The organism is Streptomyces sp. NPDC005803 (assembly GCF_040630435.1).
Lineage (GTDB): Bacteria > Actinomycetota > Actinomycetes > Streptomycetales > Streptomycetaceae > Streptomyces.
In genome coordinates this window covers 1-115,343 of record NZ_JBEXXO010000017.1, presented here as the reverse complement: position 1 = coordinate 115,343, position 115,343 = coordinate 1, and the positions used below count along the sequence as shown (strand labels likewise).

At 68.6% G+C, this 115,343-nt stretch carries 93 protein-coding genes and 6 pseudogenes (1 of these 99 running past the window's edge); 57 read left to right on the top strand and 42 right to left on the bottom strand.

Annotated features, from left to right (window positions below):
• A protein-coding gene (locus tag ABZ454_RS23955; RefSeq protein WP_359540709.1) for a LysM domain-containing protein crosses the window boundary here: on the top strand, positions 1-6,939 show its 3' portion. It extends 4,416 nt beyond the left edge of the window; the window shows 6,939 of its 11,355 coding nt (coding positions 4,417-11,355); its start codon lies beyond the left edge, outside the window; it ends in the stop codon at positions 6,937-6,939.
• Positions 6,940-7,007: 68 nt separating this feature from the next.
• Positions 7,008-7,748 carry a G1 family glutamic endopeptidase gene (locus tag ABZ454_RS23950; protein ID WP_359540707.1) on the top strand — a complete coding sequence of 247 codons (741 nt, stop codon included), beginning with the start codon at positions 7,008-7,010 and terminating at the stop codon, positions 7,746-7,748.
• Positions 7,749-8,343: 595 nt separating this feature from the next.
• Here ABZ454_RS23950 and ABZ454_RS23945 read toward each other — a convergent pair.
• The gene (locus tag ABZ454_RS23945) at positions 8,344-8,784 is read right to left on the bottom strand and encodes a hypothetical protein (protein ID WP_356319381.1); all 441 of its coding nucleotides are present in this window, start codon (positions 8,782-8,784) and stop codon (positions 8,344-8,346) included.
• A gap of 1,341 nt (positions 8,785-10,125) precedes the next feature.
• Complete coding sequence (locus ABZ454_RS23940; RefSeq protein WP_359540704.1) at positions 10,126-10,998, bottom strand: helix-turn-helix transcriptional regulator; 873 nt, start codon at positions 10,996-10,998, stop codon at positions 10,126-10,128.
• A 189-nt stretch (positions 10,999-11,187) separates the two neighbouring features.
• On the opposite strand from ABZ454_RS23940, the gene ABZ454_RS23935 reads away from it, so the two are divergent.
• The 3 genes from ABZ454_RS23935 to sigJ all read left to right on the top strand — a co-directional run bounded on the left by ABZ454_RS23935 (position 11,188) and on the right by sigJ (position 14,406).
• Positions 11,188-11,949, top strand: a complete 762-nt coding sequence (locus tag ABZ454_RS23935; RefSeq protein WP_359540703.1) for an SDR family NAD(P)-dependent oxidoreductase — start codon at positions 11,188-11,190, stop codon at positions 11,947-11,949.
• Positions 11,950-12,319: 370 nt separating this feature from the next.
• On the top strand, positions 12,320-13,519 hold the full coding sequence (locus ABZ454_RS23930; RefSeq protein ID WP_359540702.1) for an FAD-dependent oxidoreductase: 1,200 nt from the start codon (positions 12,320-12,322) through the stop codon (positions 13,517-13,519).
• On the top strand, positions 13,516-14,406 hold the full coding sequence (sigJ, locus tag ABZ454_RS23925) for an RNA polymerase sigma factor SigJ (protein WP_359540701.1): 891 nt from the start codon (positions 13,516-13,518) through the stop codon (positions 14,404-14,406). Before ABZ454_RS23930 ends, sigJ begins: the two co-directional genes overlap by 4 nt.
• On the opposite strand, the gene ABZ454_RS23920 is transcribed toward sigJ, so the two are convergent.
• The 4 genes from ABZ454_RS23920 to ABZ454_RS23905 form a co-directional block, all read right to left on the bottom strand.
• On the bottom strand, positions 14,391-14,660 hold the full coding sequence (locus ABZ454_RS23920) for a hypothetical protein (protein ID WP_359540699.1): 270 nt from the start codon (positions 14,658-14,660) through the stop codon (positions 14,391-14,393). The genes sigJ and ABZ454_RS23920 overlap by 16 nt on opposite strands.
• Before the next feature lie 437 nt (positions 14,661-15,097).
• Positions 15,098-15,835 carry a dienelactone hydrolase family protein gene (locus tag ABZ454_RS23915; protein ID WP_359540697.1) on the bottom strand — a complete coding sequence of 246 codons (738 nt, stop codon included), beginning with the start codon at positions 15,833-15,835 and terminating at the stop codon, positions 15,098-15,100.
• Positions 15,836-16,063: 228 nt separating this feature from the next.
• A complete protein-coding gene (locus tag ABZ454_RS23910) occupies positions 16,064-16,357 on the bottom strand; it encodes a DUF1330 domain-containing protein (RefSeq protein WP_359540695.1) in 294 nt (97 codons plus the stop codon).
• 542 nt (positions 16,358-16,899) lie between these two features.
• On the bottom strand, positions 16,900-17,511 hold the full coding sequence (locus ABZ454_RS23905; RefSeq protein WP_359540694.1) for a TetR/AcrR family transcriptional regulator: 612 nt from the start codon (positions 17,509-17,511) through the stop codon (positions 16,900-16,902).
• A gap of 107 nt (positions 17,512-17,618) precedes the next feature.
• Between ABZ454_RS23905 and ABZ454_RS23900 the strand changes: the two genes are divergently transcribed.
• A complete protein-coding gene (locus ABZ454_RS23900) occupies positions 17,619-18,278 on the top strand; it encodes an NAD(P)-binding domain-containing protein (RefSeq protein ID WP_359540693.1) in 660 nt (219 codons plus the stop codon).
• Positions 18,279-18,367: 89 nt separating this feature from the next.
• Positions 18,368-19,114, top strand: a complete 747-nt coding sequence (locus ABZ454_RS23895; protein ID WP_359540692.1) for an SDR family oxidoreductase — start codon at positions 18,368-18,370, stop codon at positions 19,112-19,114.
• Positions 19,115-19,522: 408 nt separating this feature from the next.
• On the opposite strand, the gene ABZ454_RS23890 is transcribed toward ABZ454_RS23895, so the two are convergent.
• Both ABZ454_RS23890 and ABZ454_RS23885 read right to left on the bottom strand, forming a co-directional pair.
• Positions 19,523-20,200 carry a response regulator transcription factor gene (locus ABZ454_RS23890; RefSeq protein ID WP_359540690.1) on the bottom strand — a complete coding sequence of 226 codons (678 nt, stop codon included), beginning with the start codon at positions 20,198-20,200 and terminating at the stop codon, positions 19,523-19,525.
• Positions 20,197-21,450, bottom strand: coding sequence for a HAMP domain-containing sensor histidine kinase (locus tag ABZ454_RS23885; protein ID WP_359540688.1), 1,254 nt, complete (start codon positions 21,448-21,450; stop codon positions 20,197-20,199). The genes ABZ454_RS23890 and ABZ454_RS23885 overlap by 4 nt, the downstream gene beginning before the upstream one ends.
• Before the next feature lie 125 nt (positions 21,451-21,575).
• Between ABZ454_RS23885 and ABZ454_RS23880 the strand changes: the two genes are divergently transcribed.
• Genes ABZ454_RS23880 through ABZ454_RS23870 form a run of 3 tightly spaced genes read left to right on the top strand, consistent with a single transcriptional unit; the run spans position 21,576 to position 24,915 of the window.
• A complete protein-coding gene (locus ABZ454_RS23880; protein WP_359540687.1) occupies positions 21,576-22,523 on the top strand; it encodes an ATP-binding cassette domain-containing protein in 948 nt (315 codons plus the stop codon).
• Positions 22,520-24,082 (top strand): ABC transporter permease subunit, encoded by a 1,563-nt coding sequence (locus ABZ454_RS23875; protein WP_359540686.1) that lies wholly within the window; start codon positions 22,520-22,522, stop codon positions 24,080-24,082. The genes ABZ454_RS23880 and ABZ454_RS23875 overlap by 4 nt, the downstream gene beginning before the upstream one ends.
• Positions 24,079-24,915 carry an ABC transporter permease subunit gene (locus ABZ454_RS23870; protein WP_359540685.1) on the top strand — a complete coding sequence of 279 codons (837 nt, stop codon included), beginning with the start codon at positions 24,079-24,081 and terminating at the stop codon, positions 24,913-24,915. The genes ABZ454_RS23875 and ABZ454_RS23870 overlap by 4 nt, the downstream gene beginning before the upstream one ends.
• A 106-nt stretch (positions 24,916-25,021) precedes the next feature.
• Here the strand turns inward: ABZ454_RS23870 and ABZ454_RS23865 are convergent, their stop codons facing one another.
• From ABZ454_RS23865 to ABZ454_RS23855, 3 genes are all read right to left on the bottom strand, one after another.
• Complete coding sequence (locus tag ABZ454_RS23865) at positions 25,022-25,213, bottom strand: hypothetical protein (protein ID WP_359540684.1); 192 nt, start codon at positions 25,211-25,213, stop codon at positions 25,022-25,024.
• Positions 25,214-25,232: 19 nt separating this feature from the next.
• Complete coding sequence (locus ABZ454_RS23860; protein ID WP_359540682.1) at positions 25,233-25,586, bottom strand: VOC family protein; 354 nt, start codon at positions 25,584-25,586, stop codon at positions 25,233-25,235.
• Between the two features lie 637 nt (positions 25,587-26,223).
• A complete protein-coding gene (locus tag ABZ454_RS23855) occupies positions 26,224-27,015 on the bottom strand; it encodes a hypothetical protein (RefSeq protein ID WP_359540680.1) in 792 nt (263 codons plus the stop codon).
• Between the two features lie 89 nt (positions 27,016-27,104).
• Here ABZ454_RS23855 and ABZ454_RS23850 point away from each other — a divergent pair, with 89 nt between their 5' ends.
• Together ABZ454_RS23850 and ABZ454_RS23845 are read left to right on the top strand one after the other, a co-directional pair.
• Positions 27,105-27,338, top strand: coding sequence for a hypothetical protein (locus tag ABZ454_RS23850; protein ID WP_359540679.1), 234 nt, complete (start codon positions 27,105-27,107; stop codon positions 27,336-27,338).
• Positions 27,339-27,395: 57 nt separating this feature from the next.
• The gene (locus tag ABZ454_RS23845) at positions 27,396-28,250 is read left to right on the top strand and encodes an MOSC domain-containing protein (RefSeq protein ID WP_359540677.1); all 855 of its coding nucleotides are present in this window, start codon (positions 27,396-27,398) and stop codon (positions 28,248-28,250) included.
• A gap of 850 nt (positions 28,251-29,100) precedes the next feature.
• Here the strand turns inward: ABZ454_RS23845 and ABZ454_RS23840 are convergent.
• Positions 29,101-29,706 (bottom strand): TetR/AcrR family transcriptional regulator, encoded by a 606-nt coding sequence (locus ABZ454_RS23840; protein ID WP_359540675.1) that lies wholly within the window; start codon positions 29,704-29,706, stop codon positions 29,101-29,103.
• 59 nt (positions 29,707-29,765) lie between these two features.
• Between ABZ454_RS23840 and ABZ454_RS23835 the strand changes: the two genes are divergently transcribed.
• Entirely contained in the window at positions 29,766-30,815 is a 1,050-nt protein-coding gene (locus ABZ454_RS23835) for a hypothetical protein (RefSeq protein ID WP_359540672.1), read from the top strand.
• Positions 30,816-31,878: 1,063 nt separating this feature from the next.
• Positions 31,879-32,217 (top strand): MerR family transcriptional regulator, encoded by a 339-nt coding sequence (locus ABZ454_RS23830; RefSeq protein ID WP_356319364.1) that lies wholly within the window; start codon positions 31,879-31,881, stop codon positions 32,215-32,217.
• A gap of 345 nt (positions 32,218-32,562) precedes the next feature.
• Here ABZ454_RS23830 and ABZ454_RS23825 read toward each other — a convergent pair whose 3' ends face one another.
• The 3 genes from ABZ454_RS23825 to ABZ454_RS23815 form a co-directional block, all read right to left on the bottom strand.
• Positions 32,563-34,089: a S1 RNA-binding domain-containing protein gene (locus tag ABZ454_RS23825; protein ID WP_359540669.1), complete on the bottom strand. Its 1,527-nt coding sequence runs from the start codon at positions 34,087-34,089 to the stop codon at positions 32,563-32,565.
• A 220-nt stretch (positions 34,090-34,309) separates the two neighbouring features.
• On the bottom strand, positions 34,310-34,912 hold the full coding sequence (locus ABZ454_RS23820) for a DUF6000 family protein (RefSeq protein WP_359540667.1): 603 nt from the start codon (positions 34,910-34,912) through the stop codon (positions 34,310-34,312).
• 143 nt (positions 34,913-35,055) lie between these two features.
• The gene (locus ABZ454_RS23815; protein ID WP_359540665.1) at positions 35,056-35,619 is read right to left on the bottom strand and encodes a dihydrofolate reductase family protein; all 564 of its coding nucleotides are present in this window, start codon (positions 35,617-35,619) and stop codon (positions 35,056-35,058) included.
• Positions 35,620-35,914: 295 nt separating this feature from the next.
• On the opposite strand from ABZ454_RS23815, the gene ABZ454_RS23810 reads away from it, so the two are divergent.
• The 3 genes from ABZ454_RS23810 (at position 35,915) to ABZ454_RS23800 (ending at position 38,168) form a co-directional block, all read left to right on the top strand.
• Complete coding sequence (locus tag ABZ454_RS23810) at positions 35,915-36,394, top strand: diadenosine tetraphosphate hydrolase (protein ID WP_359540663.1); 480 nt, start codon at positions 35,915-35,917, stop codon at positions 36,392-36,394.
• Between the two features lie 230 nt (positions 36,395-36,624).
• Positions 36,625-37,887: an IS256 family transposase gene (locus ABZ454_RS23805; RefSeq protein WP_359540660.1), complete on the top strand. Its 1,263-nt coding sequence runs from the start codon at positions 36,625-36,627 to the stop codon at positions 37,885-37,887.
• Positions 37,887-38,168: a DNA-binding protein gene (locus ABZ454_RS23800; RefSeq protein WP_359540657.1), complete on the top strand. Its 282-nt coding sequence runs from the start codon at positions 37,887-37,889 to the stop codon at positions 38,166-38,168. Before ABZ454_RS23805 ends, ABZ454_RS23800 begins: the two co-directional genes overlap by 1 nt.
• 799 nt (positions 38,169-38,967) lie before the next feature.
• Here ABZ454_RS23800 and ABZ454_RS23795 read toward each other — a convergent pair.
• Positions 38,968-40,026, bottom strand: coding sequence for a hypothetical protein (locus tag ABZ454_RS23795; protein ID WP_359540654.1), 1,059 nt, complete (start codon positions 40,024-40,026; stop codon positions 38,968-38,970).
• A gap of 376 nt (positions 40,027-40,402) precedes the next feature.
• Here ABZ454_RS23795 and ABZ454_RS23790 point away from each other — a divergent pair.
• Positions 40,403-40,747 (top strand): annotated as a pseudogene (locus ABZ454_RS23790) (transposase family protein); the annotation flags it as partial.
• 66 nt (positions 40,748-40,813) lie between these two features.
• Here the strand turns inward: ABZ454_RS23790 and ABZ454_RS23785 are convergent.
• Together ABZ454_RS23785 and ABZ454_RS23780 are read right to left on the bottom strand one after the other, a co-directional pair.
• A complete protein-coding gene (locus tag ABZ454_RS23785; RefSeq protein ID WP_359540652.1) occupies positions 40,814-41,383 on the bottom strand; it encodes an SMI1/KNR4 family protein in 570 nt (189 codons plus the stop codon).
• 2,075 nt (positions 41,384-43,458) lie between these two features.
• A complete protein-coding gene (locus ABZ454_RS23780; RefSeq protein WP_359540649.1) occupies positions 43,459-44,421 on the bottom strand; it encodes an AraC family transcriptional regulator in 963 nt (320 codons plus the stop codon).
• A 34-nt stretch (positions 44,422-44,455) separates the two neighbouring features.
• Between ABZ454_RS23780 and ABZ454_RS23775 the strand changes: the two genes are divergently transcribed.
• Entirely contained in the window at positions 44,456-45,472 is a 1,017-nt protein-coding gene (locus ABZ454_RS23775; protein WP_359540646.1) for an SDR family NAD(P)-dependent oxidoreductase, read from the top strand.
• 214 nt (positions 45,473-45,686) lie between these two features.
• Here the strand turns inward: ABZ454_RS23775 and ABZ454_RS23770 are convergent, their stop codons facing one another.
• Positions 45,687-46,604, bottom strand: a complete 918-nt coding sequence (locus tag ABZ454_RS23770; RefSeq protein ID WP_359540644.1) for a hypothetical protein — start codon at positions 46,602-46,604, stop codon at positions 45,687-45,689.
• Positions 46,605-47,325: 721 nt separating this feature from the next.
• Here ABZ454_RS23770 and ABZ454_RS23765 point away from each other — a divergent pair.
• From ABZ454_RS23765 to ABZ454_RS23750, 4 genes are all read left to right on the top strand, one after another.
• Positions 47,326-47,844 (top strand): hypothetical protein, encoded by a 519-nt coding sequence (locus ABZ454_RS23765; protein ID WP_359540642.1) that lies wholly within the window; start codon positions 47,326-47,328, stop codon positions 47,842-47,844.
• A 609-nt stretch (positions 47,845-48,453) separates the two neighbouring features.
• On the top strand, positions 48,454-48,714 hold the full coding sequence (locus tag ABZ454_RS23760) for a site-specific integrase (protein WP_359540640.1): 261 nt from the start codon (positions 48,454-48,456) through the stop codon (positions 48,712-48,714).
• Positions 48,715-48,747: 33 nt separating this feature from the next.
• Entirely contained in the window at positions 48,748-48,945 is a 198-nt protein-coding gene (locus ABZ454_RS23755) for a hypothetical protein (protein ID WP_359540637.1), read from the top strand.
• A 48-nt stretch (positions 48,946-48,993) separates the two neighbouring features.
• Entirely contained in the window at positions 48,994-49,626 is a 633-nt protein-coding gene (locus ABZ454_RS23750; protein ID WP_359540635.1) for a DUF6000 family protein, read from the top strand.
• 253 nt (positions 49,627-49,879) lie between these two features.
• On the opposite strand, the gene ABZ454_RS23745 is transcribed toward ABZ454_RS23750, so the two are convergent.
• From ABZ454_RS23745 to ABZ454_RS23735, 3 genes are all read right to left on the bottom strand, one after another.
• Complete coding sequence (locus ABZ454_RS23745) at positions 49,880-50,113, bottom strand: hypothetical protein (RefSeq protein ID WP_359540632.1); 234 nt, start codon at positions 50,111-50,113, stop codon at positions 49,880-49,882.
• Positions 50,114-50,656: 543 nt separating this feature from the next.
• Complete coding sequence (locus ABZ454_RS23740; protein WP_359540629.1) at positions 50,657-51,169, bottom strand: ATP-binding protein; 513 nt, start codon at positions 51,167-51,169, stop codon at positions 50,657-50,659.
• 320 nt (positions 51,170-51,489) lie between these two features.
• Positions 51,490-51,945, bottom strand: coding sequence for an Lrp/AsnC family transcriptional regulator (locus tag ABZ454_RS23735; protein ID WP_359540851.1), 456 nt, complete (start codon positions 51,943-51,945; stop codon positions 51,490-51,492).
• 122 nt (positions 51,946-52,067) lie between these two features.
• On the opposite strand from ABZ454_RS23735, the gene ABZ454_RS23730 reads away from it, so the two are divergent.
• Positions 52,068-52,613 carry an alpha/beta fold hydrolase gene (locus ABZ454_RS23730; protein WP_359540626.1) on the top strand — a complete coding sequence of 182 codons (546 nt, stop codon included), beginning with the start codon at positions 52,068-52,070 and terminating at the stop codon, positions 52,611-52,613.
• Between the two features lie 483 nt (positions 52,614-53,096).
• Here ABZ454_RS23730 and ABZ454_RS23725 read toward each other — a convergent pair whose 3' ends face one another.
• Positions 53,097-53,579 carry a MarR family transcriptional regulator gene (locus ABZ454_RS23725; protein ID WP_359540623.1) on the bottom strand — a complete coding sequence of 161 codons (483 nt, stop codon included), beginning with the start codon at positions 53,577-53,579 and terminating at the stop codon, positions 53,097-53,099.
• Positions 53,580-53,668: 89 nt separating this feature from the next.
• On the opposite strand from ABZ454_RS23725, the gene ABZ454_RS23720 reads away from it, so the two are divergent.
• The gene (locus ABZ454_RS23720) at positions 53,669-54,541 is read left to right on the top strand and encodes a haloalkane dehalogenase (RefSeq protein WP_359540620.1); all 873 of its coding nucleotides are present in this window, start codon (positions 53,669-53,671) and stop codon (positions 54,539-54,541) included.
• 127 nt (positions 54,542-54,668) lie between these two features.
• Positions 54,669-55,442: an alpha/beta hydrolase gene (locus tag ABZ454_RS23715; protein ID WP_359540616.1), complete on the top strand. Its 774-nt coding sequence runs from the start codon at positions 54,669-54,671 to the stop codon at positions 55,440-55,442.
• A 246-nt stretch (positions 55,443-55,688) separates the two neighbouring features.
• Here the strand turns inward: ABZ454_RS23715 and ABZ454_RS23710 are convergent, their stop codons facing one another.
• Positions 55,689-58,796 carry a BTAD domain-containing putative transcriptional regulator gene (locus tag ABZ454_RS23710; protein WP_359540613.1) on the bottom strand — a complete coding sequence of 1,036 codons (3,108 nt, stop codon included), beginning with the start codon at positions 58,794-58,796 and terminating at the stop codon, positions 55,689-55,691.
• Between the two features lie 276 nt (positions 58,797-59,072).
• On the opposite strand from ABZ454_RS23710, the gene ABZ454_RS23705 reads away from it, so the two are divergent.
• Positions 59,073-59,456, top strand: coding sequence for a hypothetical protein (locus ABZ454_RS23705; protein ID WP_359540610.1), 384 nt, complete (start codon positions 59,073-59,075; stop codon positions 59,454-59,456).
• A gap of 341 nt (positions 59,457-59,797) precedes the next feature.
• Positions 59,798-60,715 (top strand): hypothetical protein, encoded by a 918-nt coding sequence (locus ABZ454_RS23700; protein WP_359540608.1) that lies wholly within the window; start codon positions 59,798-59,800, stop codon positions 60,713-60,715.
• A 202-nt stretch (positions 60,716-60,917) separates the two neighbouring features.
• Here the strand turns inward: ABZ454_RS23700 and ABZ454_RS23695 are convergent, their stop codons facing one another.
• Entirely contained in the window at positions 60,918-63,041 is a 2,124-nt protein-coding gene (locus ABZ454_RS23695) for an alpha-galactosidase (protein ID WP_359540606.1), read from the bottom strand.
• Between the two features lie 178 nt (positions 63,042-63,219).
• Between ABZ454_RS23695 and ABZ454_RS23690 the strand changes: the two genes are divergently transcribed.
• The 7 genes from ABZ454_RS23690 to ABZ454_RS23660 all read left to right on the top strand — a co-directional run bounded on the left by ABZ454_RS23690 (position 63,220) and on the right by ABZ454_RS23660 (position 73,302).
• The gene (locus ABZ454_RS23690) at positions 63,220-64,401 is read left to right on the top strand and encodes an ROK family transcriptional regulator (protein ID WP_359540603.1); all 1,182 of its coding nucleotides are present in this window, start codon (positions 63,220-63,222) and stop codon (positions 64,399-64,401) included.
• 2 nt (positions 64,402-64,403) lie between these two features.
• Positions 64,404-65,717, top strand: a complete 1,314-nt coding sequence (locus ABZ454_RS23685; RefSeq protein WP_359540600.1) for an ABC transporter substrate-binding protein — start codon at positions 64,404-64,406, stop codon at positions 65,715-65,717.
• 22 nt (positions 65,718-65,739) lie between these two features.
• Positions 65,740-66,684, top strand: a complete 945-nt coding sequence (locus ABZ454_RS23680) for a sugar ABC transporter permease (RefSeq protein ID WP_359540597.1) — start codon at positions 65,740-65,742, stop codon at positions 66,682-66,684.
• On the top strand, positions 66,681-67,607 hold the full coding sequence (locus ABZ454_RS23675) for a carbohydrate ABC transporter permease (RefSeq protein ID WP_359540594.1): 927 nt from the start codon (positions 66,681-66,683) through the stop codon (positions 67,605-67,607). Before ABZ454_RS23680 ends, ABZ454_RS23675 begins: the two co-directional genes overlap by 4 nt.
• Before the next feature lie 80 nt (positions 67,608-67,687).
• Positions 67,688-69,496 (top strand): CBM35 domain-containing protein, encoded by a 1,809-nt coding sequence (locus ABZ454_RS23670; protein WP_359540591.1) that lies wholly within the window; start codon positions 67,688-67,690, stop codon positions 69,494-69,496.
• A 138-nt stretch (positions 69,497-69,634) separates the two neighbouring features.
• Positions 69,635-72,067, top strand: coding sequence for a glycoside hydrolase N-terminal domain-containing protein (locus ABZ454_RS23665; protein WP_359540588.1), 2,433 nt, complete (start codon positions 69,635-69,637; stop codon positions 72,065-72,067).
• 92 nt (positions 72,068-72,159) lie between these two features.
• On the top strand, positions 72,160-73,302 hold the full coding sequence (locus tag ABZ454_RS23660; RefSeq protein WP_359540848.1) for an SGNH/GDSL hydrolase family protein: 1,143 nt from the start codon (positions 72,160-72,162) through the stop codon (positions 73,300-73,302).
• A gap of 75 nt (positions 73,303-73,377) precedes the next feature.
• Here ABZ454_RS23660 and ABZ454_RS23655 read toward each other — a convergent pair whose 3' ends face one another.
• From ABZ454_RS23655 to ABZ454_RS23645, 3 genes are all read right to left on the bottom strand, one after another.
• Complete coding sequence (locus tag ABZ454_RS23655) at positions 73,378-75,423, bottom strand: phosphocholine-specific phospholipase C (protein ID WP_359540586.1); 2,046 nt, start codon at positions 75,421-75,423, stop codon at positions 73,378-73,380.
• A 129-nt stretch (positions 75,424-75,552) separates the two neighbouring features.
• A complete protein-coding gene (locus tag ABZ454_RS23650; protein WP_359540583.1) occupies positions 75,553-76,977 on the bottom strand; it encodes a right-handed parallel beta-helix repeat-containing protein in 1,425 nt (474 codons plus the stop codon).
• Between the two features lie 486 nt (positions 76,978-77,463).
• Positions 77,464-78,519 carry a substrate-binding domain-containing protein gene (locus ABZ454_RS23645; RefSeq protein WP_359540581.1) on the bottom strand — a complete coding sequence of 352 codons (1,056 nt, stop codon included), beginning with the start codon at positions 78,517-78,519 and terminating at the stop codon, positions 77,464-77,466.
• A gap of 136 nt (positions 78,520-78,655) precedes the next feature.
• Here ABZ454_RS23645 and ABZ454_RS23640 point away from each other — a divergent pair, with 136 nt between their 5' ends.
• Complete coding sequence (locus ABZ454_RS23640) at positions 78,656-79,264, top strand: hypothetical protein (RefSeq protein WP_359540579.1); 609 nt, start codon at positions 78,656-78,658, stop codon at positions 79,262-79,264.
• Here the strand turns inward: ABZ454_RS23640 and ABZ454_RS23635 are convergent.
• Positions 79,165-79,965, bottom strand: coding sequence for a phosphotransferase (locus ABZ454_RS23635; RefSeq protein ID WP_359540577.1), 801 nt, complete (start codon positions 79,963-79,965; stop codon positions 79,165-79,167). The two genes, ABZ454_RS23640 and ABZ454_RS23635, sit on opposite strands and share 100 nt — an antisense overlap.
• A gap of 307 nt (positions 79,966-80,272) precedes the next feature.
• Positions 80,273-81,445: an epoxide hydrolase gene (locus ABZ454_RS23630; protein WP_359540575.1), complete on the bottom strand. Its 1,173-nt coding sequence runs from the start codon at positions 81,443-81,445 to the stop codon at positions 80,273-80,275.
• A gap of 81 nt (positions 81,446-81,526) precedes the next feature.
• Here ABZ454_RS23630 and ABZ454_RS23625 point away from each other — a divergent pair, with 81 nt between their 5' ends.
• The 5 genes and pseudogenes from ABZ454_RS23625 to ABZ454_RS23605 all read left to right on the top strand — a co-directional run bounded on the left by ABZ454_RS23625 (position 81,527) and on the right by ABZ454_RS23605 (position 85,164).
• Positions 81,527-82,102 carry a CGNR zinc finger domain-containing protein gene (locus ABZ454_RS23625; protein ID WP_359540572.1) on the top strand — a complete coding sequence of 192 codons (576 nt, stop codon included), beginning with the start codon at positions 81,527-81,529 and terminating at the stop codon, positions 82,100-82,102.
• A 560-nt stretch (positions 82,103-82,662) separates the two neighbouring features.
• Complete coding sequence (locus tag ABZ454_RS23620) at positions 82,663-82,893, top strand: hypothetical protein (protein WP_359540569.1); 231 nt, start codon at positions 82,663-82,665, stop codon at positions 82,891-82,893.
• A 588-nt stretch (positions 82,894-83,481) separates the two neighbouring features.
• Positions 83,482-83,622, top strand: a pseudogene (locus ABZ454_RS23615) (short-chain dehydrogenase); the annotation flags it as partial.
• Between the two features lie 125 nt (positions 83,623-83,747).
• Entirely contained in the window at positions 83,748-84,623 is an 876-nt protein-coding gene (locus tag ABZ454_RS23610; protein ID WP_359540568.1) for an alpha/beta hydrolase, read from the top strand.
• The gene (locus ABZ454_RS23605; protein ID WP_359540567.1) at positions 84,592-85,164 is read left to right on the top strand and encodes a YrhB domain-containing protein; all 573 of its coding nucleotides are present in this window, start codon (positions 84,592-84,594) and stop codon (positions 85,162-85,164) included. Before ABZ454_RS23610 ends, ABZ454_RS23605 begins: the two co-directional genes overlap by 32 nt.
• On the opposite strand, the gene ABZ454_RS23600 is transcribed toward ABZ454_RS23605, so the two are convergent.
• The gene (locus ABZ454_RS23600) at positions 85,146-85,715 is read right to left on the bottom strand and encodes a hypothetical protein (RefSeq protein WP_359540565.1); all 570 of its coding nucleotides are present in this window, start codon (positions 85,713-85,715) and stop codon (positions 85,146-85,148) included. The genes ABZ454_RS23605 and ABZ454_RS23600 overlap by 19 nt on opposite strands.
• 236 nt (positions 85,716-85,951) lie before the next feature.
• Here ABZ454_RS23600 and ABZ454_RS23595 point away from each other — a divergent pair.
• Together ABZ454_RS23595 and ABZ454_RS23590 are read left to right on the top strand one after the other, a co-directional pair.
• Positions 85,952-86,818, top strand: a pseudogene (locus ABZ454_RS23595) (transposase).
• The gene (locus ABZ454_RS23590; RefSeq protein ID WP_359540563.1) at positions 86,815-87,297 is read left to right on the top strand and encodes a hypothetical protein; all 483 of its coding nucleotides are present in this window, start codon (positions 86,815-86,817) and stop codon (positions 87,295-87,297) included. The pseudogene ABZ454_RS23595 and the gene ABZ454_RS23590 overlap by 4 nt, the downstream one beginning before the upstream one ends.
• A 108-nt stretch (positions 87,298-87,405) precedes the next feature.
• Here the strand turns inward: ABZ454_RS23590 and ABZ454_RS23585 are convergent, their stop codons facing one another.
• Positions 87,406-87,837, bottom strand: a complete 432-nt coding sequence (locus ABZ454_RS23585) for an Imm1 family immunity protein (protein WP_359540561.1) — start codon at positions 87,835-87,837, stop codon at positions 87,406-87,408.
• A gap of 739 nt (positions 87,838-88,576) precedes the next feature.
• Positions 88,577-89,530: an RNA-binding protein gene (locus ABZ454_RS23580; protein WP_359540559.1), complete on the bottom strand. Its 954-nt coding sequence runs from the start codon at positions 89,528-89,530 to the stop codon at positions 88,577-88,579.
• Between the two features lie 68 nt (positions 89,531-89,598).
• Between ABZ454_RS23580 and ABZ454_RS23575 the strand changes: the two genes are divergently transcribed.
• Together ABZ454_RS23575 and ABZ454_RS23570 are read left to right on the top strand one after the other, a co-directional pair.
• A complete protein-coding gene (locus ABZ454_RS23575; RefSeq protein WP_359540556.1) occupies positions 89,599-89,940 on the top strand; it encodes an ATP-binding protein in 342 nt (113 codons plus the stop codon).
• 36 nt (positions 89,941-89,976) lie between these two features.
• A complete protein-coding gene (locus ABZ454_RS23570; protein WP_359540553.1) occupies positions 89,977-90,525 on the top strand; it encodes a putative immunity protein in 549 nt (182 codons plus the stop codon).
• Between the two features lie 525 nt (positions 90,526-91,050).
• Here the strand turns inward: ABZ454_RS23570 and ABZ454_RS23565 are convergent.
• Positions 91,051-91,692 (bottom strand): transposase, encoded by a 642-nt coding sequence (locus ABZ454_RS23565; RefSeq protein ID WP_359540551.1) that lies wholly within the window; start codon positions 91,690-91,692, stop codon positions 91,051-91,053.
• 514 nt (positions 91,693-92,206) lie between these two features.
• Between ABZ454_RS23565 and ABZ454_RS23560 the strand changes: the two genes are divergently transcribed.
• Complete coding sequence (locus ABZ454_RS23560; protein ID WP_359540548.1) at positions 92,207-92,344, top strand: hypothetical protein; 138 nt, start codon at positions 92,207-92,209, stop codon at positions 92,342-92,344.
• Between the two features lie 193 nt (positions 92,345-92,537).
• On the opposite strand, the gene ABZ454_RS23555 is transcribed toward ABZ454_RS23560, so the two are convergent.
• Positions 92,538-94,265 (bottom strand): SpoIIE family protein phosphatase, encoded by a 1,728-nt coding sequence (locus tag ABZ454_RS23555; protein WP_359540546.1) that lies wholly within the window; start codon positions 94,263-94,265, stop codon positions 92,538-92,540.
• Between the two features lie 394 nt (positions 94,266-94,659).
• Positions 94,660-95,844, bottom strand: coding sequence for an MFS transporter (locus tag ABZ454_RS23550; RefSeq protein ID WP_359540542.1), 1,185 nt, complete (start codon positions 95,842-95,844; stop codon positions 94,660-94,662).
• 425 nt (positions 95,845-96,269) lie between these two features.
• Here ABZ454_RS23550 and ABZ454_RS23545 point away from each other — a divergent pair, with 425 nt between their 5' ends.
• The 4 genes and pseudogenes from ABZ454_RS23545 to ABZ454_RS23530 all read left to right on the top strand — a co-directional run bounded on the left by ABZ454_RS23545 (position 96,270) and on the right by ABZ454_RS23530 (position 101,706).
• Positions 96,270-96,797, top strand: a complete 528-nt coding sequence (locus tag ABZ454_RS23545) for a hypothetical protein (RefSeq protein WP_359540539.1) — start codon at positions 96,270-96,272, stop codon at positions 96,795-96,797.
• Positions 96,798-97,267: 470 nt separating this feature from the next.
• Positions 97,268-97,372, top strand: a pseudogene (locus ABZ454_RS23540) (IS5/IS1182 family transposase); the annotation flags it as partial.
• Between the two features lie 199 nt (positions 97,373-97,571).
• Positions 97,572-99,368 carry an LCP family protein gene (locus tag ABZ454_RS23535; RefSeq protein WP_359540536.1) on the top strand — a complete coding sequence of 599 codons (1,797 nt, stop codon included), beginning with the start codon at positions 97,572-97,574 and terminating at the stop codon, positions 99,366-99,368.
• Between the two features lie 403 nt (positions 99,369-99,771).
• Entirely contained in the window at positions 99,772-101,706 is a 1,935-nt protein-coding gene (locus ABZ454_RS23530) for an APC family permease (RefSeq protein WP_359540533.1), read from the top strand.
• Positions 101,707-102,261: 555 nt separating this feature from the next.
• On the opposite strand, the gene ABZ454_RS23525 is transcribed toward ABZ454_RS23530, so the two are convergent.
• Complete coding sequence (locus ABZ454_RS23525; RefSeq protein WP_359540532.1) at positions 102,262-103,206, bottom strand: NADP-dependent oxidoreductase; 945 nt, start codon at positions 103,204-103,206, stop codon at positions 102,262-102,264.
• Positions 103,207-103,283: 77 nt separating this feature from the next.
• Between ABZ454_RS23525 and ABZ454_RS23520 the strand changes: the two genes are divergently transcribed.
• A complete protein-coding gene (locus tag ABZ454_RS23520; protein WP_356323911.1) occupies positions 103,284-103,682 on the top strand; it encodes a helix-turn-helix domain-containing protein in 399 nt (132 codons plus the stop codon).
• 276 nt (positions 103,683-103,958) lie between these two features.
• On the opposite strand, the gene ABZ454_RS23515 is transcribed toward ABZ454_RS23520, so the two are convergent.
• Together ABZ454_RS23515 and ABZ454_RS23510 are read right to left on the bottom strand one after the other, a co-directional pair.
• Positions 103,959-104,339 carry a helix-turn-helix domain-containing protein gene (locus tag ABZ454_RS23515; protein ID WP_359540528.1) on the bottom strand — a complete coding sequence of 127 codons (381 nt, stop codon included), beginning with the start codon at positions 104,337-104,339 and terminating at the stop codon, positions 103,959-103,961.
• A 144-nt stretch (positions 104,340-104,483) separates the two neighbouring features.
• A complete protein-coding gene (locus ABZ454_RS23510; protein WP_359540526.1) occupies positions 104,484-105,350 on the bottom strand; it encodes an NAD(P)H-binding protein in 867 nt (288 codons plus the stop codon).
• Between the two features lie 121 nt (positions 105,351-105,471).
• Between ABZ454_RS23510 and ABZ454_RS23505 the strand changes: the two genes are divergently transcribed.
• Positions 105,472-105,927 carry a MarR family winged helix-turn-helix transcriptional regulator gene (locus ABZ454_RS23505; protein WP_359540523.1) on the top strand — a complete coding sequence of 152 codons (456 nt, stop codon included), beginning with the start codon at positions 105,472-105,474 and terminating at the stop codon, positions 105,925-105,927.
• Positions 105,928-106,411: 484 nt separating this feature from the next.
• On the opposite strand, the pseudogene ABZ454_RS23500 reads toward ABZ454_RS23505, so the two are convergent.
• Both ABZ454_RS23500 and ABZ454_RS23495 read right to left on the bottom strand, forming a co-directional pair.
• Positions 106,412-107,015, bottom strand: a pseudogene (locus ABZ454_RS23500) (IS110 family transposase); the annotation flags it as partial.
• A gap of 567 nt (positions 107,016-107,582) precedes the next feature.
• Positions 107,583-108,536 (bottom strand): LysR family transcriptional regulator, encoded by a 954-nt coding sequence (locus tag ABZ454_RS23495; RefSeq protein WP_359540521.1) that lies wholly within the window; start codon positions 108,534-108,536, stop codon positions 107,583-107,585.
• A 187-nt stretch (positions 108,537-108,723) separates the two neighbouring features.
• On the opposite strand from ABZ454_RS23495, the gene ABZ454_RS23490 reads away from it, so the two are divergent.
• Together ABZ454_RS23490 and ABZ454_RS23485 are read left to right on the top strand one after the other, a co-directional pair.
• The gene (locus ABZ454_RS23490) at positions 108,724-110,157 is read left to right on the top strand and encodes an MFS transporter (protein ID WP_359540846.1); all 1,434 of its coding nucleotides are present in this window, start codon (positions 108,724-108,726) and stop codon (positions 110,155-110,157) included.
• 26 nt (positions 110,158-110,183) lie between these two features.
• Positions 110,184-110,504: a hypothetical protein gene (locus tag ABZ454_RS23485; protein WP_359540856.1), complete on the top strand. Its 321-nt coding sequence runs from the start codon at positions 110,184-110,186 to the stop codon at positions 110,502-110,504.
• Here ABZ454_RS23485 and ABZ454_RS23480 read toward each other — a convergent pair.
• Positions 110,443-110,878 (bottom strand): annotated as a pseudogene (locus tag ABZ454_RS23480) (transposase); the annotation flags it as partial. The gene ABZ454_RS23485 and the pseudogene ABZ454_RS23480 sit on opposite strands and share 62 nt — an antisense overlap.
• Before the next feature lie 249 nt (positions 110,879-111,127).
• Between ABZ454_RS23480 and ABZ454_RS23475 the strand changes: the two are divergent.
• The 3 genes from ABZ454_RS23475 to ABZ454_RS23465 all read left to right on the top strand — a co-directional run bounded on the left by ABZ454_RS23475 (position 111,128) and on the right by ABZ454_RS23465 (position 114,994).
• The gene (locus ABZ454_RS23475) at positions 111,128-112,417 is read left to right on the top strand and encodes an FAD-dependent monooxygenase (protein WP_359540519.1); all 1,290 of its coding nucleotides are present in this window, start codon (positions 111,128-111,130) and stop codon (positions 112,415-112,417) included.
• 1,115 nt (positions 112,418-113,532) lie between these two features.
• Positions 113,533-114,561 carry an NADP-dependent oxidoreductase gene (locus ABZ454_RS23470; RefSeq protein WP_359540517.1) on the top strand — a complete coding sequence of 343 codons (1,029 nt, stop codon included), beginning with the start codon at positions 113,533-113,535 and terminating at the stop codon, positions 114,559-114,561.
• Between the two features lie 61 nt (positions 114,562-114,622).
• Complete coding sequence (locus ABZ454_RS23465; protein ID WP_356323877.1) at positions 114,623-114,994, top strand: MerR family transcriptional regulator; 372 nt, start codon at positions 114,623-114,625, stop codon at positions 114,992-114,994.
• The last annotated feature ends 349 nt before the right edge of the window (positions 114,995-115,343 follow it).

Here is a 115,343-nt window from a genome sequence, read left to right as displayed (position 1 = left end):
ACGACCACCACGCCGTACGAGGTCGTCACCCGGGACACAGTGGACCACCTCGCCTCCTCCCTCGGCGTCTCGGCGGCCGAGCTGCTGGCGCTGAACCCCGGCCTGCCGGACCTGCTCACCGCCGCGCGGGCGGGCGACACCCTCACGGTCTCGCTCGGCGTCACGCCCCAGTCGATCGCCGTCGCCAACCCCGGCCGGCCCGTCGCCGACGACACCACGGTCACTCTCGGCACGCTGGCGGTGCAGCTCGGCGCCGGCCAGTCGCTCGGCGGACTGGCCGACGACTACCGGACCGACCGGTCCACCCTGCTGGACCACTTGCGCGACACCACCCCGCTGCTGCGCGCCGGCGCGACCGTGCCGCTGCCCGGGTTCACGCACCGGGGGCTGTCCGTCGACGACACGGCGGCGGTCTTCTACGTCCGGCTGGCGCTGACGCCGCCGATCGAGGTGCCGTTCGCCGACTGGTACCAGCAGGCGATCGACCGGCTCAACGACAACCCGGGGTACCCGCTGCCCGCCACCCTCCTGGTGCCCGACGGCTACGAGAGCGCCACCCTCGTCACCTGGACCACCCTGCCGGGCGACACCGTCCTCGACATCGCCGCGTACACAGCGCTGATCCAGAACGTCGTCCCCGGCACGCCCTTCGCCGACTGGCTCGAAGCGGTGCGTGAGGCGAACGAGCAGGCGGACCCGGAGGGCGTCCGCCTTCCGGCCGACGCCGCGGCCGTGATCCTGCCGAACGACACGCTCCGCTCGCTCCAGGACCGGCTCCTGCTTCCCGGGCAACGGTTCGACGCCTACGCCGCCGCGGCGGACGCGCTCGTCCCGCTGGTCACCGTCGAGGTGCCGGACGCGCTGGGCACGACGGCCCGCGGCCTCACCCTGCTGACGCTCGCCCAGAAGTACGGGCTCGGAATCGAGGACCTCGCCGGGAGGATCGCCGACGACGCGGGAGTGCTGGCCACCGGGCCCGGACTCGTCGTGCCCGACGTGCCCGCGACGGCGCTGGCCGAACTCGTCGCCGCGCTGCACGAGGGCCCGGCGATCGCGAGCGTGAGCGGCCAGGTCGCGCGCTTCATGCTGGGCGGACTGCGCCTGCCCGCGCCGGTCCCGGTCGACGGCGTGTACCACGCGACCGGCCCCATGACCGGCGTCTACGAGCTGATCGGCCAGCAGGTCACCGGACCACCGCCGCCCCCGGCCGGGGGCGATGACCCGGTCGTGACCATCACCGTCGGCAAGGCACTGCCCGCCGACTGGCTGACCTTCGCCGAGGCGGAGGTGCGCGACGGTGCGATCCGGCTCGGCGCCGCCGAGGCCGGCGACGCGGTCGTCACGATCACCGCCGCCGACCTGCGGGACAACTATCCCGCCACCGGGCTGACGCCGGTCGTCGAGAGCCCGCTCGCGGCCCTGTCGCCGGCGCACGACGTCGGCGCGCGCCACCCCGTCACCCAGGTCATCCCGTGGCAGACGACCACGGACGTCCGGCTGCCCGCCGATCCCTCGGGCCCGCCCTCGCTGTGGCCGCTGCCGGACGAGCTGACCGCGCGGGCCGGATCGGACCGCAGCACCTCGGAGTTCCTGCTGGAGCAGACGACACCGCAGACCGGCGCGGCCGCCCGCTACACCGAGCTCGGCTGTTACGCGTGGGCGACGCTGGTCTCCTTCGCCGTACGCCGCATCCCGGGCCTCCCGAGAACGGTCGAGGTACTGGGCGCGGACTCCACCGACCGGCAGCGGATCGCCCAGATCCTGGAGTACCTGCGGACCGTCCCCGGAAGACCCGCGACCGCCCCCTGCCCGCCGGCGCCGCCCGGCGAGAGCCCGCTGCTCACCCTGCTCTGGAAGCTGCCGCCCTCACCCGGCCTCACCCCGGGCCTGACCTCGACGGCGCTCGACGCCGACCGAACGTTCCTCGTCCGGAGCAACCTGTCCACCGGGACGCGCAGCGGCCCCGGGCCCCAGGACGCCACAGCGGGGCAGCACTTCGCGGCCATCACCGACGGCGAACGCTTCCTCACGCTGCTGTGGGAGTGCAGCGTGGTGGGCGGGGACGGCTACTGGATGCAGTACAGCGGAGAGGTGTCCGACCAGATCTTCGACCAGGACGGACTCGCCCGGCTGTCGCTGCTGGTCCAGCTCCCGTCCCAGTGCGGTACGGAACCCGACCGGCACCTGTACGCGTTCACCGACGTCGCCGTGATCGGCGACGGCGTCGACCCGTCCTCGACCGCGCTCGCCGCACGCGCCGTCGACCCGCCCGAGCTCCGGCCCGTCGCCTCGGTCGATCCCGGTCAGGTCGGTTTCACCGCACGGTTCGCCAACCCGCTGGCCGACGACACCCCCCAGGGCCGCCTCCGCCGCCTGTACGGGCTGCTCGGCTTCCGGCTGGACGCGACGACGGACTTCCGCGGCAGCGTCGAGGGCCGGGCGGTGTCACCCAAGCCCGCCGACGAGGCGGACGAACTCGGCCTCCTGACGCAGGACGAGGCCGCCGAGGGGGTCTGGGCCCTCACCCGGATCGTCGACGTCAACCGCTTCGCCCGGGAACGCACCGAAGCCGTCCCCACCGCCCCGCCCCCCGGCGCCGACCCCTACGCCGGCATCACCGCGGGCGCGCGGACCCAGGTCTCGGTCTGGTTCCAGGACGTGTTCGGCAACCGGTCGGGCACCCCGGAGCAGACCGCCGTGCCCGTCCGGTACACCGACCCGGTCATCGGCGTCGGCGCCTGGCCGTCGACCACCCTGCGCTACGCCGTGGAGCCGGCCGGAGACCTGGCGGACCTGACCGTCACCGTCGACTTCCAGACCCTCGCCTACCAGCCGGGCGCGGCCGAGGCCGGCGCGGCGGCCGCCGCGGCGGCCGAGCGGGACCGCCACCGCCTGGTGCCGGTGTACTACCAGGTCGGCCGTCCCGACGTCGGAGCCGCGCTGCTCACCTCGCTGCAACAGGAACCCGGCGCGGACCCCACCCCGCTGGCCGTCGACGTGAACGTGCTGCGCCATTACGTCCTCGGCGCGCACGCGCTGCTCGGTTCGCTCGCGGAGATCGGCTCCGCACCGGCCACCGGCACCGCCACCCTCGACGCCGTCTGCACCACGTACGGGGTCGGGTACGACGAACTGGGCGGCGCGAACGCCGACACGGCGATCGGCGCCATGCTGGACACCGACGAACTCGCCGTCCCGCTGAGCGCCGCGTTCCGCAACGGCGACACGGTCGCCGGGCTCTGCCGGGCGACCGACCCCTCGCTCGATCCGGTGGAGGTGCTCCTCGACGAGGACAACACCGTGCTGCCCCTGAACCCGGCGGTCGAGCTCACCACCCCGGCACGCGAGACGACGGTGCCTTCCGACTCCCCGCCGGCCCGTGAGCTGGCAGCGGCGCTGCGCTGCTCCCTCCGGTCGCTCGTGAGGGCCAACCAGGCCCGTGCGGGGCTGCTCACCCCCGGGTTCGTCTTCGACTGCAACGGCGTCGAGGTCCGGGTCGCGGACCCGTCGGCCGGCGACGAGACCCTGGCGGGCGTCGTGTCGGCGTTCCGGGAAGCGGGGGTCCCGTTCGACGTGACGCAGGTGGTGTCATTGAACGCGGACCGGCCGGGCATGTTCCGTCCGGGCGCCTTGCTCGACGTCACCGGCTACCTCGTCGAGAGCGGTGACACCCTGGGGCACAACCGGGCCGCCTGGACGCCCGAGGAGCTGGCGCCGCTGAACACCAACACCGCCGACCTCTTCGCCCCGGGCACCCCGCTCTTCCTCACCACGATCGCGACACCGGTGCCGACGGGTGATCCGCTCGGGCACTTCGCCGCCGTCCACGGCACCACCCCCGGTGCGCTGCTGCGGCACAACGGTTCGACCGTCCTCTCGACCGACTCACCCCCGGTCGTTCCCGGTATGTGGGCGTGGCCTGCGGATCCCGACGCCCTCCGGGTCCCGTACACCGTGCGCGCGGGCGACTCGCTCGCCGGCATCGCCGAGCACTTCCCCGGCGCCGATCTGGTCGTGGCCAACGCCGGGATGCCGGGGACCATCGCGGCCGGTGTCACCGTCACGGTCGACGACGCGTCGGTGACGACGACCGCACCCGTCTCGTTCGCCGAGCTCCGCGCACTGCTCGGCCCGCCGGTCGACCTCGCCGCACTCGCCGCCGTCATCGACGACCGGACCGACGTGCTCGCGACCGGTGCGCTGCTGCTCTGCCCGCCCGGCGTACTCCCGGTGCAGCCGGCGGAGCCCGGTGTGACACCGCGGGAGGCCGCCCGGCCGTTCGGGGTCACCCCGGTCGCACTGCTCGCCGCGAACGCCGGCACGCCGGATCTGCTGCTGTCCGGGCAGGTGCTGCGCGCACAGCAGTCCGGCCCGGACGCCACCGTGCCCACCGAGACGACCGTCACGTCCGACACCCTCACCGCCGTGGTCGAACGGTTCCGCCGGCACGGCGTGGTGACCGGCATCGACGCCGTCGTGGCGGCCAACGCCGACACCGGGTTCCTGCGGCCCGGAGCGCGCGTGGTCGTCCCGCCGACCGCCGCACCGCTCACCGGCGGACTGGGGGAACCGACGGCGGACGGCGGCGTGCGGTGGTCGTTCCCCGAGCCCGTCTTCCCGGTCACCGTGGCGCTGGAACTCTTCCGCGACCCCGCGCTCGTCGACCCGGCACTCGCGGCGACAGCGACCCGCGGCCGGACCGCCGTCCCCGCCGGCCGGAGCACCGACGCGGCCCAGGACGGCGCGCTCACCCTCGCGCCGTTCGCCGAGCAGGTCCAGCAAGCGGTACCGGTCCTGCGCCTCGCGACGGCGCCGGGCCGGACGTCCGACACCGACGTCTGGGCGGTCGTCTTCGACACCGACGGCATCGAGAGCGTCAGCATCGAGCCCCCCTGCGAGATCGCCGGCACCCGGCAGCCGCGCACCTTCGCGCTGCGGCCGCTGAGCACGGTGCTGACGGCACGGCGGCAGGTGGCCACGCCCGGCTTCGACGCCCTGACCGGTCTGCTGACGGGCGACCAGACCCGCGACTACCAGGGCATCGACCTGGAGGTGTGGGCCCGGTCCTTCCTCACCGACGTCGAGCTGCTTCTGTCGGCCGGCTACCTCCAAGGTGCGTACGCGCTGGGCCGGAACGAGCTCGACGCCGTCATCGACGTCAAGAAGACGCTGGCCGGGGCCGTCGCGGAGGGCCTGGACCACGTCCTGGCCGGGCAGGCGCCCGACGGCGCCGACCCCGCGCGGGCGGCGGCCGTCGAGCGGCTGCGGCAGGAGTTGCTCGTCTCGCTGACCCGCGGCTACGCGACCTCGGCCGTCCTGCAGTACGACACCGCCGTGTCGTCCCCATGGCCGGGCCCGTACGCACGGCTGTCCGGCACTCCGGTCGTCGACTACGGCGACGTGCCCGCGCACCTGCGAACCGCGACCCTGTCGAACGGCAAGGTGTCGCTCACCGACGGTGACGCACAGGTCAGCTTCCTGCTCACCGTGCCCGACGTGGCCGCGCACGCCGCGCTCGACCTCACGCTCGGCTTCGGCGGCGTCGAGCTCGAGTTCGGCATCAGGCCGGAGACCGAGGACTACGAACGGTCCGACTGGCTCACCTTCCTCACTCCGCTCGCCTCCGGTTCGCCGACCGCCGTCGACTTCGGCCTCGGTGCTCCGCGCGTGCCGATCCCGCTGCGCGCCTACCCGCCGATGCCGATCCTGCTCGACCACCACGCCGTGGTCCCCGTCACCGCCTCGCGGCTCGACGAGGCACTGCACTGGCGGTACCGGTGCGCGGTACAGCACCAGTCGGCCGGGCAGGACACCGTCGAACTGCAGGTCACGTACAACCAGCAGGCCCCCGGGCCCGCCGCCGCACCGGCCGACGACCTGTTCACGGCCCTGGCGCGGTACACCGCGGTGTCCGCCCCCCTCCTCGGGCTGCTCGCCGGACTGCCCGACGGGGAGCGCGCCGATGCCGATCGGCGCACCGCCCTGGCCAACGCCCTGGGCACGTACCGGACGCTCGCCGTCGCCGTCGCGGACGCCTGGGCCCTGTGGTGGGGCAGCGATCCCGCCCCTTCGCCGTCCCCCGACCCCGCGCCCGCCGGCGGGCCTGCTCCGGACGTCTACCACTACGAGTTCGGCCTCGACTCCGAGGGCGGCTGGTACACGACCTTGCGACTGACCGGTACGGCGGTGTCGGGGGCCGGTACGGTGGGCCGGCCGGAACGGGTGGACGTCGTCACGGCCGCCGGTGATCGCCACCAGCTCGTCCCCGACGACCCCGGTGCGTACGGGTCCGGCGCCGAGCACAGCTGGTGCTACGTCTTCCCGCTCCGGACGGTCGAGGCGTTCACGTTGCTGACGTTCGAGCTGACCTTCCCGCCCGTGCACGTCGCCACCCACCAGAACGCGTCGGCCACGGCGCGAGTGACCCGCAACGCGCGGCTGCTCGGGGAGGACTGGCCGGACACCGCGTCCGCCTTCGTGTACCGGACACCGGAGGTCGGCTACCCCGAGCCGGTCGTGCCGTTCATCGACATCACCGGCGCCGTGGCCGTCGGCCCCTGGGACCTGCCCGACCGCAACCCGCTCACGGCGGTCTTCGATGCCGTCTTCGACGGCGACCCGGCCGGCCGGACAATCGCGATCGGTGCGCGGTACGCGTACACCCTGGTCGCCGGAGACCCGCCGGTGTCGGCGCTGCTGCCGGTCGTCCAGTCGACCGTGGGAGCGTACGACGACGAGACGGTTCCGGCGCTCACCCGGGGACTCGACGAGTGGACCGAGCACGAGCAACCCGAGACGGAGGGCGGTGCCTGGGCCTTCCGGGTGAGTCTCCACTCGTCCGTCGACGCGTCGCTGCGCCGCCCCGTGCTGCAGCTCAGGCACCTGTCGTCCGCTCTCGTCACCACCGGTTGCCGACCCGCCACCGAGCGGTTTGCATGAAGAGGATTCTCGCTGCCGCCGAGTCGGTGACCGTGCCGACGCCGCCCGACACCCAGCAAGGGGCATCTATGTCCGAACGACGCCGCTTCGCACCCGTCACCTCGGATACCGTGGCACCGGCCCTCGTCAGTGCGACACCCGCGCTCGCCGTCCACTCCCAGCCCGAGCCCCTTTATCCGAGCCGGAACTGGGCCGGTTACGTCGTCGAGGGCGCCGGCCCTTACGACCGGGTGCGTGCCACCTGGATCCAGCCGACCGTGGAGGGCATCGGGCCCGGGTACCCGGCTGTGGCCGTCTGGGTCGGCCTGGGCGGCATCGCGGCCAGCCCGACACTCCAGCAGACGGGCACCCTGGCATTCACCATGGACAGTAAGATAAATCACCAGCCCTGGTACGAGATGCTGCCGGCGGAAGCGGTCTTCTACAACGACCCGGTGAGGCCCGGTGACAAACTCTGGGCCCAGGTGAGGTTCCTCGGCCAGGACACGTACGAGTTGCTCCTGCAGAACCTCACAGCGGGATGGATCGAGCTCACTTACGCGCAGCAACCAGTCGGCCCGAAGCCCGCTCGGATGAGCGCCGAGGTGATCGTCGAGGCGCCGAACGGGCCGGGAGGAGTTCGGCCGTTGGCCGCCTTCGGCACGCTTTCGCTCACCGATTGCCTGGTCGACGGGCGGAGCATCGGGAGTTACGCCGCGGGGAAGCACCTAGAAGTGGACGACATGGAGCGGGACGGCCTCCGCCTGGCCACCACGTCGCCCCTGAACTGGGACGGGACCGCCTTCGACGTGACCTGGGTGAACGCCTGAGCACGGACCGGGGAGCGGGCCCCGGCTCTTGAGCACGATGCCGGGCGGGCAAACCCCGGGTCGTGGGCGTGGCTCCCGTCGGTTCACGGCTCACTTGGGAAGTGTGCTGGGCCGAGAGGGTCCGACGAGGTCCGGACGTGTCGATCTCCCCGATCCGCCGTGGGCCCGGGAGCTACGAGCCGCCTGTAAGTTCGGCCCCGTGCGAGTGGACCGTCCGGGCCGTCGGGCCCGGGCGATGCGCTGGGGGCCGGTGACCGCCCTGGTACCGCAGGGGTCTTGTCCTGCTGATGGGGCAGCTTCTGATGGGATGTGGCCGCGTGGTTCGCAATGGCCTGGGGCGGGCTCGGTGTTGTCGGTGCCGTTGCGAGGGTGACCGATAGGACGTACCCGATGCTCGGGCGGGAGCGGCTGAGGCGGCTGATCAGGCGTCGCGGTTCGGGGCAAGTGAGGGGATGAAGCGGGAGGATCCGTTGCTGTCTTGCTTTGTGGGATCCGCAGCGTCGGAAACCGAGGAGAACGAAGACGAAAAACGTCCTGCCCACCCACATCCCCTACACACGCTGCGATTCGACGCGTGCCCGCCGGGGATCCCTGCTCAGCGGCGGCGGGTGGCCAGGATGACGAGGAACTGGCCGCCGCCCGCCTCGATGTCGGCGGTCACCGGCAGCCCCGGGACCAGTCGGGAGAACCGGTCCACCAGCCAATCCGCCGCCTCTTGGGCGTCCTGCCTGTTCGGACAACGGCCCACCATCTCGCGGCCCCCCTTGCGCTCCAGCCTTTCGGCAACGGTGATCAGCGGCGCGGGTTCGGCCACGTACAGGCGGTCAGGCCAGGCGATGACCACCTTGACCGCGCCCTTGCGGGAGTTGCACCCTCGGTGCGCCAGCCGCTCGGCGACCTTGGCCTTCCGGTCCGCGGTCCGGCTGTCAACGCTCGGCCCCCGCAAGTCGTTCACCGACATGTCGGGGTCGACCGGTTCGTCGCACACCCAGCACTGCCAGCCGTCGCGCTCGGCCACATCATCAAGGAGACTCACCCGAGCAAACTAGCCTGTCCAGTCGCCACCCCGCGCACCAGGGCCTCGGCAACGAGGTGAGATGTGGTCCACGGTGCTCCTGGACACCAGAAGAATGATGAGGACCTCCCTCCGGTCACCGCCCGGCTTCGCGGGGCTCCGCCATCGCCCGTCAGGCCCAGCCGCCCACCCCGGAAGGTGCTCCGAGCGCCTTCCTCCTCATCCACCCCGAATGAACATGAAGTGGCCGGTCTGGTGTTGCCGCCCCACTCACGTCCTCTTCAACAGTCCACTCCACATGATGTTCGCGGCCCACTCCCGTCGGATCACCGCACCAGAACGCCGCGGCCGCACCCACCTCCGAGCGCACCCGAGCCCGGATCGGGAGCCGCCGCTGTCCCGTCCCGGGGTGGGAATGCCCGCGGGAGCCGCGCGGTTGTAAAGGCCGTGACCGTGGGGGGACAGTGTCCCCGGGCCTCACTCATGGCCTGCAGGGAAGATCGTTCGGCTGAAGTCCTGCAGAGCTCCTCGCCGCGTAGGCGACCGCCCTCCACGGCCACATATCGTCTGTCCGCGGCCCCGGCCGGCGCCCTTGCCGGCCGGGGCCGCGGACGCCTTTCGTCGAGGCCTGCCGAGGGCCGTTGACGTTGTCTTGCTCTTTCCGGGGCCGAGACGCGACTGAGGCCGCGCGGCACCGAGGAGAACACCAACTGTCTCGGCGGACCTCCGCACGTTCGGAAAGGCCGACCTGGACGCCATCGCCCGGGAAATCAACCACCGCCCGCGCAACACCCGTAGCTGCCGTAATCCGGCAGAGGTCCACGCCGACCTCCTGAACAGCGGTGATGCGCTGACCGCTCACGTGCGCCATCGTTTGCCGACAGGCACCGTACGGTCGCGATCGGATCAGGTCATCCGCGCTGCTGTCGACCTTTTCCGCAGGGGAATGAGAGACGTCAGGCACCCTGGCGACCACCCTCGTCTGTTCCGAGCAGGATCGGCGTCGCGCGGACGGTTCCGTGCTGGACTTCCCAGCCCCGCTGCTGGATCGTCGTCTGGCCCCAGCCCTCTTGTCACAGGCGACCAGTCGCAACCCAGCGGCGCGGCACCCCCGGGCACCCTCGACTCCGTCAGCCCGCAGCTGGTTCACGGCGGCGTTCATGTACCGGGTGTTGCACCGCACAAGGGCGTTCAGGGCCGGCCAAGCGCGCCGCTCCGGCCGTATCCGAACTGGCCAAGCTGACGGCACGACGGGGCAGACAGCCGTCGATTGACTGAAAGTAGTGGTCAGAAACCCTGGTGTCTCGGGGGCGGAACTCGTGGCGCGGCCGTTCCGGCGATGACGCGGGACGCCAGTACTCGTCAGGCTGTCTTCGGGCGGGGGGTATCTGCCGGCTTGGTGGGCGGTGTGTCGGTGGGTTCGGTGTGTGAGACGGCGGCGAGAAGGTGCAGCTTCTCGTCGCTGTCGCTGTCCTTGTCGGGGTAGTAGACGACGAGGATGACGTCGTCGATGGGGAGTTTGTCGCGGTGGAGCCGTAGTTCACCGACGACGGGGTGGCGGACGGTGGTGGTGCCTCCGTCGAGGTTGCGGACGTCGTGCCGGGCCCACAGGGTGCGGAACCGCTGGCTGGACAGTGCGAGTTCTCCGACGAGTTCGACGAACCGTGGGTTGCCGGTGTCGTCCCCGATGGTGGTGCGAAGGGTAGCGATGAAGTCGGCGGTGGCTTTCGCCCAGTCCTGCTGGAAGGCTCGCTCCTCCGGGTCGAGGAGGAGGGAAAGGAGCCGGTTGTGGCCGGGGCGCAGGCGGGGGGAGAGGGCGACGGCCATGGGGTTGGAGGCCAGTACGTCGAAGGCGCGTCCTTCGACGAACGCGGGGATCTGAAGGTGGGCGAGGAGCTGGTGCACCCGCGCCGGTACGTGCTCGGGACGCTTGCGGCGCGGCGCCCTGGGGCGGGCTGCCGTCAGGCCGAGCAGATAGGTCCGCTCGACGTCGTCGAGGTTCAGGACGCGCGCGAGTGATTCGAGGACCTGGGGTGAGGGGTTCCTGTCACGGCCCCGTTCCAGGCGCAGGTAGTAGTCCGGGCTGATTCCGGCGAGCAGGGCGACTTCCTCGCGGCGCAGGCCGGGGACGCGGCGGTTGCCGCCGGGCGGGAGTCCTGCCTGTGCCGGGGAGATCAGCTCACGCCGGGCGCGCAGGTAGCTGCCGAGCTGGTTGTCCGATTTCTCATCCTTCACGCCAACCACCGTAATGCGGTGCGAGCGTCTCAGGGGGGCCCTGGTAGGACCAGGGAAGACGGGGGCACTGCCCCACTCCGCGGAGCCGGTCAAGACTGGCGGAACCACTCTGTGAGAAGGACAGAGATCATCACTGGGCGGCGCCACGGGTCCGAACGTCGTGGGCGCCCCAAACCGAAGGAAGACCTCATGGATGTCTCCAACCGGACCGTCTTCATCGTCGGCGGAACGTCCGGCATCGGCCGGGAACTGGCCCGGCGGCTCGCTGCGGCGGGCAGCACCGTGGCGGTCGGGGGGCGCAGCGCGGAGGCACTCTCGGAACTCTCCGACGAAGGCTTCGGCACCTTCGACGTCGATGTCACCGACGGTGCCTCCGTCGCACGTGCCCGCGACGCCGTACTCGTCCGCTACCCCCAGCTGGACACCGTGGTGACCATGTCGGGCGTCATGCTCCTGGAAGATGTGCGCGACCCGGCGCACTTCGAAGCGGCGCAGACGACGATCGACACCAACCTGGTCGGCACCATCAGGGTCGTCGACGCCTTCACCCCGCACCTGGTCCGACGCGGCGAAGGCACCTTCGTCACCGTCACCTCCGGCATCGCCTTCACACCGTTCCCGCCCATGCCCACCTACGCCGCCTCGAAAGCCGCGGTCCACGCCTACTCCGAGGCGCTGCGCGCGCAGCTGGACGGCACCGGCGTCAGCGTCGTCGAACTCGTCCCCCCGGCCGTCGCCACGGCAGGGCAGGAGAAAGTGAACCCGCAGGCGCTGCCGCTCGACGGCTTCGCCGCCGAGGTCATGCAGTTGCTCTCGCAGGAGCCCACCCCTGACGAGATCCTGGTCGAGCGGGTTCTCCCGCTGCGGTGGGCCGAGCGCGACGGCACGTACGACGAGCTCGTCGCAAAGCGCTCCCAGGCCCTGGCCATGCTCCCCGGCCGCCAGGGCTGACATCTCCTTCACCTCGTGGCCGTCCCCTCGGCCGGGGCAGGGCCGGTGCTCATCGGAGGCTGTCGATCGGGGCGCACCACCTCCGCCCCGATCGACAGCAGCGCGCCCTCACCGTGGGCGCCGACCCCTGGACTTGGGCATCGATCGGTAGCACAGGACGGGGCGCGGGCTGATGGAGGTGGCGTACGTCCGACGGTCGGCATACCCGCGCACCTGTAGCACGGAGGGGCCGCGCTGCGACAGGACTGTGGCGCTTGAGGCCTTTGATTCCGCCCTCGCCCCCACGCCTCTGCTGTAGCCATCTCTATGTAGTGACGCACGTCACGTCGCCGCGTGTCACATCTCCACCGGCACGCGGTGTCTTGAGGGCATGAGCGAACACAGCAACCGCAGCAACCGCAGCAAGGTCGTGGTCATCGGCGGTGGGTACGCCGGGACGATCGCGGCCAACCGCCTGCGGACACGTCCCGACGTCGACGTCACTTTGGTCAACCCGCGCCCGGAGTTCGTCGAACGCATCAGACTGCACCAGTTCGTGGCCCGTAGCGGTGAGGCCACGATCGACTACGGCACACTGCTCGGCGACGGCATCGAGCTGGTCGTCGACAGCGCCACACGCATAGACACCGCCGCCCGCAAGGTACTGCTGGCGCCGGGACGCGAGCTGGCCTACGACTATGTGATCTACGCAGTCGGCAGCACCGGAGCGACACCCGCATCGGTGCCCGGCACGGCCGAGTACGCGTACGACGTCGCTGAGCTGGAGTCCGCGCAGCGGTTGCGTACCAGGCTGGAAGAGTTGCCCCTCGATGCTCCGGTCAGCGTGGTCGGCGGTGGACTGACAGGCATCGAGACGGCTGCCGAGCTGGCCGAACAAGGACGGAAGGTCACGCTGGTGTGCGGGCGCGCCCTGGCGCCGACATTCAGTGCGTCTGGTCGCCGCTACATCGCCACATGGCTGTCCCGGCACGGTGTTGCCGTACTCGAGGCCGCCTCGGTGAGCGAGGTCCGGCAGGACGCGGTCGTCCTTGCCGACGGTGGGGTGCGTCCGAGCGCACTGACGATCTGGACGGCAGGTTTCGGCGTGCCGGAGCTGGCGGCGTCCAGCGGGCTGCGCACCGACAGCATCGGCCGGTTGCTCACCGACGAGACATTGACCAGCGTCGACGACGACCGCATCATCGCGGCCGGCGACGCCGCCGCCCCCTCGGGGGAGCCCTTGCGGATGAGCGGCTACGCCGCCGGGCCGCTCGGAGCGCAGGCGGCAGACACCGTGCTGAGCCGTATCGCGGGAACCGAACCAGCCGTGATCGATCTGGCCTTCACCGGGGCATGCGTCAGCCTCGGCCGGCGTGCTGGCATCCGACAGCTCGCCCGCAAGGACGACACCGCGGTGAACCTCTACATCGGCGGCCGCGCGGGAGCGGCGATCAAGGAGATGACCTGCAGGTTCGTGGTGGCGAAGCGGATACGCCGCGAGGCGGTCAAGCCCGGTTCCATGGGCTGGCCGAAGGGCGGTCCGCGTCCCGCGGGGGCGGTCTCCGCCGCGCGGGAGGTCCCCTCCCCGTGACCACCGACGAGCATGCCGAGCGGTTCACCCTGTTGCGGCCCCTGCTGTTCACGATCGTCTACGAGATCCTCGGCTCGGCGACCGACTCCGACGACGTGCTGCAGAACAGCTATCTCCGGTGGGCCGAAGTGGACCTCGCGACGGTACGGGACACCAAGTCCTACCTGGCGCAACTGGTGACCCGGCAGGCGCTCAACGCCGTGCGGACGAACGCACGTCGCCGCGAGGACTACGTCGGCCCATGGCTGCCCGAGCCGTTGCTCCTCGACGCGAACGACGCCTCGGCCGACGTCCTGCTCGCTGAGTCGGTGTCGATGGCGATGCTCGTGCTGTTCGAAACGCTCACACCCGATGAGCGTGCGGTGTTCGTGCTGCGCGAGGTGTTCGGTTTCGAGTTCCGCGACATCGCCACAGCGGTGGGCAAGCCCGTGGCGACGGCCCGCCAGGTGGCGCACCGTGCCCGTGAGCACGTACGGGCGCGGCGCAGGCGCTTCGAGCCAGCCGACGCCGTCACGACCGCGCAGATCACCGAGCAGTTCCTGACCGCGGCAACCACCGGCGACCTGGACGGGCTGCTTTCGCTGCTAGCCCCGGACGTCGCCTGGACCGCCGACAGCGGCGGCAAGGCCACCGCGGCACGCCGGCCCGTGGTAGGCGCGGAGAAGGTGGCCGCGGTCCTCATGAGCCTGTTCCGCCTGGAGCGGCTGGCGAACCTACGGATCGAGAAGGTCAATTGCAACAGCACGCCCACCCTCGTCCTCCGCGGCGAGCGCCTCGAAGGCGTCTTCCTGATCGAGATCGCCGACGGGAGGATCACCAACTTCTACGCCATCCGCAACCCGGACAAACTTCTCGCGGTGGGGGTCCCGCGTCAGATCGGCAGGTAGGTGCAGGTGACAAGCCTCAGTACGAAGTCTCCCGCTGCGACAACGCCGACCTGGAGACCGAGGCGGCCCGACCCGGGCACCGAGCACTCGACCTCTACGGCCTTGGTGCGGTCCGGCGGTGCCGGCCGCCGCTCGATGCCGATCGTCGGCAGTGTCTCGGGCAGTGCCGGGTCGTCGATCGCGGCGATGGGGGAGACGGGTGGCTTCGCGCCCCGGCGGGCGCGCCCGGTCGGCGCGGGCTCACGGTTGAGCATCCATCCCCGCGTCGTCAGCGAGATCCGGTAGATCCCGCAGAGGACTTCGCGATGCCCACACCTGTCAAAAACCGGACGACCGCCGTGGTGTACGTAGCCGGCGGGGCAGACAGCGGCACTACCCGGACGCCCGGCAACCGCAACGCCCCACACCCTTGTGTTCAGTCACCGGTTCGATCGTCATGCCCGCCCCCGCCCTTCCGGCACTGCCGCAGTAACTGCGTCCGCCTCGCCCCGACGGCCGCAATGTCCCGCCGCAGGTCGCAATGGTCACGCTAGGTGCTCTGCCGCAGAAAACCGGCGTCCACTGCGGCAGTTGTGCATACGTCTCCGCAATCGAGCATCTGCCCGCATGGGGTTCTGCTGTGCGGATTTGCGGGGAGGGGGCTGTCAGTGTCCGACCCCGACCAGACCTGGGGTCAGCATGTTTGCCTGGGTCATACACCCAGGTCCTCCGTCACGGGCAGGCACTCGGAGAGCAGGTCGACGACATCGCGCCAGGCTCGCTGCGCGTGCTGTGGGTGGTAGCCGACGCCGGGGACGGCGGGGTGGTCGACCGGCGGGTGGTGGAAGGCGTGCAAGGCGCCGCCGTAGACCGTGAGGCGCCAGTCGACGCCCGCGGCCTGCATCTCAGCGGCGAACGCGTCGCGTTGCGCGGGCGGCATGATCGGGTCTTCCGACCCGACCCCGGCCCACACCGGGCAGCGAATGCGCGCCGCCTCGCCTGGTCGGCCCGTGGTCAATGCGTTGACTGTCCCGATCGCGCGCAGGTCGACGCCGTCGCGCCCGAGTTCCAGCCCGACGGCGCCCCCGGTGCCGTAGCCGACGGCGGCGATCCGGTCAGGGTCGGTCCGCGGTTCGGCGCGCAACACGTCGAGCGCCGCATGGCCGATGCCCCTCATCCGGTCGGGATCGGCGAGCAGCGGCATGCAACGGGCCAGCATTTCCTCGGGGTCACCCAAGTAGCGCCCGCCGTGAAGGTCGAAGGCCAGCGCTACGTATCCCAGCTCGGCGAGAGCATCGGCCCGGCGGCGCTCCACGTCGCTGAGCCCCATGCCCTCCGGCCCGACCAGCACCGCGGGCCGGCGGTCGGCACCGGCCGGGAGCGCGAGGTGCCCGATCATCGTCAAACCGTCGGCCGGGTACTCGACCGTACGCGTCGTCATCGTTGTCATGCGTCCGGACTGTAGTGATCGTCGAGCCCGGTCCGGCCGGTGTTCCGCCGCTGGCAGAACAGCGCGGGTATCCCACATACGGCGAGGGCTCACAAGAACCGTCACAGACACCGTGGCCACGGCAGCACTATCGGATCACCTGCCCAGGCCACGGTGTTGGAGGCTGACAGTCGCAGCAGGATTCTGAGGTAGGCCGGCCGGCTCCGTTGTCACCAGCTGGAGCACCGGTCAGTCGACGCCTTCGATGATGCGGAAGTCGCGCTCGACGCCGTCGGCAAGGGCGACCAGCGCCTCCTGGTATGCCGTACTCTCGTGTGCCGCGACCGCCTGTTCAAAGGTGTCGAACTCGATCAGGACCGTGCGCTCGGCAATCCCGGCGTCGTGGGCGACGACGCGACCGCCGCGAGCAAGCACCCGCCCGCCCCCGGCCTGGACGGCCGGACCGGCCAGCTTGTTGTAGGCGGCTAGCTTCTCGGGGTCGGAAATGGTGCGGTAGGCACTGACCCAGTAGCCCTTGGCCATGGAAACCTCCTGTGTTCGGACAAGCGTACTGGTGTCCCGGTCATGAGTTGTGCGCTCTGCTGGAGTTATGGCAAGTATGCCGACACTCCCGCTGTTGCTCACGGAGGACGAGCCGCGTGTGTGGGAGAGGTGGGCGAACCGGCGCCGGACGGCGCAGGGCTTGGCCAACGGGCGCGCATCGTGCTGTTGTGCGCGGAGCGCAGGAGCAATATCTCGGTGGCCGCGAGGTGGAGAGGGCTTCTTCGAGCTGCCGGTCGACGCGGAGCTGTTCCAGGGTGGCGGCCTGGCCGCGAAGCGGTGCGGTCAGGGAGACCGCGCTGACCGGGCCGGTGCCCAAGGCGGTGAACTTGTTGATCAGCAGTTGAGGGTTGACGTCCTCGGACTCCAGAACAAGGTCACAGGACACCCGGAGGAGGAACACCCCCCTGGCCACGGGGCCAGTGACTCAGCGCGGCTCAGGGGAACTCACGGGATGTCGCACATGAACAGGACCGGGACCGGCACACCCAGGCCCGGTGCTGCGCAGCGACGGGCTGGCACCGTCAGGAGCAGAGCGCCGCGACGGACCGCAGTGCGATGTCGATCGAGGCGTGAAGATCGTCGCGTTCGGCACCGGCTGAGGCGTGGACCGCGAAGCCCTCGCTGAGGACCATCACGAACCGCGCCAGCGCCCGGGCGTCCGTCTCTGCCCGAAGGTCACCGTCCTCAACCGCTCGCGCCAGCCGCTGCGCCAGCGCGCTCTCCGTAGTGGCCCGGCCGGCAGCGAGGACCTCGGGGACACGGGCGTTCTGTGGCGAGCAGGCCAGGCCGCCCTGAACGGAGAGGCAGCCGCGGGGGTGGTCGCCGGCCGTCAGGGCGTCGGCGCTGCTGCGCAGGAAGCTTTCGACGACTGCGTACGCGGTCGGTTGCTCGAAGGTGTCGGCGACGTAGGCCACCTTGGTCTCGCGGTAGCGGTCGAAGGCGCGCTGGAACAGCTGTTCCTTGCTGCCGAAAGTGGCGTACAGGCTGGGGCGGTTGATGCCCATGGCGCCGGTGAGGTCGCTCATCGACGTCCCCTCGTAGCCCTGCCTCCAGAAGACCTCGACAGCGCGGTCGAGGACCGCCTCCTCGTCGAAGCCGCGGGGTCGGCCCGTGCTCGGCCTGTCTGTTGTCATCCCACCATCCTACCGATCGGTACAGTTTGCGGAAACGCCTCGCCAACCGATCGGTACAAAAGATGTTACGGTGATCCAACCGAACGGTACAAAAGGAGGGGGAGGCCGTGACCACGATCGGAATCATCGGGGCGGGGGAGGTCGGCAGCCAGGTCGCTCGGGCGGCCCTGGCGAACGGGTACGAGGTGGTTCTGGCGAACTCCCGGGGACCGGAGACCCTGGCTCCCCTCGTCGCGCAACTCGGTCCGGGCGCCTACGCCGCCCGTGCGGCGTACGCGGCGGCCGCCGGCGACTTCGCCGTCGTGGCGATGCCTCTCACCGCGGCAGACCGACTGCCGGTCGAGGAACTGGCCGACAAGGTCGTTCTGGACACGAACAACTACATGGCCTGGCGCGACGGCCGTATCCCGGTGATCGACTCGGGCGGGAAGACCGAGCACGAGCTCCGCCAGGAACAGCTGCCGAGGTCCAGGGTCGCCAAGGCCTTCACCCACATCCAGGCGCCGGTCCTGCTCACCGCCGGGCGGCCGGCCGGTGATCCCGGCCGGCTGGCGCTGTCGGTCTCCAGCGACTTCCCGGACGCCGTCGCGCTGGTGACCCGGCTCTACGACCAGTTCGGCTTCGACACCGTGGACAACAGTCCGCTGAGCGAGTCCTGGCGCACCGCACCGGGCCAACCCGCCTGGAACCACCACGACCGCCAGACGCGCGCCGAACTGGCCCGCAACCTGCGCGATGCCCGGTTCGTCGCCCACGCGCGCCCGTGATCACGGGCGGCCTGACCCAGCGACACGACACGAACAACACAGCACACGAACAACACCACACGAACAACACCACACGAAGAGGACGACCCATGCCTGTACGACCGCTTGACGGCAAGACCGCACTGGTGACAGGAGGGTCCCGGGGCGTCGGCGCCGGTATCGTCGCACGCCTGGCAGCCGACGGCGCGGCAGTGGCGTTCACCTACGCCCGGTCCGCCGAGCGAGCGGAGGCTGTGGCTGCCGCGGCCGTCGCGTCGGGAGGCACCGTGTTCCCGATCCGCGCCGACAGCATGCATGAAACGGACGTCGAAACCGCTGTCGCGCGGACCGTCGAGCGGTTCGGCGGCCTGGACATTCTCGTGAACAACGCCGCAGTGGCCTCCTTCGGGCCGATCACCGACCTGAAGATGGACGAGATCGACGCGATGCTCACGGTCAACGTGCGGTCCGCCATCGTGGCGATCCGCCAGTCGCTGGCACGCATGGGCGCAGGCGGGCGGATCATCAACATAGGCAGCATCAACGCCGACCGCACGCCGTTCCCCGACCAGTCGATCTACGCACTGACCAAGGGCGCACTGGCGAGCCTCACCCGGGGCCTCGCGCGTGAACTGGCACCGCGCGGGATCACCATCAACAACATCCAGCCCGGACCGATCGACACCGACGCCAACCCCGCCGACGGACCCGCCGCCCAGTCCATGCTCGGGGTCATGGCGGCCGACCGCTACGGCACCGCAGCCGAGGTCGGCGCCTTCGTCTCGTATCTTGCCGGGCCTGACGCCGGCTACATCACCGGCTCCAGCCTGAACATCGACGGCGGCTTCACCGCCTGAGGGCCGGGTCGGTCTTCGCCGGTCTCTGCCACCGACGCCCACGGCACCGGAGCATCCGCCGGCCGGGGCGCACATCAGGACGGAGCCCCGGGCGGTGGTCCAGCGGAACAGAGGGGCTGTGGGCGGGGCAAGTCGCGGCGCCGAAGTCCTCCTCAGAGTTCCGGCCATCGTCATCCCAGTGCCCCTTCGGGCGCATCTCGGAAGCGGCCGCGGACAGTCGGTACCGCCGAATTCGGACGAGCCGTTGGACGTCGGCCCGGTGTTCCGTCGACATACGACGGAGGCCGTGGCCGGACGCTCCACGCCGACAAGGGCTACGGCTCCGCTCCGAGGCCGACTGCGCAGATCACTGGCGTCGGTGCACCGGGCACGGCCCCTGTTGGCGGGCCCACGGCCCCTGTCGGTTGCTCACGCGGGTGGGACGTCTGGGTCGATGATCCGATACCCCACGCCGGGTGTGGTGGCGATGGCCGGGGGGCCGCCGAGTTTGCGGCGCAGGCGGCTGATGGTCACGGTGACGGTGTTGGTGAACGGGTCGGCGTGTTCGTCCCAGACCTGTTCGAGGAGGTTCTCCGTGCTGAGGAAGGCGGGGTGCGCGTTCAGGAGAGCTTCGAGGACCGCGAATTCCTTTACGGAAAGGTCGAGTCGGTGGCCGTCCCGGCTGGCGGTGCGGCGCATCGGGTCGAGTTCGATGCCTGCCGTGCTCAGGGTGCGGGACCGGGCGGCGGGGCGGCGGCGGGTCAGTGCGCGAATGCGCAGGACGAGTTCGGGAAAGTGGAACGGCTTGGCGAGGTAGTCGTCGGCGCCCAGGGTGAGTCCGCTGACGCGGTCGCCGGGTGAGTCGGCGGCGGTCAGCATCAGGACCATCACGCGGCCGTCCCGCTCGGTGATCATCCGGCAGAGGGTGTCGCCGTGGATACCTGGCAGGTCGCGGTCGAGCACGACGACGTCGTACGCGTGGACGTCCAGCTTGGCCGCGGCGTCGAGTCCGTCGTGGGCCAGGTCTACGGCCATGCCCTGGTCGCGCAGTCCCTCGGCGATGACTTCGGCGAGGGTGCGGGCGTCCTCGACCACCAGGACTCTCAAGTCGCCACACTCGTCTCTGTGTCGGGGGTCTTTGCCGTCGCGCTGCCGTCCGTACGGGGGAGGGTGATGGTCACGCGCAGGCCGCCGTCGGGGCGGGCGAGCAGGTCCAGGGTGCCGTGGTGGGCCTGGGCGATCGCTGCGACGATGGAGAGGCCGAGGCCGCTGCCCTGGCCGGTGCCGGTCCGGTCGGCGCCAAGGCGGCGGAAGGGCCGCGCGAGCTCCGCCACCCGCCGCTGGTCGAGGAGCGGCCCGCTGGACTCGACGACGAGGGACACTGCGCCCGCCTCACCTCCTTCGGCCCGTACCGCGACACTGATCCAGCCCCCGGGGTCGTTGTGCGCGATCGCGTTGTCGACCATGTTGTCGGCCATGCGGCGCAGCAGCGTCGGGCTGCCCCACACCCACGCGGAGTCGTCGATCCGGTTTTCACGCACGGTCAGGGCCCTGGCCGCGATGTCCTTCGCCCGTCCGCTCAGGGCGGTCTGCGTGAGGTGGCCGAGGGCCAGGCGCGCCGAGTCGGTGAACTCGCCGTGCTGGGTGCGGGCCAGGACGAGGAAACTCTCCAGCAGAGCGTCCACCCGGTCGAGTTCGGCGCGCATCCGGGCGGCCAGCGTGGCCGTGGTTTCGGGTACCGGGCCCGGCTTGGCGAGGGCCACGTCCAGGGAAGCCCGCATCGTGGTGAGCGGGGTGCGCAGTTCGTGAGACGCGTTGGCGACGAAGAGGCGCTGGGCCTCGAAGGAAGCCTCAAGGCGGCCGAGGAGGTCGTCGATGGTGTCGGCGAGGTCCTTCACCTCATCGCCGGGGCCGCCGATGGCCAGGCGTTCATGCAGGCTGTCGGCGGTGATCCGGCGTGTGGTCGCCGTCATCACGCGCAGGGGGCGCAGCACCCGGCCCGCGACGAACCAGCCGAGGGCGACCGAGATCACCGCCATGACGCCGAGGGCGATGGCGGAGCCGATAAGGATCTGCCGGGACTGGTTGTCGTGCACTTGGGCCAGCTGCTGCTCCAGCCCGTCGATGCGGCTTCGGGCCTGTGCCGCAGTGGCGGGCTGATCGGTGCCGTCGACGTGGGCGGTCCGGCTGGAGCGCGATCCGCCGGATGCCGCCACGGCCGCGATGGCGAGCAGGGCCGTTCCCGACAGCAGGAACAGAGCCACATACAAGGCGGTGAAGCGGGTGCGGGCAGTGCCACGGCGCAGGCCGAGCCGGGCGGTCAGGCGCGCGAGCCGTCGGAGCGGACCCCATGTCATCCGTATGCTCTCCTCTCGCCACCGCACCAGGACACGTACCGGGTCAGGCTATGCCGAGGCGCCTAACAGCGAGATGACAGCGTTCGTTCGGCCCCTGTAACGCGCTCCGTCACAGGGTGGGGCTCATGAGCGATGAGAGTACGACGGCGACGATCGAGGTCATCGGTCTGCGCAAACGTTTCGGGCCACAGCTGGCTCTGGACGGGATGACGTTCACCGTGCGCCCCGGACGGGTGACCGGCTTCGTCGGCCCCAACGGCGCGGGCAAGTCCACCACCATGCGCGTGATCCTGGGCCTTGACGCGGCTGAGGAGGGAAAGGCACTGGTCGACGGGGTACCGTACCGCACCCTGCGTTACCCACTGCGGCACCTGGGGGCATTGCTCGACGCCTCTGCGCTGCAGCCGAGCCGCACCGCTCGTCACCACCTGCTGTGGCTGGCCCACTCGCAGGGCGTGCCGGCGCGGCGGGTGGACGAGGTCATCGATCAGGTCGGCCTGGGCACGGCCGCCCGGCGCAAGGCCGGTGGCTTCTCGCTGGGCATGCGCCAGCGCCTGGGGATCGCGGCGGCGTTGCTGGGTGACCCGCCGGTCGTCATGCTGGACGAGCCGTTCAACGGCCTCGATCCCGACGGCATCGTGTGGATGCGCGGCTTCCTGTCGTCGCTGGCCCGGCAGGGCCGCGCCGTCCTGGTCTCCAGCCACCTGATGAGCGAACTCGAAGACACCGCGGACCATCTTGTGGTGATCGGCCGCGGCCGGGTCGTCGCGGACACCAGCGTGTCCGAGCTGCTCGCCGAGGCGTCCGGTGGCCGGGTCACTCTGCGGACCTCCGCGCCGCCGCGCGCCGCCCAGGTCCTTCACGGCGCGGGCGCCACCGTCGTCGCCACCGGCCCCGACACCTTCGGCGTCACGGGCCTGCCCGACGAGGAGATCGTGGCGCTGCTCGCCCGGCACGGGGTGCCGTTCTCCCAGGTGTCCGCGCACCGGGCGACGCTCGAAGAGGCCTACATGGAGCTCACCCGGGACGCGGTGGACTACCGGGGCATCCCGGCGGGGGAGGCCACGCGATGACCGCCACCCTTACACCTCGCCCCCCGGTCACCAGGCGCGCTGAGCGCAGTGGGTTCCCGAGGACGCTGCACGCCGAGTGGACGAAGTTCCGTACGGTACGCGGCTGGGTCCTCGCCATGGCGGGGGCGCTCCTGGTGACGATCGTGGTCGGCCTGCTCGGCACCGCCGCCCCCGCCCCCGGCGGTCGCGGCGTCGACTCGGCCTCGTACCCGAAGGGCCCCGGCGGCGAGGCCGTCAACGACAGCTTCTACTTCGTCCACAAGACACTCACCGGCGATGGCACCCTCACCGTGCCGCTGCGGTCGCTGACCGGTGTGGCCGGCACCGGGACCGGCAGGACGGCCCAGGGCGCCCAGAGCTGGGCGAAGGCCGGGATCATCGTGAAGGAAAGCCTCGCCCAGGGATCCCCGTACGCGGCGGTCATGGCTACCGGCGGCCACGGCGTGCGCATGCAGTACGACTACACGCACGACACGGCGGGCCCTTCCGGCAAGGTCTCCCAAGAGTCCCCGCGCTGGCTCCGCCTGGTCCGCTCCGGTGACAGGCTCACCGGTTCCACCTCCACCGACGGCTCCCGCTGGACCCAGGTCGGCCATGCGACGCTGCCCGGGCTTGCGCGCACCGTGCGGGCCGGGCTCTTCGCGACGTCACCGGAGGCGAAGCAGGACACCTCGGCGGGCACGGGTTTCAGCCCCGCCGTGGCCACCGGAACCTTCGGCCGTCCCGGCCTCACCGGCGGCTGGTCCCAGGGGGCGTGGAGCGGCACACAGGTGGGCGGCGACGCGGGCACCTCCGGCAGCTACACGAACACCACCAAAGGCGGCTTCACCCAGACCGACGGCGGCGGGTTCAGCGTGACCGGGGCCGGTGACATCGCACCGGTCGTCGGCGGGCCCGTCATGGGCGTCGGCTTCTCCGTCGAGAACTTCCTCGTCGGCACCTTCGCCGGGCTCGTCGTGGTGATCGCTGTGGGCACGGTGTTCATCACCGGCGAGTACCGGAGCGGTCTGCTGCGCGCGACCATGGCGGCAACACCCCTGCGGGGCAGGGTGCTTGCCGCCAAGGCGCTGGTGACCGGGGGCGTAGCCTCCACCATCGGCCTGGCGACCGCCGTGGTCACCATCCCCCTCGGGGAAGGCAGCGCACGTGGCAGAGGCTTCCACGTCTTCCCCGTCACATCGGCGACCGAAGTGCGCGTCATGGCCGGCACCGGCCTGCTCTGGGCAGCCACCGCCGTGCTCGCGCTCGGCATGGGCGCCCTGCTGCGGCGCAGCGCCACGGCGGTCGCTCTGGTCATCGCGTCGATCGTGGTGCCCTTCCTGCTTGCCACCTCCGGCGTACTGCCCCCCGGCGTCTCGGACTGGCTGCTGCGGGTGACCCCGGCTGCGGGCTTCGCCATCCAGCAGACCTTGCCGCAGTACGCGCAGGTGCTCAGCGTGTACGAGCCGTCGACCGGCTACTACCCACTGGCGCCCTGGGCCGGCCTCGCCGTGCTGGGCGGATACGCCGCCCTCGCCTTCGGGTGGGCCGTGGTACGGCTGCGCGGGAGGGACGTATGAGTCTCCTGAGCAGTGCACGACTCAGGAACACTGCTGACGGCGCGTGGCCAGAGGGCTTCGGCCGTGCCCTGCGCGCGGAGTGGACGAAGCTGCGCAGCGCAGGGGGAACGGGCAGGTTGCTCCTGCTCGCCATCGGGCTGACTGTGGCGGTCGGCTGCGGCACCGCCAAGGCCGTGAAGTGCCCCGACTCAGGGTGCGGCCAGGACGCCGTCAAGCTCGCCCTGAGCGGCGTCACCGTCGGGCAGGCGGTCATCGCCGTCTTCGCGGTGCTGGCCGTCAGCGGCGAGTACGGCACCGGGATGATCCGCACCACGCTCACGGCGGTGCCGAACCGGCTCACCGTTCTCACCGCCAAGGCCACGGTCCTCATCACGGTCGTCCTGGCCTCCGGGACGGTTGCCGTCCTGGCCTCCCTCCTCGCCGGCCGTTACATCCTGCCCGGCAACGGATTCACCGAGGCGCACGGCTATCCCCCGCTGACCCTGGCCGACGGCTCGACCCTGCGCGCGGCCGGGGGCTCGGTCCTCTACCTCGTCCTGATCGCCCTGATCGGCCTCGGCGTGGCGACGGCGGTACGGGAGGCGGCGACCGCCATCGGGATCGTGCTCGGGCTGCTCTACCTCTTCCCGGTCGTCACCCAGGTGGTCGACGACCCCGAGTGGCAGCGCCACCTCCAGCAGATCTCGCCGATGACCGCCGGGCTCGCGGTGCAAGCCACCGTCCAGCTGCGCAACCTGCCCATCGGCCCATGGCCAGGCCTGAGCGTGCTCGCCGCCTGGAGCGCGACCGCGCTGCTGGTCGGCAGCCTGCTGTTGCACGGCCGCGACGCGTAGCCACATCGAGCCGACCTGCCGAGCAGGGGAAGGGGCGGAGCCGGAGGCGTCGTCAGGCGGTGGTGGGCGGCTGTCATCCGGTGCCGGTCAGATGGGCGGTGAGGGCTCACAGCTGCGTGGCCGTCCTGGGTTCGAGGCCGATGGGGGCAGGCTTGCGGATTCTGGGGTAGACCCTGACGCTGCCGAGCCGGTTCGGGCCGACGTAGGAGTTACCCGGGATGTCCTGCGTCGCGGCGAAGAGCGACGGGAGGGCACCGTGCTCGGAATCGTTGAGCAGGAACCTCAGAGAGCTGAACATCAGCCTGCCCGGTCCCCGCTCAGCTCTTGCGCTTACTCAGGACGCAGAACTCGTTGCCCTCCGGGTCGAGGAGGGTCACCCAGTGCTGCCCGTCCTGCGCGGTGTCGACGCGCCGGGCGCCGAGGGAGAGCAGCCGGGCGACCTCGGCCTCCTGGTTGTCGGGGCGGAAGTCGGGGTGGAGCCTGTTCTTCGACGTCTTGCCCTCGGGGACAGGCACGAAGAGCAGGCCCGGCATCCGGTCCGGCTCAGGCCGGATCTCGATGATCTCGTCGGATTCGTCGACCACAACCCAGCCTAGAGCCTCGGCCCACCAGCGCCCGAGAGCGACGGGGTCGGCGGAGTCGACGATGATCTGTTCCCATTCCAGTGCCATGGGCCTGAGCATAGGCAGACGGGCGATCCACCCCGCAAAGCCCCCCTCTTCCCTCTCAGTTCCCCCAGCGCGTTTGCCTCGCATGGCTAGGTTCACTGGAGCAAAGAGGGCCCTGGCGAGTAGCTTCGCTGTCAAACACTTCGATTGGATGACAGCGCGACTGACTTCACTGTCAAAGGACGCGTGCGGCCTCGTCGTCCAGGTGCCGTACTCGACTACGTTCCCGCAGTCGTAGGCACATCGACGGAATTCAACTCCCCCTGCCAGCAACCGGCTTCACCGACTCGACTGCATCCGTAGCCTGACCGGCATGACCACTCCCAGCAGACCCCGGGTGCGAAACAGGCTTCAGACCCGGCCACAGAGCACGAGCTCACTCATCGCTTCCGCTCGCCGCGCCCCACCTGGTGCCGACGGTGAAGAACGCCGGATCACGGCAGCGAAGTAGAGCACAGCCAGAAGGGCTCCAGAGACGAAGCCCAACGCCGGCACAGCCGTTGGCGGCCCCCGTGATCGGTTGGACAAGGCTTTACCGACCCCGCGGTGCTCGAAGCGGCCCTGGATGCGGGGGGCCGGCATGAGGCCCCGCATGTGCCCGGGCTGCAGGCCGGGTAGTGCAACGGGCCCGAGGCCGGGCTCAGTTCGAGCGCCGCAAGGCGGGCAGGTCGGCGCAGAGGGCGGCTGGGAAGGCGGGCTCGATGCGGTGGACGTCGGTGCAGCCCGCGTGCGTTCCGCGTGCGAGGGGCACCCAGCCCGGCTTCTCGGCCCGGAAGAACCACCGGTCGCCGAGGCCCGCCCCACAGCCTGGGGCCTCGCCCTCGGCGCAGGCCGGGCCCATGCGCGAGGACACGTCGAACACGAGCCACTTCCCGTCGCAGTGCTCCTCGCCGCGGGAGGTGTGGTTCGGCACGTCGAGTGCCGCCACCGCCTGGTCGTACGAGGCGGGGGTGCAGCCGGTGGGTGCCGGGTGGCAACCACGGTCGCCGCACAGGCGCAGGTCGGGCAGGTCAGCGTCGTCCGCGGTGAACGTCGTGTCGTTGTCCACGGCCAGTTCGCGGTGGCCGAGCGCGGACGGCAGCCGTACCTCCGCCGTGCCGGTCGCGGTCTTCGAGCAGTCGGCGTGCGGGTCGCCGGTCAGGGCGGAGAAGGTGACCTGCACCCACACGGTGCGCTCCGACGTCGAGGTCACGACCGCCTTCAGCCCGCGCGCGCAGGTCTTCCCTTTGCCGGGCACCTCTGCGTCGACGCTGAGCGCGCGCCCGCCGTCGGAGAGCCGGGCGGCGGTCACGCGGAACGGCGCGAACGTCTGCCAGTGCGGTGCTTCCGTCGTCGGCGCGCCCGCCCCGACCCGCTGTGTCCCGCAGGCGCCGAGCAGCAGTACAGCGACGGCGCTCAGCAGGACGACGGCCAGTGATCTCCTGCACCGCATGTGTTCCGGACCCCCCGAGAAGACAGAAAACAGTCGACCCGGGCGACTATAGAACGCCGCGTACACGTCAGGCTCGGCGCGACCGTACAGTGCTCGACCTCGTCGAAGCCGCCCGCACGGACGCCGAGACCGCCGTCTGCTACGACCTGGTCCGATCGGCGATGGAAACCGCCCTCGGCGCCATCCTGACCGGCCTCCGCTACGCGCCTGTCGGTCAACTGTCCCTCGCCTACTGGGTGAACCGGCCCCTGCGCCGCCGCCTCACAATCCTGGCCATCGTTCGGCTCGGACAACCACTCGAACCTGATGTGGCGGCTGGTTGATCGCTTGTTGTCATTGTTCTGGCGTGAGGGCGACGGAGAACGTCATACTTGATCAACATGGGGACTGTGACGGCGCTGTACCGGTATCCGGTGAAGTCCATGCTCGGCGAGGCTCTGGGGTCCGCGATGGTCACTCACTCGGGACTGTCCGGGGACCGGACCCACGCTGTGCTCGACGAGACAGGCGCGATCGGGAGTGCCAAACACCCGCGTAAGTGGGGGCGTCTGTTGGGCTGCAGAAGCCGGACTGCCGACGATGACACCATCGAGGTCCAGCTGCCCGACGCGGCGATCCTCAGAGTCGGAGATCCCGATCTGGACGCCCGGCTGTCCAAGCTGCTGGGTCGTCAGGTGTACTTGCCGACCGACGCGCCGGCCCATAGCACGCTGGAACGTGCGGTGCCGGAATACGAGGGCGGCGTCCCCGATGCCGTCCGGGCAACGGCATTCGTGGACGGAACAGGGGAGAGGATCACCGTAGGCAAGGTCGCGTCGGGAACCTTCTTCGACTACGGCAGGATCCACCTCATCACCACGTCCTCACTGACAAGGCTCCAAGGCCTCTGTCCCTCCAGCGATTTCGATCCGCGCCGCTTCCGCCCGAACGTGGTGGTCGACACGGGTGACGGTCCGGACTTCGTGGAGGACGCCTGGCAGGACCGGCGGCTGCGGATCGGCGAGGCGCTGTTTCGCGTGCTGGTGCCCACGCCCCGCTGTGTGGTTCCCGCGCTCGGCCACGGCGAGCTGACCGCAGACCCGGGCATCATGCGCGCGATCGCCCGTGAACACCGGGTGCCGGTATACGATTTGGGCCGGCTGGCGTGCCTTGGTGTATACCTGGACGTCCTGGAACCCGGCACGGTCCGGCTGGGCGATTCGATCACGATGCAGGACGGATTCTGCTCAGGCTGATCGCCTGCGTGGGGTGGTACGAGGCAACCTCGCGGCGGGCCAGCGTTGTGACCAATAGGTCCGCCCGGTGGGTGCTTGGGGCGGGTTGGATGTGCGATGGCGTCCGATCCCGTCCGGTGTCCGATCCAGTCCGGTGGCCGAGCCGGTCCGTGTGCGCGGACTGACCGACCAGGAGGGGCAGAGGCTGCAGCAGACCGCACGCCGGGGCAGCGCCAGTACGGTGCGCTACCCACGCGCGGTTGCCGGCGAAAGGACGTTCCCCTCCTCGGCGTGCACGAAACGCGTCACGGCTTTGGCAGCCGCGACGGTCGACGTGTGGGGAGGTGGTCAGATCGGCGAGTGTCTGGGACGTTCCCCCAGCAGATTCACCACCAAGATCCACCTCGTCGTCAGGGACGCTGCAGGCCTCTCGCGTTCGTCCTGACACCCGGACACTACGGTGACGGGCCCCAGCTCGCGCGCATCCTGCAGCAGGTTCTGGTGCCCCGAGCCGGAGTCGGCCGGCCCCGTACCCGGCCGGCCCCGGACCCGGTCATGCCCTGACGACGGCCAGGCTTACACGTCCTGGATGAACCGCCGCCACCTGCGACGAGGCGGAATCCGAACCATCATCCCCGAGCGTCCCGACCATTAGAGATATCGGACGACGGGGGGCCCTGAGGCGGGCGGCCCAGCGGCTTCGACAGTGAGCGCAACGAGAAGCGCAGCACGGTCGAACGCGACGACAAGCGCATCAAACGCTTCCGGGCCGTCGCCTCCCGCTACGAGAAACGCGCCTGCATCTACCTTGGCACCGTCACGATCGCAGCCCTCGCTGTCTGGCTCCGAACATGACTCCGAGAAGCACTGTCTAGTGGTCTGGGCTTTGCTGGAGCATGACGAGGGGGAGGAACAGCAGGTCCACGATCTCCTCCAAGTCGGCGTCGGACGGGGTGCGACGGGCCATCAGGAGTTCATGGAGAACGAGGACCACCGGGAGCGCCACGAGCCGGTCGGGGAGCGAGGCTGTCGGGTCGATCTCACGACGGTGGGCTGCCCGGTCCAGGACCGTTCGCATCCAGTCGCCCCCCGGACCGCGATTACGGGAGGCCAGGTACGCGGAGAGTTCCGTGTCCGACCCCTGCTCAGCGGCAAGCACCTGTCGTACCGGGGCCAGCTCGGCCATCTGGCGGACGACGAAGCGCAGCAGGGCTATCACATCACCGCGAAGAGTCCCGGTGTCGGGCGGTTCGTTCGGTACCGGTGGCGCTTTGCGGCTCAAGGCGGCCAGGACGAGATCCCGTTTCGTGGGCCACCGACGGTAGAGCACTGCCCGGCTCGTGCCGGCTCGGGCGGCGACCGCTTCATACGTCAGCCGTTCGAAGCCGCAGGCAAGCAACTCGTCCCAGGCTGCGTCAAGGAGGGCCGTTTCCAGCTCCGCCCCTCGTCGCCGCGTGCGTACCGGTTCTTTAGACACGTCATGTATCTTAGTCGCGGACCGAAGATACGCAGTGACTCTTATTTGGAGGCGTCGATATGCGTGGCAGAGGCATCCACTACGACACCGGCATGTTCGTCCTCGGCAAGCACTCCCGGCCGACTTTCGACCCCGGTGTCGTCGAGAGGGAGATACGGATCATCGCCGAGGACCTTCACTGCACTGCGATCCGCGTCATCGGTGACGATCCCGACCGGATCGACGTAGCCGCGCGGTACGCAGCGGCTGCGGGACTGCAGGTCTGGTACTCGCCCTTTCCCTGCGATATGACGAACGATCAGATGCTGCCGCTCCTCGTCGACTGTGCGGAGCGGGCCGAACGGCTGCGCCGGGAGGGCGCGGACGTCGTTCTTGTCACCGGCTGTGAGCTGAGCCTGTTCGCCCAGGGGTACCTTCCCGGCGATACGTTCGCGGATCGCGTCCCGGTCCTCGCCGGCCCCGACCGCGAAGCCGCACTCCAAGGTATCCCTGACCGGGTCAACGCCTTCCTCGGCGCACTCGTCGCCGCCGTACGGCCCGTTTTTGGCGGCCCGGTCACGTACGCCTCCAACCCGTTGGACGGCGTGGACTGGGAGCCGTTCGACATCATCGGGCTCGACGCCTTCCGCGGCCTGCGCAACGCCGCGAGCTACCGTGACGACCTGCGCAAGGAATTCGCCCACGGCAAGCCGGTGGCGGTCCTGGAAGTGGGCTGCTGCACCTTCCAGGGAGCAGGTGATTACGGTGGCGCGGGATGGTACGTAGCGATGGAAGCGGACGGCGTCACGCTCAGGTCCGACCTGGTACGCGACGAGAGCGAGCAGGTCCGGTACATCGAGGACCTCATGCCCGTCTTCGACGAGGAGGGCGTCGACTCCGTCTTCTGGTTCAGCTTCATCGACTGCCGCGCCCCGCACCGCACGGACGGCGCTCCGGATCTGGACATGGCCTCCTACGGCATCGTCAAGCTCATCGAGAAGGATCACGGCATCCCCTCGTCCTCTCGTGCCTATCCCGACATGCCCTGGGAACCGAAGAAGGCCTTCTACGCGCTCGCCGACCGCTACGAAGGCCTCCGGCAGCAGGGGGCCGCCGATCCGGTCCGGTGAATATCGCCCGACGTTTCATGTCTGGACGGGTCAAGGGAGAAGCTAGAGCCGGGTGGCCCCCTCGCGGCGCCACCGCGTGGACGGTTTGCCCTCCGGGCTATGCGTTTGGGCAGCACCTCCCGGCAGGCCCGCTGCGAGGGCTTCGTCGGCTTCGGAGGACCGCTTCACCTTCACCCCCTCCGCCCCTCTGCTGCGCCGACTCCCATGCCCACGCGGGCCGGCTCACCCCGGCTTATCGCTCCGCTCTGGCCGGCGGGGCGGCCGCGGGCCGGCGGGAGACGGGCACCCCGGCTTCCGTGTCTCTGTTCGAGATCTGTTACCTGACCGCCGGGCGGGGAGAAAAGCTGTGTTGGCCGGAGTAGACATTGAGTGGTGATGTGGTTATGGTTTCTCTCGTAGCTTAGAGAGGTCGAAGGCCCCGGCAGGGATGAACTGCCGGGAAGCATTATCCGCAAGTGCCGTTGCAGGACGGTGCGGTGACGGAGTTTCGAAGCCAGGGTTGTTGCAGGACGGCGACGGGACTGGTGACCGGACCGGGTGGCCCGCAGTGATCAGGGGCCGCCGCAGGAAGTACCGCAGTGGCAGTACCCGTAGTGAATGCGGTTCGCGGTACCCAGCAGTGAAGTGAGTAGTACCTCGGTGAAGGCGTCGGCTGCGGGCGCGCGCGCCGGGAGGTCCGGCAGTGGGGTTCTAAGCCAGAGCAGATGCAGGACGGGCGACGGGGCTGGCTGCCGGAGGTGGTGCTGCGAGAGGCCACCAGCAGTACACGCAGTACGCGGTTCCCGAGTAAGTGATTGATCAAGAGGGAAAGGACGGAGGAACCAGGCGCCATCAGGATCGCCCGGACGCCACGCGAGTCCGGGTACCGCAGGACATCGATAGTGAGGTGGTCTCCGGTCACGCATCCGCGATCCACGCAACCGCCGCGCATCCCCCCGGGGGCGGTGCGGACACAGCAGCCGGCGCAGGACCAGGGCCGGCAGATGGTGTAGCAGTTCCTTCGGGGCCCGGGTGCCGGCAGTACGGCACCCGGGCCCCTCAACGCGTTCCCGAGAGAGGTGCAATGACAGCAGATGACTCGTACGGTCGTCTCGACGATGACGACTACCCCGCCTACACCATGGGCCGCGCCGCCGACATACTCGGCACCACGCACAACTTCCTCCGGGCGATCGGCGAGCACCGCCTGATCACCCCGCTCCGCTCCCCGGGCGGCCACCGTCGCTACTCCCGCTACCAGCTGCGCATCGCCGCCCGCGCCCGCGAACTCGTCGACCAAGGCACCCCGATCGAGGCCGCCTGCCGCATCATCATCCTCGAGGACCAGCTCGAGGAAGCGCAGCGCATCAACGCCGAACACCGTGACGCTGCGAAATCAGTGAATGAAACGGCTGCGGCTTGAACGGGGGCGCAGTCGATCAGATCCCGCAGGACGGCGCAGCCCGGGGCGTGTTCGGCATCAACAACCGTGCGTCATGTCCATGGCTTAGAGCCCCTGCAGACCGAAGCACCATCCGGGCCCGCCCAGTTCCTCGGCCGATCGCCGAGACCAGGTGCACCATTTCCTGTGACCCCGGCCCCTCGGGTAGATCCTCATCAGCCGGGGGCAGCCCGGTAGCGCCTACCTGGGGTGCAGGCGGTGGGGCGGATGACTGGCCGAGGCATTCGGCACTTGGGGCATGTACGGCTGACCGTGGTGACTCCCTCGCTGCCGTGAAGAGAACGGTTGGGCGTGATCGTTGAGGGCTCACGCGGCACCATCGTCCACATTCCGGTGGGCGCGTTTGAGTGAAAGGCTGATGCGGCGACGCTGTCGGTCTACGTCGAGGATGGCGACACGGACCTGGTCGCCGACCGCGACCACCTCCTGAGGAGTCTCGACGTCGTGATCGACCAGCTCGGTGAGGTGAACCAGGCCCGAGATGCCTTCCTCCACCTGAACGAACGCTCCGAACGGCACGAGCGCTGTCACCGTCCCCGGAACCGTGTCGCCGCCCCTGTGGGTATCGGCAAAGTGCCGCCAGGGATCGGGCTGCAGCACTTTCATGGACAGGCTCACCTGTTCCCGTGCGAAGTCGATACTGATGATCTCGGCGCGGATTTCGCGACCGATCGGGGCGACGTCGTCCACTGAGTCGAAGCGGGTCCAGGACATCTCGGGGACACGGAGGAAGCCGAGGAAACGGCCCAGGTCATCGTCGAGGTGCACGTACACCCCGATGTCATCGAGCCCCGTCGCGACCACGCCGACGACAGCCTCACCTACTCGCAGGGAGCCCAGGAACGTCCGAAGCTCATCGGCCCGGCTGCGATTGGTGCGCCAGCGCGCCCGCAGGACACCGTCCGCGTCGGGCAGTACAGCAGCGAGAAGAGGACAGCGATCATCTCGTTCCAGCGGGACCAATGCGGCGCGGTGGCCCGGGCCCGCCGTGATCCGGGGATTCGGCACGTCTGCACGTCCCATGCCCGGCTCGGCGACGCACGCCCTGTGGAACCCCCCACCCGGATACTGCTCAACGAGCAGTTGCAGGCGTTCTCCGCGCACGACCGCGGCACGGATCACATCGATGTCGTCGGTGAGGTCCGGCCATACCGCCAGCCGCGCTCGTGGGCTCAGACGCTGACGCACAGCCCCGACCTCGTCGGCGGTCGTCAGGCGGTGCCAACGGTAGGCGTTGCCGCTCGGACGCTCCTCCAACAGGACCCCGCCGAGGCCCGCGACCAGTGCGCCGACCTCAGACCAGAACTCCTCGTCGGCGGCCCGCGAGGTGTCGGTCTCGTCGAGAGCCGGGTCGTAGGGCGAGCTTGCGACCCGGTCGGCGAACAGCCCCAGAGCGCGGGTGCGGGACACGTCGTTCTCGTGCTCCCGGGCATCGCCGACGTAAATATCGTCCCGGTCACCGACATGGACGAAGAATCCGTTGTCTGCCAGCAGCCGGCACCAGGCACCCTCCCGTAGCACCATCGCCCGCAGCAACCCGAGACCGGTGGCGAGCGGGACGCGCGCGCCGTCGTGGAACCCGACGCTGTCATAGGGGAACAGCCCGCTCAGCCCGTGCCCCCCGCTTCCCGCACGGACGGAGAAGGAGAAGAACCCCTCGGCCATGGGGTTGTCGATCGTCACCTGCTCGACGGCGGCATCGAGCGCGAACCCGGCCACTGCTGCCACGCATGCAGCAGCGACGCGTTCTCTCGAGTCGTACGCGATCAAGGTGCTGCCTTCGTCGGCCGCCGCGTCGAGGTCAGCAGGGTCGTACGGAGTGATGCGGTACACAAAGGGCGCCATGTCAGCGGCCCGGATGGCTCGTAGTCGCCCTGAGGGCCGGTCGTGGGTGGACAACGGAAATGATCACCCGCGCACTGTATCGTCACGTGGCACGGCGTGAGCAGGCTCGATCTGGCCGGCGTTGCCAGAGTCGCCACTGGTCCGCGACCTGAATGGGCGGTCTCCGGATGCTTCTCAGACGCCCCGAAACCCTCACCGAGCCCGAAGGTCAGGTGTCGGCGCATTCGTCGACGACAGCGCAGGCGAGGCGGATGCCGCCCAGATAGGCCGAGATGTCGTCATCGCCGTGCATGTGGGGCGCGTCCTGGAACCACCGCCGCCACAGGCCGCCCTCCTGGAGGAGGCGGCTGGCCCGGTCGCCGCGCAGGGCGGAGTCGGTGTACGCCAAGGCGCCCATGGCCGTCGGCTGGTCGTAGGCGAGGTCGGGCCGACGCAGGTAGCGATCCAGGTAAGTGGCGAGCAGGTCGGCGTCCCGTGCCGTGCCGAAACTCGCCAGCGCCACGCAGTAGGCCCCACCCGCGCAGCAGACCTCGCTCTCCAGCAGCAGCGCTCCCAGACGCTCGCGGAAGTGGTCACGGCGCGAGACGGCGGCGAGCCATGCCGCGGTGCGCCGCTCGCGCCAGCTGCCTTCGAAGAGGGCGGTGAGCTCGGCGTCGGAAACAGCCTTCGCATCAGCGGCCAGAGCACGAACGAACAGCTCGTACTCCTCGCGCGGCATACGAAGTACCGCTCCACCGAGCTTCAGGTAGCGCCGCGCGGGGGCGCAATAGCGGCGGAACAGGTCCTGTATCTCGGGGTCGCGGCGGATCACCGCCCCATCCTCTCGCGACAAGTACGCAGCTGAGGGTGTGGGGGCCCATAGCGAAGGACCTCGGCGCTGCGTCTGGCAAGGCGGAGCAGGGCCGCTTACGTTCGCGTCGACCCGGCAGGCGGTCGAGTCGCGTGACGGCCCGCTCAGCGCCTCGTCTCGTACCTGGTCAGGCTCACGCCGCCGGGAAGTGTCCGCGTCTCCACCAGGTGCAGGTTCACCCAACTGTCCAGCGCGGTGAAGAACGGCGTGCCGCCGCCCACCAGGACCGGTGCGGTGGCCAGCACGTATTCGTCGATCAGCCCGGCCCGCATGGCCGCCCCAGCGAGCGTCGCGCCGCCGATGTCCATCGGGCCGCCGTCCTCGGCCTTGAGCCGGGTGATCTCGGCGACCGCGTCGCCGGTGACCAGGCGGGTGTTCCAGTCGACCTTGTCGATCGTCGAGGAGAACACCACCTTCGACATGTCCCGCCAGCGGCGCGAGAACTCGATCTCCGCCGGAGTGGCGTGGGGCTTCTGGTCGCCGGTCGGCCAGTAGGAGCTCATCGTCTCCCACAGCTTGTGGCCGTACAGCGACAGGTCGGTCGCCTGCAACTGGTCGGACCAGAACTGGAACAGCTCGTCGCTCGGCACACTCCAGCCGATGTCGTCGCCGGGCGCGGCGATGTAGCCGTCCAGAGTCAGATTCATGCCGTAGATCAGTTTCCGCATGGCACCAGTCTTCCGTGAGTCGGTCTCACGCGTACAGACCGGCGCGGCGCGGGAAACTCATCGGTGCGCGATCTGAGTTCGCATGTAGTCCCTGCTGGTCGACGCCTGTCCGCGCTGCCGCCGAGCGCCGCGGCACACCCACGCGACCTCCCGCATTATCCTGCTCCGGGACACTGCTGATGGAGTTTCGGAATGACCGGAGCCGCTCCTCGCCTCACTTGATTGGTTCTTGGATTGCGTGAGGAGGGCGGGGAGCGAAGAGCGCTCCTTGATCACCTGCGGGTAGATTCTGGCCATGACTGGTGATTGGCGAATGGATCGCATCGGGACTGCTCTGCGAGGCGAGAACCCGACGGTGCTGCGGCGTCTTGCGTCGGGGTTCGCAGTGATCGGCGACGTTCAGTTTCTGCCGGGCTACTCGGTTCTCCTCGCGGATGAGCCGGATGTTCGACGGCTGTCCGACCTGCCGAAGGCCAAGCGGTTGTCGTTCTTGTCCGACATGGACCAGCTGGGCGAAGCGGTGGAGCGGGCATGTCGACGACTGGACCCGGCTTTTCGGCGGGTCAATCTGGAGATTCTGGGGAACACAGACCCGTTCTTGCATGCGCACGTCTGGCCACGCTTCGAGTGGGAGCCGGACGATCTCGTAGGTGCGCCGGTGTGGCTCTATCCGCATGACCGGTGGAGCGCTGAACAGTTCCGGCTCGGTCCGCAGCACGATGGGTTGCGGGATGCGATCGGCAGCGAACTTGATCAGTTGCGCTCGATGGCCTGAGCCTGAAGGTGTGGGCCCGTCGGCCGTCGGGTCGGCGGGCCGGTGATCAGTGACGTTCAGACGAGGCTCGTCTCAGTGGGGTGTGACCTCGGTGACGCGGTCGGGGATTGTGGGGCGGGCGGCTTCTGGAGTCGCAAGCAGAGCGACGATCGTGACCGGCTGATTGCAGTACGGGCAGTTCCGGACCGACGTTGGTGCCAGCGGATCGACGGCACCGGGAACTGTCGTGGGTGGTGTTGCCGGAGCTCAGCGTAGTCAGCAATGACGGAATTACCGAGACTGAGTCCCTGATCGACGATATCGTCCGCGAGGGTGAGGGGCGGATGCTCGCCGCGGCGCTGGAGGTCGAAGTCAACCAGTACGTAGCCGAGGTGGCCAGGGAGTGGGACGAGGCCGGCCACCGTGTGGTGGTCCGCAGCGGCCGTCATCGGGAATGGACGGTGGCCACCGCCGCCGGGCCGGTGTCGCTGAAGGCGCCCTGCGTGAACGATAAGCGTGTCGACGTGGAGACCGGTGAATGCAAGCGGTTCTCGTCGAAGATCCTTGCGCCGTGGTGCCGCAAGTCCCCGAAGGTCAGCGAGGTCCTGCCCCTGCTCTACCTTCACGGACTGTCCTCCGGGGATTTCGTGCCCACGATGGAGCAGTTCCTGGGCTCGTGGGCCGGCCTCTCGTCGGCGACGGTGACCCGGCTGACGAAGCAGTGGAGCGAGGACCACACCGCCTTCCAGGTCCGCGACCTGTCGGATTGCGACTACGTCTATGTGTGGGCCGACGGCGCCCATCCCAAGGTCAGCCTTGGTCAGGCCAACTCCTGCGTCCTGATCTTGATGGGCGTGCGCTCCGACGGCCGCAAGGAACTCATCGCCCTGGCCGAGGGGCTGCGTGAGTCGACCGAGTCGTGGGAGGATCTGCTGCGTGACTGCCGCCGGCGCGGCTTGCGCGATCCCGAACTCGTGGTCGGCGACGGTGCGATGGGCGTATGGCTGGCCCTCGCAGAGGTGTTTCCGCGGGTCAAGCGTCAGAGGTGCTGGGTTCACAAGGCCCGCAATGTCATGAATGCGCTGACGAAGTCGGCTCAGGCCAGCGCGAAGAAGGCCCTGCAGGAGATCTACAACGCCGAGGACGGCGACGACGCCGAGAATGCGATCAAGGATTTCGAGCGCCCCTACGGAGCGAGGCCGAAAGCGATCAAGAAGGTCACCGACGAGGCCGACGAGCTCTTCGCGTTCTACGACTTCCCTGCCGAACACCGGGTGCATCTGCGTACGACAAATCCCATCGAGTCCACTTTCAGCACCGTGAAGTCAAGGACCGAAGTCACCCGCGGGGCCGGCAGCCCGACCGCGGCTCGGGCGACGGTGGTCCACCTTGTCGAGTCTGCCCAGGCCCGCTTGCGCGTGATCTCCACTCCCCACCTCGTCGCCCACGTCCGCAACGGCGCCCGCTTCAAGAACGGTCACCTCGTCGAACCCTCCGAGGCGGTGGCCGCCTGATGACACCGCGAGACGAACGCCGCTACCCCGAGCTCCTGCGGGTTCCCCGGGTGGCAGACGATGCCTGGCTGTCCCAACCCGAGGCCGCCCGCCAACTGGGCACCGCACTCTTTCGCGTCGGCGCACTTCTCGCCTGCGGCCACCTGGCGCCCGCAGATAACTCGGCAGGGAGGGCGGGCGTCACGATCACCAGCGTGCAGGCAGAGAAGGCCTGGCGCGACAACGCCACGTACCGCGCAAAAGCCCTTCGCCTCCTCAAGGACACGGTCGGCTTCTTCTGACTACTCGGTCCACAGGTCTTGACGATTACTCCGGAGGCGAGGGTTCGTGGTGAACGTGCCCTTGCAGGGCGGGCAGGTGTGAGCAACCGGGCTGGCCAGGGCCGGCTGGTGGGCGGCGCTTCTGCTACGAGGAGAACGGTAGATCTGCCTCGGATAGCGGAATGAACTGACCTTTGCGTCTGGTGAGTGTGTCGTCGGCGATCGAGAAGCTCTTGTCGTCTTGAGAGCTGAAGGCGGTCCAGTGCCCAGAGGTCGTGTCTGGGCATGGCGTACCTCCCGACATGGCGCTGTCCAGGGCCGCCCCGGTCAAACTGCGGTCAGCGCTGAGGCCAAGGCGAGCGTCGTCCGGATTGCTCTATTCGCCGGTGACAGCTCTCTTCCGCACTCCGACGTCGATTTATCTACGGGGAGATTTCGTAGAACTGAGCGCGTTCAGAGTGGCCACCGATCGGATGACAGCGACGAGGGCGCAAAACGCGAGGCACCTGTGCCATCGAGGGAGGCGTCCGAACGCTCATCTCGTCAGCGCAGGTGCCTCGTGGGTCCCTTATCCTGCCGCACCCGATCTGCCTCACGCACTGGTCGAGTGAGTCACCCTGTTCAGCCCCGACCGCATGACGGCGATCGCCAAGGCAGTCCTCGCCACGGAAAGACAACGCTGAAAACGCTCACTGGACGCTCTCTTCACCGCACTTCGCGCACTTCGACTTGCCGGAATGCAGGCGAACTCATGCTGTCCTCCGTGCACATAGCTTCGCTTCGCAAACGCTCGAACACGGTACCGCCGCTCGCCCGTGGATCAGTTGACGAAGTCGCTCTTGTAGAAGACGCTGGCCTCGAAGTGGTCGGTGTCGGCGGTTTGCCTGGAGGAGTAGCCGAAGGCGAGTCGCGGGGCACCCGAGGCCATCCAGATCGCCATGCCCTGCGCCTCGCGGCCGTTGAGGGAGGCACCGGCGCCCGTCGCGAACTTGTCGTAGTACGTTCCGCCGGTGGTGTTCAGGTCGAGGGTCACGAGGTACGAGGTCCGGTTCGGGCCTCCGTACAGGAGGTACGCGAACCGGCCGCACAGCGCGATGCCCTGGAAGAGGTCGGCGTCGGTCAGGCCGAGTTCGTCGTTGTTCGGGATCGCGCGTTCGGCGATCCGGTCGTCCTGGCCCAGCCGTCCCGCGACGGCGTCCGCCATCGAGAACACCGCGATGCGCCAGACGCGGTCGGCCGGCTCCTGCGTCGCGTATCGGATCAAGAGTCGGTTGGCGTACGGGTCGATCGCGGGTCGCGGGAGCTTGGCGAAACTGTTGAACGTCGGGGTCCGGTTCCAGATGGGGGTGACCGGGTCCGTGTACTTCAGAACCATGCCGTCCGCGTACCGGAAGCGGGCGAGCGTCTCGCCCGCCCCGTTGTCGTCGGAGTCGCCGCCCTCGATCCACAGGTAGGGCAGCGCGCCGGCGCCGGCCGGCTCGACGCCCATGGAGGAGCCGTGGCCGAACCCCTGGATCGTCGAGGCGCCCAGGACGTTGCCGGCCAGGTCCGTCCGGGAGATCCACAGGTCACCGTTGTGACCCGCGCTGGTACCCACCCGGTGCTGGGCGAAGTACATCTGCGCGTTGACGTGGTCGTAGGCGAAGGACTGCATCGCCCAGTACGGCTGGTGGAGGGTGGCCTTGAGGACCGGGTTCCCGCCGTTGCCCGCCAGGACGAAATGCGGGGAGACGAGGGGGTCCCCGGCGGCTGCGGGGGACGCCGCGACAAGCGGGGCCCCGGCGCCCGCCGCGAGCGCCGCGAAGCCGCCGCCGGCCCGAAGAAGCTGCCGCCTGGTCCATCCCCGGCCGCTGACGTCGTCCACGCGTGTCTCGCTCATGGCACTCAACTCCCCACCCTACGGACCCGGCCACTCCGGGTTCGAACAACTGAGTGTATCGGGAATGGAATTGGCCGGGGCCGGCGTGCCCGGCGGATCGCGGGGTTGCTCGCCGACCACACCGGCGAGCCGGTCACCACCGCCGAATAGGCGAGCTCGTCGCCCAGGAGCAGCGCTGGTGGTCTGCGACTCGTACAACGATCTCGGGACTGGTAGGCGCGCACTCACGGATGTCGGTGACGGTCTGCCCTGACGGCGGCATTCACGGCACCAGGGGGGACACGTCCATGCGTAGGGCGCGGACTTCCTCGCCCTTGCGTAGGGCCATGCTGTGGGAGGTGGCGAGCGGAAAGCGGAAGGCCGTCACACCGGCAACCTGTTGTGGATCTCGCCCGCGCTGCCCGGCCGCACCCACGACCTGACCGCGGCCCGCACCCACAGCATCATCCGGATCTGCGAATGCCAGGGTGTTCCGATCCTCGCCGACCGCGCCTACATCGGCGCCGGCCCCTGGGTGACCACACCCATCAGACGGCCTCCGCGCCAGGACCTCACCACGACTCAGCGAACAGTCAACCGCGCCCTGTCAGCGGCACGAGCACCGGTCGAACGAAGCATCGCACGACTCAGGTCCTGGCGGATCTTCCGCCGAGCCCGCTGCAGCCCCAACCGCATGACCGCCACCGCCGCAGCCAGCCTCACCCTGGAACGTCAACGCTGACGTAGCTCCTTAGCGCTCCAGGGCGAGGACGCATTGGCGATGGCAGTCATGCGGTTGGGAACCGTCTCACGACCAGACGAGTCGACCTTCGGTGACCCCACAGACCGGGTAGCTGCCATCGGCGATCTTCGTCAGCATCTCCGCTACGGAGTCGAAATAGTGGGCTAGCGATTCGTACTCGCCCGTGACCGTGATCTCACCCACGAACCACCTGCCGACACGCCCGTCCCGCACATCGATGAACTTTCCCATCCAGCCGTCCTGGTCCGACAGGAACGGGATCCACTCATTACGCCAGAACGGATTGTCCGGCTGGTCCGGAGGGTCGAATCCACCGGGCATGGAGCGGTTCGCGTAGAGCTTCTCCATCGCCCGGATGCCCAGAAAGAAGCTGCCCTCGTCCGGGAACCCGTCGAAGCCGCAACATGCCACTTCGTCGTCGACATCTTCCTCAGGCAGATCCAGATTGTTCTGCAACAGCCACGTCCGCAGATCCCCAGGAAGGGCGATACCCATCCGTTCCTCGGCGGCCGCGAGCATCTGCTCCGTAGCGGGCCCTGGCAGATCCGCGTGATCGGCCGGGGCGTGCTGCCGAAGAAGGGTCATCACGCGGGACCAGTTCTCAGCCACACTCATTGCCCTCTGCCCTCTCTACACAAATGCCTCCGTCCGACCGCGCCACGGCGGAGGCTGCGAAGTGCCGACCGGAGAACCTTGCAGGGAGGGTACTTCGAGCATGCTTCCTGTCCCCTCCCCACGATCATCTTGCGACCCGAAGCACAGGGCCGACTCCTCGGCGAGGCGACCGCCCGCAACTTTGCACAGACAACCGCTGTGCTTCGGGCCCAACCGAGGAGCCTCCAGGACAGCAGCGAGGGCCGTGGCGTCCAGCATGAGAAGCTGCAACGGCCGCATGTCGAGGCCGCCGAGTACGCAGACCGAGCCGCCGCGCTCCTGCACTTCCTTGCCGAACTCTTCTCGGGCCCTACGGGCCAGTTTGCCGGAGGCCCCGCTCACCCCCACCACATGACGTCAGTCGCCAGTGCCGCCCTCACCCTGGAGTGGCAAAGCTGAAAACGTTCAGTGCGCCGGAGCCGTGCCAGCGCTGCGACAACCCACAGGCGTTGGGGAATTCCCATCCCGCGTGACCCTTTCCGCGTCGGCGGACTGACAGAAGCGGATCACCGTGCGCAGCGCAGCGCTGGCCAGAGTCGTTGATTGCAGGTCGACCCGGCCGATGCAGGTCGACGTGCCCACTCCCAAGCCTTGGCCGACCCGCCGACCCGCCGACCCGCCGACCCGCCGACCCGCCGACCCGCCGACCCGCCGACCCGCCGGGACCCGCCGACCCGCCGACCCGCCGGGACCCGCCGGCTCGTTGAGCCGCCAGCCCGGCCCGCGCGGACCGTTCATCCGATGGCGGTAGCCCTGGCCGAGGGCACCTCTCAGTACTTGCATGCTCACCGCGGAAGCCGCTCGATACGGTGGCGGAAGGGCCACACAAAGTCGAGAAGGGAACGTTCGAGCGAACTGCAGTCTCCTTCGGGTGACCGCTCTTCTGCGGAATCAGGACTTTGGCCGTGCGGCTTCGTGTCCCGAGAGCAGCGGGTGTAGGAGCTCGCCCCATGGGGTGAAAAGGCGTGGGTAAGAGCGTGCCAGACAGCTATGAGCGGGCGTCTGAGTAACTGGGGCGCTGGTAATGACAGGCGTACATGGTGGGGGTGTATAGCCGCCGGCAGCGGTAGCAGTAGTCGTGCGGCCCGGTCTTCGCAGTTCCGGGCGGGAGGGCTTCCAGCTCTGCCCCCGTACGACTACCGCGAATCTATGCCGCGGCGCCGCCGGCCTCCTGCGGATCCCCCATCGGGCGCGTCAGCCCGTCATCCCCGACCGGCCTGCGCCAGGGTTCCGTGGCGTCCAACTCCCAATGGTGCTGGCACTCCTCGCATCGTGGCCCGTCCGTGACGGCGTCCTCCCCGTTCGGGCAGTCCGTACCGTCCCCGCGACCCACACACGCCTGTTCCCTGGTGTCCCCCATCCGTCGACCGTGCCTCGCACCCACGAGGGCCGGGAGAGGGCCTGGCGGGGCGCACAGGCGCTCGAGAAGAGCGCAATGCCCCAATACCTACCAGACGCCCCACATGGGGACGCTCAACCAGGACAACTCGGGAATGTGAACTGTCGAGAGCGTCGTGAAGCCCTACCTGTCCGGCATCAAATGAACCGTCACCAGCCGATACGGCCACACCCCACCGAGGAACTCGCCCGGTCAGCGCTTCCATGAGGAGCTCGACGAGCCGGGGGAGGAGGCTGCTCCCGGGTAGTCGGCCGCTGCGTACGGCCCGTTCCTTGGTGCTGTGCTGTGCTGTGCTGCGCCGAGGAGGCGGCGCGCTGCCCGCCACGAGCAGGACGCCGCACGGGGTGATGTCAGTGCGCAGACTGCCGTCCTGCGCACCGGCCTCGAGCAGGGCGGTGACGGCGCCGTGCAGGAGGAGTGATAGTCAAGAGTTGTGGCGCAGCTGACTTGCTCAATGACCCTTGCCCATCCTGAAGTTGCAGGCGAGGGATGTGGCGTCGTGGGGGGAGATCCGTGCTCGCGACCTTGCAGGCGGCTGTCTGGGTTCTTGATGTTCTAACGGGGCAGGCGGGGTAGTTCGCCCTCGCCCTCGCCGGAGCCGTGTGGCCTTCTGCGATCCGTTGCGTCGCGGGCCCCTTCACTCCTGCGTGCGCAGGTGCTGCCGGTATCGAAGGGGCGACAGTCCGACCTGACGTTTGAACGCGGTGCTGAACGCGCTCTCGGACGTGTATCCCAGCTTCGAGGCAAGGGCTCCGACCCGGACGTCGCCGTCGCGCAGTGCCTGTTGCGCGAGCAGCATCCGCCAGCGAGCGAGGTAGGCCAAGGGCGGGACGCCCGCCACGGTACGGAAGCGTTCGGCAAAGGAGGTGCGTGACATCGCCGCGGCGTGGGCCAGCTCGTCCAAGCCCCAGGGCTTTCCGGGATCGGCGTGCATGAGCCCGATCGCCGGGCGCAACCGCTCGTCGGTCAGCACGCGCAGCCAGCCCGGGGGCAGTTCGGCCTCGTGGGCATAGGCGCGCACCATCTCCAGCACCAAGAGCTGTACATGCTGGCGGATCGCGAACTCCGCGCCGATCCGGCGGGTGCTCACCTCGTCGAACAATCGATGGATGGTGCCACGCAGGTTGTTCGCGCTGGCGGCTGATCCCCGGACGTGCCCGACCGGTGGGAGCGCCTGCTGCAGCAGCGCCTGACCGGTCGGGTTGAGCTCGACTCGGCCACCGACCACGACATCGTCGGTGTCGAAGTCGACACCGAGGAGATCGGTCGAGGGGTCGTTCTCCTCTGGCAGGATCTCGCGGCGCGGGGCGGCGCCGGTGCCACCTTCGAGTTCCAGCCACGACCGGTTGTTCAGCAGGGCGACGTCGCCAGGCTCGAGCTCGACCGACGAGTCGATGCCGTCCGTGGTCAGCCGTGCACACCCACTCACCATTGCGAAGAACTTCAACGGGGTTTCGAGCGCCCCGCGCGAGACCCACGGACCGCGTGCCGCGAACCCGCCGGAGAGCACACCGCGGACCTCGATGAGGTCGAACACCTCGGAGAGCTGATCTTTGTCCACCTCCGTACTGTCGCGAAAGAAACGCGGATCGACAAGCATTCAGAATCCACACGGCGCGGCGCAGGCTGGAGGTATGACACCAAGCACCACGCACAATCAGCGCCCCATCGGATCCGGCTTTGCTCCCGCGTCGACGGTCGACGACGTCATGAAGGGCATCGACCTCACCGGCAAGAACGTGGTCGTCACCGGCGGACACTCCGGGCTCGGACTGGTGGCCACACGCGCGCTGGCCAGGGCCGGCGCCACGGTCACCCTCGGCTCCCGCGACACGGACCGTGCTGAGAAGGCGGTCGCCGGAATCGCGGGCATCGAGGTCCGGCGGCTGGACTTGCTCGAACCGGCTTCGATCGACGCCTTCGTCGCCGGCTACCTCGATTCCGGCCGGCCGCTCCACATCCTGATCAACAACGCGGGCTTCCCGGGCTCGGGCGGGATCGTGCGCGACGCGCGCGGCTATGAGGCGCAGTTCGCGGCCAACCACCTCGGCCACTTCCAGCTGACGCTGGGCCTGTACCCCGCCCTGCGCGCAGCCGACGGCGCCCGGGTCGTCAACACCACGTCAGGCGCCCAGCGAATGTCCGACATTCTGTGGGACGACCCGCATTTCACCACCGGCCGGTACGACCCCAGCCTCGCCTATCCCCAGTCGAAGACCGCCAATGTGCTGTTCACGGTCGAGTTGGACCACCGCTGGGCAGCCGACGGAATCCGTGCCTACGCCCCGCACCCGGGCATCGTGCCCGCTACTGCCTTCAACAGGTCGGTGGGCGAGGAGGCGCAGCGGGCCATGGGCCTCATCGACGAATCCGGTGAGCCGATCATCGACCCGGACCGTGGAAAGAAGACGCCGGACCAGGGCGCCGCGACCATCGTGTTCGCGGCCACAAGCCCCTTGCTCACCGACATCGGTGGCGTGTACCTCAACAACAGCGACATCTCACCGTTGGACGAGGACCCCAAGCCCATCGATCTCACCGATCCCGACAACGAGGTCCCGGTTGATGTCGTACCACACTCCATTGACCCCCGCTCCGCCCAGCGTCTGTGGGAGCTGAGCGAGCGACTGATCAAGAGGCCATCCGCCTGACTCGCCGGAACAAGGCGTACTGGCGTCGGCGCTTCAGGGAGGTCGAGGGAGAGGCCGGTTCCCGCGAGGAATCCGTGGAGGACGTCGCGACCCACGCGGGCTTCGGCGCGGCCGTCTCCCTGCGCCAGCGCCTCTCGACGGCGACCGGCGCCTCCCCGACAGCCTACCGACAGGCCTTGACGGGCGCCCTGCGATGGTCTGACGGCCGCGGGTCTCAGGCATCGATGCGCACCCAGGTACGGCCGGCGCGGAGCCACAGGATGCCGTCGCGGCCTTGGCCGCACTTCATGACCACCCGCCCGGGCACCCGCACCCGCTCCTGGCCGAAGGCGACGCACACGTCGCCGACCAGCTCCGCGCGGGTCACGCTGGTCCTGCGCTTGTAGTGGTCGCGGCTGGTCAGGACCACCCGCGTGCCGCGCACGGCGAAGCCGTCCGGGACCTTCACCGGGCTGCGGTAGCTCGCGACTTCGCCGGTGGAGGGTGTGATTCGGGTGAGGAAGGTGCCTCTGGGGCTGTACCAGACCAGCCACACCGACTCGCCTTCCGTGGCGGCCGTGCAACCCTCCAGCGGCCAGTCGGGAAGTCTCCCCTTCGGCGTCCACGTCGCGACACCCCGGGTGTTCCAGCCCGCCAGGCCGGCTGCGGACTCCGGGTGGCCGCCGTAGATGCCCTCGTCACCGTAGGCGGTCCAGATGCCCCCGCTGCAGTCGGTGACCAGCGCCGGAATGTCGTCACCGAGGCAGAAGGCACCCTCCGGCCGGCCCTCGGCGGAGTACACGACGGCGTTCTCCCGCCAAGCTCCCTTCGCGTCCCGGTAGGCACGGCCCGACGCGAGCAGGAACCGGGACCCCGGGAGCAGGGCCAGATGGCTGGGCCACATCTCGATCCCTTCGACCGGGATCCGCCGCTGCTCCTGCCCGGAGGTGATGACCAGCTCTCCGTCGAACGGCGTCTCGGGACGCCATCCGATCCACCCGCGGGGGTACTTGTCGCGGCTCAGGTACCGGCGCTGAACCAGCATCACGGCGAGTTCGCCGTCCGGTCCCACGGTCCACCACAGCGCACGCCACCCCGCCTGGACGTCTTCGGGTGACAGCCGCCAAGCGATGGGCAACTCGTTGATCGTCATGGGGATTCACCTTTGGGACTCCGGGGGCCTACGCCGCCCGAAGATCGCCACGTTACAGGCCGCGGCAATCCCCACTCCTCGCCGGGAAGCGAAGACCGGCTCTTCGCGCCGCCCTATGCGATGACTGACTTCAGCTCGTCAGGGTGATGGCGGGGCCGTCGTCTCAGGCCCTTGGAGGGCTCTGCGGCTTCGCCCTGGTTGATGGTGCGCGGGGTGTTGCGCCCCGGGCAGGCGGGCGCTTTGCGTTATCGCAGGCAGTTCCCGTTTTGCGTGTCGTGAGTGCTCGGATTTCCTTGCTACTCGTGACCTGAGTCCTGTTGTGGTGCTGGGTGAGGTGGGTGGTGGTGGGCGTGGTCTCAGGGAAGGCGGGCGGCGCGCGCCGGCCTTGCTCGACCGGTCCGTCGCGGGGCTCCGGGTGAGTGACCAGACAGCGCTCCTCTACTGCGGGGCTTCGGGTGCCATTCGGCGATCACCCGGGCTCGCGCCGGACTGTCGGGCACCAGGCGGCCACTGCATCCCGAGGAGTGCACCCCCAAGGCTGTGTGGTGTGAATAGCACGGCTCCCCGCGCAATCGACGCCAATCAGTGGCACTGCTATCTTGCTCAGCCGTACGTCGTCGTCATCCCATCGACTGCGAAACGGGGAGGCCTGGTGAGTCAGGAAACGAAGTTACGGCCTCGGCACTTACAAGGGCAGCTACATGTTGCCTCAATCGCATGTGTGACCGCCCTGCTGGTCGCGACGATTGCTAGCTGCTCCGGTAGCGGCAAGCCGTCTGTTGCCGGTTCCAGTGCGATCGCTGACAGCCGAGCTACGAGTACGACACAGACCGTTCAACCCCGCAGGTATGTTGCCATGGTCGTGGACGGCGAGTTCCACGCCATGCTGGCATTCCAGGTCCACCCTCAAGGTGGTCAGGTGATCGGGAAGTACACGCTGGTGCACTTCGACGGGCAGGGCAAGGAGGTTCGAGAGAACACCGACTTCAACGGGCGCGGCTCGGAAAGCACTTTTGAGTTCAACGGGCTGACCGACTACGGGGCAGTCACGGGCACCCTGTCCAAAGATCGAAGCCAGCTGACGCTCGACCGGGACTTCGGTGTGCAGAAGACACAGTGGACAGTCGTTGCCTCTGTCGACGTGTTCGAGTCAGGCGTTAAGGACTATGCCAAGCGATTCGAATCCTGTTCCAAGAAGCAGGACTATGACTCCTGTGAGGACGTAGCAGACAACGGTTAGCGGAGGGTAACGGAGACTGGCTCGTTGCCAACCTGACGGGTAGTTGGACCGGCAGCCGCGGCGGCGGGCATGAGGCGGACGGGGGAGACCCTTATGCCCATTGCTACCCCGGCCCGCCCTGGGATGGCCACGATTGAACGACCGCATGATCCTCAACGGGATCGTGTAGAAGTTCCGGGCTGGCGGGATGTGCCCGAGCGGTACGGCCCATGGGTCACGAATTTTATCTGGACAGTTTCTTTCTGCGGGTGACTGTGTGCACCGGTCCGCGTGCGTAGGGTTCTGGCTGTGCGGGTGATGAAAGTGCCGAAGCGGCAGCCGACCCGCCCCAGGCGCGGTTGGTCGACGCATCCGGCGAGCCATTGAGTGAAGTCGATGACTTCTTACGGTTGTTGGCGGTTCGGGCGTACTCGCCGAACACCGTTCGGGCCTACGCTCACGACCTGCAAGAGCTCTACCCGGAGTGCAGCAGAAGTCCCGCCGCGACCGTGTCGTCGCCCTTCACGAAGGGTGGGCACTGGCGGCCCTGAACGCCTACATGATGCGTGAGCGGCCGTCCGATACGGACAGCCCCTGGGTCTTCCGTTGGCGGCCGGGGCAAGAGCCGGGGTGAACCACTGGGCTACGACGCGCTGGTGCGGATGTCTCGCCCGGGCCGCACAGCGGGCCGGTGGGCGCGATGCGTGGCTGACGCCGCACAGCTTGCGGCACACCCACGCCACCAGGATGTTCGAGGCCGGCATGCGGGAGCTGACCCTGATGACGCGGCTTGGGCACGCGACGCCGGACTCGATGAAGGTCTTCACCCGAGTCAGCGATCCTGAGGTCGTCAAGGACTACCTCAGGGTGATCGGAGAGCAGGACACGTAGGGACCCTGCGCGTGCGACCTCTACCTGACCTGCGTGGAGTTCGTCACCACCCCGCAATACGCGCCACGGCTGCGTGAGCGGCTCTGCACCGAACAGCAGTTGGTTGCCGATGCCGAAGCCCGCGGGTGGGGACGTGAAGTCGAACGTCACCAACGCACCGCAGAGCTCATCACCAGTCTCCTCGACGACCTCGGCGAACCCCACGACACTGGCACCGACGATGAAGGGTGAACACGGAAAGCCCTGGTCACAAGGCAGAAACCGCGTCAGGATGCCTGCATGCGCCTTCCTTGCCCCTCGGACCCCGAACTGATCGACGCCATCAACCGCTACGTCAAGCCGACAACGCAGGGACACGCGCGCTACCTGCACCTCCTCCACGCCAACTTCAGACGGGAGGACGAAAGCGAGCGCACCGCCTTTCTCCGGGCACTGAGCGCCGCCGCCCGAAAGATCACGGACGAGGAACTTGAAATCCTCCTGGAAAGCGAGTGGCGCTCCCGCCTCACAGCCGCCTGGCTCATCGGCTTCGACCGCCGTGAGCACTTCCGCGACATCCTGGGCGACGCGCTCCTGGCCAGCCAACTCTGCTTCTCCGGGCAGGGCTACTGCTTCGCCCTGGCACGCTTCGGCACCCATGAAGACGCCCAGCACCTGACGGCCTACCTGGACTACTACCTCCAACGGCCCGACTGCCAGTACGACCAGCACTGGGCGATCAGCGCACTCCTCCACATCGATAGCCGCACGGGGAGGGAAGACGCCGCCTCCTTCCTTGCCCCAGGTGGCCTCTGGCACCAGTGGAACGAAGCGCAGTTCAGCCCGTCGGCTCCCAGTCGGTTTATGGACGACCTCTGCGCGCTCGCAGAGCAGTACACGCCCGCTCATGACATGCCCGAGGCCAGTGAGTAGCGGCCACTCCATCGGGCGAACTCTCCCGGTGAAGGACTCCAAGTTGTCCAGATAAACGCTCCACACCCGTTTCCGCGATGGGCGGCAAACGGCACGTTCGATCGGATGCTTCGCGCAGCGCAGGCGAGGGCGGACGCGGCCGGAGACCTCGACTGGATCGCGACCGCGTGTCCGGCCCGATCACGTCCTGTAGCCGCCCGCCCCGGCTGCCGCGCCGGAGCCGGTTGGCTCCGAAGGCAGGGTGGTGCGTCCGTCAGAGCGGGGCCAGACCACCCTGTTCCGTCTCGTAAAAAGCAAGTCCGCGACGGATGTCCTCGCGGCTGTACGGCATCGGCTCGAAGGCGCCGATGATCAGCTGGTAGTTCTCGGGTCCGCCGGGGACCCTGACGGTGAAAGAGACCTTGCACAGCTTGAGCTGGGACCTGCCCCTAGCGCGGCCGCCCTCAACCTTCCCGGTCCCCAAGACCGTGCCGTTGCCGTCAGTCACACGGACTTCCTGCCCCAGCTGTATCTTCGCGCTCCGTGGGGGCGTGCACGGTCCGCCGGGCTCGACGCCGGCACCGTTGTTGGGCAGCATGACATCGATCCCGCCCTGAACCAGGAGAAGAGGGGAGGGCGTTGCGGCAGGCGATGCGCTCTTTGCGCCTTCGACCGACTCCGTGCAGCCCACCAAGCCGACCAGGCCCACGACCATGCCGACAGCCCACAACGGCCTCATCTGTCCCCACCCCTTGCATACGCGGACGGTCCATCCGTCGCGTTTTTCTTGCACCTTACATACGGTGCTCCCCCTCTCCGGACGTGGGGGCTCCAGCGGCAACGCGGGCGTACCAGCGTTGCGCTGATCGTTGTGGAGGGCGCTGATGACGCCCCATCACTCCCCATTCACGCTTCCCAGAAGTTGAGCCAGAACCCGTTCTCATGAACAAAGCCACTGAGGCCCCTCGCGAAGCACCACCACACGCGCTACCAGCTCATAACCCGTGTCCGGGCCGCTCCTGGACAGCGTGACGAGCGGCTTCTGCCGCGCTCACATCAGGCGGCCTGCCGGGTTCCCGCCGGGGTCGTCGGCCAGCACGACAGCGGTCTTGATGCGCTTGCCCACCGGCTCTCGGAGCATTTCGAAGCTGCGGCACACGCCGATCACGATCTCCAGGCCGTGCTGCCCGACCCGGCCCGGATCAGCGGCCCGGGCCACCGGCAGCGTCGGCTCGGTGTCCCACACGCTGATCTCCACGGCACCGTCGCGGATCTCCAGGTCCAGCAGGCACGGGCCGGGCGCGTATTTGTACGCGTTGGTCACCAGTTCGCTCACCACCAGCTGCACCATGCCCATCGCACGGTCCGACACAGCGATTCCGTGCACGGCCTGCACCTCGGTCAAGAAGTCCCGGGCCGCACGCCGGGCCTCGGCCACCGGCTCGTCGCTGGCGAAGGCCAGAGCCGACAGTATCGGGCGGCCCCCCAGCGTGAGGTCTTCGTTTTCCGGCACCACTGGGAGCACGCCGCCACCCTCGTCCTGAGCAACATGGTCAAGGTCCATCGACTACCCCCAAAACCACACCGCACACCACCGCCGGACGCGAGCATTCAGAGCCAACCCTTGCTGTGGTCAGCACCACCCGATGCGACCTTCGGACCTGCGCATTCAGGCCGGAGGCTTAGATACGGGCACCCCCACGCCGCAGTCCGTGTCCTCGTGGCGTAGCGCCCCGAGCCGGACGTCCCGTAGGACATTGCCGAAGTCGCTGAGCTACCTGCCTGGCCCAAGCCGTTCGCCTCCTGATCGAAGGTACAGGCGCTCCGCTACGAGGGGGGACGGTGCAGAGTCTGGCAGCGCAGCGGTGGGACTGGATGTGGCGGTCACGACGTCGTTGACGATGCCATGGGCAACGACTTGGGCGGGTAGCTGCGCAGAACGAGTGAGGTGGTGACCGGTCCGTAACGGGCGAGGGAGTCCACGACCTGTTCAAGGCGTTCGGCATGAGAGCAGTGCACGTCGAGCAGCAGGCAGTCCTCGCCAGTCACGCGGAGGGTCGAGATGACCTCGGGGGTCCGGGCGGCAAGGGCGAGTGCTTGGGACAGTTGTGCGTGGGTAGTGCGTAGCCGGACGATGGCGTGGATGTTCAATCCGACCGCGGCTGGGGCGACGACGGCACGGTAGCTGGTGATGATCCCGTTCTTCTCCAGGCGTTGGATGCGGGCGCTGGCTGCCGGCTGGGACAGCCCGACGCGGCGTCCGACCTCGGCTCCGGTGAGCCGGCCGTCGGTCTGGAGCAGTTCCAGGATGGCACGGTCGATCTCGTCGAGTGATTCCATCGTTGTCACCCCCACTTTCTTTGAGATCACTTGCTGAGCCCGATCGTTGCCGCTGATTCATCGAGACTCGCCCAGGGTGTCCCCGTGATGTGCGAGGGGCACGATTGGAAGGGCGGTAGGCGATGGTCGCGTACGTCATCATCCCTGGGATCGACGGTTCGGATGAGTGGCACTGGCAGAGCTTGTGGGAGAAGCGATGGGGGTCCTCAGCGGTCCGCATCGCACCGGCGTCGTGGAGGAGGCCGGACCTGCCGGACTGGGTCGCCGCAATCCAGGCTGCCCACGAGACCGCTTCCCGGCGTGACAACCAGGTGGCGTTGGTGGCTCACAGCCTTGGCTGCTGGGCAGCTGCGCACTGGCTGGAGAAGGCGCGACCCGAGGCGGTGGCGGCGTTCCTGGTCGCGCCTCCCAACCCCCAGGGACCGGCGTTCCCACGTGAGGCAGCATCGACGTTCCTGGGCCTGTCCGCTCGCCCTTTGCCGTGCCCGAGCCTGATGGTGGCCAGCAACGACGACCCGTACTGCGAGCCGACGACGTCAGCCTCCTTCGCGCACGAGTGGCAGGCGCAGGGCCACCTCATCGGAAGTTACGGCCACATCAATTCCGCCAGCGGCCTCGGTGACTGGCCGACGGGCCTGGAACTCCTTCGGATGCTCGTCGACTGCTGAGATGACCGATCCGACACGGAGGCCCTCCGCGTCGACGCCGGCGCTCACTCTGCTCAGAAAGCCCGTGCGCGTCGCATCGCCATGCCCCGCTGTCTCCCGAAGGGCGGCGCCGTTCGATCGACCGCTGCCAGAACCACCCGATCGCACGCGGGTCGGCTGCGTACTGGCGGTCGCCTGCACCACCCGCGTGCGGATCAACCAGAACCGTACGGTGGTCCAGGCCGACACAGCCGCAGCCGCATTGCCGTCGGGCGCGTGGCAGCGACAGCGCGCCGGGGCCAGGGGCCCGCGCTACGACGACTGGTCTGGGTCCAGATCGGCCCCGACCGCAACCGGTGCCGGCAGCGGCAGGGATATGCGGTGAGGCTGTTGGCCACGTTGCTCGACGGACCGGGGAACGGTTTTCCTCTGGCCCAGCCGTTTGATCGTGTAGCGATGCGCACGTAAGTGCCTTGTCGATCCCCACGAGGGAGCGTGGCGTGTTCACATCTTCTGGTTGTGATGATCCACGAGGGTGGCAAGAAGCCGGGCCAACTGCTCGCGTTGCGGCGGGGTCAGTGGCGCGAGCACTTCGTCTTCCACCTCGGTGAGCAGTTTGTCCAATTTGGGAAGCTGCCGGAGACCCCGTTCGGTGAGGACGATGATGTTCTGCCGGCGATCGGCGGGGTTGGGGGAGCGTTCCACCCAGTCGCGACCGGCCAGCTCGTTGATCACCGTGACCATGTCGCTGCGGTAGATCCCTGTGCGGGAGCTCAGCTCCGCCTGGCTGGCGGATCCGAACTCGTCCAGGGTGGCGAGTACGGCGTAGTGCCACTTGCGAGTGCCTGCGCGCGCCAGTTCCTCGTTCACCAGGCGATCCGACTGGATCGCGGCCAGTGACAGAAGACGGGTCCCCAGATTGTGGAGCCGTGCTGCTGCGGCCCGACGGTTGGTCGAGCGCGCCACGTCGGGCGTGCTGTTGCTCATTCCGTGATCATACCCCTTGCGTTAGTCCCACTAACGAACTACCTTCGACGCCAGCGAACGTTAGTCAGACGAACGATTTGGAGGGCGTCATGCCAGTGGCGAAGGTGCTGGATTCGACGATGTTCTATGAGGATGCCGGGTGCGGCATTCCCCTCGTTTTCCTGCACGGCAACCCGGGCTCATCCCACCTGTGGCGCAAGGTGCTGCCTGCGGTGGACCTGCCCGCCCGGCTGCTGGCCCCTGACCTGATCGGCATGGGCCGCTCCGGCAAGCCCGACGGGGCGTACCGGTTCGCTGACCATGCTCGCTACCTGGACGACTGGTTCGACCGGCTGGGTCTGGACGAGGTGGTGCTCGTCGGCCACGACTGGGGCGGCGCACTCGCCTTCGACTGGGCAGCCCGCCACCCCGGCCGGGTCCGCGGTATGGCCTTCTTCGAAACCATTGTGCGGCCGATGTCCTGGAGCGAGCTGGCCGACGGACCTCGCTCGCGTGCCGAGGCCATGCGCGGGCCGCAGGGTGAGGCGCTGGTGCTGGACCAGAACGTCTTCCTGGAATCGGCCTTCACCGGCGGGGTGCTGAATCCGGTGAGCGAGGAAGACATGCGGGTCTATCGGGCGCCGTACCCCACCCGGGAAAGCCGTCGCCCGGTACTGGAATGGGCGCGCTCGCTGCCGCTGGACGGGCAGCCGGCCGATGTCGCCGAACGGGTCGAGCGGTACGGCGCGTGGCTGGCCGGCAGTGACGAGGTTCCCAAGCTGCTGCTCACCTTCGACTCGTCGCCCACCTTGCTGATCGGCAAAGAGATCACCGAGTGGTGCGAGGCGAACATCGCCGCGTTGCAGACTCGACACTGTGGCCCGGCCGGTCACCACGCGCCCGAGGACCAGCCCCAGGCCATCGCCGACGCGATCGGCGCATGGGCCAGGAGGCACACTCTGACCGGCGACCGGTCATGCTGACTGGAGGGCGAGCATCGGCCCAATACGGTCGATGAGTCGGCCCGCCCCGACTCCGGGTACGGGACAGCCCTGAGACGTGAGGGCTACTCTCGTCACTTCGCCGATCCGAAGTCGAGGGGAGCAGCCTGTGCGCAACGCCACCGTGACGCCTGAGGGCGACCAGATCCGCTGGGTTGAGCTGCCGGGGCAGGGGCCGGCCCGCGTTTACGTGCACGGGCTGGGCGCCACGTCGCCGGCCTACTTCACGGAAGTTGCCGTTCATCCTCTGCTCGCCGGAAGTCGTACGCTGCTGATCGACCTGCTTGGACACGGCATCAGCGACCGGCCGACGCACTTTGCATACACCCTGGAAGCGCACGCCGATGCCCTCGCCGCAGCCCTGATCAGCGCTGGTGTCACAGGCGCTGAGCTGATCGCGCACAGCATGGGTGGCTCGGTAGCCATCGTCCTGGCCGCCCGGCACCCCCAGCTGGTCGCCCGTCTGGTCCTGGTCGACGCCAACCTCGACCCCATCCTGCCCAAAGCCGGCTCCGCAGGCAGCAGCGGCATCGCCGCGTACTCCGAGGAGGACTTCCTTGCGGGCGGCTGGGAAGAGGTCCGGGACCGGGCCGGTTCCCACTGGTGGTCCACGATGCGCCTGGCAGGCCGAGAAGCCCTGTATCGCAGCGCTGTCCACCTCACTCGCGGAACCGATCCCACCATGCGCGAGCAGCTACTGGACCTGAAGATCCCCCGCACCTACCTGCTGCCCGAGGCCGACGGTCCTCTCCCGGGCACCGATGCGCTCGTCGAGGCCGGCGTGAGCGTGGTCTCGGTCCCGGACTGCGGGCACAACATCATGCTGGACAACCCAGAAGGCTTCACCCGCGCCACCGCGGCAGCGCTCTCCGTGATGGCGTAGCGAGCCGCCGGCACAGCCTCCCCACGGGTCTCCGCCACCTGTGGGTGGGCCCCCACGACGGCAGTGATCCGGTCGTCTTCGGGTCGCTGCCCTGGCTCTCTTCTTCTTCTTGGACTTGCCCAGCCACGCGCAGCGGGCTCGCCGCCCCGCCCTTGCGAAGAACGACCGGCCCGTCCACACATGCCCGCGCCACCCGGGCGAGAGGCGGGCGGCCGCAGCGCTCGCCGCCCGGGCCAAGGCGGTTGCTCAAGCCTTACGCGCTCCTTCGGCCTCGTCGCGGGCACGAGCCGCGGCTGTGTGGTCGCCGGCCAGAGCGTGTGCTTCGGCCAGGGTGTCGAGGCCGACGGCCAGCCACCTGCTGGAGCCGATCTGCCTCCAGATCCTGACGGAGGCCTCGGCGCGTCTGCGGGCCGGTGACGGACGGCCCACCGCGAGTTGCGCCTCGGCCAGCGCGTACAGCGTCGCCGCTTCACCCCAGAGGTTGCCGAACTCCCGGTAGGTCCACAGACTCCGGGCCAGCAGGCGGCGTCCTTCCCGGTGCTCGCCCTGCCGGATCAGGACGTCCCCGAGCCAGCACGTCGCGTGGGTGGCGCTGAGGCGGTCGTCGAGGTCCTCACTGATCGCGACGGCTCGCCGGTAGGCGTCGGCGGCGGCCGGGTAGGCGCCGAGCGCTCTGTGGCTCTGGCCCAGGCATCGCAACGCCTGGGCTTCCCCAGGCCGGTAGCCCGCCACCCGGCTGACCCGCAGGCACTTAGTGAACCGCTCGATGGCGGCCACGACACGTCCCTGCTCGAGGTCGATGACGCCGAGGCCGTTGGTCGCGTAGACGAGACAGTTGACGTTACCCGCGGCTTCGGCCAGCTCGTTGGCCTCGGCGAAACGGAGCATGGCGGTGGAGTACTGGCCGAGGAGCCGGTGCACATAGGCCAGCCCGGCCATGGCACTGGCCCGGTACGTGGGCCCCTCACCCTCGGCGAGCACCAGGGCCTGCTCGAAGTGGTCCACTGCTTCCGGATAACGGTCGAGGATGGTGGTGAGTTCACCGAGGCAGCGGTGCACCTTCGCGGCGCTGTGCCGGTCGCCGTGGCCGAGGGCCGCCTTGAGTGCCCGGTTCTGAAGCCTCTCCCAGTCGTCGAAGTGGCTGCCGACCTGGAAGAGGGTCGTGAGGGCGGTCGCCAGACCGGCGGCGGGTGCGACACCCTCCGGGCCCTCCAGCGCCTGTTCTGCCACGGTGATGAGAAATTGGCGTTCGTCGTTGAACCACGCGAGGGGATCGGCGAGCAGCTGATGCACGTCGGTCGCAGCCAGCCGCCAGGAGGCCAGATGCAGCTGTGAGATGCCCTGGAAGTCGACACTGAGGGTGTCCGAGGCGAGGTCGGCGAGGTGCAGGCTCGCCCCGAGTAATCGGGCGAGGGCTGCCGTGCGATCACGCTCCGGGACGTCCTGCTGCATGCGCTCCCTGGCGAACAGGCGTACCAGGTCGTGCACTTGATAGCGGATGCCGGTTGAATTCACCGAACCGGCCTGCACCAGGTGCACTTCGACCAGATCGTCCAGGACGGTCTCCGCCTCGGGCAGGGCGGTGTCCAGCAGCGCGGCCAGCGCCCAGGCGGCGAAGCTCGGCCCGGGCAGCAGGGCGACCATCCGCAGAGCATGCTGCGTTGCCGCGGACATCTGCTGGTAGGTCAGTTCGAGGCTGGCCCGTACGGCGATGTGGCCGACGGCCAACTCGTCGAGCTTGCGCTGCTCGTCGGCGAGTGCGTGTGCCACTTTGGCCAAAGGCCAGTGCGGTCGGGCGGCCAGCCGCGCACCGGCGACCCACACCGCCAGGGGAAGGCCACCGCAGGTTTGCACGATGGAACGTGCCGCCCGCGAGTCGGCGCCGGTCCGGTCCCGGCCCAGCATCTCGCGCAGCAGGTCGAGTCCCGTCGCGGGGTCCAGTACGTCCAGGGAGAGACGGCGCCCGCACAGTTCCGCCAGGGTCGTGCGGCTGGTGATGATCGTGGCACAGCGCACGCCGCTGGGCAGGAGGTCACTGACCTGCTGGGCACTGGCGGCATTGTCCAGGACCACAAGCGTCTGCCGCCCCGCCAGCAGCGTGCGGTAGAGATGGACGCGGTCGGTCAGCTCCGCAGGCACCGTACCGCCGGGGACGCCGAGCGCGCGGAGGAAGGTGCCGAGGACCGTGAACGGCTCGGCCGGCTCGTCGCCGAAGCCTCCCAGGTCTGCGTGGAGCTGGCCGTCCGGGAAGCGGGACGCGAGCAGGTGCCCCGTCCGTATCGCGAAGGCGGTCTTGCCCACTCCGGCGGGGCCGGTGACCAGCAGTGTCACCGGGCCGGGCTCTTCTTCGCCGAGCAGCCGGCGCGCCTCCTCCAACTCGTCCTCGCGCCCGACGAAGAGTGACAGGCCCGCCGGGAGGAGCCGGGGGACGAGCTGGCGTGCCATCGGCGGGCCCACGTTTGCCACCGTGCCGCTCTTACGAGGCGGTTTCGCGGCGGCGGCCGGTTGCTCGGTGTCAGCCGGTTTCGCGGCATCGGCCGGTTCCACGATGTCCGTCGAGCTCGTCGCGGCGGCCGGGTTCGTGGCGGCGGGTGGTGCCGCGGAACGGGGCGCGGCGAGCTGCGGGGCGCCGGTGAGGATCCGTTCGTACAGCCGCCGCAGCACCGCGCCCGGGTCGACGCCCAGCTCGTCGGCCAGGCGTCGCCGAGCGCGCTCGTACGCCACCAGCGCTTCGGCCTGTCGTTCGCACCGGTAGAGGCCCAGGATCAGTTGCCCGATCACCCGTTCGTCGAGCGGATGCGCCTCGGCCCGGGCGGCCAGTTCACCGACCATTGAGTAGTGCTGTCCCAGGCGCAGCCGCACGTCGACCAGTTCCAGCTCGGCGGCCAGCCGCTCGCCCTCCATGAGGTGGCGCTGCGCGTTGAACCACGGGGCGTCCACCCCGGCGAACGGGCTGCCGCGCCATAGTGCCAAGCCTTCCCGCCACAGAGCCTCCGCCCGCACGTCGCCGCCCGCCTTCCGGGCCCGGTCGGACAGCTCGCGGAAGCGGTGCGCGTCTACCGCCGAGGGCTCGACTGCCAGCCGGTAGCCGCCGCCCCGCTCCCGTGTGATGGCGATGCCGTCGGCGGCCAGTGCGTTCCGCAACCGGGAGAGGTATCCGTACAGCTTCCGGCGGTTGTTCGCCTGCTCGGTACCTCCCCATACCTGGTCCACCAGGGCGTCGGCCAACACCGCCCGACCGGCGTTGACGAGCAGCGCGGCCAGCACCCGGCGCTGCACCGCGTGCCCCACGTCGACCGATGCCCCGTCCCGCCGCACCTCGATGGTCCCCAGGATCCCGAAGCGCGTGACCATCACACCCCCTGCGACACCCGGCAGTCTCCCTGCCCCACACTCTGGGCTCCACCGACCTGTGGGTCCAGACGGATTCAAGCTTTTCCGAAGGTTCGTCGACGCCGGCCCCGGCACCGTGAGGGGCACGTCCTCGTCCGCTCAGCGGCCAGAGGCGAGCAGGGCAACAACCCGTTCGATCTTGCGGAGAAGCATGGGTAGGCGTCGTGGCACCAGCCTGACCGCAAGTTCCCGACACTCAGCCAGATCCGCCCCGACCGACCTTCAAGGGAGTCAGGCATGTCGAAAATTACGCAACGTGTGGTGCAGACCATCGGAGCCGCAGCGCTGGTGCTCGGCGGAACAGTCGCCATCACGCAGCCCGCCTCCGCCGCAGCGCACACGTGCAGCGGGTCGGAGGAATTCGTCTCCTCCACCTCCGGCTCGCGGGTCTGCTTCTACGGTGACACGTGGTCGATCAAGATCTGCGACACGGCCTCCGGCAACCACCCGGCGGCCAGGGTCTACAGCTACGGGGAGACCACCGTCTACCACGAGAACCCCGGCTACAACCACTGCAGCGCAGAGATCTATCTGCCTTTCGAGGTGGCCTTGAGCTTCCAGGCCCGCACGTACAGCGGAAGCACACTCGTCAGCTCGGGCAACACCGTTTACGTCATCTGACCGCGGGATGCGCCGCGACCGCCGCGCACCCCGCGGTGGCGGTGGTGGCGACGGTCCAAGCGGCCCGTGCAGATGGTGCGGGACCTGGGCGCCGGGACGGTCGACGTCGCCCAGGTCCCGGCCGCCCGGATGACCGGGATGGCCCAGGTACGGGCTGTTTCGAAAGCGCCGCCCTCGACCGCCCGGCATGACCCAGTCACCACGCACAGCGCCGGTACCCGCATCGCTTGCTCCCCTGTCAGCCGGTCGCGCGTAGGTGCGCGACGGTGCCAGGTGACCGCGATTCCCGGTGCGGCGCTCGTGCTCCGCACTCTGTCCGATACCCGAAAGGAGCAGTACACATGAGAATCCGTTCGTCCTTCGCGACGCTCATACTGAGCGCCACCCTCATGCTCGCCACGAACTCTACGGCGACCGCTGTCCACCGTTCCGATGCCACCGCAACCAGCCAGGCTGCGATCGAGGCCGGCCCGCCTCCGCGCAAGGACAGCACGAAGCGCCCCGTCTTCTTCGTCAAGGGATACACGCCCGGCGACGCGTGCGGCAGTAAGTGGGACTCCGCAGCCAGCCTGTTCAACAAATCGCGCTGGGACGGCGAGTTGCACCGTGTCGGCTTCTACGAGGAAGACGATCCGGACTGCGACGTCCGCATCGACCCGGAAGGAAAGGGAACCGTCGACACGTCCCTGAAAGATCTGGGGCGCGGGCTGGCGTGGAAGATCCACGACATGAACTCGGCCAAGGGGCGGACCGTCGACCTCGTCGGGCATTCCATGGGAGGGCTCATCATCCGTGCCGCGCTGGCTGGATACGCCAAGGGCGACCCCACCTGGCCGGACACGTTGTACGTGGAGGATGTCGTCACCCTGGGCACTCCGCACAAGGCTGCTTGGATGGGCGCCGCCTGCCTCTCCAACCTGCAGTGCCGGGAGATGTACTACCCGCGCGGAGCCTTCCGGAGTTGGCTCGGAGCGAAGCTCTACCAGGCGCGGGGTGGAACGGACTGGACCCTTGTCAGTTCGAACGCCGACTTCTCCGTCAGCGCGGGGAACGGCGCTCCCACCGACGTCGGGGCGCAGCACCTTGTGCGGTACTCGGAGCGAGCGGACCTTGGCCACAGCCAGCTGCGGACGATCCGCCGGGCCGGCGCGTTCCCCCTCCGATACACCAACAACGGTGGGGCCTGGGGGAGCCAGCGGGATGGTGCTGCGCCCCTTCGAGTGACGAGGAACGCGCTGTACTGGCACAGCCGGTGGTGAACCGGCCCAGTTCGCCGCGATGGCGACCGTCGACTTCTCGTCGCCATGGCAGACGGCGCGCCACTGCCCTGAGGGTGCCGGCACCGTAGGACGCGCTTGGACGTCGCTTCTCATGGCTTGATCGGTCGTTGAGCTGTGCATGGCAAATCTGGTGGAGCGGCTGGTGCCGGGCATCCTCCGGACGGCGGCCCGCCCGGCCTCCTCAGGGCACGCGGATCAGATGCACGGCCGTGCTGGCCCAGTCCCCGGGAGGCAGTTCGGGCAGGATGCCGTAGCCGGTCAGTACGTTCGCGGAGTGCACCGTTCCGGTGCGGGTGTCACGGTAGCGGGCGCGCGGATCCAGGCCGGCCAGCCGCAGCGGCGTACGTGGACTTCCGTGGCGCGGGCCCCGCTGCCAGACCAGGAGCAGTGCCTCGCTGCGGTCCGGGCTGGTGTACTGCACAGCGGCTGGACCGTCATCCACCGGTCCGCGCGGACGGTGCATCACGCCGTGCTGGACGAGCGGACGGACGCGCTTGTACTCCGCGACGAGCTCTGCGCCCTCCGCGAGCTCCGCGTCGGACCAGCGCGTCAGGTCGCCGCCGATGCCCAGCACCCCCGCCATCGCCACATGGAAGCGGAAGCGCAGCGGTACCGAGCGGCCGGTGAGCTGGTTCGGCACGTCGGTCACCCAGGCGGCCATGGTCCGCGCCGGATAGATCTGGCTGTAACCGTGCTGGATGGCCACCCGATCGGAAGCGTCGGTGTTGTCCGAGGTCCAGGCCTGGTCGGTGCGAGACAGGATGCCCAGGTCCACCCGGCCGCCACCGCCGCTGCATGTCTCGATCCGCAGCGCGGGATGGTCGGCGCGCAGCCGGTCGATCACCTCGTACAGATTGCGCACGTACGCCGTGCCCACCTGATCGGCGTCGCCGTGCCGTTCCGGCCAGCCCGCTTCGCTGAACGCCCGGTTCATGTCCCACTTGAGGAAGTCGATTCCGTGCTCGCCCACCAGGCGGGTGAGCCAGCCGTACGCCCACTCCGCCACGTCGCGGCGCGCGAAATTCAGCACCAGCTGGCTGCGCAGCTCGGTGCGCGTACGGTGCGGGAAGTGCAGCACCCAGTCGGGATGCTCCCGGTAGAGATCGCTGTCCGGGTTGACCATCTCGGGTTCCACCCAGAGGCCAAAGCGCATCCCCAGCCGGTGCACCTCCGCGACCAGCGGCGACAGCCCCTCGGGGAACCGGTCCCGCGAAGCTGTCCAGTCGCCGAGCCCGGCCCTTTCGCTACGGCGGCCCCCGAACCAGCCGTCGTCCATCACATAGAGCTCCACGCCGAGCTTGGCCGCCCGCGCGGCCAACGCCTTCTGCCCGGCCGCGTCCACGTCGAAGCCGGTAGCCTCCCACGAGTTGTAGAGCACCGGCTGTGTCTCGTCCGGGTGCGGAAGCACGTGGGCGAGCGTATAGGCGTGCCAGGCCCGGCTCGCGGCGCCGAATCCGCCCTCGCTGTGCAGACCCGCGTGGACCGGGGTGAGGAACTGCTCTCCAGGACCGAGCGTCAGTGACGCTCCGTCATGGCCGGCGCCGCCGGTGAAGCAGGCTCGGCCATCGGGCGTGCGCTGCACCGTGACGCGCCAGCCGCCGCTCCATGCCAGGGCCGCGCTCCACACCTGGCCGTGTTCCTCGGTGGCGTCTCCCGCGTCCAGCATCACCCACGGGTTGGCGTGATGGCTGGTGATCCCCCGGCGACTGGTGAGTACGGTCTCGCCGAACGGCAGTTGCTCCCTGCGTAGTTGGCTCTCGGCGGACCATTGTCCCGTCACATGGCTCAGCCGATAGTCCTCCCTGGACGGCAGCGTCCATGCGGCGGAGTCGGCGCGCAGCAGGACGAGCGGGTCGTTCCCGGTGTTGCGCAGCCGGGTCCACCGCTCGATCACATCGCTGTCGGCGTACACGCGGTAGTGAAGTGTGACGGTCAGCGGATAGTGACGGTCCGAGAACTCCAGGGCCAGTTCCTGGGATCCGGGCTCCGGCTCGTGGACGCGGTGCCCGGCCGGCTGCCACTCGAAGGCGCGGGTGCCGTCGGCGAAGCGCACCTGCAACGAAGGCGTGCCGTAGCGGGCACCGCCGTCCACGGGCAGTTCCTCGCCGACGGGGGAGCGGCCCTCGAAGCTGCTGGCCGGCGGCGCCTGCGGAGCGGCGAGTTCCTGTGCCTCCTCGAGGGTCAGCCGCGGTCCCCACGCGAGGTGACAGGGCGCCCCTGTCGTGTCGGTCCGCAGGGCGTACGACGTGCGCGGAGTGGAGAGCAGCCAGACCCCGGCGTCGGGGGCATAGGAGATCACAGGCATGGATCCTCACGTTCGTTCGTGTCTCACGAGCAGATGGCAGCCAACCCTCCCTTCGATCATGTGTCAACACCTGGGGCACTTCTGGTAATTGAAAGCTTTGGTCGGTCTCCGGTGCTGATTCCAAAGGGGGTTGCTTCTTTCATTGACAGCGGAAAAGAACACCCCTACGTTTCGGGCCATGCGATCGACCCCTCGTACCGAGGCGGTTCCGGCACCGACGCCGGCCGCCTCCCTGGTCTTCACGACCGTGCTGACCCACGGACCGCTGACGCGGACCGAGATAGCCCGCCGCACCACGCTCTCCTCCGCCGCGGTCACCAAGGCGGTCCGTCCGCTCATGGACGCCGGATATCTGGTCGAAGGAGTGGACGAGGAAGCACGGTCCTCCGTCGGACGTCCAGCCAACCCCGTACGGGTGGACGGGGGGCGGGCCCTGTTCATCGGCGTCAAGGTGACCGGGGACGAGATCATCGCGGTCCTGACCGACCTGTGCTGCCGCATCCGCGTCGCCCGGCATGTCCGGCTCACCACCCGCGAGCCGGGCGCCGTGCTGGCCACCATTGCCGGACTCGTCCTGGAACTCCTCACGGAGGCGGACGGCTACGGGGTGGAGGTGCGCAGGATCGGTCTCGCCGTCTCCGGGGACGTGGACCGCGCGGCGGGAGTCGTGCGCTACTCGCCCTTCCTGGACTGGCGCGACGTGCCGCTCGCCGACTTGGCCGAGACCGTGACGGGGCTGCCGGTCACCGTCGACAACGACGTACGCGCGCTGACCGTCGCCGAGCAGTGGTTCGGTGCCGGTGTCGGACTGTCCGACTTCGCCCTGGTGACGGTGGGCGCGGGCATCGGCTGCGGACTTGTCGTGCACGGTCGAGTGGTCTCGGGCGCCCATGGTGTGGCCGGTGAGATCGGGCATCTGTCCATCGACCCGCTCGGGCCCCCGTGCCACTGCGGCAACAACGGTTGTGTGGAAGCGATCGCGGGCGACTCCGCCATCGTCCGCCGTGTCCGTGAGGTGACCGGTCTGCCCGTCGCCGACCCCCAGGAGGCCTTGGAGCTCGCCCACCGGGGCGACCCCGGCGCCAGGGAGGCGTACGCACGGGCCGGGGAGGCCATCGGCCGGGCCATCGGAGCCGTGGTCAACGTCATCGGACCCCAACGGGTGATCATTTCGGGCGAGGGCTTGGCGGCGTACGACCTGTTCGCCGAGCAGATCCGTGACGCGTTCACCTCGTCCGCCTTCGGTACCGCCGCGCAGTGCGACGTGATGACACGTCCACTGCCCTTCGAGGAGTGGGCGCGCGGGGCTGCGGCAACCGCAATCCAGTCCTTCATCGGATCAGACACGCACAAGGAGTAGCGATGACGCTGCAGAGCCGCACCCCATGGCCCTTGAACGCCCCCAGCCGCCGCAACGTGGTGCGCGGAGCGCTCGGAGTCGGCGCAGCCGCACTGGCCGTACCCGCCCTGACCGCCTGCGGAGGCGGTCCCTCGGCCGACCCGAAGACCGTGACCTTCGGGTCCAACGGGGCCGACGCGACCCCCAAGAAGGCCTACGCCGCCCTGACCGGCGGATTCGCCAAGGACAGCGGCCTCAAGGTCAGGACGAACACCGTCGACCACGACACGTTCCAGAAGACCATCTCCAACTACCTCCAGGGCACGCCGGACGATGTCTTCACCTGGTTCGCCGGCTACCGCATGCAGTTCTTCGCCAAGAAGGGCCTGGCCCACCCCGTCGACGACGTGTGGGAAAAGATCGGCTCCGGCTTCAGCGACGCAGCGAAGCAGCTGTCCAAGGGCCAGGACGGCAAGTACTACTTCGTCCCGCTGTACAACTACCCCTGGGCCGTCTTCTACCGGAAAAGCGTGTTCCAGGAGCGCGGGTACCAGGCCCCCCGCACCTGGAGTCAGTTCACCGCCCTCGCCAAGCAGATGAAGAAGGACGGCCTCTCGCCCATCGCCTCCGGCTACGGCGGTGGCGACAGCTGGTCCATCCTCGGGGCCTTCGACTACCTCAACCTGCGAGCCAACGGCTACGACTTCCACATGTCGCTGATGCGCGGCGAGGTGTCCTGGACCGACCGCCGCACCACGAAGGCCCTTGACCTGTGGCGCGAACTGAGCCCGTACTACCAGCAGGGCGCCGGCGGCCGCTCCTGGCAGGACGCCGCTCAGTCCCTGCTCGACAAGAAGTCGGGCATGGCCGTCATCGGTCTCTTCCTCGGCCAGCAGATCACGGACGAGGAACTCCGCGACGACATCGACTTCTTCGCCTTCCCCGAGATAGACCCGTCCTTCGGCCAGGACACTGTCGAGGCCCCCACCGACGGCTTCATGCTCAGCCGCAAGCCCAAGAATGAGAAGGGCGCAACCAAGCTGCTGGAGTTTCTGGGCAGCGCCGAGGCGGAGAACCTCTACATGGGGGCCGACCCGAGCAACGTGGCGGTCAACTCCGGTGCCGACACGAGCGCGTACAACACGCTCCAGAAGAAGTCCGCCGACCTCATCGCCTCCGCCAAGCACATCACCCAGTTCGGCGACCGCGACAGCGACCCCGGCTTCATCTCCACCGTCGTACTGCCCGGTCTGACCCAGTGGCTGGGACACCCTGACGACGGTTCGGCCCTGCTCAAGAAGATCGAGTCCCAGCGCTCGCGCTTCTTCACCGCCTGATCAGGGCCGGGAAGGTTCCACCATGTCCTCCGTACGCCATGCGCCGTCCTCTCCGTCACGCGCCCGCCCCCGGCCCCGCAGGCTCGGCGGCGGCGACCGTCTCTTCCTCGCGGTCATCGTCGGCATCCCCCTGCTCGCTCTGCTCGTCTTCGTCTGGCTGCCGGCACTGGCGTCCATCGGACTCTCCTTCACCAGCTGGGACGGCATCGCGCTGTCCGACATCCGCTGGATCGGGCTGGACAACTACCAGGAGATCTTCACCAATTACCCGCCGTTCTGGCCGGCGGTGCAGCACAACGTCGTCTGGCTGCTGTTCACGGCTCTGCTGCCCACTCCGTTCGGCATCTTCTTCGCGTACCAGCTCGACCGGAAGATCCGCTTCACCCGGGTCTACCAGACCGCGATCTTCCTGCCCATGGTGCTCTCCCTGGCCGTGGTCGGCTTCATCTGGGAGATCATCTACAACCCCGACAACGGGCTGCTCAACGGTGTACTGAACGGGGCAGCACCCGGCCACCACATCGACTGGCTCGGCGATCCGGACCTCAACCTGTGGGCGGTACTGGTCGCTTCGGCCTGGCGCCACACCGGCTACATCATGATCCTCTACCTGGCCGGCCTGAAGGGATTCGACCCCGCGCTGAAGGAGGCCGCGTCCCTGGACGGAGCCAACGAGCGCCAGACCTTCCTGCGCGTGGTCTTCCCCGCCCTCAAGCCCGTCAACATCATCATCCTGGTCGTCACCGTCATGGAGTCGCTCCGCGCCTTCGACATCGTGTACGTGCTCGGGGGCGGTGTCGGCAGCAAGCCCGGAATGGAGCTCCTCTCGCTCCTGATCACCGACAACATCATCGGCGAGTCCAGCCATATCGGTTACGGCTCCGCCCTCGCGGTGGTCCTGCTCGTCGTCTCGCTCATCGCCATCGGCACCTTCCTCGTACAGACCTTCCGCACGGAGGACCAGTGACCGCGACCGCCACACCGCCGGCCGCCGGCTCACGCACCCGCCGCTCGCCGTCCCCGGCGGACGGGCCCTCCCGCCCCAAGAGCCAGGCCGGACGGCACGTCCTCCTCGGCGGCATCGCGCTGCTGTGGCTCGTCCCACTGCTCTGGGCGGTCTACACCTCGCTGCGGTCCTACTCGGACACCAGTGCGCACGGATACCTCTCCTGGCCCCACAGCATCAGTCTGGAGAACTTCTCGGACGCCTGGAACCAGTCCGGGATGCCGCACTTCTTCTGGAACTCGGTCCTCATCACGGTGCCCGCCGTTCTCGGCACCCTGCTGTTCTCCGCGGCGGTCGCGTTCTTCGTCTCACGCTTCGACTTCCGCTGGAACATCGTCCTGCTGATGCTGTTCACCGCGGGGAACCTCCTCCCCGCCCAGGTGCTCATCACCCCGCTCTACCGGCTCTACCTCCTGGTCCCGCTGCCGGGCTGGATGAGCGATTCATTTCTGCTCTACGACTCGGTGTGGGGGATCGTCTTCATCCACATCGCTTACCAGTGCGGCTTCTGCACCTTCGTCCTCAGCAACTACATGCGGACGATACCCAAGGAGATCAGCGAAGCGGCCTTGGTGGACGGCGCACCCGTGTGGCGGCAGTTCTTCCAGATCGCGCTGCCGCTGTGCAGGCCCGCGTTCGCGGCCCTCGCCACTCTGGAATCGATCTGGATCTACAACGACTTCTTCTGGTCGCTCGCCCTCATCGAGACCGGGGACAAGCGCCCGATCACCTCCGCGCTCGCCAATCTCCAGGGCGCGTACTTCACCAACCCGAATCTGATCGCGGCCGGTGCGCTGATGACCGCGATCCCCACGCTGCTGGTGTACTTCGCGCTCCAGCGCCAGTTCATCAGCGGGCTGACCATCGGTTCCGGCAAGGGCTGAGCCGACCGCTTCACCGCTGTCTCCCGCCGTACCGACCCGATCCGTGTACGTTCCGCGCCGACCACAGGAGGTCTTGACCCATGCGGTCACCCTCGTACCCCGTCAGAGCTGTGCTGGTCCTGGCCCTCGCCGCCGGTCTGACCACCGCCGTCCCCGCCGCCATGGCGGCCGCCCCCACCGCCGACCAGGCGCGGCCCGTCACGCCCCCCGCCGCCGGGGTCGCGCAGAAGCCCTTCATGGGCTGGACGAGCTGGTCCATGCAGTCGTCCAAGTACCCGGGCCTCAACCCGGACGGCGACTACAGCTACCTGACCGAGAAGAACGTCCTCATGCAGGCCGGCGCCCTCGCGTCGAAGCTCAAGAAGTACGGGTACGAATACGTCAACATCGACGCCGGCTGGTGGCGCGACACAGCGTGGAAGCCGGAGTTCGACGCGTACGCCCGGCAGGCCCCCGACCCCGGTCGGTTCCCCCGCGGGATGAAGCCCGTAGCCGACGACATACACGCCAAGGGCCTCAAGGCCGGCATCTACCTGCCGGTCGGTCTGGAGAAGGAGGCGTACGGCGAGGGCCAGGTCCCGGTCTTCGGCGCGGCGCAGTGCACCACCGCCGACATCGTCTACCCCGACCTGCGCACCACCAACGGCTGGGACAGCAGCTACAAGCTCGACTTCTCCCGCCCCTGCGCGCAGAAGTACGTCGACTCACAGGCCCAGATGTTCGCCGACTGGGGCTACGACTTCCTCAAGCTGGACGGGGTCGGCCCCGGCTCCTTCAAGAACGGCGACAACTACGACAACGTCGCCGACGTCGCCGCGTGGCAGAAGGCCATCGCCACCGCGGGCCGCCCGCTCCACCTCGAGGTCTCCTGGTCGCTCGACATCAACCACGCCGCCGACTGGAAGAAGTACACCAACGGCTGGCGGATCGACACCGACGTCGAGTGCTACTGCAACACACTCGTGTCGTGGGAGAACTCGGTCAACGACCGGTTCGACGACGCCCCCAAGTGGACCCGGTTCGCCGGCCCCGGCGGCTGGAACGACCTCGACGCCGTCGACGTAGGCAACGGGGAGATGGACGGCCTGACCAAGGCCGAGCGGCAGAGTTACATGACCCTGTGGGCCATCGCCAAGTCGCCCCTGTACACCGGCGACGACCTCACCCGCCTCGACGACTACGGCGTCTCGCTGCTCACCAACAAGGACGTGATCGCCATCAACCAGGGCAGCGCCCCGCCGGCCCGGCCGATCACCGCGACCGGCAGCCAGCAGGTATGGGCGGCGAAGAACGCCGACGGCAGCTACACCGTCGCCCTCTTCAACCTCGGTGACACCTCCGCCGCCGTGACCGCCGACTGGCAGTCGCTGGGCTTCACCGGACACGGCAAGGTCCGGGACGTCTGGAACCAGGACGACCTGGGTACGTTCAAGGACAAGGTGACCCAGGCGCTGCCGGCCCACGGCTCCCGCCTGCTGACCGTGACGCCGCGTGGCCCCCTCTTCGAGAAGACGGCGTACGAGGCCGAGGCCCCGGCCAACACACTCACCGGCAACGCCTCGATCGGTGACTGCGGCATGTGCTCGGGCACCCACAAGGTGGGCAATCTCTACCAGGGCGCAAAGCTCCAGTTCAACGAGGTGACCGTCACCCGGGCCGGCACATACATGATCGACGTGTCCTACATCAGCGGTGACCAGCGTCCGGCGAGGGTTTCCACCAACGGGAACGGCGCCACCGCCCTGAGGTTCCCCGCCACCGCCGACTGGGGAACCGTCGAGACCGTCACCGTGCAGGTGACGCTCAAGGCCGGTGCCAACACCATCACCTTCGACAGCGGCGACGACTACGCCCCGGACATCGACAAGATCGCCGTCCCGCGGCTCTGAGTCCTCGCGCACCGCCCGAGTCCGTCTCACCTGACCGGTGCGGGGCGCTGATGCCCCGGCTCCCGCACCGGTGCCCCCCCTGCCCCGGCGGACCGGCACCCGCACGTTTGGCACCGTCCTTCCGAAATGGAGTGCACCGTGGACGACCAGCACATCGAACCCTCCGCGCCGGCCCCGTCACCCGTCGGCCCCAGCCGACGTCAGGCGCTCTCGCTTGCGGCCGCCGTGGGAGCGTTCACCGCGCTCGGCGGGCTGCCCGCCTTCGCGGCGTCCGCCCCCGTGGTCCGGCAGACGGCCTCCCCTCTGCTGTCCGAAGACTCGACCACCAGGTTCTGGTACCAGTCACCCGCCTCCGACAAGAACATGATCGAGCAGGGTCTCCCGGTGGGCAACGGCCGCCTCGGCGCGCTCGTCGGCAACGACCCCTCCCGCGAGGTGCTCCTCGTCACCGACGCCACCCTGTGGACCGGCGGCGTCAACGGCACGCTCGACGCGGACGGCCAGTTCCCCTACGGCCGACAGGACTTCGGTTCGTTCACGCTGCTCGCACGCCTGACCGTCGACATCCCCGACCACGACCTGTCGGGCATCTCCGCCTACCGGCGAGACCTCGACATCAGTCAGGGCGTGGTGTCCTCCTCGTACGTACGCTCCGGAGTCACCTACGAGCGACGGATCTTCGCCAGCCACCCCGACGATGCCATCGTCCTTCACTTCTCCCAGAAGGGCGGCGGACGCTACACCGGATCCGTCGCCCTCGCCGGCACCCACGACGAGAAGACAACGGCCGACAGGACCCGCGCCTACGCCTCGTTCGGTGCCTCCTTCCCCGACAACGGACTGCGCTACGGCGCGGCGGTGACGGCGTACAGCAGCACCGGCACCGTGGTGGTCGACGGTACGCGTATCACCTTCGCGGGCTGCAAGGAGCTCACGGTCGTCGTCAGCGGCGGAACGAACTACGCCCCTGATGTGAGGACCGGTTACCGAGCCCCCCGCCTGGACCCTGAGGCTCTGGCCAGGACCAAAGTCCTTGCCGCCGCCCGCTGCTCGGCCGCCTCCCTGCTGCACAGCCACGTCGCGGACCACCGCGAACTGTTCGAGCGCATGGACGTCTCGCTTGGCCGGTCCTCTGCGCGGCAGCGCGGGCTCGACACCTGGGAGAGGGTCCGGGCGCGTCACACCGGCGGCGAGCCCGATCCCGAACTGGAGGCGTCCTACCTCCAGTTCGCCCGCTATCTGATGATCGCGGGTTCGCGGGACAATCTGCCGGTCGCCCTTCAAGGGCTGTGGCTCGACGGCAACGACCCGGACTGGATGGGCGACTACCACACCGACATCAACATCCAGATGAACTACTGGATGGCCGACCGGGCGGGCCTCTCCGGGCTGTTCGACGCTTTCGCCGACTACTGCCTCGCCCAGTTGCCGTCCTGGACCGATCTCACCCACGAGCTCTACCAGGACCCGCGCAACCGGTACCGCAACTCCACCGGCAGGGTTGCGGGCTGGGCCGTCGCCTTCTCGACCAACATCCACGGCGGCAGCGGCTGGTGGTGGCACCCCGGGGGCAGCGCCTGGCTGGCCAACTCCCTCTACGAGCACTACGAGTACACCCTGGACAAGGCGTACCTCGCCAAGATCTATCCGCTGCTCAAGGGCGCTGTGGAGTTCTGGGAGGCGCGGCTGATCACCACGACCGTCACCGACCCGGCGACCGGCGGGTCCCGTGAGGTGCTCATCGACGACAAGGACTGGTCCCCGGAGCACGGTCCGCAGGACGCCAAGGGCATCACCTACGCGCAGGAACTGGTCTGGGCGCTCTTCGGAAATTACCGCACCGCGACCGAGGCTCTGGGCAGGGACGCGGCGTACAGCAGGACCGTCGGCGCGCTCCGGGAGAAGCTCTACCTGCCCGAGGTAAGCCCCACCTCCGGCTGGCTGCAGGAATGGATGTCCCCCGACAACCTCGGCGAGTCCACCCACCGCCATCTCTCCCCGCTCATAGGTCTGTTCCCCGGCGACCGCATCCGTCCAGACGCCTCCACTCCCCAAGAGATCGTGGCCGGCGCGACGGCCCTCCTCACCGCGCGGGGCATGGAGAACTTCGGCTGGGCCAACGCCTGGCGCAGCTTGTGCTGGGCCCGGCTCAAGGACGCCGACAAGGCATACCAGCTGGTCGTCAACAACCTCACCCCGTCCATCGGCGGTACCAACGGCACGGCGCCGAACCTCTTCGACATCTACGAGGTCGAGAAGGGGCGCGGCATCTTCCAGATCGAGTCCAACTTCGGCACCGCCGCGGCGATGATCGAAATGCTCGTGTACTCACGCCCCGGCCACGTCGAACTGCTGCCGGCCCTGCCCGCGGCCTGGGCGGCCTCCGGTTCGGTCACCGGAGTGGGAGTGCGGGGCGGCTTCGTCGTCGACCTGAGGTGGCGGTCGGGAAAGATCGTGGAGGCCCGGCTGCGCAGTGTGGGCGGTCGTACGACGACGGTCGCGTTCGGCGGGAAGACCCGACAGGTCAGCCTTGCTCCAGGTGCCTCGGTGTCTCTCCAGGACATGGTGTGAGAGCGGCCGGGGCCGGGCGGCCCTCCCTCCGTCGTCACCACTCCGCCGGTTTCGTCGCCGCGCTGCTGATCACCTTCGTACCGGCGTCCGCGCTGGCTGCGGCGCCGCCCACGTCTCCCGCGAAGCCGGCGCACCAGGTCGTCACCTGGGGGGCGAGTGCGGACCGGCAGGGCGAGGCGCCGCGCGACCGCAGCTACCGGATGGTGGTGCGCACCAGCGCCGGCGGCACCGGCACGCGGGTGCACCTGTCCAACGCGTTCGGCGACCAGCCGGTGACCTTCGACAGCGTCTACGCCGGGAAGCGGCGAGAGGGGGCGCAGCTCGTACCGGGCAGCAACCGCCCACTGACCTTCGGCGGTGGCGGATCGGTTACGGTCGCGCCCGGCGACAGCGTATTCAGCGACCCGCTGTCCGGACGCCTGACGGCCCAGAGCGACCTCGTGGTCAGCTTCCACGTGCTGAGCGCGGGGGGACCCTCGACCGGCCACGGCATGGCCATGCAGACCTCGTACGCGACGGCGGGCAACCACAGCGCGGAGGAGGGCGCCGAGAGCTGGACCGACCGTACCGGATCCTGGTATTACCTCGACGCCGTCAGTGTGGAGAAGGACCGGAGGACCAGTGCCGTGGTCGCGCTCGGCGACTCCATCACCGACGGCTGGCAGTCCAGCTCCGACACCAACCGCCGGTGGCCGGACTATCTCTCCCGTCGGCTCCAGAGCGCGACCGGCAGCGGCATCAAGGGGGTCGCCAACGAGGGGATCTCGGGCAACAAGGTCCTGGAGGACGGCGCGGGAGTGAGCGCGCTGAACCGGCTCGATCGCGACGTCCTCTCCCAGCCCGGGGTCAGTACGGTGTTCCTGTTCGAAGGCATCAACGACATCAAGTCCCACTCCGGTGTCAGCGTGGAGGAGATGGTGGCCGGATACCGGGAGATCATCGCCCGCTCGCACGCGGTGGGTACATGCGTCGTCGGCGCGACGGTGCTGCCCTTCAAGGGCTGGTCGGAGTTCGACCCCGAGAGCGAGGCCGTGCGCCAGGGGGTCAACGCGTTCATCAGGACCAGCGGTGAACTCGACGGCGTGGCCGACTTCGACAAGATGCTCCGCAGCCCGTACGACCAGGAACGTCTGCTGCCGTTCTTCGACGGCGGTGACCACCTGCACCCCAACGACAAGGGCATGCAGGCTCTGGCGGACGCGGTCGATCTCAGGTCGCTGGAGTGCGACCGCTGACGACCGGAGGGACCAGCGCCACTCGGTGGTCCGTGGGGCATGGACGGATGTCCGGTGCGGTCTGTCATGTGGGTGTCAGCCGCTGATGCTGGGCCGGCCGTTCTCCAGGTGGCCGACGAAGCGCTGTGACCAGGTGGCGTCCGACGAGGCCGTGACGGTGTGGTCGTACCAGCCGGAACCGTAGGTGAAGGCGGAGAAGTCGTCCGTGACGGTCTTGCCGGCCGGCACGGTGTACGTCCAGGGCCCACCGGTACGGTAGGCGTTCGCCCTGATCGTGAACGTCACAGCAGCCGCGGTGTTGTTGGTCAGAGTGAAACGGAGTTTGACGGCCCCGGAGACGGTGACGACGGAGGCGGCTACGAGAAGGTCCTTGCCGACCGTGGTGGCATTGCCCTTGAAGCGGCGCATGAACCGGTTGGGGCCGATGACGGTGAGGTCGTACAGGCCGTCGCCGTAGCCGGGGCCGCAGTTGTAGAAGTCGGTGGCGCTGTCGCCCGCGGCGACCGTGAACTGCCAGGGGCCGCCCGAGCGCTGCGTGCCGTTGGTGTAGGTGGCGAAGTGACAGGCGGCCGCGCCGACGTTGGCCATTTTGATGTTGGCATTGACGGCGCTGCCGGAGGTGGTGAAGGCGATCAGGTCGGCTGCGGGCTGGTAGGGCAAGGCCCGTGCTTTGCGGGTACCCGCCTCCTGGGCGGGCAGCTTGTTGTCGACCGGTGCGGGGTTGGGCAGGCTGGTGCACTGGCTCATGTCGACGGTGGTCGTGGTAGCCGGCAGGGCGGGCAGGCCGTAGACCGGGCTGGTGAAGTCGAACATGCTGGCGAGGTCGCCGCAGACCGCGCGCCTCCAGGCGCTGATGTTGGGGCAGGTGGCCGGTCTGCCGATCGCGGCCGTCCACTTCTCCAGGAAGCGCAGTACCGATGTGTGGTCGCTGGTCTGGGAGTTGACGTACCCGCCGCGGCTCCAGGGGGATATCGCGATCATCGGTACGCGGAAGCCGAGGCCGATACTGGTCCCGCCGATGAACTCCTCAGCTGTGCCGGCAGGCGGGGTAGGCGGCGGCACATGGTCGAAGAAGCCGTCGTTCTCGTCGTAGTTGAGGAAGAGGATGGTGGAGTTGAAGACGTCCGGGTCGGCGTTGAGCGCGTTGATGACCAGGTGGACGAAGTGGGCGCCGTTGGCCGGCGTGGCCATGGGGTGTTCGGAGTAGTTCTGGTCAGGGACGATCCACGACACCTGTGGCAGAGTGCCCGCCCGTACGTCGGAGGCGAGAGCGTCGCAGATGTCGGCGGCGACGTCGCCGGGCTCGGTGGTGCCCCGTGGGACGGTGGACATGCCCCTGGTTCTCAACGGGCTGCTGCTCGGCGCTGAGGCGAACTGCGTGAAGTAGGCGAGCCCGTTGTCGCCGTAGTTGTCCGTCGACTGGTAGACCTTCCAGCTGACGCCCGCCCTCTCCAGCGCCTCGGCGTAGGTCTGCCAGGTCAGCCCGGAGGCGCTGCCACCGTCCTTGGCCGCCTCGCTGATCTTGCCGCTCCACAGGAAGGTGCGGTTCGGGCCGGTCGCGCTCATCCCGGAAGCGTGGTAGGCGTCGCAGACGGTCCAGGTGTCGGCCAGGGCGTAGTGGAAGGGGATGTCGGCGCGGGTCAGGTAACCCAGGGAGCGCAGGCCCTTGGCCGAGACCCAGGAGTCCATTTTGCCCTGGTTCCACGCGGTGTGCTGGCTGACCCAGTCGTGGGCCAGGTCCCCGCCGCACTGGGCGAGGCGTTCGGGGTCGGCGCCGCCGGAGGCCTGCGTTGCGCTGAGCTGCCAGGGGTAGTGGCGGCCGGTCCCGTTCGGCTGGTCGAAGACGCTGTGAGCGCCCGCTGTCTCGACGGTGCTGCGGTCGGAGAAGCCCCGCACCCCCTGGAGCATCCCGAAGTAGTGGTCGAAGCTGCGGTTCTCCTGCATGAGGATCACGATGTGCTGCGCATCGCTCAGCGTTCCGGTCGCGGCCGCCGTCCCGGACGTGGCCGTTCGGGCCTCGGCGGCGGTTGCTCGGTCCGCCCGGGCGCCGCTCACCCCGACCGCTGCGGCCGCCGTCGCTGCGGTGAGGGTGATGAAATCGCGGCGGTTGGGCTTCGGCATGACACTCCTCGAAGGTCAGTGTTGACTGCTGCGTGCTGGGCGAGCACGTAGGCGAACGCGGGAAATGCTGTGCAGCAGGGCGGAGCGGTGGTTCGGACGATGACGGGTTCCATCGTCCGCCCGGGGGAACTACAGACCTGGCCCCTGATAGGCGCCCCGGTTGGGCTTGGTGGTTGCCGAGACCTGGTTGGCCCAGTAGTCACGGCCACCGTTGTCGGTGATGACGGCGCCGTTGCCGAGGGCGGGCGAGGTGGACTTGAGCTTGTAACCGTCCACCTCAGTGATCGAGTTGCCGCCGGTGCCGGGCGCGACGAACTGCGGGTCACCGGCGATGCCGTTGGCCGTGGGCCTGGGTACACCCTGGAAAACGTTCCAGTACCACTGGATCCCGGATGTGACGGGCAGTTGGGAGTCGGACGTGCCGACAAAGATGTTGTTCTCCACGACACTCTGGCCGGGAAGCGTGACGTCGAACTTCTTGTCCGTGCAGTAGAGGACGTTGTTGTACATGTGCAGCGCCGACCGGCCCGCACTGTTGCTGCTCATGCGGCAGTCGTTCTCGGAGATGTTGTAACGGATGACCTGCTTGGCGCCGCCCGTGGTGCCGCAGCCGTCGCAGTCGAGGAAGAAGCCGCCGATGTTGTCGCGACTGTAGTTGTACTGAACCGTGCAGTAGCCGGTGTTTCCCCAGTCGCAGTCGAACGCCTGGCTGTCGGCGACGGACATCTTGGTGGTGTCGTACACGGCGTTCTTCTGGATGGTCGGATTGTGGTCGCCGAGCACCCAGATACCGGCGAAGTTGCCGCCGGAGAACGGGTATACGCCGTTGCCCACGCCCGAGGCGCTGTTGTACTGGATCATGGGGGAGTCCGCGTAGCTGACGATGATGCCGTCGCCGCCGACGTCCTTGACGGTGTTGTGTTCGATGAGGACGCCGTTGCCCTTCGTGGCCATGGAGCCCGTACGGATCTTCAGGCCGCCACCACCCGTGTTGCTGACGGTGCTGTGGTGCACGTATACGTCATTGAGCGTGGAGTTCGCCCCGCTGGCGCCCGTGACGACGCTTCCTGACTGGACGTAGTCCTCGGTGACGGCACCGGTCTTGTTGGTCTGGCCGGCAACGCGGTCGATGACAAGGTTGCCGATGTCGAATCCGGTGTGGGCTTTGCCGTCGGTGGCCGAGATCCGCAGACCCGTGCGGCGTGCGAGAGAGCCGGCCGGGTTGGTGATCTTGAGGTAGCTGATTCTCCAGTTGTCCTGGTTGGTCAGCGAGACGGCATCCGCGGTGCCGTTGCCGTTCAGGACGGGCAGATCGCCCGAACCGTAGCGCGTCAGCGTGATGGGCTGGCTCGCCGTGCCGCTGCCCTGCGGGGCGAGCGCGCCCGTACAGGTGGTACCGGACGCGAAGGCGAGCGTGTCACCCGCACCGTAGGTCTTGCCATTGGCCTGGGCGACGCTGTTGAACGGGCTGGACTGGGTACCCGTGCCTGCGGCGGGTCGTGAGCAGTCGACGTAGGTGGTCGAGTCGGCTGCCAGGGCCGATTGTCCGGGCATGACAGCGGTGCCGGCGAGGGCAACGGACGCGGCGAAGAACACTCGGCCGACTGCACGCCTTTGGCGGGCCCTGATCCTCATGCGCGAACCTCCTGAAGTGGGTGGCCCGAAAGTAGAGGTCACATGTGATCAGGTCAATAGATTCGCTTCATTCAACCGAGTATTGATCAAATGGTCACTCTGCTGAGCGGGTGAGGGAGGGAGTCGTTCACCCGCGATCGGTTGCATCGCCTCTCGGGCTTCGCGGGTAGGCGTCGTTGTCGACCAGGCGGCCTTCTGTGGTCCGACCTGTACGGACGGCGGGTCGGACACCGCGCGTGCCCGATGCTCGAAGCCGGCCGACTCCCTGGAGACCGGGCCGTCGGTCGGGGTCCCCGGGGAGCGTCGGCTGCCGGGGGACCTGGCAGTGGCTCGGCCGGGCTCAGGGTCCGCCGGCCGGTAGCGCATGAGCGACGCCGTGCGGCCCGTCGCAGGCCTGCTTGCGCGTCAGCGGGCCGGGCCGCCACAGGAATCGCGGACGGTGAGCGTGGGCAGGAGCTGTACGTGGCGCACCGGCGGCGCGGCGACGCCGCCCGCCATCCTGCGCAGCAGCAGTTCGACCGCTTCGGCTCCGACCGCCTTCTTCGGCGGGGCGACCGCGGTCAGCGAGGGGGCGCCCAGGGCGGCGAAGATATCGTCGTAACTGATCACGGACAGGTCTTCGGGCACCCTGAGGCCTCTGGCCCGCAGGATCGGAAGCAACTGGATGGCGTCCTGGTCGTTATGGATCAGCACCGCGTCCACGCCGCGTTCTGTCAGGCGGATGGTTTGATCGGCGACCGCTTCGGCGTCCATCTGGGGGCCGACACCGTCGATCACGGATTCTGCGGTCAGCCCGAGAAGTTCACACCCTCCGACGTAACCGCTGCGGACCTGGTGTGCCGTCCAGGTGTCGCGCCGGGCGACCAGCGCGACGTGGCTCCGTCCGAGCGAGGAGAGGTGGCGCAGCGCGGCGAGAACGCCGTGGTGGTGGTCCGAAGAGACCGAATCGAGCGCGGCGGCCGGACTCTCCAAGGTGGAGCGTCGTTCCACCAGCACTGCGGGCACGGCGAGTTCGCAGACCCATGCCTGGGTGTCCGGCTGGTCCGACGGCAGCCAGTTGGGAGCGAGGAGAAGACCTTCTACACCGGACCTGAGCAGTTTCTCGATCTGGTCCCGGTCGGCACTCGCCTCGTACGAGGAGATGCCGAGAACCAGATGGGCGCCCGCGTGGCCCGCGGCCTCTCTGGCTCCAGCGATGACTTCCCCGAAGTACTGGCCGACCGCAGGCACGAGCAGACCGAGGGACGGACCGTCCGCCGGCCGGGCATCGCGGCTCGTGGCGACCGACACCGATCCGTGGGACCTGTCGACCGCGCCGGCGTCGGCGAGAGCGGCCACGTCCCGCCGCACCGTGACGGCCGGCAGGCCGAGGTGCTGCGCGAGGGACACCACGCGTACCGATCCGAGCCTCTGCACCTCGGCGAGGATCCGGGCGCGGCGTCTGTCGGCCGAGATCGACATGGCACTCCTCTGCCCGTGACCACCGAAGCGCTGATGACGGCCTCGGTCGCTCAGGAATCTATCATTTGGTCGTGAGTTGACCTGTCAGTCATGTGGAGCGTTCCCGGCGACCACTGCGCCGAGACCCGTGAGGTGGATGTCCGGGCAGCGTGCAGCTGTGATCAGGCGGCGCGGCACCCCGAGCCGATGGGGCCGACGCCGACTGCCGTCCGGATCGCGGGGGAGGCACCGAGTAGTCAGGCCCAGCCGATCGATCACCCACACCCGGAGCATGAAGGGGTTTGCCTGGCCATCCGCGCAGAGCGCCTGTCGGCGTGGGCGACTGGCGCCGGGCGGCAGGGACGGCACTGTACGGATCTGGGACCCGATCACCCGCGACACGGTGCGCGAACCACTGACAGGGCATGACCAATGGGTGCTCAGCATGACCTCCTTCAGAGACGGTGAGGGCCCTGAACTACTCGCCACTGCCAGCCGGGACAACGGGGTGCGCCTCTGGAACCCTGACACCGGAGCCACCCTGCATGAACTGCCCAACCATGATGACTGGATCCGGACAGTCTCGTCCGTGGCGGGAGCGGGACGCCACCAAGCCAACGCGGCTCGAAAGAACCCCGGCGACCTTGTCCCCGAAGGTCCGGCCGGTCAGTTCAGCAGGGCGGCCGTGAACATCTCGTTGTGCTCCGCCAGCCAGGTTCGCATGCGATCCCAGCGTTCCCATCCACCGCGCTCGGCCAGCGCCTGAAGATAGACGGGGTCACCGTCCGCCACGCGGCGGGCGACGAAGGACCGGCAGACGTCCGTGGCTTGCTCGATGACTCCGAGCAGCTCGGCACGGTCCTGCGGCGAGAGGCCGTAGCTGTCGGCAAGGATCCGCAGCCGCGTGGGCGCGTCCAGCCCGGAGGGGTAGACGGCGGCTGCGGATGAGGGATCGACCAGGGGCACCCAGTAGCGGGCGGTCATGGCGACGTCCCAGAGGGGACGGCCCGGGGCTGCCAGGTCGAAATCGATCAGGGCAGCGGCACGGCCGTCGCGGAAGACGACGTTTTCCGGGCACACGTCGTTGTGGCACAGCATCGTTCCCCCCTCCGGGTCCGCCAGCTCCCCAGGCCACCCGGCACGGGTGTCGACCGCGACGGCCGCGCTGGTCTCGTGCAGGCGCCGCAGCAGACTCCCCACCGATTCCAGGGCGGTCTTCGTCATCGCCCAGTCGGGGAACGGTGGCAGAGCCACGTCGCCGGGGATGAAGGTCAGCTGTTCCCGGCCATCCTCGGTGAATCCGACAGGGGTCGGCGCTGCGTCGAAGCCGCACTCCTTCAGCGCATGGAGGTAGGCATGCAGGGCGCGCGCGTTGCGCGGTGCCGGGCGCTCCACCAGCGCACCACGGCGAAAGACCGCCCCTGCGTTCACCATGCCGCCGACCAGCGCCTCGCCCTCAGCCGTCATGACGATCACGCTACCGCCACAACCGACGCCATGTGGGCGCCCCGCAACTCCAGCGCGATCAAGCGCCCGCGGGCGGCACAGGACCAGGGTCACCCAGCCATGTCCGTCAGGGACCCAGCCAAGGAGGCGCCGAGGTTCCGACTGGCTTCGCTGTCAACCATCCGAAAGACCTCGACATGCTCCACCGCCCTCTTCGCCGGACCCTTGCTGCCCCCGTTCTGCCGTCTCGACAGACTCGGTCCGCAAGCCGTCGGGCAACGCCTTGGGCCGGATCAGGAGGCGATCGAGTGCCGGCACCCAGCCGCGTTCACCGATCAGCGGCCAGCACTGCGGCGAGGCCCTCTCGTAGGTCTTTGACGAAATACTCAGGGACCTCCAGCGACGGGAAATGCCCCCCGGTTTCGGGTGACCTCCAGCGGACGATCTGGCGGTACCGCTCCTGCGCCCAGGCGCGCGGGCTCTTCTCGATGTCGCGAGGGTACATAGTGATCGCTGACGGGACGTCGACCCGGAGTTCGGGGTCGAGTGAGTTGTGGCTTTCGTAGTAAATGCGGGCCGACGATGCGCCGGTACGCGTCAGCCAATACAGGGTGACGTCGTCAAGAATGCGGTCCCTGGAAATCGTCTCGAACGGGCTGTCTTCGGTGTCTGACCACTCGGCGAACTTGTCGAGGATCCAGGCAAGAAGCCCGACCGGTGAGTCGACGAGTGAGTAGCCGATGGTCTGCGGCCGGGTCGCCTGCTGCTTCGCGTACGCCGCGCGGTGGTGCCAGAAATCGCGGGTTTCGTCGGTCCACTGGCGCTCGACCGCCGTCAGTCCGTCCGTCGCCAATCCGGGCGGCCCCTCCGCGAACGTGGTGTGGATGCCGAGAACGTGTGCCGGGAACCTGCCGCCGAGGACCGTGGTGATGTTGCCTCCCCAGTCGCCGCCGTGGGCTACGAACGTGCCGTAGCCGAGCCTTCCCATCAGTTCGACCCATGCGGCCGCGATCTTTTCGGTTCCCCACCCGGTGGTGGCTGGCTTGTCGCTGTATCCGAAGCCCGGCAGCGACGGGACCACGACGTGGAACGCCGGCGCGTCCGCGTCCTTCGGGTCCGCCAACTCCTCCACTACGTCGGTGAACTCGGCAATGCTGCCCGGCCAGCCGTGCGTCAAGACCAGAGGAGTGGCATCCGCGCGCGCGGATCGACGGTGCAGGAAGTGGATTCCCAGACCATCAATGGTCGTGCGGAACTGGCCGATCCGGTCAAGGCGCTCTTCGAAAGACCGCCAGTCATACCCGGTGCGCCAGTAGTTCACGACATCGACGAGGTCGGCGAGAGGAACGCCCTGCTCCCACCGGCGAGAGCCGGGCGCGGCGCCATGAACCGTCTCAGCCTCCGGCAGTCGCGCCGCGGCCAGTCGCACGCGCAGATCGTCGAGGTCGGCGTCAGTCGCGCGGGCTTCAAACGCTTGCACGTCGTTGGTCGGACGGAGCATGAGACCTCCTGGTTTCGTGGAACCGTCTAAGACGGTTCTAACAGTTCTCCGATCCAGGCCGCAACCAGCTAAGGTGGTTCCATGCGTGCTGGTTTCCCTGACTTTCGCCTCGGTTCGGTGCTCGCGACCAGCTTCACGGGGACTCTGTCGGAGCGTCATGGCGACGCCGTGGAGCGCATTCCCGCGCCGCAGCGACTCGTCGACTGGCTGGCCGTGTACGGCCTCGCCGTGGACTCCTGCACCACCGCCCAGCTCGACCTCGCCCGGGAGCTGAGGGAGTCGATCCACGCCGCCGCGACAGCGGCTGCGATGCAAGACGCTCTCCCCGCACCTGCCGTCGACGTCATCAATAGCCGCAGTGCTCAGGGGCGGGCCGCGGCCGTCCTGACGCCCGAGGGCAAGCGGCAATGGCGGCTCAGCTCGGCTTCCTGCGTGGAAGACGCCCTCGGCGTGATCGCCGCCGACGCGATCAGCATCATCTCGGGCGAACGAGACGGAAAACTGGCCCTGTGCGCCTCACCGACCTGTCAAGCCGCCTTCTTCGACACCAGCCAAAGTCGCACCCGCAAATGGTGCGACATGAACACGTGCGGCAATCGTCAGAAGAAAGCGCGCTTCAATGCCACCCAGCACAAAAGCCGCAGATCGGCGGAGTGAACGTTACCTCGGTGCACCCACATGGGTCCCATGCCTACGGCACATCTGTCGCGTTGGGTGAACCCAAGGTGCGTAAGCGGACCCCTATCCCGGGGTAGCTGACGCCTTCGCTGCCCTGCGAGCCCAGGGTCGGGCTGTGGCGGTGTTCACAGGGAAAGTTCCCGAGCGGCCCAGGTGCTGCTGAGATCCGCGGGTTTGCGTGCCGACGTGCTCATCGGCGGCGACCATGTGCCGCGCCCCAAGCCGGCTCCGGATGGAATCCTGTTGGACGCAGAGGAGCTCGGCATCGATCGGCGAGTCGCCGCCACCGGATGAGCGCGCATCCCAGGACGAGGAAGGCTTCGTGGATGTCGTCCCGGATCTTCTCACGTGCTTCTGACCTAAACGGCTCAGTCCATGATTCGCCAACTGAAGTCACGGGATCCATGACCCCGGATTGCGCGCCGAACTCGCCGGCATTGGCGACTGTCAGGCATCACCGGTTCACCGCACCGCTTCCTGGCTTCCGACTTCTCCGGCGACGAGCCCGGGAACTGGGACCAGGCCTGGCCGGATGCCGAGTGCCGCCGGGACGGCCGCTTCACCGACCTGCGGTCGGTCCGATTCGGCAGGACCTGCAGTGCGACACCGACCGCTACCTCGGCTACCTCGCCTCGCTGTCCGCCTCTCGCATCCTGCCCGACGACCATCGCGAGCAGGCACTCGCCGAGGCCGGGCGCCTGCTCGACGCCCACGGCGGGGGAATCGACGTGCTCCAGGTCACCGACGTCTTCCTCGCCCGCACCCTCTGAACTGCGAAGGGCTCTGGAGCGGTCGGCCGCGGGGAGTCGATGACCGGGGACTGGAAGATCAGGCGGCTTGCGCCAGGTAGTACGGGGTGACGTCGCAGCGGGCGGCAGGCCGGGCCTTGCGGCGGGTGAGGCACAGCCGGCTCCTCACGAGCCGAACCTGTCAGGGATGCAGTCCGAGGGGACCCGGGACCTGCAACCTGTCTGACGCCGTCATCCGCCCCGTCCCGGCCGCGTCGCCTGCCCTCCGTGATCGATGTCCCCCCGAGCCGACCGCCGAGGCGGATGGTCTGCCTAGTCCCATCGATCAGCCTGCGCGCGCCGCGGCGAGGAATTTCCCGGAGAGCGGGGAGCCCAGAGCCCTTGGTGGCCCGGGGCAGGACCAGCACACCGAACAGGGTGCAGAGCCGGACGATGCCGTCTCTCCTCCGCCTGCGCCTCCGCCTCCGCCTGCGCCTGCGAGGCGCGGCCCATGACCCTCACCCATGTGGATGTCGGCTGGCATCTCTCACAGACCCGTGTTTAGATTGGATACATAATCTAAACCCTTGCGGGTGGCCGACAGCGCCCGCCGCGACCAGGAGCAAGAGCATGGAACTGGAGAACGCGGTCGTGGTCGTCACGGGCGCCAATCAAGGTCTCCGGCGACACTTGGCCGCCCAGCTCGCTGAGCGCGGTACGAAGCTGTACGGCGCGGCCCGACGCCCCGCAACGGTCGACGTGCCCGGCGTCGAGGCCGACAAAGTAGTCGTCGCAATGACGTAAGGGCGGGAAAGAGTCCCCGGCGCCAGTCACCTCCGACAACAAAAGACCCTTCACTCCCCGCTTCCCCCGTCACACCACCTCAGGACCCTGCCATGAGCACACCGTCCACTTCCCCCGCCCCGACGTCGTACGCGAACGCGCCGAACCGCTCCGTGTCCGTGCGTGGAGTGACCTTCGCCTACCGGCAGCTCGGCCCGGACGAAGGCGTACCACTGATTCTCCTCAACCACCTGTCCGCAGTCCTGGACAACTGGGATCCCCGCGTCGTCGACGGACTCGCCGCCCGACGCCCGGTGATCACCTTCGACAACCGCGGCGTCGGCGCGTCCGGCGGCTCCACACCCGACACCATCGAGGCGATGGCCCGCGACACCGTGCTGTTCATCCGGGCCCTCGGATACGACAGGGTCGACCTGCTCGGCCTGTCGATGGGCGGCTTCATCGCCCAGGTCATCGCGGCAGAAGAACCCCATCTTGTACGCAAACTCATCCTCGCGGGCACGGGACCCGCCGGAGGCCCCGGCATCGACAAGGTCACCAGCCTCACCATCAGGGACACCATCAAGGCCGTCCTGACCCACAAAGACCCGAAGCAGTACCTCTTCTTCACCGGCACCGCGAATGGCCGCCGGGCGGCCCACGCCTTCCTGGACCGGCTCAAGGAACGCACGGACGACCGCGACCAAGCCATCTCGCTCTCATCGTTCCGCGCCCAACTGAAGGCCATCCACCGCTGGGGCCGCCAGGCGCCGGCCGACCTGTCGCGCATCCGCCAACCGGTCCTGGTGGCCAACGGCGAGAGCGACCGCATGGTCCCGAGCATCAACACAGTCGACCTGGCGGCCCGGCTGCCCCAAGGCGAACTCGAACCCCTCTACCCCGACGCCGGACACGGCGGGATCTTCCAGCACCACGACAGATTCGTCCCACGGGCGCTTGAGTTCCTGGAACCATATCCAGCCGTCTGACAGATCCAAGGCCCCTGCCCCGCACCCAGCGAGACCGGCACCAGGAATCCCGTCCGGTGTCCGCGAGCATGACCTGGTGTGGATTGTCTCCTGGCAGCCCGAGGAGTTCGTACGCACTCGAAACTCGAGGTACATGCTGGTCGGTAATGGGCCGTCCCTGGTCGACCGCGGCGACCAGGGACTACACCAGAGCGGCGTCGTCTCCGCGAAAACGGGGGAGTGGGAGATCGACTACCGGGTCCGGATCCGTGGGCTGCCGGTGCGGACCGCAGTAGACGACCTGCACGACGCGCTCTGCGGAGTCACCGCCACGCACGGACGCATGCACGTTGTGCGGACACTGCGCCATCGGTTGCCGATGCTCTCGCCGGCGGAGGCCATCGAGTACGTGAGCGTGAGCGCGCTGCTGGACGGTGATGCGCCCGCGCGGCTCGTGGCCGTCGCCACCAAGGAACTCGTGGAGCCTTTCAACCCGGCATTCGCGGTGGAGACCATCCTGAGCGGGGCTGCGATCCGAGCCGGTCAGAGACCCGAGGGATGACTGGAAAGCCAGTCGCCATGTCGATCGCGCATCCGGTCCCGTTCCTCGGACGTCGCAAGGAAGACGTCGGCGCCACCGTCGTAGGGGTGGTGGACGCGCTCCATCCGGGTGTCGGTGATGAGGACGCCCGCCACCTTGTCATCGGCGATGTCTCGCAGCAACTCGTCCAGGCAGCCACGCCGCCAGGGCTGGCGGGCGGCGAAGAGGTGGCAGTACGTGCGGAACTCACGGTCAGGATCGTCCTCCACCAGCAGGCTCTGCCAATACCCTGTGACGGGTTGCGATGACGGAACGTCTGATTCGGTCGTCCAGAGCGGGGTGATCACATGCACGTCCGCACCAGCGAACAACTCATCAAGGACGGTGTTGTAACGCTCCAGAACGACGGCGTACTCGCTCCCGTCCTCCGCGTACCGCTTCGACTCCGGCAGGCTGTGAAAACGTACCCAGACATCTCGATACGGGTCACGAAGCTTGTACCCAACCGGTGGGCAATTGGGCCAATGCTGATGCCACAGCTCTGTCAGATCCGCCTGCCCGTCTCCAAACACCCGCCGCACTCGTCCTCTCACAAACGTACCCGCCTACGACCATGATGCCGGGGCTCGTCTATGAGAGAAACCGACTTCTCAGCTGCCGCTTGTGCGGGACGTGATGGAGTCGGAGCAACGCTCACGACTTGTGGATCGGGGCTTGGGCGGCATGCGAAGGGCGTACCTTCCCGAGTGATCGATTGAAGGTCACCGAGTAGGCCGGCGTTCGCAGCGCCAGTCGGGAAGGCTTGCCCATGCACACGGTAGGCAATGCTGACGGTTCCGCGCCAAACGGCTCCCTGATCGACGAGATCGTCCGCGAGGCCGCGAGGCGGATGTTGGCCGCCGCCCGAGAGACAGAGGTCAACGCTTACGTAGCCGAGTTGGCCGGTGAGCGGGACGAGAGCGGTCACCGTCTGATCGTGCGCAACGGCCATCACCAACCACGGAAGGTCACCACCTCCGCCGGAGTCGTCGAGGTCGGCCCCGCGCGTGAACGACAGGCGCGCCGACGAGGCCACGGGCGAACACAAGCGGTTCTCCTCGGCGATCCTGCCGCACTGGGCATGAAAGTCCCCGAAGATCAGCGAGATGCTACTGCTGCTCTGCCTGCACGGCCTGTCCTCCGGCGACTTCGTGCCCGCACTCGAACGGTTCCTCGGCTGCTCGGCCGGCCGCTCGCCCGCCACGGTGACACGGCTAACCGTCCAATGGCAGGCCACCCACAAAGCGTTCATGGAGGTGACCTGTCCGCCACCGACTTCGTGTACGTGTGGACGGACGGCGTCCACCTGCGCATTCGCCTGGAGGAGGCGAAGGCCGCGGGTCAGGTGCTGATGGGCGTGCGGGCCGATGGCGCGAAGGAACTGATCGCGATGACCGTGATACCGCGAGTCGACCTTCACCCCGGTCCGGTTGAGAACGAAGGTCACCGGGGAGGCCGGCAGCCGGGGAGTCGCCCTCGCCATGGTCTTCAACTCGTCATGGTCTTCAAGCTGATCGAGTCCGCTCAGGCCCACCGGCGCGCGGTCAACGGACCCCATCTCGTGGCTCTGGTGGGGGCCGGCGCCTGCTTTGAACGCGGCCACCTGGTCGAGCGCCCCGAGGAGGCCGCCGCGTGAACGGCCTCAACGCCGCCGATGACCGTTGCACTGAGGACGAGCACCAACGATTCGCCCGCTACCTGCACGAGCTGGCTGTCGTCCGTGACGAAGAGGAAGCCAATCTGGTTGCCAGAATCCTGCGCGACCCGGACCCGACGATGGCGCAGTCGGCCATCGTCCGCCACCTCGACCGCCGTGCGGCCCTCCTGCTGACCGACGATGGGTTCACCGCCTGGGCCTGCGCCATGTCCGAGATCAGCGCGCAGCGGGAGTTCCTCACCCGCCGCCTGCGCGAATGGACCCTGCTGCGGTCGATCACCGCGGGCGAGCCGTGGAGCTCGGAGGAAGTCACCACCGGATCCGACTGGTTCCAGCGCAAGGCCGTCGAAGCCCTGTCCTCACCCGCCGCCCTCACACTGCTCGCCGAGGCGGGAAGAACCCGACGCGTCCGCGCTGACGCCAGTCGCCGACTGGGTCAGCGACACCGCAGCGACTGACCTGATCCACAGGTTTTGACTGTTCCTCCTTGGCGAGCTTTGATCAACTCAAGAGAGAAGGATCTTTCGATTCACGGCGCTCTCCCCACCTCGACAGTGGTGCCCGCATCACCAATCTGGTTCCTGCCACTCGACACACTTGGGCCGCAGCCCACCCGAAGTAAAAAATTCCTTCGTTGCCTGCCGTACGAGTCCAATAGGAATCTCTGATCCGTCTGGGAACTCCGTCCCATTGTCCACAACAAAGTAAAACACAACGTCCCCCTGCCCTTCCGGGCGACCGCAGGATACGAAATTGCCTCCCTCATCCATGAAGCTCAGGACGCCAGCACTGCGTTTCTTGTCAACGCCCACAAGGAACTCATGGTCCGGGAAACCGGAGGCGAGAAGCGGGCGCCCAAGCGAATGCAGCTCTGCCATATTCTCCGCATCAGACCCACACAAGAGAGTGTCTATCAGAGAGTCGACGTCATCGACTGTGAGCTTTACACGCTCAGCAGCGTGCTCTTGCCGGTAATAGGCTTCAACCTGTTCGTGCATGATTATTCCCCTCCATACGTTCTCAAATTTAATTACCCGGGGGGCATGTGTGCAGGTGGTACGCCTTACCGTCTACCGCCCATGGTCATCGTCGACCTGCTCGCTGTCCATCCCAAGACAGCCGAACGCTGGGCCACGCTCGCGGGCGCGAACCGGTCCGAATACTTGTCATCGCTGGCGTGACCGGGCCGACCTACGGGGCAGTTGACCTGCGTGGTGAGGACGTCGTCAGTCGGCCCCGCGAGGCGGCGTCATCTGCCACTCCGAGCCGACGGGTAAGTAAGCAGCTCCGCACCCGTTTGCGAGCGGCCGGGCGGCGGGCGTAAAAGTCCATGGTCCCAGTAGTCGCAGTCAAGTGCGCCCGGAGCACGACTTCAGCACCCGCCCGTCGTCGGCCTCGTCGGTGGGGGGTGATGCAGGTGCCGTTGATGCTGCCGCGCTCGCCGATCCACCGCCTGTACTTCAGTTCAGCCGTCGGCAGGTCGGACAACCAGCCGCGCATAGAGCACGCAGGAACACCGCGTGATCCAGCGGGCCCCTCTATCAAGGATCCGGCGGATGCTCGGCTCATGATGGGGGGAGAAGGCCTACCTCGTCGATTGACTCGGAGGAGGCCTTTGGAATCCAAGAGGGGCCGGGGGCGTAGGCCGGGCGTGGATGCGTAAGGCCCACGGCCCGCCCTTCACCAGGCAGGCCGGGTGGTGCACCACAGTCCAGGCCGAGCCGGCACCGGTGTGACCTACCACCGGGCGCGCAGAACGCCGTCGCTGTCGGGGAGGGCGGCACACAGCGATAGAGCTCGTTCGTCGAAGGGAGGCAGGCAGCGGGCTGCACGCGCGCCGGCCGTGAGGGCAACGAGTTCCGGGTATCCGGTGTCGTCGACGGTTGCGTAGCGGAGCGTCCCGTCGGGCTCTTCCCCGACCAACCCCTCTGGCTCTTCCTCGGGCAGGGCGGCGAGGACCGCCCGGACATCGGATTCGAGGCTGGGCCAGATGGTCACCAGGGAGCGCGGTCCGAGCTCAGCGCGCACCGCCTTGAGGTTCCCGGGTGTGAGGCGGTGCCAGCGCGAGGCATGGCGGACACAGGTCTCCTCCATAAGCAGTTCCTTGTGGATGGCCAGTGCCGCGCGGACGCGTTCCCAGTAGCCTTCGTCAGCGACCTCTACCGCTTCGTCGTCTTCGTCATCGAAGCCCACCGCCCAAGGGGACGCTGTGATCGCAACCGGGAACAGGCCGAATTCCCGGGTCCGGGCCACGGCCTTCTCGCAGGGCCGGTCGCTTCCCACGTAGACATACTGGTCGTACCCGACGTGCACCGTGAACGCGTTCCCGGCTTCCAGGCGGCACCAGGCACCGTTGTCGCGGAGCATCGCCCGCACCAGCTCCAGGGCGACCGGAACAGAAACCTCGGCACCGTCGTGATAACCAGTGAGATCGGGCGGGAAGAGCCCGCTGAGCCCATGCCCCTCAACCGGCGCCTCCAGACCGAAGTTGACGAAACCGGGCACCTCGGGCTCGCGAATCTCCAACCGCTCCACGCCCGAAGCCTCCGCGAACGCAGCGACGGCCGCGAGATATGCCGCCTCCACCGGACCGTGATCACTGACCTCCTCCTCGGCACCGTTGTAGGCCCCGGACTCGGCGAAATCGGCGGGGTCGTACTTGGTGATCCGGTACGTGAAGGACGGCGACACAGCGCTCCCCGGCTAGTGGTAAGGAGGCGTCAGCATAAGCATCACCGCGGGCGAGGGGAGAACGATTAATGGCGGCGGGCGCTGCCGCCCCTGAGCACCCCCTCGACGCGGCTGCCGAAGCCTGCCCGCGCCCGCCGGCCGGAGCCTGGGGCTCGGCCCCTGGCCGCTGCCAGAGCCTTCTCGTGAGTCGCGCTCTCGCGATCGCGTCGAACGCACCGTTCTCCGAGTGGAAGCACACCTACAGCGACCCTAGGCTCTGCACCGCGGTCGTCGACCGTGTCACCTTCAACGCGCGCATCATGGAGACCGGCACGGAGTCCTGCGGTTCACCCAGACCCAGCGCAGGCGGCGCCGCAGATGACCCTTGCCTCGACCCCTCGGCAAGGCTGTGTCCCATGGTCTCCGTCTGAGACCGCAGATGCTCGTGCGATGCGAGAATCGGGTCCGTGACGATCGTTTCTGGGGACTTCGAACTGACCATGGACGAACTGCGAGTCGTCGCCCACTACGTTCTGGAGAGCGCTGAGGAAGTTCTTCCCGTGTTCGAGGAGGCCAGCCCTGACGATCCTCGGCCTCGTGCAGCCATTAACGCTGCGCGGGAGTTCGTGAACGGCGCCAAAAGGAGCAAACTTCAGCGCATCACCTCCTTGGACGCCCACCGGGCGGCGAAGGAAGCGACCACGGACGCTGCACGGCTCGCTGCGCGCGCTGCGGGAGATGCCGCCTCTGCGGCCTACCTCCATCCGATCGCGAAAGCCGCGCAAGTGGGTCACATCCTGAGAGCCGCCGCAAGCGCCGCGCGCGTTGGAGAACTGAACGCGGACGATGATTTCGCCGTCGGGCTCCGGCTGATCGAGAAGGCCCGACAACGCGCCACACCCGTCCTGATCGATGTTCTGAACAGATACCCTCTGGCACCGACTGGCAAGACCCGTGCAGCACAGCTCATGACCATCCTGGACGCGTCCCTGCGCATGCCCCGCCAAGCGGGTTAGATACGGCACTGCAGCTCACCCTCGCCGACAACCGCGGCCGGCCTGCCTGACGGGGGCCACCCGCAGCCGTTGCGGGCCCGGCCGCCGGGCCCCATCGCCGGCCGGACCAAGCGTGCGGATGCCGCAGGTTGGGGTGGATGACAGAGCGGACACGGGATCCGTGATCATTCAGGTGTCTACGCCGAGTGATCACGAAGGTTCCCGTGTCCGCTGTCTCATCTTCCCCGAACCCCGCCGTGTTGGCCAAGCTGGGTCCCCTCAACCCGGACGATGTGGCTGACCTGCGCTTCTTCCTGGAGGCCGTTCCTGACCCACGCTCGAAGCGGGGTCGCTGGTACTCGTTGGCCTCGGCACCGCGTCCGGAGCGTTGGGCGTCCTCCGCGCTGCGCGGAGGACGCCGGAGGCCGGAGGTGCCGTGCCACCCCCACCTGCTCCCTGCCGCAGGTGGAGGTGCAGGTGTCGAAGCGGGGCCTTCTCGAGGGGAGCTGTATGCCGGAGGTGGCGAGGCGATCGGCGCTCGTGGTTTCACACGACGACTGCGGCGGGCGTTCGGCGACGGCGGTAGTAGGCGACCGCAAGAGCGATGGTGGTGGGTCCCCATGCGGCGATGGGAGTAACGCACACCGTCGCCAGTGTCTGCCAGAACGCGTTGGTGTATTCGACGGTGTCGATGATGCCGTACGGGGCGAGCCTACGGCCGTCGCCGATCGGGACAGCGGTGAACAACAGGGGGAGAACCAAGCCGCCGAGGACGGCGGGGACAACGGCCGCCATCGGCCGGACGCGCTTGCCGCCGATGATCGGGATCCAGGCGGGTACTGCCTCTCCCCAGCCTTTTGCGGGCTCCGGCCGCATGCTGGTGAGCGCGCACGATGGTCGAGTCGACCGAGACTGCCCAGTTGAGATCGCTGTCGGCGTTGCCTGCGCGACCAGTGCGGTGAACACCCGCTCCCAGGTGCCGTCGATGGCCCACATCCGCAGCCGGTTGTAGACGCCTCGCCACTTGTCGAACTTCTCGGGGAGGTGGACCCATTGCGATCCCGTCTGGAACTTCCAGGCGATCGCGTCGATCACCTCCCGGTGATCCCGCCACCGACCACCTCGCCGCGGTGTCAGATTTGGTAGTAACGGCTCGATTCGCGCCCACTGCGCGTCAGTCAACAGCACACACGAACAACGACCGGCGGGACTGGTTGGAACGGTGCCGCTGTCAGGCGGTCGGCCCAGTGCGGAGCTGCCGCACGTCCCGCACGAGCGTGCACGAAGCGCTGAGGAAGATCACAACTCCAGCCACGAGCCAGGGAACTGAGGCTCCAGAGTGGTACTCATGAACGAAAGCAACGAGCAGCATCACGCTGGCAAGGACGCCGAAGGCCGAGATCAGAGCGCTGATGCGGTTATACACACGGACATCATCAACGACAACCTCGGCCAGCGGAAGTGATCCAAACGAACTGACCTAAGTGAACATCGCACGGGACTGGCCGAAGATGACCGAGCAACCGTCCGCCGGCATCCTGAACGGCTTGCCGAAGTAGGTCGCCTCCGACAGCCTGGCCACAGCCGAACGTGATCACACCACGATCCTGTCGGGCGACGTCCCCGCCCAAGTCGCCGAGCTGAAGCGGCAGCGCGGCCGTGAGCTGCAGATCCACGGGGGAGCGCCCGGCTGGCCCAGCCCTTGCCGGCCGCCGGCCTGATCGACGAACTGCGCCTCGCGATCGCCCTGGTGGTGGGTGGAGGACGCCGCCTGTTTCCAGGCGGCGGTGCACCGGCGGGTGCGCGCCCGCGAGTTCTTTGGAGCTGGAGCCGGCGGTGACCGGCGATCCGCACCCTCCTCGCAGGCCCCGCCGCGCTCATCACCGCCATCGCCCCCGACGGCCTGCGGCTGCGCAACCTCCTCAACGTCGCCCCATCACCCCCCATCCCGCTGATCCAGCCAGAGCCGCCGGGCCGCGTGGCCTGCCGTCGATCAGTCCTACGCACCGCTGAGGGGGAAGAGAAAGTAGAGCTCACGTCATACGGGGGGTGCGCAGCGCGATCATGGCGACGTCGTCATCGTTGTCGCTGGGCCGGACATGGTCCAGCAACAGGTCGCAGAAGGAGTCGAGAGGCCGGTGGGCGAGGGAGGCCGCGTGCCGGCGCAACCGGTCAAGCCCGTGGTCGATGGAGTGGTGCGGGGACTCGACCAGTCCGTCGGTGTAGAGCAGAAGCGTGGCCTGCGCCGGCAGGACGGTGACGGCGTCGGGGCGGGGTCTGGTGACTCCGGTGCCGAGGAGTATGCCGTGACCCTGGTCGAGGAAGCGGGTCTGACCGTCGTGGGTGATGAGCAGGGGCGGTGGGTGGCCGGCGTTCGTCCAGCGAAGGCGCCACAGTGCGTCTTCGCCGAGTGTGAGCCTGGCGAGGATCATGGTGGCCATGGGTACTTCGGCTATGTGCATCACTGCCTCGTCGAGCCGTGTGACGACGGCGCTGGGCGCGGCCTCGGGGTGGGACCAGGCGAAGGCGCGTAGCATGTTGCGGACCTGCGCCATGCCCGCTGCGGCGTCGAGATCGTGTCCGACGACGTCGCCGATGGCCAGTGCGTGGGCGTGGGAGGCCAGGGCGAAGGCGTCGTACCAGTCACCGCCCACGGATGAGGCGTCCGGAGCGGGTCGGTAACGCGCGGTCATCTCCAGCCCGGGCAGGACGGGCAGCTGGGGCAGCAGGTGGCGCTGCATGGTCTCGGCGACCTTGCGCTGGCGCTGGTACAGGCGCGCGTTGTCCAGCGCCAGTCCCGCCCGGCGCGTGAGGTCCTCCAGCAGCGGCAGGTCGGCGGGGGTGAAGGCGTCGTGACGCTCGGCGCGGCCCAGGGTCAGGGCGCCGAGCACGTCGCGCAGGCCGCGAATGGGTGCGATGACTGCGGAGTGCATTCCAGTCGCGGTGAACAGAGCCTGCTGCTCGACCGCGATGCCGGAGTCGGGCGGCCCTTGGTAGGTGGCGGGACCGGCAAGGGAGGAGGCGGCGCCACGCAGGGCCCGTGACAGGGGCATCGGCGACTCTGCCGGCACGGGAGGCATCGGGCCTTGCAGGTCGTCCCGCTCGACGAGGATGCCGTCCTTGTGTTCCACCACGAGAACACGTCGTACTTCGTCACGCTCGGTGATCAGGTCGAACACGGCCCAGTCCGCGAGCCGGGGCACGGTCAGAGCCGCCAGTCGGTGCAGCGCCTCGTCTACGTCCAGGGTGGAGGTGAGCTGCGTGGTCGTTTCCGCCAGCAGGGCCAGGCGGTCCAGCTCCGTCAGCGGCGCAGAGTGCACGCCATCGCTGTGGCGGAAGTCCGGCCGCTTCGGCTCGTACAGCAGCGCCAGCGCACCTGCCCCGCTCGGGCCGGGCGTGCAGGGTGTGACCAGCCAGGACAGCCGGACGAGAGTACCGTCCCCGCGGGCGAACCACTCGGCTTCACCATGACCGGTGTCGCCCGTGAGGAGTGCCTTCCTCATCCGGCAGCGCGTGCGCGGCACCGAGTGCCCGTATTCGTCCCTGTGCAGCAGGTCGTGAAGGTCGTGGCCAACGAGTTCTGAAGCTTCCCTGCCCAGCAGCCTTTGGGTTGCGGTGTTGACCGCGACGATCAGGCCGTCGTCGTCGACCGCGATGGCGGACACCCGCAGGCTTTCCAGCGTTCCCTCGAGCAGGGCACCAGAACGCGCCTGGTGCCCGGACGGGAAACCACTTTCCCGGGGAACGGCGACGTCGTCCATGTCCCTCCTCATTTCACGTCCTGAATCGAATGGGTTCGAGCCCCAATCAGGTCGAGTACCCCGACCGCATTTCGGCATGCGTCGAAGGCTCATCCTCCCTGCTGCGACGACACGAGCGCATCCTGGCGGTGCAGGAGGAAACTGTCCTTGATGTCCAGAATTCCGGTCATTGATTCATGAGGGAGATGAGCTTTGGTCTTGTGGCGACACTGATCACGGCCAGTATCCCGAAGCCAGGCCGCCGCAGCGGACAAGAGCCATTGCGGCGGACGTCCCATGGCCATGGACGACGGCACTCTCACCTTCACCGTCGCGCTGAAGGGCGAGGGCTTTCCCGGATGCGACATCGCGAGGAAGCTCACCATCAAGACCGGGACCCGATTCGACGCAGCGATCAGGGTTTCCCGCCCGAGTATCTGCCGAACGCCCGCATGGCGAGGGCGCCCGCCAGCGGCCCGGGTGCCAGGAGGAGGAAGGCGTGACGCCAGCCGACGGCCTCGGCGAGCAGAGGGGTGAGCTGGATGGTGATGACCGTCAGGGCGAATCCGATTGCGGTCTGGGCGGTGAGGGCCGTTCCGATGTAGCGGTGGTCGGCGACCTCGCTCAGTGATGTCGAGAACACCCCCGAGTCCGCGATCACGGCCGCACCCCACAGCGTGCAGAAGGCGAACAGAAGCAGCGAGGAGGAGTGGAAGAAGAAGGGGGAGACCAGGCAGCACAGGCCACTGAGAAGAAGAGCTGCCATGGCGGCGGGTGGGCGGCCGAAGCGGTCGGCGCCCCAGCCGCCGAGCAGGCACCCGCCAGCTCCCCCGAGCCCCATGGTGAGGAACACGGTGATCTCCACCGAACCCGGCAGGCTCTTCGCGGCTGGCGTCGCCAGCAGGAAGGACGGGATCCACGTCCACAGGGCGTAGAGCTCCCACATGTGCCCGAAGTAGCCGAGATTGGCCAGCCGTGGCCCGCGCTCGGTGAACATGGTCAACGCATACCTGGGATTGCGTGCAGGAGCGGACTTCGCCGCGTAGGGGCCGGGCCGGACAAAGAGCAGAGCGATGACGGAACCCGCGAATCCGGCTGCCGCGGCGGACAGCAGCACGTCACGCCAGCGCAGGGACCCCACCCCTGCGATCAGGTGAGGAAGGGCGGAGCCAAGGGTCAGGGCGGCGATCAGGACGCCCATGGTCCTGCCCCGTCCGGCGCTGCCGGACCAGGAGACCATCAGCTTCATACCGGTGGGGTAGACCCCTGCCAGGAACATGCCCGTCATGAAACGCAGTGGGATGGCGACGGTCAGCTGGTCGGCGACGAGGGCCAGCACCACCGTGCAGATGGCGGCTGCCGCTGCACTGGCGGCGAGCAGACGCTGCGACGGGATGCGGTCAGCCAGGTTCAGAGTGGCCGAGGCCACGGCCCCGACGACGAAACCGATCTGTACCGAGGCCGTCAGCCACACAGCACCGCCGGCGGTGAGCCCCCAGTCGGCCCGGAGGCTGGGAACCACCGCCGACATGGAGAACCACACAGCGAGGCCGAGCACTTGCACCGCGGCGATTGCACCGCGTTGCACGACGATGTTCACGAATACCCCTCTTATGTCGAGCCCTTGCTCCGTCGACGTGCGCGCGGTGGCCGAAGGCCGACCCTAATGCCAACAGCCCCGTGCGTACCGGAGGGGCACTGCTCCAGGGCCGGGGTGCCGGAGGCGTCGCAGGCTCGGACCGGGGCTCCCGAGCCGCGTCCAGCGTTCTTCGAGCAGCAGCAGCAGCAGCTCGCTTGGCGATCTCTTCGCACGGCCAAAATCGGTCTACTACATTGAGGGCCATAACTGAACGCGTTCAGATAGCTTGGGGCAGATCATGGAAGCTGGCCAGGACCAGGCCCCCGCAGCGCCAGTCCCCCGACCGCAGCAAGGGCTGGCCATGGCTTCGGCGGTCGTCGCAATCCCTTCACGGCCTGGGGGCTCCAGTCAGGCATCGGGGGACTGAATGTCTTGACCTGCCTCGGGTGGCAGTTCCGCTGCTGTTCCTGCGTACCCCGAAAGGCTTCGTCTCCGCCTGCGTAACGGCAGGGATCCTGCTTCTCGGATGGGGGGTGCTGGGCGCCATGGCTGGGGTGTTCCTATTTTGGCCATCGGCCCTGCTCCTCCTGCTGGCCGCTTTCGCAGACCCACGCCGGCGCCCGGTCGCCGCCAAGGCAATTCGTAGGACTGGGGCCGCGGGGGCGGCAGCTACTCTCGTGGGCTGCCTTGCCTTCGCCTGGCACTTCTACGCTGCCCCCGCGAAGGCCGAGCCCCACACTTACCGGGCCGAGACAGATCCCGGACGGTTCCGCACCGGCCTCGGGGACGCCGCGATCCGCCTCAAGCGGTTCGGCGCTACCGATGTGACGGGATCGCAGTCCGACGACGGCTCCTACCTAAACGTCCGCTTCCCTGATCAGCTCTCCGAACCGGAGCGCAGGAACCTGAAGAACGAGATCGCCCAACTGCCCGGCACCAAGGTTGATCTCTGCCCGGTGTCCGAATGCGGCTGAGGCATCCCGCCGCCGACCGCCGCGCTGCCGTCCACGGCGTTCGAGGGCGGCGTAGTCACGCTGAGGCAGGGGCCGCGGTCACGTTCGTGCTCAGTTCCTTCTAGGCGCACTACCGGTGATTCAGGTGGTCTTCTGGCGTCTGCTGGTTGCCTTGGTGGGTGGGACGAGTGTGATGGCTCTGGTGTGGGTGGTGGGGTGGGTTGAGGTGGTGGGTGTGCTTGAGGTGCCAATTACTCATCTTGCGTTTGATGACGCGGGGGTTGGGAGCGTTGCCTGTGGGGCGGGAGGAGTCGTTCCAGCAGCTCGTGGACGGTGCGGGTCAGGGCTCGGCTGAGTCGTGAGGGGGAAGTGCCGCTTGGTCGGTGACGTGGCGGCGGGCGATGCGAAGGGTGCGGGTGAAGGGCAGCTGGTCGGGGTCGAGGCCGGCTTGCTGAGCGTTCTACACCCGATTCCGCAGGTGAGCGACGGACGGCACGTTCGACCTGATGCTGCGGGCCGCTCAGGCGAAAGCGGATGCGGCGGGTGACGTCGACTGGCTGGTGTCCGTCGACTCCAGGGTCGTCCGGGCTCACCAGCGCTGAGGCGTGCACGGTGCGGCGTGAGGGGCGAGGCGGGCTTCAGAGCGGGCGGTGATGCTCCGTGCGTGTCGTCGTGGCCACTGTGTGACAGGAACGTGAGCGAAGTGCAACCAATTGAACGTTTGAGCAGTCCTAACGAACGGCCGACTTGGCCATCCAGGCGGGGGCTGGGTATGACGGCGCAGAGGAGAAGACTTTGAGCGAGCCCACCAACGGCCATCAGGGCCACGGCACCGGGCGGCGCCGTTCTGGTGCGCACAGCGGCCGGCCCAGCGCGCCGGCGGCCGTCACGGACCACGCCGAATCCACGGACGGGGCGGACACGGGTCGCGGGAGCGAGACGGAAGCGGCGCCGAGGGGACGCGCTGCGGCCCATAGGGCGGCCCGCGGCGGCGGGAGGCGACGCGGGCGGCGGGCGCTGAAGACCGCCGGCCTGGCCATGGGGTTCGTGCTGCTGGTGACGGGCGGCGTGGCGGCCTACGCCTACTGGAAGCTCAACAGCAACATCGCCTCCGACGACTTGTCCGCGAACGGCAAGGACGGTGCCGGCCACGAGAAACCGGACGCCTTCGGGCGCACTCCGATCAACATCCTGGTCATCGGGTCCGACGGTCGCACCAGCGCCAAGGACTGCAAGCTGGGCGGCGCGTGCAAGCAGGCGAGCGGGCAGCGCGCCGACGTGGAGATGGTGCTGCACATATCCGCGGACCGCTCCAACGCGACGGTGATGAGCGTGCCGCGCGATCTGCGCGCGGACTGGAGCGGTTGCCACGACACCGACCACCCCAGTATGGGCCCGCAGCACAACATGATGATCAATACGGCGCTCGCCGGCGGCCCTGGATGCAGCGTGGTCGCCGTTCACGAACTCACCGGGATACCCATCGACCACTTCATGATGGCCGACTTCTCCAACGTGGTGGACATGTCCAATGCGGTCGGCGGTGTCAGCGTGTGCGTCGACGCCAACATCTACGACCCCTACAGCCACCTCAAACTCAAACGGGGCCCGCACAGCCTGCAGGGCACCGCAGCACTGGAGTTCCTGCGCACCCGGCACGGCTTCGGCGACTCCAGCGACAGCCGCGGCCGCACCGAGGGCCAGCACGTGTTCCTCACAGCCCTGCTCAACAAACTCAAGGACGACGGAACGCTCAGCAGCCCCACCAAGATGTGGAAGGTCGCGAACGCGGCTACCAAGCTGACCGTGGACAAGGCACTCGACTCCCCATCCAAGTTGATCGGGCTCGGCACAGACCTGAACAAGGTCCCCACAAGCCGCTTCAGGTTCGTCACCCTCCAGACCGCCGACACGAAAACCAACGGAGTCTGGGAGACGCACCTCGTGCAGCCCAAGGCGTCGGCGCTGCTCCGGACCCTCGCCAACGACCAGTCGTTGACCACCACGAGCAGCGAGACAACCACCGCATCCCCCTCTGCCCCGGCTTCCGCGACGCCCCCGGTGCCGCTGACTTCGATCGCCGTGCAGGTGCGCAACGGCGCTGCCGTCAACGGCCAGCCGGTTCAGAAGCGCGCGGCGGCGGTGGCCGCCGCACTCATCGACCGGGGATTCAGCGAGCAGACGTCAGCAGTCACGGGCACACCGACGGCCACGACGTCCGTGACATACCCCGCAGGGCAGTCGGCACAGGCACGGGCCGTCGCGAATGCGCTGGGCATACCCACCAAGTACCTCAAGCAGAGCGCCTCGGCCACGAGCATCGTCCTAGTCGTCGGCTCCGACTGGACGACCGGCGCGACCTTCCCCGGCGCGAAGCCCGGCGCCACTGACGCCGAGCGTGAATCCGCGCTCAGCGGCGCGAGCTCGCAACTGGGTAACGTCAAGGGCACCTGTGTGAAAGTCAGCAGGTTCGACAGCGCGATCGGCGTCGACGCAAACGGCCACGTCACCACAGCCGAGAATCCGCCCCACTCCACGTCACCGACCCACGCCTACGCCATCTCCCCGAACGTGGAGGACTCAGCGCCCTGACGAGGTCGTGCCCGGTTAGCGGTGGGACGTCGAAGAGATCGGTGGGGCCTCGGTGCTCACGTTCGAGCCGGGAACAAGTCTGCGGGCAGGGTGGCGATGGCTTGGACGGTGTCGTCCATGCGCTCGCGGCGGCCGAGGTGACGAGCCGGTGGCCGCCAGTTCTCCTGCGCCCAAGGCCAACGTGCGGGAGGTCTACGGCCTGCCATGAGGCGTCCAGCCGCGAATCGCGGACAGGTGCGGGGACGGGCAGTGCCTCGACCAGGCGTAACCCGTGCTGCGGGCACTCTGCAGACTCTGACCCAAGGGGCAGTGTCAGGGGAGATGGGGGGCCTGGCGAGTACGTGTGAGTGTCTGCCGGTGGTGCCTGCACAGTCCCGGAGCAGCCGCCCGTTCTGATGGTCACATGACCCTTGATCGGCCGATGTACCGCGTCAAGCGGCGGCTCCTCGGCGAGCCGCTCACCACCGAAAGCGTCAGTGCGGAGAAACTGGGCAACCGGACGGCGCTCGGTGTGCTGGCGTCCGACTGCATCAGTTCGTCGGCCTATGGCTCCGAGGAGATGCTCCGGGTCCTCGTGCCGGTCGTCGGAGCAGCCGCGTTCACGATGGTCATGCCGTTGACCGGTGCGATCCTGCTGGTGCTGCTGCTTCTGACGCTCTGCTACAGCGATGTCGTCACGATCTACACCCGGGCCGGTGGCTCCTACGTCGTGGCCCGGGAGAACTTCGGGCCAAACGTCGCGCAGGTCGCCGCCGTCGCCCTGCTGGTCGACTACATCGTCACCGTTGCCGTCCAGGTATCGGCCGGCACGAACGCGCTGATCTCACTCGCCCATCTGGTCGGCAATGGATGGACAGGGCTCGATCACCTCCAGCTGCCGGTCTCCGTGGCGGTAATCGTGCTGCTGGCCTACGGGAATCTGCGCGGACTCCGCGAGGCGGGCCGGATGTTCGCGCTGCCTGCGTATCTCTTCATCGCCGCAATGGGCCTGGTCTTCCTCGTCGCGGCGGTGCGCGCACTTACGGGCGGGCTGCCGCATGCTGACCTGAACGCCCCTGGTGTCGTGCCTCTGGGAACTCCCGGCGACGGCTGGCTCTACGGTGCGTCGCTCTTCATCGTGCTGCGTTCCTTCGCCAACGGCGGCTCGTCCCTCACCGGGCTCGAAGCGATCTCGAACGGCATCTCCGCCTTCCGCGAACCGCAGGGCCGCAACGCCCGGCACACCCTCATCACCATGAGCTGCGTGCTCGCCGTCCTGGTCCTGGGCGTCTCCACCCTCGCGCATTTCACCCACGCCGTCCCCTACACCGACGGGACCCCGACCGTCATCGCACAGGAGGCAAGGCTCGCCTTCGGAAACGCAACGGTGGGAACCATCGGGCTGGTCTTCGTCCAGCTCGCGACCGCGCTGGTCCTCTACACCGGTGCCAACACCCCCTTCACCGGGTTTCCGTTCCTGGCCAGCTTCGTCGCACAGGACCGGTTCCTGCCACGGATGCTCACCCGGCGCGGGCACCGGCTGGCCTTCTCCAACGGCATTGTCACCCTCTCCGCCCTCTCGCTCGCCCTGCTGCTCATCACAGGCGCCAACGTGGACAAGCTCGTGGCCCTGTACGCGATCGGCGTGTTCACCGCCTTCACCATGGCCGGGGCCGGCCTCACCGCCCACCACCTGCGCAGGCGTGAGCCACTGCGCCGGGTGAAGATCACGGTCAACGCACTCGCGGCGATCGTCTCCGCCGCCGTCGTGCTGATCTTCGCCGTCACGAAATTCACCGAAGGCGCCTGGCTGGTCGTCGTGATCTTCCCGCTCGGAGTGTGGGCACTGATCCGGATCAACCGCGAGTACCGCCGCGAGGCCGCTGCCCTGGAACGGCTGCCCCCAGGCGCGGACCGGCCGCGTACGCGCCGCCACCAGGTCTTCGTCCTTGTCGAGACGCTGGACCTGGCCACGCTGAAAGCCTTGCGGTACGCCCACGAGCTGCGCCCTGACAACGTCCGGGCAGTCCACTTCGCCATCGACGAAACACACGCACGCCGACTGTCCGCCCTCTGGGCGTCGACGTCCGCGACCTCGGTCGAGCTGGAAGTGGTGGCCTGCCCCGATCGCCGACTCCGTCATGCGATGCGGGAACTGGTCGTCCGGACCACACAGGACGGGGACACATCCCTGACGGTGCTCGTGCCCCGGCGGATGTACGCCAACGCCCTCGGCAAACTCCTCCACCGGGGCACCGGAGAGAAGATGTCCAGGGCGCTGGAGCAACTGCCGCACGTTGCGGTCACCATCCTGCCGTTCAACGCATCGCACGCCATGCGAGCTCTGAAGTCGGATTGAAGATCTCCATGACCTCGGACATTCGTTCTTACGCTGCGCCGGGGCGGTGAAGTCGCGGCCGATCAGGTCCGGAGCGGGCACCGCCCGTTTCGCGGGCCTGCCGAGCGATCGGCGCCTGCGGCGCGTGACGCAGACGATGCCCGTTACGCAAGGTGCGGGCTGTTGACGGCCGCACAGTGCTTCCCTTGTCCGTTGTCACTCGAACCGAGGCCGCCCTGTGACGCCGCACACCGGCTCAGGTGCCGCACGTGGCCCGACAAGCAGACAGCCGCGACAAGCGCGCGAGAGTGCTGGCCACCGTGGCTGTCATGGAATCCCGCCACGAGCCAGTGACATTCACCGTCGTCGCGCGCGGGCCTGGATGTGTCCCCGTCCGGCCCCCGGCCCGGCAGCGCGCGGCCAGTGATCCGGGGGCGACCGGGGGGACTGTGGAAGCTGGGGCCGGGGGGCGGAGGTGGGGCGATATTTCGAACCGACCGTTCGATCGACACATCGGGGCGATCACATCAGATGCGCCGGACCGCAACGGGCACGGTCCGGCGCGGCCGGGTCGAATCAAGGAACCAGCACCAGCCGGCCGCGTATCCCGCCCGCCGCAAGCCGATCGTGCGCCTCGGCGGCGCGCTCAAGTGGGAGGATCTCGGCAACCCGCAGAGTCAGATCCATGGCGGCGAGCTCGGCCAGAGCGGCCCCGTCAGCACTGATCCACTGCTGGTGGACCCGGATGCCGCGCAACGGGAGCGGGGCCGAACCGCCGACCACCGTGGCGTAGGCGCCTCTGCTGCGGACAGCGGCAAGCGCGCGGATTCCAAGTCCTGCCGTGTCGAGTGCGCCGTCGATGCCGCCCGGTACCAGGCGGCGGACATCGGCCGCGAGGTCGGATGCGTCACGGCCGACGATCCATTCGGCGCCGAGGCTTCGAGCGAATTCCTCCTCGGCGGCACCGGCCTGGGCGACGACGCGCAGGCCGCGCCGTCCCGCCAGTTCGACGGCGAAGCCGCCGACCGCCCCGGTGGCTCCGGTCACCAGCACCGTGTCGCCTGCGGCGAGGTCGAGCAGGTCGAGGGACTGGAGGGCGGTAAGTCCGTTCAACGGCAGCGTCGCCGCGGCTGCAGCAGAGGCGACGGGCGGTGCGGGCGCGACTGCGGTGCCGTCCAGGACGAGGTATTCGGCGTAGGCGCCCAGCGACACGTCGAGCAGATCGCGCAGCCCGATTACACGCTGCCCCGGCGCGAACGCCGTCACACCCGCCCCGAGCCGGTCGACGACGCCCGCGACGTCCCATCCGATGCCTGTGTGCTCGCGGGCGGCCATCAGTCCGGCTTCGACGAGCGTGCCGGAACGGGTGACCAGGTCCACGGGATTGACGGTCGCGGCCTCGACGCGGATCCGCACCTGCCCGGGGCCGGGCTCCGGTAGCGGAACCGTCACCAACTCAAGCACCTCGGGTCCGCCATAACCGCGGGCGACCACCGCCCGCATCTTCTCTTCAGCGATCATGTTGCACACCGTAGGAAGCGCTACTCTCCACCGGGAAGTACGCACTTCGTGGTGCGTACGGCACCGAAAGGAGAGCCATGCCCACCCGCACAGCCGCCCAGCGCCGGGCCGAGGCGAGCATCACCTACGACGCCTACCTCGCCGAATGCCCTGCCCGACAACTCCTGGACCGCATCTCCGACAAGTGGGTCAGCCTCGCCGTCAACGCGCTTGCCGAGGGGCCACAGCGGTACACCGAACTGCAACGCCGGCTGGCGAGCGTGAGCCAGAAAATGCTCACGCAGACTCTGCGTCATCTGGAACGCGACGGGCTGGTGTCGCGGACCGTGATCCCCGCTGTCCCGGTCCGCGTCGAATACGCACTGACCCCGCTCGGCCGCTCGCTGCTGCCGCTCATGCGCGCGATCAAGGGCTGGGCGGAGGAGCACATGGACGAGGTCCGCGCCGCCCGCGCCGCCTACGACGCCCCGGGCTGACGGTGCGGTGATGCAGGCCCGCATCACCGCGGACCCGTGCTGGCGCAGCAGGCGGATCAGGCGGAGCAGCCGCACGCCGCGCACCCAGATCAAAGCACTGCGCACTGGGCACATCCACCCGTACCTGGCTGGGCACGTCGAACCATGACAGCGTTCGGAAACGCCGCGGTAAGCCGGTCGATGGCCTTCGTCCCCGGTGGGAGGAGCCGTTGTCAACGATCCAGACGCGTCCGGCGCTGGCGTAGGGCTCGGTGGCCATGACCTGCTCGACGAGGTTCACGAACGGCACGATGCCGGTGCTTGGCTCGCAGCGGCCGAATATGAGGGCGCGGTGGACGTCGTAGGCCGCCAGGTAGGCCAGGGCGCAGCCGCGCTCGTACTCGTGGTTGACGCGCATGGCCCGGGCCTGCCCGGGTGCCAGGGGCGGTGGCAGCGGGCCTGGATGGAGGTCTTCTCGTCCGCGCTGATGACCTGCAACGCGGTGAACGATGGCGGCCGGCCGGACCGTTTGCGGTCGGACAGCCCGGCAAGGCCCCGCTCGGCGAACCGGCCCCGCCAGGTACGGACCGTGTCCAGGTGCAGGCCCGTCTCGCGAGCGATGCGCGCGGTGGAGCGTCCGCGAGCCGCGTGGAGGACGACCTGGGCGCATACCCGCAATCGGTGCTCAGTCTTGTGGCCGTAGGAGGCCCTCTACAACTGTGCGCGTTCGGAGGCGGTCAGGCCTATCGGGCGGGCGGCGCAGACCGACATGGCGGGCATACCCATCAACAGAATCGGAAGAGGGCGTGGTCGTCTCTCGGCTCAGGCGGTTTCAGGCCGTCGGAACGCGTCGGCGTTACGCGCGCACCAGTCCGCGAAGGTCCGCGGCTTGCGTCCGAGCAGTCGCTCGACGGTGTCAGTCCGGAACCCGACGGTGTCGGCGCGCATAAGGTTGAAGCCCTCGGTGATGGCGTCGGCGAGTGCCTGCGGCGCCCCGTTGGGGAAGCGGAACCGTACGGCCTCGTCCGGTGTGGTCACTTCTCGGACCTCGATGTCGCGGCCGATCGTCTCGGAGATGACCCGGACCTGCTCGGTGACGGTGAGCGTCTCGTCGCCGGTGAGGACGTACTCCTTGTCCTGGTGGCCGTCCTCGGTGAGGACGAGGGCGGCGACCGCCGCGATGTCCGCGGGGTCAATCGGCGCGTAGCGGCCCGGGCCGACCGGGTCGAGGACGTGGTTTCCCTCGCGGATGGTGGGCAGCCAGTCGAAGGCGTTGGTCATGAAACCGCCGGGCCGAAGGAATGTGGCGGGTATTCCGGAGGCGCGGATGATCTCCTCGCGTTCGTGATGCCAGCGGGCCATCGCGGGCAGCGGGTCAAGGGTGACGTGGAGGGAAGACAGGTGCACGATGTGGCTCACCCCGGCCGCCTTGGCGGCGGAGATGGCGGCGGCGGTGTAGCCGGTGCCGATGCCCTGGGTGAGTAGGAAGATTTTGTCGACGCCGGCGAAGGCCGGCGTCAGTGTCGGGGGTTCCCCCAGGTCGCCGACGGCGCGCTCGGCGCGGTCGGACAGCCCGGCAGCGCGGGCAGGGGCGCGGACGAGGAGACGTAACTTCGCGCCCTTCGCGTCGAGTTCGCGGGTGAGTTCACGGCCGATGTTCCCGGTGGCTCCGGTGACCAGTATCATCATGGCTCCCATAGTCATTTGCCGTCTAACGAGTTGCAGGGAACGGTAGTCGGTGAATCGTTAGCCGTCAATCGACTTGCTTGCGGCTCGGGTAACCGCTTCCGCACATCACCGAAAGGCCGCGATGCCTGAGTTCCTGGACCTGCACGGCAGAACGTCGAAGGTCCTCCGAGCCCTAGCCGACGCGGCCATGCGCCGCCATGGACTGCACGTCGGACAGAACTACCTGCTCGCGATGCTGTGGGAGCGAGACGGCAGCACGCCAGGCGAGGTCGCCGCCGCACTGAACGTCACGACGCCCACCGTCGTCAAGATGGCCGACCGGATGACCACCGCCGGGCTGCTCACCCGTCGCCGTGACGACCGGGACAACCGCCTCGTCCGGCTCTGGCTCACCGACGCGGGGCGTGCGCTACAGAAACCGGTTGAAGCGGAACGGCGGTTGATCGAGGAGAAGGTCACCGCGGATCTCACCGAAACCGAACGCGCATCCCTCTTGAACGCCCTGGCGAAGGTCCACCGGGCGGCGAGCGAGCTACTGAGCGAGCCCATGGATTACGGCGACTCCGCCATCACCTGACACTCCCACGCCCCTGTCTGAACAGATCCGACAAGCACGAAGACCGCTTCCTGCCCACCGACGACTTCCTCGATCCCATCCCACGAGGATGCCCTGGACTGCGCGACCGGCCGTTACCTCGCCACCCCAGAACCCGCACGCAAGGCTCAGGTCAACCCTCGAAGGGCCTCCGGAGCCGACCACTAACGAGCTCGTGCATGGTGGGGTGAGGGCGTGTTGAGGTTGCGGTGGGCGTTTTGATCACGTGGCCGTGCCGGAGGGTGCGAGTGCCTTCGTGTGGTGGGTTGCCTGTTGGTCGGTCAGGGGTCCGGCGACGGCTCGGATGGTGTCTGGCAGGTTGTCCCGGCGGGTGTGGTGTCGGGCGAGGGTCCTCCAGTTCTTGAGGTGGGCGATTCCGTGTTCGACGGGGATTCTGGCTGAGGAGTGCGCGAAGCGGGCGGCCTCGTGGTGTGCCATGAGCCATCGCAGATGTTCGAGGTGTGTGCCGTCGGCGTCCGGCCCTGCGGATCTGGGCACGGGATCCGAACCGTTCCAGCAGCATCAGGACGGCCGGGCGCTGGACGCGGGGGCCCACAACTCGCTCCAGGTGCGGGCGAATCCGGGGGCAGCGGCCCGCGGAGCCGGTTCGCCACCCGGGTGGCCTCACCCGCAGGGTCGTCGTCGAAGCCCATGATCATCTCCAGTTCGGCGATGGTCTCGTCTTCGACCTCGATGGCGCGGAGGGTGTGCGGCATCGCCCGAGCCGCGTCCGCGATGATGAACGCGTCTCTCGCGTCGGTCTTGGCCTCGCCGGGATAGAGACCGGCGATCCGCCGGATCGTCGGCCCGGGGAGGGAGGGGAACTTGCAGCCCGCGTCGCGGGCCACGGCCAGTGGCAGGGGGTCGATCGAGGCGGGCTGGTCGACCACGACGTGTACGGTGCCGTGCTTCGCGATCAGCTTGGCGAACACCTCGCGGAGCTTGGGTTCGCTGTTGGGCAGCCGCTTGTCGAGGACCTTCTTCCCGGCCGGGGTCAGCGCGGTGGCGTGGTGTTCGCCCTTGCCGACGTCCAGACCGAGGAAGGCTCCGATGTCACTGGTGTCGATCACGTGCACTCTCCGGTCGTACGTCCCCGGCCATACCTGCGGCACCAGCTGCCGGCACCCACATGACGAAGAGCCTCCCAACTTCCCGAGAGAGTCGGTGGTGAGGCCCCTGATCAGCGGTCTGCCAGTGCCTCCGGGAGCGGTGACACCACCCCCCGGATCATGCGAACTACAGGGGAACAGTCATGCCGTCCCGGAGGCCGGGGACCCCATTGCGGGGCTGATCAAGAAGGTAATGGGGAGGAGGTCGACTGCTGAAGGTGGGAAACGAGCATGGCGCTGGGGGCGGCGCGTCCGCGCTGCGCATGAGGGGTGGTGTCGGCGATGCGCAGCAGGTAGCCGGCGACGTCGCTGACTCCGGCGTGCCATCCGTCCTCGAACCGCGGCTCGGACCCGTGCGGGGCGCTGCTCTCAGGAATCTGAACGAGTCATGACGAATGTTGGCGGGGTGTCCGGGGACGGGAACAGGCCTGGTGATCACGATCAACCTGGTCGCGATCTTCCTCTTGGGGGGCTTCCACTGGCTTCCACTGGTTCCTGGCCGGACGACCCGAACCGCTACGAGTTCGTCTACGACGTCGAGCCCCTGGACCGAGGGCTCAAGCCCGGCACCGAACTGCGCGGATCACCATGCGCCATCTCCCGCGCTACCTTCCGGGCGGCCCTGGCGAAGGCCTCGACCGGTCCCGTGCCCTGCCCGGTCCGCCACACCAGGCCGTAGCTGACCGGTTCCGCGTCGGTGAAGGGGACGTAGGCGACACCGGGGCGCGCGTAGTACGTCGCCGTGTGCGCGGGAGCGAGCAGCGCGCCCCTGCCGCCCGTGACCAGCATCAGGGCCTCCTGCATGTTGGTCACGCTGGGGCCGCTGGCGATCGACCGGCCGGCCGGTGTACGGGTGGGGACGTGGTGCTCCAACCAGTAATCCGGCAGCTCGCCCGCGAGGGTGAGCAGGGGGACCTCGGCCAGATCCTCCAGGGACACCGAGTGCCGCGCGGAGAGGGGGTGCGCCGAGCCGATCACGAGGACCCGCTCCTCGGCGAGCAGCGCGGGCCCGGCACCCAGATCGTCCTCGCGTACCGGGAGTTCCTGAAGCTGGACGTCGAAGTCCCCCTTGCGCAGCATCCCGTACGGGTCGGTGAGCGGCACCTCGCAGATCTCCACGGCGAGCCCGGGATGGCTGACCCGCAATGCCTCCGTCGTCTGCATGACGATCTCGCCGGTCAGCGGGTTGGCGAAGCCGACGTGCAGCACCGTGTCGATCCCGCGCGCGGTGGCGGCGGCCCGTGTGAGCGCATCCTCGATGCCACGGTGGTGCGGTGCGAGGTCCACGCGCAGTTGTGTGCCGAGTGAGGTGAGGGCGACCCGGCGGCTGGTGCGGATGAACAGCGGGGCGCCGACCCGGCGTTCGAGCCGCTGCACCAGCTGGCTCACCCGGGCCCGGGAGAGCCGCATCTTCTCGGCGGTACGACCGAAGTGCAACTCCTCCGCGAGCAGGAGAAAGCACTCCAGTTCGTCGCGTTCCATGGAGGTCCCCCAGGTAGAGCGGATCGGTAAGCCTGGTTGAACGAACGTTGCGATCAACGCCGTTGTTCCGCCTGCTCGCTCTGACCGAAGGTGAAGGAGTCGCCGGAAGGCGGCCCTAACCCCCTTCTCCCATCGAGGAACCGCCATGACTCCACTGAGCACGAAAACCCAGAGATCGGCAGGAACCCTGAGCACCCGAGACCGGGGCGTCCTGCTCGTCCTGTGCGGCGCGATCTTCCTGGAGGGCATCGATGTGGCCATGCTCAATGTGGCCCTGCCGTCCATCCGCGCCGACCTGGGCCTGTCCACCGGATCCCTGCAGTGGGTGATGAGCGCATACGTCCTGGGATACGGCGGCTTCATGCTGCTCGGCGGACGCGCCGCCGACCTCTTCGGCCGCCGGCAGATGTTCGTCTTCTGGCTCTCGGTCTTCCTGCTCTTCTCCGGGCTGGGCGGATTCGCCACCGAGGGCTGGATGCTGATCGTGGCCCGGTTCGTCACCGGAGTCGCGGCCGCCTTCATGACCCCGGCGAGCCTGTCCATCATCACCACGGGCTTTGAAGAGGGCCCGCCGCGTAACAAGGCGCTGCTCTTCTACTCGGGCACCGCGGCCGGTGGCTTCTCGACCGGCCTGGTCATCGGCGGCCTGCTCGCCTCGGTCAGCTGGCGCTGGGTCTTCTTCGCCCCGGTGGTGCTCTCCGCGCTGATCCTGCTCGCCGCGCTCACCTTCGTACCCAAGTCGCCGCGACCAGCCCGCACCGGCCGGAGCGTCGACCTGGCGGGCGGCCTCACCGTCACCGCCGCGATCGTGCTGATCGTCCTGGGCGTGGAGCGTGCCTCCCACACCGACCTCACCCAGACTGTGCTCACCCTGGCTGCGGGCCTCGCGTCACTGCTCGCCTTCCTCGCCATCGAAGCCCGCTCCGCCAACCCCTTGGTCCGCCTCGGCATCTTCCGCAGCGGCGCCCTGGTCCGCGCCAACCTTGCCGGACTCCTCTTCGCCGCGGGTTTTTTCGGCTTCCAGTTCCTGCTTGTCCTCTACCTCCAGGAACTGCGCGGCTGGTCCAGCCTGCAGACCAGCTTCGCAATGATCGTCATCGGCGTCGACGCGATCCTCTCGCCTGTCCTCGTCCCCCGTCTGGTGACCCGCTTCGGCAACGCACGCCTCATCCTCGGTGGCCTGCTGATCGCTTCACTGTCGTACGTCCTCTTCCTGCCGGTCGGCGCCGACTGGACCTACCTGACGATGCTCCCCAGCCTGCTGCTCCTCGGCATCGCCTTCGCACTCGCCTACGGCCCGCTTACGATCGTCGCCACCGAGGGCGTCAAGGAGGCGGAACAGGGCCTGGCCGGCGGACTCCTCTACACGTCCTTCCAATTCGGTGCGGCACTCGGCCTCTCGGCGACCACGGCCGTCAATGTCGCGGCCACCACGTCGAGTGCACCGGCCGCGCTCCTCGACGGCTACCGGGCAGCCCTGTGGGTGCCGCTCGCCGCGGCCCTGCTCGCCGCGCTCATCAGTGCTTTCGGGGTGCGTTCGCGAACCGCCGGCACGGTGATCGACTCGGAGACGCCGGCCGCCGATGACCATACGGCCGTCGAACTCCCCACCTCCCGCTGACCCTCCATCTGGAAGGAGCACGCGCCGTGCCCACCACCCAAGTCGCTGCCTCCACCGACCTCCAGGACACCTTCGTCAACTACGTCCGCGACATCAAGTACGCCACGGTGATCACTGTCGACCGAGAGAACCGCCCCCGCGCCCGGGTTCCGCTCCCCGCGTGGGCGGTCGTCGACGACCGCCCCGTCGGGTGGCTGGCGGCGTACAAGATCCCTGTCCAGACGGCCCACCTGGCCCACGGTCCCCACCCCACGTATTCCTACTGGAACCCCCGTCAGACCACCGCAGCCAGGCGAAGGTGCGCTCGACCAGCCAGCGCACCTTGCCCAGCCCGGAGCCATGGGTGACACCGCGTCGGGCGGTCATCGGCTTGATGCCGCGCTGCCCCAGCAGGCGGCGGTATCTGTCGAAGTCGTAGCCCGGTCGGCATACAGACGCCGCGGCTTGCGACGGGGGCGTCCCCAAGTCCCCCGATCGGCGGGACGGCGTCCAGCAGCGGCAGGAGCTGGGTGACGTCGTGCCGGTTGCCGCCGGTGAGCGTGACGACGAGCGGGATGCGGTGGCGGTCGACGATCAGGTGGTGCTTCGGGCCGGGTGGCGGCATGAGCCGCCCTTCGAAAGCCCGGACGTGCGACCCATCCACGGAGTATTTGCCCAGGCCCAGCAGGCCGGCGCGGCGCAGTACGGCCAGCAGGGCAGCGTGTAGGCGCGGCCATACGCCGCCAGTCTGAGCTGATACGAGTCTCATCGGGTTGGCGCTTCTCATCGATGTCTGCCGGGGTCGAGGCGATCACGACCATCCCCGCCCCGCGCGCATGCCAGGTTTACGGTGTTTGCGGGAGCGTGGACGCGATATCGGCCGTACCGATGAGTTTTGTGCGGATCCGCAGTCGATACTGCTGGATCCACCGACGGCGGTGGTCCTGTGCTGGGAGCGTTCCAGCGCGGGAGGAAGCGCAGGGAGGCAGTGATGGGTGTCGACGACTCCGAGCAGGAGCGCACGATCCTGACGGGCGAGCAGCGGGCGCCGCTGAGCGGTCCCAGGGTGTTGGTGGCGGGGGCGAGCATCGCTGGGCCCGCGCTGGCCCACTGGCTGCGCCGGCGGGGAGCCGAGGTGACCGTGGTGGAGCGGGCTCCCGGGCTGCGTGCCGGCGGGCAGGCGGTGGACGCTCGCGGGGTCGCCAAGGAGGTCATCGGGCGCATGGGGCTGGACGCGGCGGTCCGCGCGGCGTGCACCGACACCGCCGGCGCGCACACCGTGGACGCGGACGGGCAGGTGCTGGAGACCTTCCGCGTGGATGACGACGGTGGCGATGGGTTCATCGCGGACATCGAGATCCTGCGCGGGGACCTGTCCCAGGTGCTCTACGACGACACCCGCGACGCCGTCGAGTACATCTTCGGCGACAGAATCGCCGAGCTCGCCCAGGACGCGGACGGGGTCGACGTGGTCTTCGCGGGCGGCAACCAGCGGCGCTTCGATCTGGTGGTCGGGGCCGACGGGCTGCACTCGTCGACGCGAGCGATGGTCTTCGGGCCGCATGAGCGGTACCTCCGCCACCTCGGGCATGTGCTGGCCTTCTACAGTGTGCCCAACGAGTTCGGGCTGGACCGCTGGCTGCTCGAGCACCAGGACGAGGAGGCCGGGCGCTCAGTCCTCCTGCGCCCCATCCAGGACGCCACCCGGGCGATGTCCATGTTCTACTTCGCCTCGGCCGACTTCGACGTCGACTACCGTGACGTCGCGGCCCAGAAACGCCTGCTGCGTGAGCGGATGGCGGGCCTGGGCTGGCTGACCCAGGACATCCTCGCGCATCTGGACGACACCCCGGACTTCTACCTGGATCAGGTCGCCCAGGTGGTGATGGACCGCTGGTCGAGCGGACGTGTGGGGCTGCTCGGGGACGCGGCGTTCAGCTCATCGCCGATGTCCGGGCAGGGAACCGGGCTGGCACTGGTCGGCGCCTACCTGCTGGCGGGAGAGCTGGCCGCCGCCGACTGGGACCCCGGCACCGGGTTTGCCCGCTACGAGGAGCGGATGCGCTCGTTCGTCGAGGCCAACCAGGAGATCGGCCGATTGAACGCCCGCAGCCGCGCCGTCGCGGGGCCGGACGCCGAGCCGCGCCCCGATTTCGCCGGCGAATGGTTCACCGAGCTGGTCGGGCGCGCGATCAACGGCATCGAACTGCCCGACTACGCGGGGGCGCCGGACTCCGCAGCCCCGGCCGGATCGCCGATCACCTCGTCAGTCAAGCCGTAGGTGTCACATAACGTGTCGAGAGGGACTTCGGTCCGGTAGGACACCGCCGGACGACCTGCCCGATGCCGCACAGCGCGCGTTGGAGCGCCCGTTCGGCGGCCACGCTCGGTCCGAAGAGGCGGTGTTGACCCGGAAGGCTGACAGCATCGATGACAATCCTCTGCGCGGGGTGTCAGTGGCTCTCGCACTGGCCTGGTCGGCGCTCAGCGGAACTGACAAGGCCCCTCGCGGAGCCGCCACATAGACGCGCCGAGGGCATTCCCGCCCCTCCTGGGAACCGATGAGGAGGGGCGCGTTCTTTGCCGCAGCCGCGGACCTCGACGCGACTGACCGGCCTCCCACGAAGGAGACGCGTTCTGCTTCATCGGTGAGGGCGGCGAGAGGGGGAACGCCCGGTGGTGCACGTGAGCGTCGACGGCGAGGCGGGTGCGCTCGTGCTCGGGCTGCGGGAGTTGGCTCAGCTGTGTCTTGTGGCGTGTGACGAGTTGGGCTGGGCGATTGTCAGTGGACGGAGCAGTCTGTCGGGCTCTCCAGCACCAAACAGACCCTGTGTAGGCCTTCCTCTGGGTGCTCCGCCAAGTACGGCAAACGTGCACCGCTTGATGGTCGGGCGTGATGGTTAGCCGTGGCAGCGTCGGGGGTCTCTCGGACGACGACACGCCTTCAGCGACTACGTGCTGCGTCGATGCAAGTGGGAAGCCGGGGTGGACGGCTGAGACTGCACAGCGGCTCAGAACTTCGCTCAGCACTCACCGCCCGGTGGGCCCGGTGACGGCACGCCTGCCTTGGCGACTACCAGCGTGCTGGCTCAACAAATGTAAATGTGCCGAAGCACGATAGGTGGCACCTTCGGGACGGGGTGAGCTGCTTTTTTGGATCCCCTGAAGCAAGGTGGTTGTCACCATCGAGGCACGCTGCTTGTCATCGCGGGCCATTTTGCGGGCTTTCTGTCACCAGGTTCGAGGAGCGGGCACTGCGCGCCCGGAATCGGGGCGCCCTGGAGTACCGGCCAGGATCGGCTTGACCCTGACGTGCGCGTCAGGAGTTACCGTCACCGAATTCCGGCGGCGGACGCCCGCCGTGCCGCTGCCCCGAACCTGCCCAGGAGGCCAAACATGACCGCAGCCCTGCCCCGCACCGCCCGTGAAGTCCGGCTCGCCGCCACCATTGCTGAGGGACTGCCCTCACGGGAACACTTCGCCGTCGTCAAGACGCCGTTGCCCGAGCCCGGGGCAGGCCAAGTTCTGGTCAGGAACCGGCACTTCCTGGTCTTTCCCGGCCTGCGAACCCTGATCGGCGGGGAGGTCGACGGCGTGCCGCTGCCGCCACTGCGCAGCGGGGATGTGCTGTTCGGTCCCGCCGTTGGCGAGGTCGTGGCCGGGCCCGCCGACAGTCCGCTGCGCACCGGCGATACCGTCGCCCACATGCTCGGCTGGCGGGAGTACGCCCTGGTGGCCGCCACCGAGTGCACCCCTTTGGACGGCGCGCTGCCCGATCCGGTCGCGTACCTCTCCCCAGGATCGGCCGCCTACGGCGCGCTGACCCGCCTTGCCGACGTTCGCGAGGGGGACATCGTCTTCGTCACCGGAGCGGCGGGAGCGGTGGGCTCCCTGGCCGGGCAGATGGCCCGACTGCTGGGCGCCAGGAGGGTGATTGGCAGCACCGGTTCGCCGGAGAAGGCCGAGCGGCTGGTTTCCGAGCTCGGTTACGACGCGGTCGTGCTGCGAGGAGCCGGGCCCATCGCAGCCCAGCTCGCGGAGGCGGCGCCCGAGGGCATCGATGTCTTGGTGGACACCGTCGCAGGCGAGCAACTGGTCGCGGCCCTCGGTGCGGCGCGGCAGGGTGCGCGGTTCGCTCTGGTCGGAGCCCTGTCGGGGCAGATGTCGGCGCAACGGGCCGGCGGTAGTGCGCCGGTGGAGATCGACGCCTTCCGCCTCTTCGTCAAAGGCATCTCGCTACGCGGGTACAGCGGCGCGGACCACCCCGATGTGGAGAAGGAGTGGACCAAACGCTTCGGCGACTGGCTGCGCTCCGGGGAAATCAGCTTCCCCCATGTACGGATCGCGGGCATCGATCGCGCACCGCAGGCGTTGCAGGAAATGATCGAAGGAAGGCACTTCGGGGCCGTCGTCGTGGAGCTGTAGCTGTGGTGGCTTAGCACCCGTTCGGCAGCTGTGGGCGGGCCGAGGACGGGGAGTGGGCAGGATGCGGATCGGTGAAGCGGCAGCAGCGGCAGGTACCACGCCCAGAGCGCTACGGTTCTACGAGCAGCGCGGGTTACTTCCCCCGCCCGCCCGTACAGCCTCCGGTCAGCGCGAATACGGGCCCGTCGAGATCGCACGAGTCCGCATCATCCGCGACCTACTGACCCTAGGACTCACCATCGAGGACCTGCGCAGCTGCGCCGACCGCCTCCATCTGCTCACTCAGGACCCACCGCCGCGGTGCGGCTCCATCGATCCGGGCACCCCCACGTCTGGGATTGTCGGCCGCAGGCTCGCCGCCCTCGACGCCGAGATCGACCGGCTGGCCGGACTGCGTGAGAGCCTCGCGCGGCGCGCCTCCGGAGACGACTGATCCCGACCGTTTCAGCCTCTCGTCACTCGTGTCCTGTCGCAGCGCAGGTGGCAGTTGACGTGACGCTGGCTTGCCCAGGGGTGCCAGATGTTCTGAGACTGCGGGCCGGTGACTGTCTCAAACGATCTGGCTTTCGCGGACGTGATGATGGCGTCAGGTGGCCCGTCCGTCGTCTGTGGGTGCCTGGCAGGGTGCTCTTCGTGAACCTTGAGAAGTTCTGGGAACTCGTGGAGACCTGTCGCCGCCAGACGGGAGCCAGAGATGCACGATGTGCCTGGATGCATCGGGCGAGCGGTGGGGCTGGGGCGGGCTGTGCAGCAGCGGTGGGGACGGCTGATCAGCCGTCCCC

Coding starts and splice junctions, on each gene's coding strand:
- ABZ454_RS23930 (WP_359540702.1), top strand. CDS start 12,320: ATGAGCGAACACAGCAACCGCAGCAACCGCAGCAAGGTCGTGGTCATC.
- ABZ454_RS23510 (WP_359540526.1), bottom strand. CDS start 105,350: ATGATGATACTGGTCACCGGAGCCACCGGGAACATCGGCCGTGAACTC.
- ABZ454_RS23700 (WP_359540608.1), top strand. CDS start 59,798: ATGAGAATCCGTTCGTCCTTCGCGACGCTCATACTGAGCGCCACCCTC.
- ABZ454_RS23475 (WP_359540519.1), top strand. CDS start 111,128: ATGGGTGTCGACGACTCCGAGCAGGAGCGCACGATCCTGACGGGCGAG.
- ABZ454_RS23950 (WP_359540707.1), top strand. CDS start 7,008: ATGTCCGAACGACGCCGCTTCGCACCCGTCACCTCGGATACCGTGGCA.
- ABZ454_RS23705 (WP_359540610.1), top strand. CDS start 59,073: ATGTCGAAAATTACGCAACGTGTGGTGCAGACCATCGGAGCCGCAGCG.
- ABZ454_RS23730 (WP_359540626.1), top strand. CDS start 52,068: ATGGTCGCGTACGTCATCATCCCTGGGATCGACGGTTCGGATGAGTGG.
- ABZ454_RS23870 (WP_359540685.1), top strand. CDS start 24,079: ATGAGTCTCCTGAGCAGTGCACGACTCAGGAACACTGCTGACGGCGCG.
- ABZ454_RS23875 (WP_359540686.1), top strand. CDS start 22,520: ATGACCGCCACCCTTACACCTCGCCCCCCGGTCACCAGGCGCGCTGAG.
- ABZ454_RS23845 (WP_359540677.1), top strand. CDS start 27,396: ATGGGGACTGTGACGGCGCTGTACCGGTATCCGGTGAAGTCCATGCTC.
- ABZ454_RS23555 (WP_359540546.1), bottom strand. CDS start 94,265: ATGGACGACGTCGCCGTTCCCCGGGAAAGTGGTTTCCCGTCCGGGCAC.
- ABZ454_RS23685 (WP_359540600.1), top strand. CDS start 64,404: ATGACGCTGCAGAGCCGCACCCCATGGCCCTTGAACGCCCCCAGCCGC.
- ABZ454_RS23785 (WP_359540652.1), bottom strand. CDS start 41,383: ATGAGTGTGGCTGAGAACTGGTCCCGCGTGATGACCCTTCTTCGGCAG.
- ABZ454_RS23655 (WP_359540586.1), bottom strand. CDS start 75,423: ATGCCGAAGCCCAACCGCCGCGATTTCATCACCCTCACCGCAGCGACG.
- ABZ454_RS23530 (WP_359540533.1), top strand. CDS start 99,772: ATGACCCTTGATCGGCCGATGTACCGCGTCAAGCGGCGGCTCCTCGGC.
- ABZ454_RS23830 (WP_356319364.1), top strand. CDS start 31,879: ATGACAGCAGATGACTCGTACGGTCGTCTCGACGATGACGACTACCCC.
- ABZ454_RS23505 (WP_359540523.1), top strand. CDS start 105,472: ATGCCTGAGTTCCTGGACCTGCACGGCAGAACGTCGAAGGTCCTCCGA.
- ABZ454_RS23610 (WP_359540568.1), top strand. CDS start 83,748: ATGAGCACACCGTCCACTTCCCCCGCCCCGACGTCGTACGCGAACGCG.
- ABZ454_RS23625 (WP_359540572.1), top strand. CDS start 81,527: ATGCGTGCTGGTTTCCCTGACTTTCGCCTCGGTTCGGTGCTCGCGACC.
- ABZ454_RS23725 (WP_359540623.1), bottom strand. CDS start 53,579: ATGAGCAACAGCACGCCCGACGTGGCGCGCTCGACCAACCGTCGGGCC.
- ABZ454_RS23800 (WP_359540657.1), top strand. CDS start 37,887: ATGACACCGCGAGACGAACGCCGCTACCCCGAGCTCCTGCGGGTTCCC.
- ABZ454_RS23835 (WP_359540672.1), top strand. CDS start 29,766: ATGCGTGGCAGAGGCATCCACTACGACACCGGCATGTTCGTCCTCGGC.
- ABZ454_RS23525 (WP_359540532.1), bottom strand. CDS start 103,206: ATGATCGCTGAAGAGAAGATGCGGGCGGTGGTCGCCCGCGGTTATGGC.
- ABZ454_RS23885 (WP_359540688.1), bottom strand. CDS start 21,450: ATGACATGGGGTCCGCTCCGACGGCTCGCGCGCCTGACCGCCCGGCTC.
- ABZ454_RS23710 (WP_359540613.1), bottom strand. CDS start 58,796: ATGGTCACGCGCTTCGGGATCCTGGGGACCATCGAGGTGCGGCGGGAC.
- ABZ454_RS23575 (WP_359540556.1), top strand. CDS start 89,599: ATGGCGGCGGGCGCTGCCGCCCCTGAGCACCCCCTCGACGCGGCTGCC.
- ABZ454_RS23910 (WP_359540695.1), bottom strand. CDS start 16,357: ATGGCCAAGGGCTACTGGGTCAGTGCCTACCGCACCATTTCCGACCCC.
- ABZ454_RS23520 (WP_356323911.1), top strand. CDS start 103,284: ATGCCCACCCGCACAGCCGCCCAGCGCCGGGCCGAGGCGAGCATCACC.
- ABZ454_RS23865 (WP_359540684.1), bottom strand. CDS start 25,213: ATGTTCAGCTCTCTGAGGTTCCTGCTCAACGATTCCGAGCACGGTGCC.
- ABZ454_RS23650 (WP_359540583.1), bottom strand. CDS start 76,977: ATGCCCGGACAATCGGCCCTGGCAGCCGACTCGACCACCTACGTCGAC.
- ABZ454_RS23775 (WP_359540646.1), top strand. CDS start 44,456: ATGACACCAAGCACCACGCACAATCAGCGCCCCATCGGATCCGGCTTT.
- ABZ454_RS23690 (WP_359540603.1), top strand. CDS start 63,220: ATGCGATCGACCCCTCGTACCGAGGCGGTTCCGGCACCGACGCCGGCC.
- ABZ454_RS23735 (WP_359540851.1), bottom strand. CDS start 51,945: ATGGAATCACTCGACGAGATCGACCGTGCCATCCTGGAACTGCTCCAG.
- ABZ454_RS23895 (WP_359540692.1), top strand. CDS start 18,368: ATGCCTGTACGACCGCTTGACGGCAAGACCGCACTGGTGACAGGAGGG.
- ABZ454_RS23740 (WP_359540629.1), bottom strand. CDS start 51,169: ATGGACCTTGACCATGTTGCTCAGGACGAGGGTGGCGGCGTGCTCCCA.
- ABZ454_RS23465 (WP_356323877.1), top strand. CDS start 114,623: ATGCGGATCGGTGAAGCGGCAGCAGCGGCAGGTACCACGCCCAGAGCG.
- ABZ454_RS23720 (WP_359540620.1), top strand. CDS start 53,669: ATGCCAGTGGCGAAGGTGCTGGATTCGACGATGTTCTATGAGGATGCC.
- ABZ454_RS23855 (WP_359540680.1), bottom strand. CDS start 27,015: ATGCGGTGCAGGAGATCACTGGCCGTCGTCCTGCTGAGCGCCGTCGCT.
- ABZ454_RS23915 (WP_359540697.1), bottom strand. CDS start 15,835: ATGACAACGATGACGACGCGTACGGTCGAGTACCCGGCCGACGGTTTG.
- ABZ454_RS23640 (WP_359540579.1), top strand. CDS start 78,656: ATGTCCGGGCAGCGTGCAGCTGTGATCAGGCGGCGCGGCACCCCGAGC.
- ABZ454_RS23905 (WP_359540694.1), bottom strand. CDS start 17,511: ATGACAACAGACAGGCCGAGCACGGGCCGACCCCGCGGCTTCGACGAG.
- ABZ454_RS23920 (WP_359540699.1), bottom strand. CDS start 14,660: ATGCTCAACCGTGAGCCCGCGCCGACCGGGCGCGCCCGCCGGGGCGCG.
- ABZ454_RS23935 (WP_359540703.1), top strand. CDS start 11,188: ATGGATGTCTCCAACCGGACCGTCTTCATCGTCGGCGGAACGTCCGGC.
- ABZ454_RS23815 (WP_359540665.1), bottom strand. CDS start 35,619: ATGCGGAAACTGATCTACGGCATGAATCTGACTCTGGACGGCTACATC.
- ABZ454_RS23645 (WP_359540581.1), bottom strand. CDS start 78,519: ATGTCGATCTCGGCCGACAGACGCCGCGCCCGGATCCTCGCCGAGGTG.
- ABZ454_RS23630 (WP_359540575.1), bottom strand. CDS start 81,445: ATGCTCCGTCCGACCAACGACGTGCAAGCGTTTGAAGCCCGCGCGACT.
- ABZ454_RS23470 (WP_359540517.1), top strand. CDS start 113,533: ATGACCGCAGCCCTGCCCCGCACCGCCCGTGAAGTCCGGCTCGCCGCC.
- ABZ454_RS23780 (WP_359540649.1), bottom strand. CDS start 44,421: ATGCTTGTCGATCCGCGTTTCTTTCGCGACAGTACGGAGGTGGACAAA.
- ABZ454_RS23795 (WP_359540654.1), bottom strand. CDS start 40,026: ATGAGCGAGACACGCGTGGACGACGTCAGCGGCCGGGGATGGACCAGG.
- ABZ454_RS23880 (WP_359540687.1), top strand. CDS start 21,576: ATGAGCGATGAGAGTACGACGGCGACGATCGAGGTCATCGGTCTGCGC.
- ABZ454_RS23680 (WP_359540597.1), top strand. CDS start 65,740: ATGTCCTCCGTACGCCATGCGCCGTCCTCTCCGTCACGCGCCCGCCCC.
- ABZ454_RS23495 (WP_359540521.1), bottom strand. CDS start 108,536: ATGGAACGCGACGAACTGGAGTGCTTTCTCCTGCTCGCGGAGGAGTTG.
- ABZ454_RS23670 (WP_359540591.1), top strand. CDS start 67,688: ATGCGGTCACCCTCGTACCCCGTCAGAGCTGTGCTGGTCCTGGCCCTC.
- ABZ454_RS23750 (WP_359540635.1), top strand. CDS start 48,994: ATGCGCCTTCCTTGCCCCTCGGACCCCGAACTGATCGACGCCATCAAC.
- ABZ454_RS23585 (WP_359540561.1), bottom strand. CDS start 87,837: ATGCACGAACAGGTTGAAGCCTATTACCGGCAAGAGCACGCTGCTGAG.
- ABZ454_RS23810 (WP_359540663.1), top strand. CDS start 35,915: ATGACTGGTGATTGGCGAATGGATCGCATCGGGACTGCTCTGCGAGGC.
- ABZ454_RS23635 (WP_359540577.1), bottom strand. CDS start 79,965: ATGACGGCTGAGGGCGAGGCGCTGGTCGGCGGCATGGTGAACGCAGGG.
- ABZ454_RS23860 (WP_359540682.1), bottom strand. CDS start 25,586: ATGGCACTGGAATGGGAACAGATCATCGTCGACTCCGCCGACCCCGTC.
- ABZ454_RS23695 (WP_359540606.1), bottom strand. CDS start 63,041: ATGCCTGTGATCTCCTATGCCCCCGACGCCGGGGTCTGGCTGCTCTCC.
- ABZ454_RS23770 (WP_359540644.1), bottom strand. CDS start 46,604: ATGACGATCAACGAGTTGCCCATCGCTTGGCGGCTGTCACCCGAAGAC.